Raw genomic sequence first — 103,593 nt, 5'->3', positions numbered from 1 at the left:
ACCCGGCCCTGCGTCGTGCCGACCTGCTGTGCGCGTCGGCGCTCAGGCCGACGGCGTCAGCTCGTGCGGTCCGGTCTTCAGCTTCTCGACGCGGGGGTCGCCCGCGTCGGCGAAGTAGTCGGCCGGGATCGTCTCGTCGTGGCCCTCCGGCGCCTTCGCGGCACGGAGCACCAGCGTCAGCACGGCGGCGACGACGACGTTGATGGCGAATGCCGTGACGGCGATGTAGCCGAGCTGGCCGATGAGCGGCATGTTGGCGACGGACCCGGCGAAGTGCGCGCCGGTCGCCTTGTTCGTCACGTTGTACGCGGCGACCGTGCCGTAGACCATGCCGACGGCCCAGCCGGCGAGCAGCGCCCACCGGTGGAACCAGCGGGTGTAGAGGTAGAACACCAGCGCCGGGAACGTCTGGAGGATCCAGATGCCGCCGAGGAGCTGGAAGTTGATCGCGTTGCTCTTGTCGAGGGCGAGGACGAACACGAGCGCGAACGCCTTGACGACGAGCGAGGTGATCTTGCTGACCTGCGCCTCCTGCTTCTCGGTCGCGTCGGGCTTGAGCCACGCCTTGTAGATGTTGCGGGTGAAGGTGTTGGCCGCGGCGATCGACATGATCGCGGCCGGCACGAGCGCGCCGATGGCGATGGCGGCGAAGGCCACACCGGCGAACCACGCCGGGAACATGTCCTCGAACAGCTGCGGGATGACGAGCTGGCCGTTGACCTTGCCGTCGAGGCCCACGGGCTTGGTGCCCGCCGCGATCGCGACCCAGCCCAGCAGCGCGAGCAGGCCGAGCAGGAACGAGTACGCCGGCAGGATCGAGGCGTTCTTGCGGATCGTGTTGCGGTTCTTTGCCGACAGGCTGGCCGTGACCGAGTGCGGGTACATGAACAGCGCCAGCGCCGATCCGAGGGCCAGCGTCGCGTAGGCCCAGTAGGCCTTGGGGCCCGGGATGAAGACGTTCGGGTTGCCCGTGGCGGGGTTCGTCGTCGTCGTCATCTTCTCCTTGGCCGCGTCGAACACGTGGCCCCAGCCGCCGACCTTCGAGGGCAGGTAGATGACCGCGACGATGATGACGAGGTAGATGAGGATGTCCTTGACGAACGCGATGATCGCCGGCGCACGCAGGCCCGAGGTGTAGGTGTAGAGCGCGAGCACGAGGAAGGCGATGAAGAGCGGCAGGTCGTTGGCCAGCCAGTTGCCGCCGCCGCCGACGCCCGCGACCTCGAGGACGGCCTGGATGCCGACGAGCTGCAGGGCGATGTACGGCATCGTCGCGAGGAAGCCGGTGACCGCGACCGCGAGCGACAGCCCGCGCGAGCCGGACCGGCCCTGGACGAAGTCGGCCGGCGTCACGTAGCCGTGCCGGTGCGAGACCGACCACAGGCGCGACATGAAGACGAAGATGATCGGGTAGAGCACGATCGTGTACGGCACGGCGAAGAAGCCGTTGACCGCGCCGAAGGCCCACATCGCGGCCGGCACGGCCACGAAGGTGTAGGCCGTGTAGAGGTCACCGCCGAGCAGGAACCACGTGATCCACGTGCCGAAGCTCCGGCCGCCGAGGCCCCACTCCTCGAGGCTGTCCATGCTCGCCGGGCGCCGCCACCGCGCCGCCCAGAAGCCGGCACCGGCGACGAGGACGAAGAAGAAGACGAGGACGGCCAGTGCGACGCCGTTGACGCCGGTGTCGGTGGCAGCGGGTGCGAGGGCGCTCATCGGCTTCCGTCCTCTCGGTCTCGCGACGTGTCGTCGTAGGAGTCCTCGTAGGAGTCGCCCTCGGAGCTCATCGGGACGTGCGGACGGGCCTTGAGGACGAGGCGGTAGGCCGTGTACGTCAGGGCGGAACAGAGGATGACCCAGAGGAACTGGTACCAGATGAAGAAGGGGAACCCGCCGAGGCGCGGCTCGTCCTTGGCGTAGGTGCCGACGAGCATCAGGGCTGCGATCGGGATCGCGAGGAGCACCCCGGCGACGGCCAGCAGGCCCTTGTTCGCCGGTGGCGCCGAGTGGCGGTGCGGAGTGGAACTCACGCGAGTGACCTCCGTTGGTCGGGGCCGGGTCGGTCCGGCCGTGCGTGTCGGAACGTACTCCCGCCCATGCCCCGAATGGGGGGGTGTGACACCGGCAGTTGCCGATCGACACCCGATTCGTGACGTCGCCGTCGGCTGGGTGGAACCGCGGTCGGGAGCACGCGCCCGCACGGATAGGCTGCCCCCATGGCTGATTTCGATGTCGTTGTGCTCGGTGCCGGTCCTGGTGGCTACGTCGCGGCGATCCGCGCGTCGCAGCTCGGCAAGAAGGTCGCCGTGGTCGAGAAGCAGTACTGGGGCGGCGTCTGCCTCAACGTCGGCTGCATCCCGAGCAAGGCCCTCCTCAAGAACGCCGAGCTGTCGCACACCCTGACGCACGAGAAGCAGAAGTACGGCATCGAGGGCGACGCCACGATGAGCTTCGGCCCGACGCACGCCCGCAGCCGCAAGGTCTCCGAGGGCATCGTCAAGGGCGTCCACTTCCTCATGAAGAAGAACAAGATCGAGGAGATCGACGGCTGGGGCACGCTGACCTCCGCCACCTCGATGGACGTCGCGCTCAACTCCGGCGAGAAGCGCTCGATCACCTTCGACAACCTCATCCTCGCGACCGGCTCGGTCACCCGGATGATCCCGGGCGTCGAGGTCAGCAAGAACGTCGTCACCTACGAGGAGCAGATCCTCGACCCCGAGCTGCCGGGCTCGATCATCATCGCCGGCTCGGGCGCCATCGGCGTCGAGTTCGCCTACGTCATGAAGAACTTCGGCGTCGACGTCACCATCGTCGAGTTCCTCGACCGCATGGTGCCCACCGAGGACGCCGACGTGTCCAAGGAGCTGCTCAAGCACTACAAGAAGCTTGGCGTCACCGTCCTGCTCGGCACCAAGGTGGAGTCGGTCGAGGACACCGGTTCGGGCGTGCGCGTCACCGTCAGCCCGGCTGCCGGCGGCGAGCAGAAGGTCCTCGAGGCCGACCGCCTCCTGTCGGCCATCGGCTTCGCGCCGCGCACCGAGGGCTACGGCCTCGAGGCCACCGGCGTCGCCCTCACCGACCGCGGCGCGATCGCCGTCGACGAGTTCTGCCGCACCAATGTGCCGAACGTCTACGCCATCGGCGACGTCACGGCCAAGCTCATGCTCGCCCACGTCGCCGAGGCCATGGGCATCGTCGCGGCCGAGACCCTCGCCGGCGTCGAGACGATGGCCATCGACTACCGCTTCATCCCGCGGGCCACGTACTGCCAGCCGCAGATCGGCTCGATGGGCCTGTCCGAGGCGCAGGCCAAGGAGGCCGGCCACGACGTCAAGACGGCGACGTTCCCGTTCTCGGCCAACGGCAAGGCCATGGGCCTGGGCGAGCCGGTCGGCTTCGTCAAGGTCATCGCCGACGCCGAGCACAACGAGATCCTGGGCGCCGCGCTCATCGGCCCCGACGTCACCGAGCTGCTCCCGGTCCTCAACCTCGCGCAGACCTGGGACCTCACGGCCGATGAGGTGTCGCGCACCGTCTTCGCCCACCCGACGCTGGGTGAGGCCGTCAAGGAGGCCGTGCACGGCATCGCCGGCCACATGATCAACTTCTGACGCGTCGCGCCCGAGGCGCACCCGACGCGCGAAGGGCGCCCCACGGCCGAGCCGTGGGGCGCCCTTCGACGTCTGATGCGACCTGTCGATCAGTACCAGTGCTTGCGTCCTCCGATGGCACGACCCGTCGCGCCGAGCACGTACAGGACGGCTCCGACCACCAGCAGGATGATGCCGATCGTCGTGAGGATGCTGATCTTGGCGAGGAGGCCGATGATCAGCAGGATCAGACCGAGAATGATCATGGTGTCGCTTCGCTCCTTAGGAGTGGGTTCCCGAGACAGCTGTTTCGTACCCGGGGACGTCGCGGCATCAACACCCGTCGGGTCACGAAACGGTGACGCGCCCGTCCCGGGCCGGGTGGCCGGCGCCGATTAGTCCGTGCTGGCCTGCGCTGTTACGCTTGGGGACGCCGTATTCCGGCCGCGGAAAGAGAGAGCCCAGGTGGACATGCCCTGGCGCACCGCGCAACGACAAGAGAAGGAGTCGGTCTTCCATGCCCCTGGACGCTGACGTCAAGAAGAAGATCATGGCCGAGTACGCCACCAAGGAGGGCGACACCGGCTCCCCCGAGGTGCAGGTCGCACTGCTCACGCAGCGCATCAAGGACCTCACCGAGCACGCCCGCGCTCACAAGCACGACCACCACAGCCGTCGTGGTCTGCTCCTGCTCGTGGGCCAGCGCAAGCGGATGCTGCGCTACCTCGAGACCACCGACATCGAGCGCTACCGTTCGCTGATCAAGCGACTCGGCCTGCGTCGATGACGATGTGACGAAAGGCGGTCCCCGCGCGTGCGCGGTGACCGCCTTTCGTCGTAGGTGCGGCCGGGTCGGCGTCCCGCCCCCCACCGCACTCGCGGGCCTGCGGGCCCGTGGCACCACCAGAAGGGAAACCGGGCACACAACGACGATGTGCACCGGCTCTTGAGAAAAAGAAAGCGAGGGCCCACATGGAGGGTCCAGACATCACCTTCGCCGAGGCCGTCATCGACAACGGCAGCTTCGGCACCCGCACCGTCCGGTTCGAGACCGGGCGCCTGGCCAGGCAGGCCGGCGGCGCCGTCACGGCCTACCTCGACGACGACACGATGCTCCTGTCGACGACGTCGGCCGGCAAGCAGCCGAAGGACCAGTTCGACTTCTTCCCCCTGACGGTCGACGTCGAGGAGCGGATGTACGCCATCGGCAAGATCCCCGGCAGCTTCTTCCGCCGCGAGGGTCGCCCGTCCACCGAGGCCATCCTCACGTGCCGCCTCATCGACCGGCCGCTGCGCCCGACCTTCAAGAAGGGTCTGCGCAACGAGGTCCAGGTCATCATCTCGGTGTTCTCGCTGAACCCCGACCACCAGTACGACGTGCTCGCCATCAACGCCGCGAGCGCCTCGACGCAGATCTCCGGCCTGCCGTTCTCCGGCCCCATCGGTGGCGTGCGCGTCTCGCTCATCGACGGCCAGTGGGTCGCCTTCCCCAACTTCTCGGACATCGAGCGCTCGACCTTCGACATGGTCGTCGCCGGTCGCGTCGTCGGTGACGACGTCGCGATCATGATGGTCGAGGCCGAGGCCACCGAGTCCACGTGGGACCTCGTCAAGAACGAGGGCAAGCAGGCTCCGACCGAGGAGGTCGTGGCCGAGGGCCTCGAGGCCTCCAAGAAGTTCATCAAGCAGCTGTGCGAGGCCCAGGCCGAGCTCGCCGCCGCGGCCGCCAAGCCGGTCGAGGAGTTCCCGGTCTTCCTCGACTACGAGGACGACGCCTACGCCGCCGTCGAGGCCGCCGTGTCGGCCGACACCGCGCAGGCGCTGACGATCGCCGGCAAGCAGGAGCGCGAGGACCGCCTCGACGAGATCAAGGCCTCCGTCAAGGAGCAGCTCGCCGACCAGTTCGAGGGCCGCGAGAAGGAGATCTCCGCCGCGTTCCGCTCGCTGCAGAAGGCGCTGGTCCGCCAGCGCATCCTGCGCGACGAGGTCCGCATCGACGGCCGAGGCCTCAAGGACATCCGCGCCCTGGGCGCCGAGGTCGAGGTCCTGCCACGCGTGCACGGCTCGGCGATCTTCGAGCGTGGCGAGACCCAGATCATGGGTGTCACGACGCTCAACATGCTCAAGATGGAGCAGCAGCTCGACACGCTGAGCCCCGTCACGCGCAAGCGCTACATGCACAACTACAACTTCCCGCCCTACAGCACCGGTGAGACCGGCCGCGTCGGTTCGCCGAAGCGCCGCGAGATCGGTCACGGCGCCCTGGCCGAGCGTGCGCTCATGCCGGTCCTGCCGACGCGCGAGGAGTTCCCGTACGCGATCCGCCAGGTGTCCGAGGCCCTCGGCTCCAACGGCTCGACGTCGATGGGCTCGGTCTGCGCCTCGACGCTGTCGCTGCTCAACGCCGGTGTGCCGCTGCGCGCCCCGGTCGCCGGCATCGCGATGGGTCTGGTCTCCGACCAGGTCGACGGCGAGACGCGCTACGCCGCCCTCACCGACATCCTCGGTGCGGAGGACGCCTTCGGCGACATGGACTTCAAGGTCGCCGGCACCAAGGAGTTCGTCACGGCCATCCAGCTCGACACGAAGCTCGACGGCATCCCGGCGTCGGTCCTCGCGGGCGCACTGACCCAGGCCCGCGACGCGCGTCTGCACATCCTCGACGTCATGGCCGAGGCCATCGACGTGCCCGACGAGATGAGCCCGTACGCGCCGCGCATCATCACGGTGAAGGTCCCCGTCGACAAGATCGGTGAGGTCATCGGCCCGAAGGGCAAGATGATCAACCAGATCCAGGACGACACGGGCGCCGACATCTCGATCGAGGACGACGGCACGGTGTTCATCGGTGCGGTCGACGGCCCGTCGGCGGAGGCGGCTCGCGCGGCGATCAACGCCATCGCGAACCCGCAGATGCCCGAGGTCGGCGAGCGCTTCCTCGGCACCGTCGTCAAGACGACGACCTTCGGGGCGTTCGTCTCGCTGCTGCCCGGCAAGGACGGCCTGCTGCACATCTCCGAGGTGCGCAAGCTCGTCGGTGGCAAGCGGATCGACAGCGTCGACGACGTCGTCAAGGTGGGCCAGAAGGTCCAGGTCGAGCTCAAGGAGATCGACCCGCGCGGCAAGCTCTCCCTGGCTGCGGTCCTCCCCGAGGACGAGGCCAAGGGCGAGGCTCCGGCCGACGCCGAGGCGACCGAGACGGCCGAGGTCTGACCTCACCCGTCCACGGATCACGAGCGGCCCGTCACCCCTTCCGGGGCGGCGGGCCGCTCGCGTCCCCGGGCGGGCACGGGCGTGAGCCCGACGTCCTCCTAGGCGTCCGCGTCCGCGTCGCTTCCGGCCTCGGGCGCGGCCCGCCGGTAGCGACCGGCGAAGCGGGGGTCCTGCTCCCACCACAGCCCGGACGCGCCGGCGTCCTGCGTCGGGACCGGCCCTCCGGCCCGGCCGGGGCCTGACTGGGTGCCCTCGCCCGCGCGGATCGCCTGCGCCACCCGTGCCGCCTGCGCGGCGTCGGCCTCGGCGTCGGCGACGCGGGCGTCCTGCTCGTCGGTGCGGATCCATTCGAGGAAGACCGCGGCGATGACCGGCAGCCCGACGGCCTCGGCGACGGCGAGGAGTGCCCCGCCGCCGAGCCGCTGGTCCTGGAGCGGGTCCAGGCCGCTGACCCCGCTCGAGAAGCCGGGGTAGCCCGGGGAGAGGATCGTCGTGGCCGTCATGACGACGATGCCCGGCACGGCGTCGAGCAGCCCGTCGACGAAGGCGAGGAAGGTGCGCACCGGGGGCGTCGCCCACGCCGGGAGCAGGTCCTCGCCGAGCAGCGGCACGACGAAGAGCAGCCCGGTGCCGAGCAGCACGACGTCGAGCCCGGCGCCGGCGAGGCGCGAGGTGACCGACCACGTGAAGACCGGCGTCACGAACACGACGAGGAGCGTGCCGGTGGCGAGGCCGGTGCTGACGGCGGGAAAGGTGAGGGCACGCGACACGCGTCCGCGCAGGAACCGCAGCAGCGCGTGCCCGCCGTCGGGGTGGAGGCGGCGCAGCAGCCCGACCGGGTCACCGAGCGCGAGCCCGATCGGGGTCAGCGTCGCGAGCACGCCGACGCGCAGCGCCCCGACCCAGAAGACGTCGGCCCGGTACACCGCGAGCGCGCCGCAGCCCGCGTAGGCGAGCGAGCCGACCCCGACGACGCCGAAGAGGGCCGCGCGCCAGCCCGACGGGCGCAGCCCGGCCCGCGCCGACCGGCGCCCGAGCACGATGTAGGGCAGCGCCGCGAGGAGCACGAGCGCGAGGCCCACGGGGTCCAGGGTCCACGCCGTGAGCAGGTCCGTGGGGGTGAAGGAGCTCACCGGTGCCCCGACGGGCCCGGGTCGGGCGTCATCGCATGTTCCCGGTGTGACCGAGGGAGAACCGCCCCGGCTGCGGCCACACGAGCAGGCCGTGCGGACCGGCCCCGACGGGGATCCGGTGCAGGAGGCGTCCGGTCGTCGTGTCGATGACGTACACCTCGGCGCTGTAGCGCCCGCTCAGCCACAGCCGGCTCCCGTCTGCACTGACGCCGCCCATGTCCGGCGTCGCGTGCCCGGGGAGCTTCCACGTCGCGACCGGGCGGTTCGTCGTGGCGTCGAAGACGGTGATCGAGCCGGCGTCGCGGTTGGAGACGAAGACCCGCGACGCGTCGCGCGAGGGGTAGATGCCGTGCGCACCGAGCCCGGTGTGCACGAACGGGCCGAGGCGGAAGGTGCGCGCGTCGAGGAACCAGACGCCGTTGCGGAGCATGTCGGCGACCATGAACCACCGGCCGTCGGGGGTGAGGCGCACGTCTTGCGGCATCGCGGTGGCGCCCTGCTGCAGGCCGTTCCGCGGTCCGGCCATGCTCCCTGGGCCCATCGGCGGGGTGGCCCCGGGCGTGTGCACGTGGTTGAGGTCGATGACCTTCTCGACGTGCGTGGCCGACGCGTCGACGACGAGCAACCGGCCGCTGAACTCGCAGCTGGCGACGAAGGTGTGCAGGTCGGCGGTGAAGTCGGCGTGGTTGACCCCGGCGCAGGCGGGCACCGGCAGCGACCGGACCAGCCGCATGGTGTGCGCGTCGCGCACGTCGATGGCCCGGAAGCGCGAGGCCATGACGAGGGCGTAGCGCCCGTCGGGGGTGAAGTAGAGGTTGTACGGGTCGCGCACGGCGACCGGCCGGCCGACCGTGCCGGTGCGCGGGTCGATCGGGGTCAGCGCGTTGCCCTTGTCGGAGTTGACCCACAGGCGCGTGAGGTCCCACGACGGCACGACGTGCTCGGGCGAGGCCGGAACGCGCCGGGTCGACACGACGCGGGCGGTGCGCGGGTCGATGACCTGCAGCAGGCCGGCCACCTGGTCGGGCACGTAGACGAGGGAACGGGCGGCGCGGGCCGTCGTCGTGAGGTCGCCGGCGCCGGTGCGCGCGTAGGGCGGGGTCAGCCCGATCCCCGTCGCCGACGCGTCGGCCGGGTGCCCGGTGGGGGAGGTCGTGGTGCCCGCGGTCGGCGTGCTCGTGCCCGCCGGGGTGCCGGACGCCGACGCTCCCGGCGGGGCGGTCGTCACCGGGTCGGTGCCCGGCGTGGTCACCGGAGCCGAGCACGCGGCAACCAGGAGCAGCGCCGTCAGCGCCGTCAGTGCCTTCAGAGCCGTCGGCGCCTTCAGAGCCGTCGGTGCCGGGAGCCGGGCGGGGCCGGCGGGGGAGCGGCGCGTCATGCGAGCAGCTCGCTCAGGGTGACGGCGGCGAGGCCGCGCGAGGCGAGGCCGGACAGCACCGACGGGAGGGCGGCCACCGTGCCCGCGTGCCCCAGGTGCAGCGACACGATGCTGCCGGGGCGGACCGCGGAGAGCGTCCGCGCCGTGACGGCGGCGGCGCCGGGGTCGGCGTAGTCGCGCGGGTCGACGGAGTAGGACACGCAACGGTGGTACCCCGCAGCGCGGGCCGCCGCACGGATCGTGGCGGTCGAGGTGGGGGTGCCCGACGGCCGGAACAGCAGCGGCGAGGAGCCCGCCACCGCGGCCACCGCCTCGGCGCCGCGGGCGACCTCCGTGCGGGCCGTCGCCGCGTCGAGCCGCGGCATGGTGCGGTGCGACCACGTGTGGTTGCCGAGGTCGTGGCCGCCGTCGACGACCGCACGGCCGAGGTCGGGGTTGGCCGACAGCCACGTGCCGACGGCGAAGACCGTGACGCGCGCGTCATGGCGGGCGAGCAGCGCGAGGACGCGACGCGTCAGCTCGGGGTCGCCGGCGCCGTGGAAGGTCAGCGCCACGCGTGGGGCCGCCGGCGACCCGTGGACGACGTCGGGGCCGTCGGTCAGCAGCACGGCCGGTGGGCGTCCGGGCGACGTGGTGGCCGACGTGGTGGCCGACGCGGTGGTGGGCGGGGAGGGTGCGGGCGTCGACCCGGCGGTGGTCGTGGCGGAGTGCCCGGCGCCTGCGGTGGACCGGCCCTCGGTGGTGGCGCCGGCGTCCGTCGTGGCGGGGGAGGAGCAGGCTGCGGCACCCATCGCGAGCGAGCCGGTCAGGCCGGCGAGGAAGACGCGTCGGTCGACGCGGGTGGCGCGGACGGCGTCGGGGGCGGCGTCGGGCGCGTCGGGGCTGGGGTCGCCCTCGGGGTCGGTGCTCACGCGCGGATGCTCGCGCCCGCCGCTGGGTTTTGGCTGACAGGTGCCTGACCGGGCCGTCGGACCGTTCAGAAGATCGCGTCCACGACGTTCCACCCGGTGCTCACCTGGCGCCGCGGGGACCAGCCGCCGGACGCCGTGCGCGGGTAGAGCCAGAGGACGCCGGCGCCGTCGCGGGCGAGGACGTCGCCGACGCGGTCGCCGTCGAAGTCGCCGGGGGAGGCGAGCGCGGTCATGCCGTTCCAGCCGGTTCCCACGAGGACCGGTGCGGCGAAACCGCCTGCCCCGGTGCCGGCGAGCAGCCACAGGCGTCCGGTCGAGGGCTCCCGGGCCATGACGTCGGGGCGCCCGTCGCCGGTGACGTCGCCGACGGGCACGATCCGGTCGTAGCGGTTCCAGCCCGAGGCGACCTGGATGCGCGGCTGCCACGTGGCGTGCCCGGTGCCGGGGTAGACCCAGGCGGTGCCGTCCGAGGCGCGACGGGCGAGCAGGTCGGGCCGGCCGTCGCCGGTGAGGTCGCCGGGGCCGACGATCGCGCTCATGCCGCCCCAGCCGGTGCCGATGCGCAGCCGCGGCAGGGTCCAGCCGCCGCGACCGTCGCCGCGGTAGAGCCAGAGGTCGCCGGTCACCCGCTCGCGGGCGATGACGTCGAGCGTGCCGTTGCCGTCGAGGTCGCCGGCGGTGTCGAGGGCGTCCATGCCGCCCCACCCCGTGCCGATCTGCCGGCCGAGCGACAGGCTGCCGGTGCCCGTCCCGGAGTACAGCTTGAGCACACCGGTCGTCCAGCGGGCCAGCACGTCCGTGCGCCAGTCGCCGTCGACGTCACCCGTCGACGCCGTCAGGGTCGAGGCCGCGACTGGCAGGGCGGTGAAGCCGTACGGCTCGCACGTGCGGTCGAAGTCGGTCGTCGCGTTCCACCACTGGGACAGGTAGACGTGGCCTCCGGAGAAGCTCGGCTGCGTGCACCGGTCCAGCGCCTCGCTCGGGTAGTCGAGCGTCCCCGCGGTCGCCCACACCGGCACACCGGGCAGCAGCCACGAGCCCGTGATCGCCTGCCAGCCGGAGGAGTTCGAGTAGACGCCGTAGGCGTAGCCGCGGTCGCGCAGGCCGCGCATGAGCCCCTCGACGACGTAGCGGTTCTCGACCCGCTGCGCCCACGTGGCCGAGGGCCACGGCTGCGCCGGTCGGGGCTCGACGTCGATCCAGACCACCGGCGGGTGCCAGCCGATGCGCGACAGGGTCGACGCGGCGTAGCCGGCCTCCGCGTAGCCGACGTTGGACAGGCGCCCGGCGCGGGTCGAGGTGGCCCACGGCCCCTGCGACCCGTAGGTCGCCAGCTGGGCCGTGGTCGGGAAGCCGGCCATCGTGTAGGCGTGGGCCGGCTTGGCGTGGTCCCGGACCCACTGCAGCTGGTCGGCGACACAGGGGTTCTCGGTGAACGGCAGCCCGTGGGTCAGGCCGACGACGACGAACTGCGTCGAGGTGGGCGGCATCGGCTGGCCGGCGCCACCGTCGGCGACCGTGCACTGCGGCCAGGAGATGTCGTTGCCGAAGAGCACTGCTGCGCTGGTGGCCGGCGCGGTGACCACCCCGAAGGAGAGAGCGAGGGCCAGGGCGGCGACGACGGCGGCGAGGCGATGGCGTGCACGCCCACGACGAGGGGTGCGGGCCGCGTGGGCGGCGGGTCCGGAGGACCAGGAGGCGGGGTGGGCGCAGTTCGGCATGGCGATCACTTCCTCCTCCCAGTGTCCGCCGGGTTCCGAGGCGTGGGGACGCTTTGTGACCGACGGAGCGCGTCGGCAACCACATCCGGTCGGCGGCGGCCTGTGGATGACGGCCGAGGCGCCGCCGACGACTCGAGTTGGCTGTCTCCCATGACCCGTCTCGTTCACCGCCCTCGCCTCCGCCGCGTCACCGTCGTCGCCGCCTGCTCCGCGGTCGTGGCCCTTGCCGCCTGCTCCGGCGACCCGACCGGTGCCCCGACGCCGTCGGTGGCCCCCACGTCCCGGTCGGCCGCGGACCCCGCACCCGAGGCGGTGCTCGACCTCGCTCGGGCGAAGGCAGCCATGGCCGACTACGACAAGCGCAACAACGCCGCGGCACGTGGTTCGTACGCCTCGCTCGACCCGAAGATCTGGCGCACGGCCGACATCGGGCCGCTCCTGCTCGAGGACGACCATGCCGTCGTCGTCAGGTCCACGACACCTGTCTCCGAGCGGAAGCCGCACGTCGACTTCTCGATGTCGCCCGAGCAGGTCTTCGCCGGGGCCGACACGACGCTGCCCAGGCTCGCGCTCGTCGCCGGATCAGGGCGAGGCGGTCTCACGGCCTCGGAGCAGGCCCTGACCGGCGTCCGGCTCATGGTGCAGACCCGCGAGGGTGGGCGGTGGTTCAACGCGCAGTCCTTCCGCGTCAAGCCCGCAGCCCTGCCCGGACCCGCGCTGCCGGGCACGGCGTCCACGGCCGGCAAGGCTGACCGGCGTCGGCTCCTTGGCCTGCGTCAGGAGGTGTTGCACTACCTCGAGAGGGCGACGCGCCCGACCCACGTCGACCAGGCCTCCGTGGCGCCGGTGCGAGCGGCCGTCATGAAGGTCGGTGACACGTCCCTCGCAGACCTCACCGTCACCTGCATGGCGCTGCCGGACGACTCCCCGGGAGCCTTCGGGGTGTGGCGCACGCAGACCGGTCTCCTCGGTGCCCTGACCCTGCGCTGCCAGAACTACGCGCAGCTCAAGGACCGCGGTGCGTACATGAACTTCGACGCGCGCGCCCGTGCCGTGCTCGGCATCAAGGAGAAGTTTCCCCAGGACTTCACGTTCACCTTCCTCGTCCAGGCCCTGGTGGCGGTACCTGAGTCCGGCCGGGCGACGATCATCGCCCACAGCACGAACCAGGTGCTGACCCGCTGAGACCATCCGGCGCGGTGCCGCGAGCCGCCACTACCCTCGAGGCGTGCAGACGACGAGCGAGCAGGCGGCAGGGGACGAGCGCAGGGGTGCGGGGACGCGTGAGGTCCGCGTCGCCGTCATCGGGGCGAGCGGACGCATGGGGTCGGAGGCGGTCCGGGCGCTCGAGGCGGCCGAGGGGGTCCGGCTCGTCGGCGCCTACGGCAGCAGCGACGACCTCGGCGACCTCGGCGGTGCCGACGTCGCCGTCGAGCTGACCGTGCCGGCCGCCTCGCCCGGCAACGTCGCCCACTGCGTCGAGCGCGGCGTGCACGTCGTCGTCGGCACGACAGGGTGGGACGTCGAGCGGCTCGAGGCCCTGCGTGGACAGCTCGCCGAGGCGCCGCCGTCGAGCAGCGGAGCCGGAGTGGGCGTCCTCATCGCCCCGAACTTCGCCATCGGTGCCCTGCTCATGATGGCGTTCGCGGCCAAGGCCGCCCCGTTCTTCGAGTCGGTCGAGGTCATCGAGCTGCACCACCCGGCGAAGGTCGACGCGCCCTCGGGCACGGCGGCCCGGACCGCGTCGATGATCGCCGCCTCCCGCACCGAGGCGGGCGTCGGGCCGGGGCCCGACGCCACGACGCACGACCCCGACGGCGCGCGCGGCGCCCGCGTCGACGGCGTGCCGGTGCACTCGGTCCGGCTGCGCGGCCTCACCGCCCACCAGGAGGTCCTGCTGGGCAACGCGGGGGAGCAGCTGACGATCCGGCACGACTCCTTCGACCGCGCCTCGTTCATGCCCGGCGTCATCGCCGCCGTGCGAGCGGTGGCTGACCACCCGGGCGTCACCGTGGGTCTCGAGCACTACCTCGGCCTCGACTGACGGACCTCCCGCGGGCCCCGTACTCGGGCGTTCAGTCGTCACGGAGGTCGTTCGGCGCCCGCATCCGCCAGGCGTCGGTGACGAGCTCGTCGAGCCGGTCGGCATCCACTCGCTCGAGCCGGACCATGACGAGCGGAGATCCGTCGTAGGCAGGGGTCGTGAAGAAGAGGTCCGGCTCGCCGAGCACGAGGGCCTGCTTCTCCGCCTCGTCACCGACGTAGAGCACGGCGATGTCGGTGCGGATGACGCGACGCTGTCCCGGGACGCGCTCGGGATAGGACCAGACGAAGCCGTGCCCGCCCACGCGGAAGTCGAAGCCCGCGCTGGCGATCTCCTCGACGCCGGGCAGCGCGAGGGCGAGCCGGCGCACGTCGTCCGCGTCGGTCACGGTCAGCCCCAGCCGACGGCGCGCAGGAGGGCCGCGGTCCCCGCGCCGAGCACGACGACGACGATGAACGGGGCCCGGAACAGCAGTGCCACGACCGCGACCCCCACCGCCGCGAGCCGGGCATCGAGCGTCAGGCCGCCACCGGGAACGGTGAACGTCTGCGTCGCGATGAGCGCGGCGAGCAGGGCCACGGGGAGGGCGGCGGTGACGCGCTTGACCCGCGGCTGCGCCAGCAGGCTCGCCGGCACGAGGTAGCCGGCGAGCTTGAGCCCGAAGGCGATCGCCGCGGCGAGCAGGATCGCCACCCACAGGGTCATCGCCGGCCCCCGTCGTGGGGGAGGTCGGCGTCGGGCCGCTCAACGAGGCCGGCCGTCGGGCTCGGCGCCGGGCCCCGCGACGCCTCGGGCGCGTCGTCCTTGGGGCTGCGCCACGCGATGAGGGCCGCGAACGCCGCGACGAGCACGGGGACGCCGGCCGGCAGCGTCGGGGACAGGACCACCGCGACGACGCCGGCCACGGCCGCGATCGCCACGGCGTCGCGGCTGCGCAGGCGCGGCCAGAGCAGGGCCGTGAAGGCGGCACAGGCCGCGGCGTCGAGGCCGTACCGGCGCGGGTCGCCGAGCGCGTTGCCGAGCAGGGCGCCCGCGAGGGTCGTGAGGTTCCAGAGCGTGAAGACCGAGACGCCGGTGAGCCAGAAGCCGAGGCGCGAGGCCCGGACGTCCTCCTGCGACACGGCGACGGCCGTCGACTCGTCGATGGTCAGGTGGGCGGCGGCGATGCGGCGGACCCCACGGACGCCGAGCAGCTGGGTCAGCTCGAGGGCGTAGAGGCCGTTGCGGACCCCGAGCAGCGACGACGCCGCGATCGCGGCCGGGGCGGCGTGCAGCCCGTTGGCGACGATGCCGACGAAAGCGAACTGCGACCCGCCGGTGAACATGAGCAGAGACAGGGCCATCGCCTGCCAGACGTCGAGCCCCGCGGCCACGGCCAGGGCCCCGAAGCTGATGCCGTACGCGCCGGTCGCGATGCCGACGGACAGCGCCTCTCGCACGACGACCCGACGCTCACCGCCTGGGAGCGCGGCGGGTGCGGCGGCGTCGGTCACGAAGGCTCCGGCGCCACCGACGCGGACAGGCGCAGTTCGCTGACGCTGCGGCCGTCGGCGTCGACGACGCGCTCGCGGTGCGCGCCGTCGGGCCCCATGCCGGCGGCGGTGAGGAAAGCGCGCACTCCGTCGTCGGAGGCGAGCAGCCAGGCGGTCAGGTGGTCGCGCCCGCGCGCCCGGGCGGTGTCTACGACGGCGTGGAGCAGGCGGGAGCCGTGCCCCTGGGCCCGGGCCTCGGGGTGCACCGCGAGCACGAGCAGCTCGGCCGTGGTGTCACCGGCGTCGGGGTCGCCCGAGGCGCCGACCGCAGCGAAGCCGACGACCTGCTCGCCCGCGCACGCCACGAGGAGCACGCCGTCGCCGGCGGCCTCCCCCTCGAGACTGTCGCGCCAGGCGCTCGCGAAGACCCTCGGCTCGAACTGTGCGAGCACGTCCGGCCCGAGCACGCCGGCGTACGCCTCACGGAAGACGACCGCCTGCACGAGCCCGACGGCCGGCGCGTCGGATGTGCGGGCGACCCGGACGCTGGCGTCGGCGACCGGGCCCCGGTCGTGCTCGTGGGCGTGCTCGTGGGCGTGCTCGTGTCCGTGGTCGTGCTGGTGCGGCGTGTCGTCGGGGAGGTTCACCCCGGCATCCTCTCAGCCGCCCGTCAGCCGCCGGAGGGGCCACTTTGTCGAGGGTGGCGCCCTTCTCGCATACTGGACACATGTATGGCAATGACGTCATCGACCCGAACGAGCCGCTCAACGCGGCCGAGACCGCCGACTACGACGCGGCCCTCGCGGACGGCCAGCAGGCCGAGCATCGTCCGGGCGACGGCGGCGGCTTCGACGCGCTCATCGCGGCCGACCAGCGCATCGAGCCGCGCGACGACATGCCGGAGAAGTACCGCCAGACGCTGATCCGCCAGATCGCCCAGCACGCGCACTCCGAGATCATCGGGATGCAGCCCGAGGGCAACTGGATCACGCGGGCGCCGAGCCTACGGCGCAAGGCGATCCTCATCGCCAAGGTCCAGGACGAGGCCGGGCACGGGCTCTACCTCTACAGCGCGGCCGAGACCCTCGGGATCGACCGGCAGGAGCTGCTCGAGCGCCTCCACGACGGCCGGCAGAAGTACTCCTCGATCTTCAACTACCCGACCCTGACCTGGGCCGACTGCGGGGCCATCGGCTGGCTCGTCGACGGCGCGGCGATCATGAACCAGGTGCCGCTCTGCCGCTGCTCCTACGGCCCGTACGCGCGCGCCATGATCCGCGTCTGCAAGGAGGAGTCCTTCCACCAGCGGCAGGGCTTCGAGATCCTCTGGAACCTCATGCGCGGCACCGACGCGCAGCAGGCGATGGCCGAGGACGCCACGAACCGCTGGTGGTGGCCGGCGCTGGCGATGTTCGGCCCGCCCGACACCGGCGAGGCGGCCAAGGGCGGCCACACCGAGCAGTCGATGGCCTGGGGCATCAAGCGGTTCAGCAACGACGACCTGCGCCAGAAGTTCGTCGACATGATGGTGCCGCAGGCCGACAAGCTCGGCATCGTGCTGCCCGACCCCGAGCTGCGCTGGAACGAGGACCGCGGCCACTACGACTTCGGCGAGATCGACTGGGACGAGTTCTGGCAGGTCCTGCGCGGCGACGGGCCGTGCAACGCCGAGCGCATCGAGCACCGCCGGCGCGCGCACGACGACGGCGCGTGGGTCCGTGAGGCCGCCAACGCGTACGCGGCCAAGCAGGCCACGAAGACGAAGGAGAGTGCCGCGTGAGCGGAGGTTCGGACGCAGTCGCCCCCTCGAACGAGAGGAGCTGGCCGCTGTGGGAGGTCTTCGTGCGCGGCAAGCGGGGCCTGTCGCACGTGCACGTCGGATCGCTGCACGCCCCTGACGCCGAGCTCGCGCTGCGCAACGCGCGTGACGTCTACACGCGTCGCCAGGAGGGTGTGTCGATCTGGGTGGTGCGCGCCGACGACATCACGGCGAGCAGCCCCGACGAGAAGGACTCCTTCTTCGACCCGGCCGCCGACAAGATCTACCGGCACCCCACGTTCTACGACGTGCCCGAGGACGTCGAGTACCTGTGACCGACGTGAACCAGCACCAGCCCGCGCCCGCCGCACGGACCGCACGGACCGCACCGACCGGGCCCACCGCGCCGACCGCCGACTACCTCGTCGGCCTGGCCGACGACGCCCTCGTCTACGCCCAGCGCCTCGCCGAGTGGATGACGAACGCGCCGCAGATCGAGGAGGACATGGCGCTCGGCAACATCTCGCTCGACCTCCTCGGACAGGCCCGCGCGCTCTACCCGTACGCGGGCTCGCTCGACGGCACCGCCCGGCTCGAGGACGACTTCGCGATGTTCCGCGACGAGCGGCAGTGGCGCAACGTGCACCTCGTCGAGCAGGAGCGCGGCGACTTCGCCGACGAGATGGCGCGTCTCCTGTGGTTCTCCGCCTACCAGGTCGAGCTGCACACGCGCCTCGCCGAGTCCTCCGACGACGTCGTGGGTGGGGTCGCGGCCAAGGCGATCAAGGAGGTCCGCTACCACCTCGACCACGCGACGCTCTGGGTGTGCCGCCTCGGCGACGGCACCGAGGAGTCGCACCGTCGCATGCAGGCCGCGCTCGAGCGCGTCGCCCCTTACGTCGCAGAGCTGTTCGCCGACGACGACGCGTCGGTGCTTGCTGCCGCAGGCGGCTTCGGCGTGCTCCCGTCGGCGCTCGAGGAGCCGGTGACCCGACGCGTGCACGCCGTGCTCGCCGAGGCGACGCTGACGGTGCCCGAGGCCCCGTCGTGGCGCTCGCGTGGCGGTCGCGACGGCGTCCACTCCCGACCGATGGGCTACCTGCTCGCCGAGCTCCAGCACATCGCCCGGTCGCACCCCGGCGCCACGTGGTGACGGCCGTGGCCACCGGACAGCGCGCAGGTGCATCAGTCGATTTCTCGGACTCGACTGTCGCGCAGGTGATCTCGCGCACCCCCGACCCCGAGGTCCCGGTCATCAGCATCGCCGACCTCGGCATCCTGCGCTCGGTCGAGGTCGACGACGCGGCGCGCACGCTCGTCGCCACCGTGACCCCCACCTACAGCGGGTGCCCGGCGATGGAGGCCATCACCGACCGCATCGTCTTCGCCGCGCGCGAGCACGGCTACGAGGCCACGGTGCGCACCCTGCTGTCGCCGCCCTGGACCACCGACTGGATGACCGAGGAGGGGCGGGCGGCCCTGCACCGCTTCGGCATCGCGCCGCCCGGCCCGGCGTCGGGGGCCGACACGTCGGGCCCGGTGCTCGTGCGCCTGGCCCGCCACGTCGTGGCCTGCCCGCGCTGCGGCTCCGACGACACCACCGAGATCGCCCACTTCGGCTCGACCGCGTGCAAGGCCCTGCGCCGCTGCAACGCGTGCCTCGAGCCCTTCGACGAGTTCAAGGCCCTCTGAATGACCGACCTCACCACCGACGCCGCCGCGCCCGCGTCCGACCCGGCGTCCGACGGCATCGACGCGCCCTCCCGCCACCGCGCCCGCTTCCACGAGCTGCGCATCGCCTCGGTCGAGCGGCTGACCGACGACGCCGTCGCGGTGGCCTTCGAGGTCCCGGACGACCTCGCCGACGAGTTCGCCTTCCAGCCCGGCCAGCACCTGACCGTCCGCGCGACGATCAACGGCGAGGACGTGCGGCAGTCGTACTCGATCTGCCAGTCCCGCGGGGCTGCCGGCATGGAGCACCTCCGACGGGTCGCCGTCGCGCGCGTGCCCGAGGGCCGGATGTCGAACTGGATGAACGACGTCGTCGCCGCGGGTGACGTCGTCGAGGTCATGACGCCGCTCGGGTCGTTCACCTGCCCGACGCGGCCCGAGCTCGCCCGGCACCACGTCGCCATCGCGGCCGGCTCGGGCATCACGCCGGTGCTGTCGCTGCTGACGACGGCCCTCGAGGAGGAGCCGCTCTCACGGGCGACGCTGCTCTTCGGCAACCGTCGCACCAGCTCGGTGATGTTCCTCGAGGAGCTCGAGGACCTCAAGAACCGCTTCCCCGGCCGCTTCCACCTCGTCAACGTCCTGTCCCGCGAGGCCCAGGACGTCGAGCTGTTCCACGGCCGCCTCGACGCCGAGCGCCTGACGGCGATCTTCGACCGGCTCCTGCCCGTCCAGTCGGTCGACGAGTGGTACCTCTGCGGCCCGTTCGGGATGGTCACCGGTGCCGAGGCCCTGCTGCGCGAGCGCGGCGTCGACCTGCACCACGTGCACCACGAGATCTTCCACGTCGACGACGGCACCGAGCCGAAGCGCAAGGTCGTCGTCGACGAGGGTGCGCCGCCCGAGGCCACGGTCACCGTCAACCTCGACGGCCGCACCACGATCATCCCGATGCCGAGCAAGGAGGAGACGATCCTCGACGCGACGCTGCGGGCCCGCCCCGACGCGCCGTACTCGTGCACGGGCGGCGTCTGCGGCACGTGCCGGGCCCGGCTCGTGTCGGGGGAGGTTCGGATGGACCGCAACTACGCGCTCGAGCCGGAGGAGGTCGAGGCCGGCATCGTCCTTGCCTGCCAGAGCCACCCGGTCACCGACGAGGTCTCGCTCGACTACGACGCCTGACGTCTGAGGGCCGGCCGCGCCGGGAAGACCGCGTGGTGGCCACGCGTTCAACCGACGTGGAACGCGTGGAGGTCGTCGTCATCGGCGCCGGTCAGGCCGGCTTGTCAGCGGCGCACCACCTGCGTCGCCTCGGCGTCGCGCCGTTCGTCGTGCTCGACGCCGACGACGCGCCGGGTGGGGCGTGGCAGCACCGGTGGGACAGCCTGACCATGCGCGACGTGCACGGCATCGCCGACCTGCCGGGTCTGGCTTTCGCCGACGTCCTCCCCGACGCCGACCCCGCCTCGCGGGCCAACGTCGCCGTACCGGCGTACTTCGCCGCCTACGAGCGACGCTTCGACCTGCCCGTCGTGCGACCCGTTCGCGTGACGCGCGTCGGGCCGGTAGACGAGGACCGCGACGGCCTGCTCCGCGTCGAGACGACGGCCGGCCCCTGGCTGACACGCTCGGTCGTCAACGCGACCGGCACCTGGCGTTCACCGTTCCTGCCGGCCTACCCCGGGGCGCAGACCTTCCGCGGCCGCCAGCTGCACACCGTCGACTACACCGGGCCCGACGACCTCGCCGGCCAGCGCGTCGTCGTCGTGGGCGGCGGCGCGTCGGCCGTGCAGATCCTCGGCGAGATCGCGCCGGTCGCGCACACGACGTGGGTGACCCGCCGCGAGCCGGTCTGGCGCACCGGGCCGTTCACCGAGGACGCGGGTCGCCGGGCGGTCGCGCTCGTCGAGGAGCGGGTCGCGCGCGGGCAGGCGCCGCAGAGCGTCGTCGGCGTCACCGGGCTCGCGCTGCGACCCCAGGAGGCGCGGGCCGCCGAGCTCGGCGCGTACCGGCGTCGGCCGATGTTCGAGCGCATCGAGCCCGACGGGGTCCGCTGGGCCGACGGCACGTTCGAGCCCGCCGACATCATCCTCTGGGCCACCGGCTTCCGCCCGAGCGTCGGGCACCTCGCGCCGCTGCACCTGCGCAGCGAGCACGGCGGCATCCGGCTGCGGGCGCCGCACGACCGGCACACCTTCACCACCTCGACCGCCGACCCGCGCATCCACTTCGTCGGCTACGGACCGTCCGCGTCGACGATCGGCGCCAACCGGGCAGGACGCACCGCCGCCCGGGCCGTCGTCGACCAGCTCCACGACGCGTCCGCCGACGCCACCGACGCCCGCCCCGCCTGAGCCCCGAGTGTGTGCATCGGGTGGGGGCCTGACCCCAGCTGCCGCACGCGGCGGCGGCTCTCACGCTGCTCGTGGCGCGCGCAGGAAGCAGTCTCGCCTGCGACACGGCCTGGGCGAACCAACCCAGCCCCGCATCTGGAGGAGCGAGCCCACCTCGTCGGCGAAGGCGCACGGCGTCGAGGCGACGTCGGTCCAGTAGCCCCGGACGGTCAGGCGTCCCTCACGCGCCGCGGCCCGGTCCCGGGCACCGTCACGAACCCGGCCGGCCCAGCCCTCGTGGCCCACGCGTCCGTCGACCTCGAGCACCAGGCCGTGCTCCTCGTAGAGGTTGTCGCAGCGACGTGCCTGAGCGAGGACCGCCTGGCGGATGGCCCTCGGCAGGCCGTGTGCGCGTTCGACGTCGCGGATGTAGCGGATCTCCGCGGCAGACTCCGCGCCGGCCCCGACATCGCTCAGGCACTCTCGAAGGAGCGCGCCGAACGGTTGCCCCTGGCGCGCTGCGAGCGCCTCGACGAGCCGCTGCTCCGAGGTGAGTCCCTGCTGGCACGCTCGGGCGACGAGGGACAGCACCCGCTCGAACGGTTGCCCCTTCTCGACGTGCAGCACGCTGTGCTCGACGGTCGTCCGGTGCGGCCAGGCCGTCGGGTGGATCCACTCGTCGAACCGGCGGCTCCGCGTCACCGTGAGGTCGCCGCGCACGGGCGCACGTCGGCCGGCCGGGACGATGACATGGGTCTTCTGCGGCAGTCGACGCTCCAGGCCCCAGGCAAAGCGGGCGCTCGCGCCGGTCAGGGCCACGAGGCCGCCCACCGGCAGCATGGTGGCAACGGCGCGGACCTCCCAGTCGTCCCGTCCGGGGGTCGTGAGGTAGACCCCGGGGTGCGGGGCCGTCCAGCGGCCCGACGCGAGGGCCCAGCGGACGGCCTCGATGCCGATACCCGCGTCGAGGGCCTGCGTCCGGGTGATGAGTCCCGACTGGCCACGCACCCTGGCGCGCAGCCGCGGTGACTGCTCGATGACCCTGTCCGCACGCATCCGGTCATGGTCCTCGCCCAGCACAGCACCTCGCCGGGACCCTCCACAGGTGAGGTCGGTGGCAGGTGGTGTGTGCGACCGGTGGGGTCCTGACCCCATCGGATGCACACGGACCTACCGACGCGTCGAGCACCGGTCGTGCGGGGGTGGCCCTCCGGCGCGCGGTCGGCCTGCGGGATGGCGTCGGCGAGCGGGGTTAGGCTGCGCTCGTGCGGCAGTACCTCGACCTCCTCGACCACGTCCTGACCCACGGGCAGGAGAAGTCCGACCGGACCGGCACCGGCACGCTCAGCACCTTCGGGTACCAGATGCGCTTCGACCTCGCCGACGGCTTCCCGGCCATGACGACCAAGAAGCTGCACCTGCGCTCGATCATCGGCGAGCTGCTCTGGTTCCTGCGCGGCGACACCAACGTGCGCTGGCTGCAGGAGCGCGGCATCAGCATCTGGGACGAGTGGGCCGACCCCGCCACCGGCGACCTCGGACCCATCTACGGCTACCAGTGGCGCTCCTGGCCGACGCCCGACGGCCGCCGCGTCGACCAGATCGCCAAGGTCATCGAGCAGATCCGCACCAACCCCGACAGCCGGCGCCTCATCGTGTCGGCGTGGAACGTCGCCGACGTCGACGACATGGCGCTGCCGCCGTGCCACACGATGTTCCAGTTCTACGTCTCGCCGCCCGGCCCCGACGGCCGGCGTCGGCTGTCGTGCCAGCTCTACCAGCGCAGCGCCGACATCTTCCTCGGCGTGCCGTTCAACATCGCCAGCTACGCGCTGCTCACGCAGATGGTCGCCCAGCTCACCGACCTCGAGCCCGGCGAGTTCGTGCACACGCTCGGCGACGCCCACCTCTACCTCAACCACCTCGAGCAGGCCCGGCTGCAGCTGACCCGCACGCCGCACCCGCTGCCGACGATGCGCATCACGCCGGGCAAGACCTCCATCGACGAGTTCGACCTCGACGACTTCGAGCTGGTCGACTACGTCGCCGAGCCGGGCATCAAGGCCCCCATCGCCGTCTGAGCAGGTCCGGGGCCCGGGTGCGGGTCTGGCAGGCTGAGGCCATGACGAACGTGACGATGATCGTCGCCGTCGGGCGCAACGGCGTCATCGGTGACGGCGCCGCGATGCCCTGGCACCTGAGCGAGGACCTCAAGTACTTCAAGCGCACGACGATGGGCCACCCGATGGTCATGGGGCGGCGCACCTTCGACTCGATGGGCGTGCTGCCGGGGCGGCGCAGCATCGTCGTGACCCGCCAGGAGGAGTGGAGCCATCCCGGCGTCGAGACGGCCCACTCGCTCGACGAGGCGCTGGCGCTCGCCGGTCCCGCGGACGAGGTCTTCGTCGTGGGCGGGGGAGAGGTCTACCGCCTCGCGATGCCGTTCGCCTCGCGGCTGCTCGTCACCGAGGTCGACCAGACGCCCGACGGCTCGGTCACCTTCCCCGACATCGACGCCGCCGACTGGGTCGAGACGGCCCGCGACCCGCACGACGGGTTCACGTGGGTCACCTACGAGCGCACCCACGTCGCACGCCGATGACCGCAGACGTCACGACGCCCTGACGCGGCCCGCCGTGTAACGCCGGGCCGAGCGCCGCGATGTACCCCGTGCGAGGCACTACTCGGACCCCCGAGCGAGTAGTGCCTCGCGTCGTACCCGGGCCGAGCCACCTCCGGACTCTGCAGAGCGGCCGGTGACGAGCGCCGCGAGACCCGGCATGGGCGTCCTCGTTGGCCCGCAGGCGTGGGCGCTAACCTTGGGCCCATGGCTGCCGCACCCCCGCTCGGACGTGTTCTCTCGGCGATGGTCACCCCCATGCGGGCCGACGGCTCCGTCGACCTCGACGCGGCGCAGCGCCTCGCCACGCACCTCGTCGACGCCGGCCACGACGGCCTCGTCGTGTCGGGCACGACCGGCGAGTCGCCGACCACGTCGGCCACCGAGAAGGACGAGCTGCTCCGGGCCGTCATCGACGCCGTGGGCGAGCGCGCCGTCGTCATCGCCGGGGCCGGCAGCAACGACACCGCCAAGAGCATCGAGTCGGTGCAGGCCGCGGCCAAGGCCGGTGCCGACGCCGTGCTCGCCGTCACGCCGTACTACAACAAGCCGCCGCAGGCGGGGCTCGTGGCCCACTTCACCGCGCTGGCCGACGCGAGCGACCTTCCGGTCATGGTCTACGACATCCCGGGGCGCTCCGTCGTCCCGATCGCCCGCGACACCTATCTGCGCATCGCCGAGCACGAGCGCATCGTCGCGGTCAAGGACGCGCGGGCCGACCTCTGGCTCGCCGGCGACCTCATCGAGCGCACCGGCCTGGCCTGGTACTCCGGCGACGACGCGATGAACCTCTTCCACTTCGTCAACGGCGCGGTCGGCTTCGTCGGGGTCACCTCGCAGGTCGCCCCCGCCGCCTACCGCGAGATGGCCGACGCCGTCGTCGCCGGACGCTGGGACGACGCCCGTGGCGTCCACCGGCGCCTCGCGCCGATCGTCGACGCCGTCATGAACGTCACGCAGGGCGCGATCATGGCCAAGGCCGCCCTCGCCCTCCAGGGCGTCATCGAGACGCCCACCGTCCGGCTCCCGCTCGTCCCCGCGGACGAGCACCAGACCGCGCTGCTGCGCGACGCGCTCGCGACGGTCGCCGGATGACCACCACCTGAGACCCCTGCCGGCGCCCGCGCCGCGCAGCACCCCCGACACGACAGGACACCTGTGAGCCACCCTCACCCCGAGCTGACCGCACCGCCCGCCCTCCCCGACAACGGCCTGAGGGTCGTCGCGCTCGGTGGGCTCGGCGAGGTCGGCCGCAACATGGCCGTCGTCGAGACGAAGGGCCGCCTGCTCGTCATCGACTGCGGCGTCCTCTTCCCCGAGGACCACCACCCCGGCGTCGACCTCATCCTCCCGGACTTCACCTACATCGAGGACCGCCTCGACGACATCGAGGCCATCGTCCTGACGCACGGGCACGAGGACCACATCGGTGCCGTCCCGTACCTGCTGCGCATGAAGGGCGACATCCCGCTCATCGGCTCCACGCTGACCCTCGCCCTCGTCGAGGCCAAGCTCAAGGAGCACCGCATCAAGCCGTTCACGATGGCGGTCAAGGAGGGCCAGCGCGAGAAGCTCGGCGTCTTCGACCTCGAGTTCGTCGCGGTCAACCACTCGATCCCCGACGCGCTGGCCGTGTTCGTGCGCACCGAGGCCGGCACGCTGCTGCACACCGGCGACTTCAAGATGGACCAGCTGCCGCTCGACGGTCGCCTCACCGACCTGCGCGCCTTCGCCCGGCTGGGGGAGGAGGGCGTCGACCTCTTCCTCACCGACTCGACGAACGCCGACGTCCCGGGCTTCACCACGCCCGAGCTCGAGATCGCCCCGGCCATCGACAAGGTCTTCCGGCACGCCGAGCGTCGGATCATCGTGGCCTGCTTCAGCAGCCACGTGCACCGCGTGCAGCAGGTGCTGAACGCCGCCGAGAAGGCCGGCCGCAAGGTCGCCATGGTCGGACGCTCGATGGTGCGCAACATGGGCATCGCCGCCGACCTCGGCTACCTCCACGTGCCCGAGGACATCCTCGTCGACATCAAGCGCGTCAACGACATGCCCGACGAGGAGGTCGTGCTCATCTGCACCGGCTCCCAGGGCGAGCCGATGGCGGCGCTGTCGCGGATGGCCAACCGCGAGCACCGCATCGACGTCGGCCCCGGCGACACCGTGCTCCTCGCGAGCAGCCTCATCCCCGGCAACGAGAACGCCGTCTACCGCGTCATCAACGGCCTGATGCGCCACGGCGCCAACGTCGTGCACAAGGGCAACGCCAAGGTGCACGTCTCGGGCCACGCGAGCGCCGGCGAGCTGCTCTACTGCTACAACATCGTCAAGCCGCGCAACGTCATGCCGGTGCACGGCGAGTGGCGCCACATGTGGGCCAACTCCCGCCTCGCGATCCAGACCGGCGTCCCCGAGGACCACGTCGTGCTCGCCGAGGACGGCGTCGTCGTCGACCTCGTCGACGGCAAGGCGTCGGTCGTCGGCGTCGTCGACTGCGGCTACGTCTACGTCGACGGCAGCAGCGTCGGCGGTGCCGACGAGGCGCTGCTCAAGGACCGCCGCATCCTGCGCGACGAGGGTTTCATCTCGTGCATCGTCGTCATCGACTCGGCCACCGGCAAGATCGCGAGCGGCCCGCAGATCACGGCGCGCGGTTTCGTCGAGGACGACGAGATCTTCCAGCAGGTCATCCCCAAGGTCGAGCGGGCCATCGAGGAGGCCGTGGCCAACGGCGTCCGCGACGACCAGCAGCTGCAGCAGATCGTGCGGCGTGCGGTCGGGTCGTGGGTCGGTGGCAAGATCCGCCGCCGGCCGATGATCATCCCCGTCGTGCTGCAGGCCTGAGCCGCCCGTGACCGACATCGCCGAGGACGCGTCGCCGGCGCCGCGTCGACGCTGGCGCCGCGTCGCGGACGTCGCGCTGCTCGCGGCGCTGCTCCTGCTGCTCGCCGTCGCGGCGCTGCGTGGGTGGGACACGACGGCCTACCTCGTCGTCGTGCTCCAGACCGCCGGACCGATCGTCGTGGTCGGGCTCGTGCTGCTCGCGGCCGCCGCCCTGCTGCTGCGCCGCTGGGCGGTCTCGGTCCCGGTCGTCGCGGCCGCGGTGGTGGCGCTCGTCGTCGCGGCGCCGGCGTGGTCGTCGAGCACCCGGCCGAAGGTCGACCCCGACCTCACGGTCATGTCGGCGAACCTCCATGAGGGACATGCGAACCCGCTGCAGATCATGGACGCCGTCCGGTACCACGCGGTCGACGTGCTCGTGCTCGTCGAGGTGACCCCGGAGGCGGTATCGGACCTCGAGGACGCCGGCGCCCGCACCTACTTCCCCCAGCGCGTCGGTCGGGCCAGCGAGGGCGTCGTCGGCACGCTGCTGCTCTCGCGCTACCCCCTGACCGAGCGCGACGCCGGGGTGAGCCCCGCCGGCGACAGCCTCCAGCCCGACGTCGACGTCACGACACCGGTCGGCCGGGTGCGGCTGCGGGCCGTGCACCCGCCACCGCCGCTGCAGGGGCGGACCGACGCCTGGCACGCCGCCCTGACGTCGCTGACGTCGTGGGTGCACGAGCAGCCCACGACCGAGCCGCTGCTGCTGGCCGGCGACTTCAACGCCTCGAGCGGTCACCCGGTGTACCGACGCCTGGCCGACGGGCTGGTCGACGCGCAGGTGGCCGCCGGCCGGGGGTGGGTGCGCACGTGGCCGTTCGAGGGGCGGCGCATCCCGCCGTACGTCGCGCTCGACCACCAGCTGAGCCGCGGGCTCGTCGTCGTCGACGCGGGCCAGGTGGCCCTCAACCGCACCGACCACGCGGCCGTCTGGGCGTCGTACTCGCTGTCGACCGAGCGCTGACCCGGCGCGCTGCGGAGGTCGGCGACCCGAGCGCGCCAACCCCCTCAGAACCGCAACACACCGAACAGCTGCCAACCAGGCCCGGCACAACCCGAACGGGTTGGCGACCACTCGGTGTGTTGCGGGGTCATCACCAGGGCCGCTCGACCTCGACGTCGCGGGGGTCGGTGCCCTCCACGGTCCAACCGGCGGCGGTGCGGGTCCACGTGCGGGACGGGCCCTCGGCGACCAAGCCGGCCACCGCGGCCACGAGACGCTCGACGCCCTCGGCCGTGCTGCCGAGCCCGACGCTGGCGCGCACCGCGGTCTCGGGCCGCTCGCCCCACGGGTCCTCGAGCAGCTCGTCGACGAGCAGGTGGGCGCAGAACTTGCCGTCGCGCACGCCGATGCCGTGCTCGACCGAGAGCACCTGCGACACGAGCGAGGGGTCGAACCCGGTGACCGTGAAGGCGACGACGCCGACCCGGTCGTGGTCGTCGCCGAAGAGCGAGAGGACGTCGACGCCCGGCACGGCCTCGAGCCCGCCGCGCAGGCGCTCGAGCAGGTCCTCCTCGTGGGCCTCGATGGCCTCGCGGTGGCGCTCGATCGTCGCGCAGGCGGCGGCGAGGGCGATGGCGCCGACGACGTTGGGGCTGCCGCCCTCGTGGCGCGCCGCGCCGGTGGCCCAGACCGTGCCGGTCTCGGTGACCGACGCCGTCGCGCCGCCACCGGGCAGGTAGGGGGCGCCGGCGTCGAGCCAGTCACGGCGCCCGGCGAGCACGCCGGTGCCGAAGGGGGCGTAGGTCTTGTGGCCGGAGAAGGCGACCCAGTCGGCGTCCCAGGCCGCGAGGTCGATGCGGCGGTGGGCCGACAGCTGCGCGGCGTCGACGGCGATCCGGGCGCCGTGCTCGTGGGCCAGGCGCGCGAAGCGCTCGACCGGCCACACCTCGCCCGTGACGTTCGAGGCCGCGGTGAGCACGACGAGCCGGTGCTTGCCGGGGTGCTCGGCGAGCGCCTCGTCGAGCAGGTCGAGGGCGTCGTCGGTGCCTTGCGGGATCGGCAGGCGCACGGTGCGCGACCGGCCCCAGGGCAGCAGCGTCGAGTGGTGCTCGCTGCCGAAGACGAAGACGACCGCGCGGCTCGGCAGGGCGTTGGCGAGGACCGACCAGGAGTCGGTCGTCGTGCGGGTGAAGACGACCTCGTCGCCCTCGCGGGCCCCGACGAACCGGGCCACCTCGTCGCGGGCCTGCTCGTACCACGCGCTCGTCAGGCGCGAGGCGTACCCGGCGCCGCGGTGCACCGAGGAGTACGTCTCGAGGGCACGGTCGACGGCGTCCTTGACGGTCTGGAGCGCGGGCGTCGACGCGGCGTGGTCGAGGTTGGCGTAGGCCACCTCGCCCGCGGTCGTCGGCACACGCAGGCCGGCGCCGACGACGCGGGGGAGGGCCTCGGCCTCCGCGACGACGCGCAGGGCGCGGGTGCGAACGACGGGGGCGGGCCCGCCGCCACAGAGAGTCGTGGTGCTGGGAAGGGCCGACATGGCAGTGCTCCTCGAGGGTCCAGGGACCCACCCGGTGCAGGTCCGCGCTTGCCGACCTCGCCGAGAACCAGCCGAGGGCGGCCTGGTCGTCACCCGGAGCACCCCACCGCGGAGGAGGGTTGCTGGCCAGCGAGCCGGGGCTTGTCGCTGACACTCTTGACCTGCCGACGACCATAGGCGGCCGGTCGCCCGGGTGTCCACCCACCGGCCGCCGGGTGTCGGCATCTGAGACGTCGGGGCGGCGACGCGGAGGGCGGCGTCGCCGAGCCAATCCGCCGTGGTGCGCGTGTGACGCGTGAGTTCACAGAGACGCTGGCGTACGGTGCCAGCATGGCGACACGTCCGTCCACCTCCCAGCGCACGAGCTCCTCGGCCGCCACGCGCGCCAAGGGCACGTCGTCGCGCCCGCCGGCGGCCCGCACACCCCGCCCGGCGCAGCGCAAGCCGGCCGCCGCGCGCAAGGGCCAGACCAAGGGGCAGAGCAAGGCCAGGGGCGGCGGCCTGCCGTTCCCGTTCAACGCCGTGCGCAACACGTGGATGGGCGTCTCGCACCTCGCCGGGGGCGCGGTGCGCCGCGTCGGCCACAGCGCCGCCGAGCTCGAGCCCGAGCACAAGCGCGACGGCATCGGGTTCGCCCTCATCGCCCTCGCCGTCGTCGTCGCGGCCCGCGAGTGGTGGGGCGTCGCGGGCTCCTTCGGCCAGGTCGTGCACGCCGTCTTCGCCGGCACCTTCGGACGCGTCGCCTACGCCGTGCCGCTCGTGCTCCTCGCGCTCGGGCTGCGGATGCTGCGCGCGCCGCAGGACGAGGCCACGACCAACCGCATCATCGTCGGCACCATCGCCCTGACCTTCGCCGCGTGCGGCCTGTCGCACCTGGCCGACGGCATCCCGAACCCGCCCGACGGCGCCGACGGCATGCGCGCCGCCGGCGGCATCATCGGCTTCCTCGCCTCGAGCCCGATCGCCGCCGCGGTGTCGCCCTACGGCGCCACGGCGCTGCTCGTGCTCCTCGGCGTCTTCGGCCTGCTCGTCATCACCGCGACGCCGGTCAACATGATCCCGACGCGCCTGCGCCAGCTCAAGGCGCTCGTCATCGACCGCGGCACCCACCCCGCCGACGCCGACAGCGACACCGACGCGCCGGCTGCCGCCCTCAAGCGGGCGCGCCGCAAGCCCGTCGACCTGTCCGAGCGCGACGGCGACGAGGCGTTCCGCCAGGCCGCGCAGAAGGAGGCCGACGACGCCCCCACCAAGCGCCTGCGCCCGGGCGAGAAGCGTCCGACCGCCCCCGGCGTCCTGGCCCCGCGCCCCGGCGGCGAGAAGGCGGTCGACGCCACCGACCCCAAGACCCACGGCGCGCCCGACACGAGCAAGATCGGCCCCAAGGCCGAGCTCGTGCCGCCACCGATGTCCGAGATGCCTTCTCGTGTCGAGCAGCTCAGCCTCGGCGGCGACATCACCTACCGCCTGCCCGACGCCGCGATGCTCAAGCCGGGCTCGCCGCACAAGACCCGCAGCGAGACCAACGACGCCGTCGTCGACTCGCTCACCGGGGTCTTCGAGCAGTTCGACATCGACGCCGCCGTCACCGGCTTCACCCGCGGCCCGACGGTCACCCGCTACGAGGTCGAGCTCGGCTCGGGCACCAAGGTCGAGCGCGTCACGGCGCTGTCCAAGAACATCGCCTACGCCGTCGCCTCGGCCGACGTGCGCATCCTCAGCCCGATCCCCGGCAAGTCGGCCATCGGCATCGAGATCCCGAACACCGACCGCGAGAACGTCGCGCTCGGCGACGTGCTGCGCAGCCAGACGGCCCGGAGCAACGAGCACCCGATGGTCATGGGCGTCGGCAAGGACGTCGAGGGCGCGTACGTCATCGCCAACCTCGCCAAGATGCCGCACCTGCTCGTCGCCGGCGCCACGGGCTCCGGAAAGTCGAGCTTCGTCAACTCGATGATCACCTCGATCCTCATGCGCTCGACGCCGGAGGAGGTGCGCCTCATCCTCGTCGACCCCAAGCGCGTCGAGCTGACGGCCTACGAGGGCATCCCGCACCTCATCACGCCGATCATCACGAACCCGAAGAAGGCCGCCGAGGCCCTCCAGTGGGTCGTCAAGGAGATGGACCAGCGCTACGACGACCTCGCGGCGTTCGGCTTCAAGCACGTCGACGACTTCAACAAGGCGGTGCGCGCCGGCAAGGTCAAGCCGCTGCCGGGCTCCGAGCGGCAGATCACGACCTACCCGTACCTGCTCGTCGTCGTCGACGAGCTCGCCGACCTCATGATGGTCGCCCCGCGCGACGTCGAGGAGTCGGTCGTGCGCATCACCCAGCTCGCGCGCGCCGCCGGCATCCACCTCGTGCTCGCCACGCAGCGTCCGTCGGTCGACGTCGTCACCGGCCTCATCAAGGCCAACGTGCCCTCGCGCATGGCCTTCGCGACCTCGTCGCTCGCCGACAGCCGCGTCGTGCTCGACCAGCCCGGCGCGGAGAAGCTCATCGGCCAGGGTGACGCGCTCTTCCTGCCGATGGGCGCGAGCAAGCCGATGCGCGTGCAGGGCGCGTGGGTCAACGAGTCCGAGATCCACGAGGTCGTCAAGTTCGTCACGACCCAGCTCAAGCCGAACTACGTCGAGGACGTCACCGTCGTGGCGCCGAAGAAGCAGATCGACGACGACATCGGCGACGACCTCGACGTGCTGCTCCAGGCGGCCGAGCTCGTCGTCACGACGCAGTTCGGGTCCACCTCGATGCTCCAGCGCAAGCTGCGCGTCGGGTTCGCCAAGGCCGGCCGGCTCATGGACCTGCTCGAGTCGCGCGGCATCGTCGGCCCGAGCGAGGGGTCCAAGGCCCGTGACGTGCTCGTGCGCCCCGACGACCTGCCGACGACCCTCGCGCTGCTCCGCGGCGAGGACGTGCCGACGCCGGCCGTGGCCGACGGCCTCGACGACGAGGGCCTCGTCCCCGAGGACGACGAGCCCTACGCGCCGCCGCCGGTCGAACTCGACGCGTCGGGCGTGGGCGGCGACGACGAGCCGCTGGCGCCCCAGCGGACGGCGTCGATCGTCGCCGAGCGCGAGGAGCGGCGCCACGCCGAGGAGGACACGACGGCCGTGCCGACCGCGGCGTGGTCGCCCGGCGACATGACGCCGACGGTCAACGAGGAGGACGACGAGGAGTCCGAGGACGCCTGGCAGCTGACCGACCGCGGCGGCCGCGAGCGCTACTGAGCGGCCGAGGGATCCGGTCCCGCCTCAGGTGAGGAAGCGGTAGCCGAGGCCCGGCTCGGTCACGAGGTGCACCGGCCGCGCGGGGTCCGGCTCGAGCTTGCGGCGCAGCTGGTTGGCGTACACCCGCAGGTAGTTCGACTCGCGGCCGTAGGACGGGCCCCACACCTGGCGCAGCAGGTCCTGCTGCGACACGAGGTGCCCGGGCGTGCGGCACAGCGCCTCGAGCAGCCGCCACTCGGTCGGGGTGAGGCGGACGTCGTGGCCCTCGACGGTGGCCCGCCGTTCGGCGAAGTCGAGGGTGAACCGCTCGCCGGCCACGGTGCCGATGGCACGGCCGCCCTCACCGGAGCGGCGCACCGCGGCCCGGACGCGAGCGAGCAGCTCCTCGACGCCGAACGGCTTGGTCACGTAGTCGTCGGCGCCGAGGTCGAGCGCCTCGATCTTGTCGTCGGACTCGTGCCGGGCCGACAGCACGATGACCGGCACCCCGGAGCCCCGCCGCACCTGCTGGAGCACGTCGACGCCGTCGAGGTCGGGCAGCCCGAGGTCGAGGATGACGACGTCGGGGGAGTCCTCGAGAGCCGTCTGCACGGCGCTGCGCCCGTCGGCGGCCGTGAGCACCTCGTGCCCGTGCGCGCGCAGGGCGATGGACAGGGTGCGGCGCAGGCGTGGGTCGTCGTCGACGACGAGGACGCGGCTCACGGGGCCTCCTCGGGGTGGGCGGTCGGGGCCTGGCTGGTGGGGACCTCGAGGGCCGGGAGGCCGAGGGTCGCGACCTCGACGGCCGGCTCGGCCGGCAGCTCGACGACCATGGTCAGGCCGCCGCCCGGGGTGTCCTCGGGCACGAGGGAACCGTGCATGACGGTCATGAGACCACGGGCCACCGCGAGGCCGAGCCCGAGGCCCTCGCCGCGCGGTGCGTCGCCGACGCGCTGGAACGCCTCGAAGATCCGGTCCTTGTCCTCGTCGGCCACACCCGGCCCGCGGTCGACGACCCGCAGCTGCACGGTGTCGTGGATCCGGCCGGCCGTCACCCGGACCGGGGCGGAGCCGCTGTGGCGCAAGGCGTTCTCCAGGACGTTGGCGAGCACCCGGTCGAGCAGCCCCGGGTCGGCAACGGCGGCGGGCACGTCGGGGTCGAGGGCCAGCTCGACGCGTCCGGGCTCGGAGGTCGTGCGCAGCGCGTTGACGACGGCGTCGACGAGGTCGACGGCGTCGGTGTGCGGGCGGACGGCGCCGGTCTGCAGGCGGGAGAGGTCGAGGAGGTTGCCGATGACGGCGTCGAGCTGGTCGGCCCCGCCCTCGATCGACTCGAGCAGCTCGGCCTCGTCGTCCGGCGGCAGCTCGAGGCCGGTCTGGCGCAGCGTCGACACGGCGGCCTTGATCCCGGCCAGCGGCGTGCGCAGGTCGTGCGAGACGGCGGCCAGGAGCGTCGTGCGGGCGGCGTTGTCGCGCGCGAGTCCCGCTGCGCGCCGGGCCTCCTCGACGAGCTGCTCGCGCCCGTAGAGGATGGCGGCGTGCGCGGCGTAGGCGTTGAGGACGCGCTGGTCCTCTGCCGCGACGGGCTCGCCGTCGAGGATGAGGTGCACGCCGTCGTCGACGGGCACGTCGAGCGCCCAGACGCGTCCGGACGGCAGCGTGGCGCCGGCCGGCAGGGCCGGGTCGGTCGAGGCGAGGACGCGCCCGGTGGCGCCCCTGACGTCGGCGGCACCGGCGTCGAGGCGCACGAGCAGCGCCGAGCGCATGTCGAGGGCGTCGCGGGCGCGCTCGAGGACGGCGGGCAGCGGGCGTGGCTCGGCGAGCAGGTCGCGGCTCAGGGCGGCCAGCGCGGCCGACTCCCGCTCGGCCGACAGCGCCTGCTCGGTGCGGCGCGCGACGAGGTTGACGACCGACGACACGGCCATCGCGACGAGGACGAACACGGCGAGCGCGAGCGCGTTGGGCGGGTCGCTGATCGTCAGGGTGCCGCGCGGCTCGGTGAAGAACCAGTTGACGACGAGCGAGCCGACGACCGCGCAGAACAGCGCCGGCCAGATGCCGCCGACGAGGGCGCACGCCACGGTGAGCGCGAGGTAGAGGAGCAGGTCGAGCGAGAGGGTGTGGCCCTCGCGGGTCGCGACGAGCACGGCGGTCAGCGCGACGAGGCACACGGTCCCGAGCACGAATCCCGCCACGACGCGTCGCCACGGCAGCCGCCACGCACGCCCCACGCGTCCGGCCCGCCCGGCGACCTTGGACCGCTCGTGCGGCACGAGGTGCACGTCGATGTCGCCCGAGCCGTCGGCGACCTCGGAGGCGATGCTCGGGCGCAGCACCTGCTGCCACCGGCTGCGCCGGCTCACGCCGACGACGATCTGGGTGGCGTTGACGCCGCGGGCGTGGTCGAGGATCGCGGCCGGCACGTCGGCGCCGGACACCTCGTGGAACTCGGCGCCGACGTCGCGGGCGATCCGGCGCAGCCGGGCCAGCTCGGCGGGGTCGGTCGTCGCGAGCCCCTCCGACGAGCGCACGTGGCAGGCGATGAGCTCGCCACCGGCGACGCGGGTGGCGATCCGGGCGCCGCGGCGCAGGAGGGTCTCGCTCTCCGGCCCGCCCGTCAGGGCGACGACGACCCGCTCGCGCGCCGGCCACGCCGACTCGATGCCCTCGTCGGCCCGGTAGCGCTCGAGGGCCTCGTCGACGCGGTCGGCGAGCCACAGCAGGGCGATCTCGCGCAGCGCTGACAGGTTGCCGACGCGGAAGTAGTTGGCGAGGGCGGCGTCGACCTTCTCGGGTGCGTACACGTTGCCGTGGGCGAGCCTGCGGCGCAAGGCTTCCGGCGTCATGTCGACGAGCTCGACCTGGTCGGCGCGGCGGACGACCTCGTCGGGCACGGTCTCGCGCTGCCGCACCCCGGTGATCGACTCGACGGTGTCGTTGAGCGACTCGAGGTGCTGGATGTTGAGGGTCGAGAGCACGTCGATGCCCGCGTCGAGGATCGTCTCGACGTCCTGCCAGCGCTTCTCGTGGGCGGCGCTGCCGGGCGAGGCCGCCGACCCCGGGCCGGCATCGCGGAGGCCCTCGCCCCCTCCGCCGAGCTCCGGTCCGACGTTGGTGTGCGCCAGCTCGTCGACGAGCACGACATGCGGCCGTCGGGCCAGGACCGCCTCGACGTCGAGCTCGGGCAGCACGCTGCCGCGGTAGGCCACGTTGCGGCGGGGGAGCACCTCCAGGCCCTCGAGCAGCGCTGCGGTGTGGGCGCGCCCGTGGGTCTCGACGATGCCGACGACGACGTCTGTGCCGCGCTCGAGGCGCCGGTGCGCCTCGTCGAGCATCGCGACGGTCTTGCCGACGCCGGGGGCCGCGCCGAGGTAGATCCGCAGCGAGCCGCGCCCCCGGCCTCGCCCGGCGGTCGGCGTGCCGCCGGGCTCGCCGCCGAGGACCGCCGGTTGCTCGGGTCCTCCTGCCATGTCCCGATCCTCGCAGGTCAGGGTGTGCCCGGTCAGGACTGACGCGCGAGGGCGAGGTTGAGGTCGAGGACGTCGACGCGCGGCTCGCCGAGGAAGCCGAGCTGGCGTCCGGCCGAGTGCCCGACGACGAGCTCCCGCACCCGGGCCGGGTCGAGCCCGCGCGCCGACGCGACGCGCTCGACCTGGCTCAGTGCGTAGGCGGGGGACACGTCGGGGTCGAGCCCGCTCGCCGACGCGGTCAATGCGTCGGGCGGCAGGGTGCGGGCAGCCGACGCGTCGAGGCCCGCGGCCCGGGCGCGCTTGGCGACCTCGTCGGTGAGCGCACTGCCGGACAGGTTGGTGCCGCCGCTCGTGTCGCCGGCGTAGTCGCTGGCCGACGGGCGGCCGTGGAACCACTCGTCGCCGACCCACTGCTGGCCGAGCAGGCTCGAGCCGACGACGGAGCCGCCGACCCGCACGAGCGAGCCGCCCGCCTGGTCGCGGGCGACGACCTGCCCGATGCCCCACACGAGGGCGGGGTAGAGCAGGCCGAGCAGGACGGTGAGCACGAGCATGGCGCGCAGGCCGGCCCAGGACTGGCGGACGAGGGTGGTGGTGCTGCTGGACATCGGGTTCCTCTCGGGGGAGGGCGTGGGCGATCGGGGCGGAGGTCAGAGCGGGAGGTGGCTCACGACGAGGTCGATGAGCTTGATCCCGATGAACGGGGCCACGACGCCGCCGATGCCGTAGACGAGGATGTTGCGTCGCAGCAGGGCGGTGCTGCCGATGGCTCGGTAGCGAACTCCTCTGAGCGACAGGGGGATCAGCGCCACGATGATCAGCGCGTTGAAGATGACGGCCGAGAGCATCGCCGACTCGGGGGTGGACAGCCGCATGACGTTGAGCGTCTGCAGCCCCGGGAAGATCGTCACGAACATCGCCGGGATGATGGCGAAGTACTTCGCGATGTCGTTGGCGATCGAGAACGTCGTCAGCGCGCCCCGGGTGATGAGCAGCTGCTTGCCGATCGAGACGATGTCGATGAGCTTGGTGGGGTCGGAGTCGAGGTCGACCATGTTGGCCGCCTCCTTGGCCGCCGACGTGCCGGTGTTCATCGCGACGCCGACGTCCGACTGGGCGAGGGCCGGCGCGTCGTTGGTGCCGTCGCCGGTCATGGCGACGAGCCGCCCGCCCTCCTGCTCACGCTTGATGAGCGCCATCTTGTCCTCGGGGGTGGCCTCGGCGAGGAAGTCGTCGACGCCGGCCTCCTCGGCGATGGCGCGGGCCGTCAGCGGGTTGTCGCCGGTGATCATGACGGTGCGGATGCCCATGGCGCGCAGCTGCGCGAAGCGCTCCTTCATGCCGGGCTTGACGACGTCCTTGAGGTGGACGACGCCGAGCACCCGGGCCGGGGCACCGGGCTCGCGCACGGCGACGACGAGCGGCGTGCCACCCTCGCTCGCGATCCCGTTCACCTCGGTGAGGACGCCCTGCGGCATCGTGCCGCCGGTCGAGCGGACCCATGACCGGACGGCGTCGGAGGCGCCCTTGCGGTGGGCGGTGCCGTCGGCGAGGTCGACCCCCGACATGCGGGTCTGCGCGGTGAACTCGACGGCCGTGCCCGCGCGGGCCAGGGCGTCGAGCGACTCGCGCCCCGACGCGTCGAGGTCGGCCGCCGCGAGCTCGACGATCGAGCGCCCCTCCGGGGTCTCGTCGGCGAGCGAGGACAGGTACGCGGCCCGGGTCAGGTCGGCGGAGGGCAGGCCGGGCGTCGCGAGCAGGGCCGTGGCCCGGCGGTTGCCGAAGGTGATGGTGCCGGTCTTGTCGAGCAGCAGCGTCGACACGTCGCCGGCCGCCTCGACGGCCCGCCCCGACATGGCGAGGACGTTGTGCTGGACGAGCCGGTCCATGCCGGCGATGCCGATGGCCGAGAGCAGGGCGCCGATCGTCGTCGGGATGAGGCAGACGAGCAGGGCCACGAGGACGATCGTCGACTGCTCCTGGCCGGAGTAGATCGCGAGCGGCTGGATGCCGATGACCGCGAGCAGGAAGATGATCGCCAGGGTCGTCAGCAGGATCGTCAGCGCGATCTCGTTCGGGGTCTTCTGCCGCGCCGCGCCCTCGACGAGCGCGATCATCCGGTCGATGAAGGTCTCGCCGGGCTTGGTCGTGATGCGCACCGTGATGCCGTCGGAGAGCACCGTGGTGCCTCCGGTGACGGCGCAGCGGTCGCCGCCGGACTCCCGGATGACGGGGGCCGACTCGCCGGTGATGGCCGACTCGTCGACGGTGGCCATCCCCTCCACGACGTCGCCGTCGCCGGGGATGACCTCGCCGGGCCGCACGAGGACGACGTCGCCGATGCCGAGCTCGCTCGCCGGGACCGTCTCGGTGGTGCCGTCGGCGCGGCGGCGCTTCGCCGTGGTCGTCGTGCGGGTGGCGCGCAGCGTCGCCGCCTGGGCCTTGCCGCGTCCCTCGGCGACGGCCTCGGCCATGTTGGCGAAGAGCACGGTCGCCCAGAGCCAGAGCGTCACGCCCCAGGCGAACCACGAGGGGTCGAGCACGGCCACGACGGTCGTGACGAGCGAGCCGACCCAGACGACGAACACGACGGGGGTGCGCCACACGTGCCGCGGGTCGAGCTTGGCGACGGCCTGCGGGAAGGTGGCCACCAGCTGCCGGCCGAGGGCGGGCAGCGACGTGGTGCTGTGCCCGGGTCGGATCAGCGCGGCGTCGCGGTGGTGGTCGTGGGGCTCGTGGCCCGGGGTCGACGCGGTCGGGGTGAGCGTCGTGGTCATGAGAGTGCCTCTGCGAGGGGACCGAGGGCGAGCGCCGGGAAGAACGTCAGTCCGGTGACGACGAGCGCCACCCCGGTGAACAGGCCCGCGAACGTGGGTGTGTGGGTCGGGAGCGTCCCGGCGGTGGCCGGGCGGCGGCGCTGTGCGGCAAGGGATCCCGCAAGTGCGAGGACGAGCAGGATCGGCACGAACCGGCCGAGCAGCATGCAGAGCGCCAGGGTCAGGTTGAGGTAGGGCGTGTCGGCCGAGAGCCCCGCGAAGGCCGAGCCGTTGTTGTTGGCCGCCGACGCGTAGGCGTACATGACCTCGGTGAGCCCGTGCGGCCCGGACGCCAGCATCTGGGTCGACACGACGGGCAGCACCATGCCCGCGCCGGTGAAGGCCAGCACGAGCGCCGGCATGACGAGCAGGGCCAGGGCGGTCAGCGTGATCTCGCGGCGTCCCACCTGCTTGCCGAGCAGCTCGGGGGTGCGCCCGACCATGAGGCCGCTGAGGAACACCGTGAGCACGGCGAGCAGCAGCGCGCTGTAGAGGCCGGTGCCGACGCCACCGGGCGAGACCTCGCCGAGGAGCATCGCGAAGAGGGCGCCACCGCCGCCGAGGGCCGAGTAGCTCTCGTGCATCGAGTTGACGGCACCCGTGGAGGTGCCCGTGGTGCTCGCCGCGAAGAGGGCCGAGGGCCAGACGCCGAAGCGCAGCTCCTTGCCCTCCATCGCCCCGAGCGGGCCGGCCGCCGCGTGGACCTCGGCCCACGTGACCGCGGCGACGAGCAGGCCCCAGAGCGTCGTCATGAAGGCGAGGACCGTCCAGCCCTGGCGCCGGTCGCCGACGAGGACGCCGTACGTGCGCGGGAGCGAGAACGGGATGACGAGGAGCAGGAAGATCTCGAGGAGGTTGGTCAGCGGCGTGGGGTTCTCGAACGGGTGCGCCGAGTTGGCGTTGAAGTAGCCACCGCCGTTGGTGCCGAGCTCCTTGATGGCCTCCTGCGAGGCGACGAGCCCGTCCTGCACCACCTGGTGGCCGCCGGAGATCGTCGTCACGGACGTCGGGCCACCCAGGTTCTGCACGACGCCGCCGAGTAGCAGGACGACCGCCCCGAGCACGGCGATCGGCAGCAGCACCCGCACGACGCCGCGCACCAGGTCGACCCAGAAGTTGCCGACCGTGGCCGCGCCCGATCGGGCCAGGCCGCGCACGAGGGCCACGGCCACCGCGAGCCCCACGGCGGGGGAGACGAAGTTCTGCACCGTGAGCCCCAGCGTCTGCACGAGCGGCGACGCGCCCGACTCGCCGGCGTAGGACTGCCAGTTCGTGTTCGTCACGAACGACACCGCGGTGTTGAACGCGGTGTCGAGGTGCATCGACGCCCCACGCCCCAGCGGCAGCACGTCCTGGGCCGCGATCATCGCAAAGAGCAGGACGATGCCGACGACGGAGAAGCCGACGACGGCGAGCGCGTAGGTGGTCCACCGCTGCTCGCTGGAGGGGTCGACGCGGACGAGGCGGTAGACGAGGCGCTCGACGCGCCAGTGCTTCTCGTCGGTGAAGACGCGTGCCATCCAGGTGCCGAGGGGCACGTGGACGATCGCGAGGGCGGCGACGAGGACCGCGATGGTGAGCAGCCCGCTGGCGGTGTCGCCCATCAGAAGCGGTCCGCGTGGAGGAGGACGTGGACGAGGTAGGCGACGAGGGCCAGCCCGACCACGCCGAGGATGATGTTCTCGGTCATGCCTCCTTCGTAGGCCCGCCACGCGACGGCGCCCCCTGCGTTGACGGGCGGCTGACGGCTCTTGACGCGTTCTTGACGCCGCCGCGGCTAGGCTCCGGGAGGTGAGTGCCTCGCTCGAGCTCTGGCCGTCGACGCCCCGTCGCCCGGGCCCCCCGAACAGGTGGGACCGCCTGCGGCGCAAGGTCGCCGAGCTGCCGTGCGCCCTGCTGCTCTTCGCGCAGCTGGCGGCCCTGCTCGCCTACCCGTTCATCGAGACCCGGACCGGCGACGTGCAGGAGGCGGCGCGCGCCCTCTTCGGGCTCATCGGACTGCTCGTGCTGTTCCTGGCCGTCCGGGCCGTGCGCGCCACGCCGGCCCTGACGTGGGTGGCCGTGCTCCTCGGCGGCCCCGTCGTCGTGCTCACCGTCGCCGAGGCGATCTGGACCGACAACGCGACGTTGACGTTCTGGAGCGCGGTGCTCCACGCCCTCTTCTACCTCTACACCGGCTACGGGCTGCTGCGGTACATGTTCGCCGACAACTGGGTGACGCGGGACGAGCTCTACGCCACCGGCGCGACGTTCACCGTCGTGGCGTGGGGGTTCGCCTACGTCTACCTCGCCATCCAGGTCGTCTGGCCGCACTCCTTCACGATCTACGGCGAGACGGGGCAGCCCGGCACCCGCACGTGGTTCGAGCTGCTCTACCTGTCGATCACGACGATGACCTCCACGGGGCTGTCCGACATCTACGCCGTCGAGCCGCACGCCCGCGCGTTCGTGCTCCTGCAGCAGATCACCGGCATGCTCTACGTCGCGCTCGTCGTCGCCCGGCTCGTCGGGCTCACCATCGCCCGCTTCCGGCGCTGACGCGTCGCCCCAGCGGGACGCGTCGCCTCAGCGGGACGCGTCGCCGTCGAGCTGCTCGATGGTGGCGATGGCGGGGGAGCGGGTGGCCTGCAGGTCGCGGGCCACGGCCTCGGCGTCGCGCAGCACCCGCAGGACGTTGCCGCGCACCAGCCGGGAAACCTCGTCGTCGGACCAGCGCCGCTCGAGCAGTTCGGCCACGAGTCGCGGGTAGCCGCTGACGTCCTCGAGGCCGACCGGGAAGGTGTCGGTGCCGTCGTAGTCGCCGCCGATGCCGACGTGGTCGAGGCCGGCGACCTCGCGCACGTGCTCGACGTGGTCGGCCACCTGGGCGATCGTCGCGTCGGGCTTGGGGTGCTCGTGCGACCACGTGGCGGTGAAGCGTCCGAACGCCTCCCAGTCCTTGGCGTCGACGCCGACCTCGGCCGCGGCCGCGGCAGCCTCGACGCGCCACGCGGCGGTGTCGGGGGAGACGAACTCCGGCACGAACGTCACCATGCAGACCCCGCCGTTGGCCGGCAGGGCGGCGAGGACGTCGTCGGGGACGTTGCGGGGCGTGTCGCAGAGGGCCAGCGCCGAGGAGTGGCTGAAGACGACCGGCGCGGCGGTCGTCGCGAGCGCCGCGCGCATCGTCGTGGCGGCGACGTGGCTGAGGTCGACGAGCATGCCGACGCGGTTCATCTCGCGGACCACCTCGTGGCCGAAGGCGGTGAGCCCCCCGGCGGCGGGCACGTCGGTCGCGGAGTCGGCCCAGGGCGTGTTGTCGTTGTGGGTCAGCGTCAGGTACCGGACGCCGAGGGCGTGCAGCGCCCGGAGCGCCGCGAGGGAGGAGCCGATCGAGTGCCCGCCCTCGGCGCCGAGGAGCGAGGCGATCCGGCCGCCGGCTCGGGCGGCCTCGACGTCGTCGGCGCTGAGCGCCAGGGCCAGCTCGCCGGGCCACGTCGCGACCATGCGGTGCACGGCGTCGACCTGCTCGAGCGTCGCGATGACGGCCTCGCCCTCGGGCAGCGTGCTCGGCACGAACACCGACCAGAACTGCGCCCCCACGCCGCCGTCGCGCAGCCGCGGGAGGTCGGTCTGGGTCGAGGTGAGCCGGCCCGACACGTCGAGCGCCTCGAAGTCGTACCGCGTCAGCTCGCGAGCCGCCCACGGCAGGTCGTTGTGGCCGTCGACGAGCGGGTGCTCGGCGAGCAGCCGCCGCGCGCGGGACAGGGACGCGTCGGCGACGTCCCGGGCCGCGGCGGCACCGGCGCCGACCGTCTCGTCCGAGGTGTCCGGGTCGTCCGTGGTGGGGCGCTGGCCGTCCGCTCCGAGCATGTCCGACATTGAACACCCCGCCATCTAGAGTGGACGCATGGCCCCTCCCCTCCCGACCACTGAGCGCAGCGTCGCCCTCGTCACCCTCGGCTGCACCCGCAACGAGGTCGACAGCGAGGAGCTCGCCGGACGCCTGCTGGCCGGGGGGTGGCGCCTCGTCGACGACGCGTCGGAGGCCGATGTCGCCGTCGTCAACACGTGCGGGTTCGTCGAGCAGGCCAAGAAGGACTCCATCGACGCCCTCCTCGAGGCGAACGACCTCAAGGAGCACGGGCGCACCCAGAAGGTCGTCGCCGTCGGCTGCCTCGCCGAGCGCTACGGCAAGCAGCTGGCCGACCAGCTGCCCGAGGCCGACGCCGTGCTCGGCTTCGACTCCTACCGCGACATGAGCGCGCACCTGCGCACGATCCTCGACGGCGGGCAGGTCGAGAGTCACACGCCCGGCGACCGCCGCACGCTGCTGCCGCTGTCGCCGGTCGCGCGCCAGGCCGGCGCCGCCGCGGTGGCGCTGCCCGGCCACGGCGACGCGTCGACGCCCGAGGCCACCGCCCCCGCCCCGGTCGTCGACGACGGCGTCCCCGTCCCCGCCAGCGGACCGCGCGTCGTGCGGGCCCGCCTCGACGGCCGCCCGTGGGCCCCGCTCAAGATCGCCTCCGGCTGCGACCGGCGCTGCTCCTTCTGCGCCATCCCGATGTTCCGCGGCGCCTTCGTCTCGCGGCGCCCGACCGACGTCGTGGCCGAGGCCCGCTGGCTCGCGGCCCGCGGCGTCAAGGAGCTCTTCCTCGTCTCCGAGAACTCGACCTCCTACGGCAAGGACCTCGGCGACCTCGGCCTGCTCGAGAAGCTGCTGCCCGAGCTCACGGCGATCGAGGGCATCGAGCGGGTGCGCGTCTCCTACCTCCAGCCCGCCGAGATCCGTCCCGGCCTGCTCGAGGCCATGGCGGCCACGCCCGGCGTCGTGCCGTACTACGACATCTCCTTCCAGCACGCCTCGGAGCCGCTGCTGCGCCGGATGCGGCGCTTCGGCTCGCGCCAGGCGTTCCTCGACCTGCTGGCCCGCGTCCGTGCCGACGCCCCCGAGGCCGGCGTCCGGTGCAACGTCATCGTCGGCTTCCCCGGCGAGACCGAGGAGGACCTCGACGAGCTCGAGGCGTTCCTCGCCGAGGCGCGCCTCGACGTCGTCGGCGTCTTCGGCTACTCCGACGAGGACGGCACCGAGGCCGAGTCCTACGACGGCAAGCTCGACCCCGCCGTCGTCGCCGAGCGGCTCGACCGCTTCACCCGCCTCGTCGAGGAGCTCAACGCCCAGCGGGCCGAGGAGCGCATCGGCGAGACCGTCGTGGTCCTCGTCGAGGAGATCGACGACGGCGGTGCGCCCGTCGGGCGGGCCGCCTTCCAGGGCCCGGACGTCGACGGCGTCACGGTCCTCCGTCTCGCCGACGGGGCGCCGGTGCCCGCCGTCGGCGACCTCGTGCCGGCCGTCGTCGTCGACACCGAGGGGATCGACCTCGTCGCGGAGCCGCGATGACGCCGAGCACCTTCCACCGGGGTGAGGGCCCGAACCCCCGGCCGACCGACTGGAACCTGCCGAACGCCCTGACGGTGCTCCGGTTCCTCCTCGTGCCGGTCTACGCCCTCGCCCTGTTCCAGGACGGCGGCCACGAGCCGTGGTGGCGGTTCTGGGCGTGGGTCGTCTTCGCGGTCGCGGCCGTCACCGACGGCGTCGACGGCAAGCTGGCCCGGCGCCGCGGCGAGATCACGAACTTCGGCAAGGTGGCCGACCCGATCGCCGACAAGGCGCTGACCGGCACGGCCTTCATCGGGCTCTCGCTGCTCGGGGTCGTCTGGTGGTGGGTCACCGTCGTCATCCTCGTGCGCGAGATCGGCATCACCGTCCTGCGGTTCGTCGTCATCCGGCACGGCGTCATGCCCGCGGGGCGTGGCGGCAAGCTCAAGACGATGCTGCAGACGCTGTCGCTCGGCGCCCTGACGTTCCCGCTCTGGGTGCTCCCTCTCGGCGACGTGTGGACCACGGTCGCCTACGTCGTGCTCGGCGCCGCCACGGTCATGACGGTCCTGTCCGGAATCGACTACGTCTTCAAGGCCGCCCGGCTGCGCGAGACGAGCGAGCGCACCCGGCTGCGCCGCGAGGCGCGCGCGCTGCGCCGCACGTCGCCGACCCCGCCGACGTCGACGCGCCCCGAGGAGCGGACCCCGCACCGTGACTGACGCGTCGGGCGCTGACGCGTCGGGCGCTGACGCGTCGGGCGCGGCGCTCGTCGCCGAGCTCACCGAGGCGGGGGAGACGCTCGCCTGCGCCGAGTCGCTCACCGCGGGCCTGGTGGCCGCCACCGTCGCCGACACCCCGGGCGCCTCGAACGTCCTGCGCGGGGGCGTCGTCGCGTACGCGACCGACCTCAAGACCTCGCTGCTCGGCGTGCCCGCCGACCTGCTGGAACGCGTCGGCACCGTCGACGCCGGGGTCGCCGCCGCGATGGCCGAGGGCGTGCGCGAGCGCCTCGAGGCCACGTGGGGCGTGGCCACCACCGGCGTCGCCGGGCCGGGGCCCGCCGAGGGCAAGCCCGCCGGCACCGTGCACGTCGCCGTCGCGGGCCCGTCGGGAACAGCGACGCGCCTGCTGCGGTTGAACGGGACCAGGGCGCAGGTCCGTGCCGGCACGGTCGCCGCCGTCCTCGCCCTGGCCCTCGAGGAGACACGCGCCACGCACCGAACCGCTGCGCCCGTGGCGGAGCCTCGGGGTACGGTAGGCCTGTCGACACCCGGAGCACCGGGCACCGACCACTGAGCACGACCCGACGACGGGCCACACCCGTCACGCGACACCGACGACCTGGAGGAGGGCGGCATGACGACACTGTTGCGACGCGAGCTCGGTGACGTCCTGCGTGAGCGCCGCCGCGCCCAGGGCCGTACGCTCCGTGAGGTCTCGGCCACCGCGTCGGTCTCGCTCGGTTACCTCTCCGAGGTCGAGCGCGGCGAGAAGGAGGCCTCCTCCGAGCTGCTCGCCTCGATCTGCGGCGCCCTCGACACCCCGCTGTCCCAGGTGCTCATCGACGTCTCCGCCCGGATGGCCGAGAGCGAAGGACTGGCGCCCGCCGTCCGGCTCCCCGTGGCCACGGGCGAGGTCGTGTCGGCCTCCGCGGCCTGATCGTCTACCGTGCGAGGGTGCCCTCGCCCTTCACGGACCTCGACTCACGCCTGACCAGCCTCGGGCACCCGGACGGGGCGACCCTGTCCGTCTGGCTCGGTGACCTCGACGGCCGCGCCGTGTGGTCCCACGACGCCGACGCGCCCCACTACGCGGCCTCCACGATGAAGCTGCCGCTCGTCGTCGCGGCCATGCGACGCGTCGTGCGCGGCGAGCTCGACCTCGACGCCTCCTACCCGGTGCACAACGCCTTCGTCTCGGTCCTCGACGGCTCGCCGTTCGCCATGGACGAGGGCGACGACCAGGACCCCGACACCTGGGCGGCCGTCGGGGCCACCCGCACCCTGCGCGAGCTCGCCGAGCACGCCATCACCCACTCGGGCAACCTCGCGACCAACCTGCTCATCGACGTCGTCGGCCTCTCCGAGGTGGCCGAGGTGCTGCGCCTCGCCCGCTGCTCCGGCACGACCGTCGTGGGGCGGGGCATCGAGGACGCCGCGGCGCGCGCGGCCGGCATCACCAACACGGTCACGGCGGCGGACCTCGGCCTCCTCATGGCGGCGGTCGGCCGACGAGAGCCGGCCCTCGGGGGCGAGCCGGTGCTCGGCCCGGTGGAGGCGATCCTGGCCCGCCAGCAGCACCTCGACCAGGTGCCCGCCGGCCTGCCCGCCGGCACGCCCACGGCGAGCAAGTCCGGCTGGATCCCCGGGGTGTCGCACGACGTCGCCCTCGTGCGGCCGGTCGGGGAGGAGCCGTTCGTGCTGGCCGTCTGCACGACGGTCGACCTCGACGAGGCGGAGGCCGCCGCCCTGGTCGCCGACGTCGCCCGCGACGTCTGGGCCGCCACCCACGCCGGGGCGGTGACCGCGTGACCACCGTCGTCCGCGTCGAGACCACACCGTCGTCCGTCCCGCTCCACACCCCGTTCGTCACCGCGCTGCGCCGCACCGAGACCGTCGACACGGTGCTCGTCCGCGTGACCGACAGCGACGGCCGCGTCGGGTGGGGCGAGGCGCCGCAGGTGTGGCAGGTCACCGGCGAGTCGCTCGCGAGCGCCACCGCCTGCCTCGAGCAGATGCTCGCCCCGGCGGTGACGGGCCACGCGCTCGACGACCTCGACGACCTCACCGCCCTCGGACGGGTCGTCGCCCGCACGGTGGCGCGCAACTTCGGCGCCAAGGCCGCCCTCGACGCCGCCCTTCACGACCTGCTGGCGCAGGCCGAGGGCGTCTCCGTCGCCACGCTGCTCGCCGAGGGCCGACGCGTCCCGGAACGGGTGCTCGTCACCGACGTCACGCTGTCGGCCGGCGATGCCGCCGACCTCGCCGACACGGCCCGTTCCCGCGTCGCGGACGGCTTCACCACCCTGAAGATGAAGGTCGGCACCGACGCCGACACCGACGTCCAGCGGGTCGCCTCCGTGCGCGACGCCGTCGGGCCGGGCGTCGCGATCCGCCTCGACGCCAACCAGGGGTGGACGCGCGAGGAGGCCGTCCGCGTCATCCGGGCGCTGGAGGTGGCCGACCTCGGCGTCGAGTTCGTCGAGCAGCCCGTCGTCGCCGACGACATCGAGGGGCTGGCGTGGGTGCGCGAGCGCGTCGGGCTCCCGGTCATGGCCGACGAGTCGTGCTTCGGGCCCTACGACCTCGAGCGGATCATCCGCCTCGGCGCCGCCGACCTCGTCAACGTCAAGCTGGCCAAGTGCGGGTCGCTCGCCGTCGGCCGCGACCTGCTGCGCCGCGCGCACGACGCCGGCCTGCGCACCATCGTCGGCTCGATGATGGAGTCGCACGTCGGCGTCGGAGCCGCGGCCGCGCTCGTCGCCGCCGAGCCGACCACCGAGGTGAGCGACCTCGACGCCGCCTGGTGGTCGGTCACCTCGCCGGTCGACGGTGGGATCGCCTACTCGGGCAACGAGATCCGCCTGCCCGACGCGTCGGGCTTCGGGGTCGCCGGCTTGTCCGTCCGCGCCTGACCGTCCGCGCCTGACGAAGCCGCCACGACGAAGGGCCCCGCCGAGGCGGGGCCCTTCGCGCACCCGGGACCGGGTGGCCGTGTGCAGGTGGTGCGGCCGGCGTCAGTTGCCCAGGACGCGCAGCGAGAACGTGGCCTCGCCCGGGGCGGTCTGCGTGGCGTTGAGGCCGACGGCCTTGAGCGACTCGAGGAAGGTCTTCTCCTGGCCGTGGACGCCGCTGAGGTAGAGCTTCTCGAGCTTGTCGAGGTCGAAGAACATCGCGGCGTTGGAACCGCTGACGTCGCCGACGGCCTGCTTGAAGGCGTCGGTGTCGCCGAGGCGGCCACCGGCCTTGAGGTCGTCCGCGTAGTCGGAGGTCGTCGCGACGTAGACCTTGTCACCGTCGACGTGGTGCGTGAGGTCGACCCCGCCACCGGCCGCCCGGAGCAGCTTGGTGATGACGCCGTCGGCGCGCTTGGCGTCGCTCGAGACGATCTTGACGCCGACGGCCGGGGCCGCGGACTGGAAGTCCTGGTCGGGCAGCGAGACGGTGAAGGACCGGCCGAGCAGGGCCTTGAGGTCGTCGGGCAGCTTGATCCCGAGCTGCTGCTCGGCCATGGCGACGATGTCGTCCTGGCCGCCGCCCGCGAGGGCGTCGAGCTGCTTCTTGACGGCGGGCCAGCCCGCGTCGATGGACTGGTCGGCACCCGACACCTGCAGGGCCGCCATCGTGTTGGCCGGGAGGTTGGCCATCTCCGCGCCGCTGCCCTTGACGGTCGTGGTCGCGTCGGCGCCGCGGACGAGGCCGGCGAGCTCGACGTAGTCGCTGTCGAACCGGAGCGCCGTGGCCACGCGGCCCTTGGCGTTGGCCGTGGGCACGGTCCCCATGCCGAGGGAGGAGGCCATCTCGGAGCCGCCGAGCTTCTGCAGCTCGGGCATGCCCCGGCCCATGTCCATCCACGCCGACACGACGCCCTGCTCGCCGAGGGCGGACATGTCGCCGGTGAACGTCGTGTTCTGGGCGAGGCTGCCCTTGGCGGTGGCCGCCAGCGTCGCGTCGCCCTGACCCTTGGGCGTGATGACGGCGTAGCCGTCCGTCATGCGCAGGTCGCTGTCGGAGCCGCTGTCGCCGCACTTCTGCAGCTTGGTCAGCGTCGTGCGGGCGGCGTCCTCGTCCTTGACCTGCACCGCGACGGCGAGGTTCGGGGTGTCCTTCGTGCCGCCGGGCCGCAGGGCGAGGCCGATGCGGTCGCCGAGCCACGGCGCGATGTCGGCGTCGTAGTTGAAGGCCTTCATGCAGGCCTCGCCGGAGTCCTTCGCGGCGAGGTCCCACAGCTTCTTGCGGGGGTCGCCGCTGCCGAGCGTGCTCTGGATCTGCGGCACCTTGCCGAGGAACCGCACGGCCGCGATCTTCTGCCCGGCCGAGGGGTCGATGTCGAGGCGCACGTACGCGTAGGCGTCGCCCGGCAGGACGTCGGCCGGCTGCGAACCGCCCCCGCTCAGCTGCTGGGCGGCGAAGACGCCGGCACCGCCGAGCAGCACGACGGCCGCGATGCCGCCGGCGAGCAGTCCGGTGCGCCGGCTCCTGCCCGCACCGGGCGTCGACGGCTCGTCGGCGAGGGCGACGCCCTGCGTCGGGTCGGTGGCCCCGGACGCGTCCGGGGCGCCGGGGTAGGAGTAGGACTGCGGCGCGGGCTGCGGGCCGCCCGCGGGGCCGGCAGGCCCGTGCGACTGGTCGGACATGTGACTGGTGCTCCCCTGGAGGTCGGTGTGCCGGCAGTGGCGCGGCGGAGAGACGATATCGCCTGCAGGCGACGGCCAAGGCCGGGTTCGGCGAACCTGCGACGACCTCGTGACACCGGCGGTTCCCGCGGCGGTCGGTGGCAGACTGACGCGGTGCGCATGAGTCACTTCTGGACCCTGATGGACGACGAGTTCGGCGAGGGGTACGCGCGCTCGCTCGCCCGTGACCACGTCCTGGGCTCGCTCGGCGGCCGGACCGTCGACCAGGCCCTCGCCGACGGCGAGCCGCCCCGCCGCGTCTGGGAGGCGATCTGCGACGACATGGACGTGCCGGCGGCCCGGCGCCTGGGCCGCGACGACCGGGTCGCGCGCGGCGCCCAGGGCGGGCAGGTGGCCGGGCCGTGACGCCCGCGCGCGGTCGGATCACCCTGCGGCTCGGGGACATCACGACCGACGCCGGTGCCGACGCCATCGTCAACGCCGCCAACTCCTCGCTCCTCGGGGGCGGTGGGGTCGACGGTGCGATCCACCGCGCCGCGGGTCCCGACCTGCTCGCCGAGTGCCGGCTGCTCGGCGGCTGCCACACCGGCGACGCGAAGATCACCGGGGCCGGGCGGCTCCCGGTCCGTCACGTCATCCACACCGTCGGACCGGTCTGGCGCGGCGGCGACGCGGGGGAGCCCGCGCTGCTCGCGTCGTGCTACCGCCGCTCGGTCGAGCTGGCCGCAGACGCCTCGTGCGCCGTCGTCGCCTTCCCGGCGGTCTCGTGCGGGATCTACGGCTACCCCCACGACGCCGCGGCGCGCGTCGCCGTCGCCGCGCTCGCCGACGCGCTGGGCACCCACTCTGCGGTGCGCGAGGCGCGCTTCTGGCTCTTCTCCGACGGCGTCCACGCGGCCTTCCGGGAGGCGCTGGCCGAGGCGGGGGAGGGCTGAGCACGGTCCCGCGCGGACGCGTCGACGCGCCCGACGCGTCGACGGCGTGTCGGTGCACGACTTCGAACACGTGTTCGGTACTGTTCTCCACAGGTCCGGTGCCACCCCAGGCATCGTCCACAGGCCGTCTCGTGGTGAACCCCGATGTCGGCGCCGGGCCCTAACGTCTGACCCGACAACGGATCTCACGAGCGCCGTCGTTCAGGGTCGAAGGCAGACGACCGCAGCGCAGACGGCAGATAGGTGGCCAGGCAATGGCATCGGTGATGGACAAGGACAAGGCCCTCGCCTCGGTGATGGGCCAGATCGAGAAGAGCTACGGCAAGGGCGCGGTGATGCGCCTCGGCGACGACGTCCGCCCGCCGATCGAGGTCATCCCGACGGGGTCGATCTCCCTCGACGTCGCGCTCGGCATCGGCGGCCTCCCGCGGGGTCGTATCGTCGAGGTGTACGGCCCGGAGTCCTCCGGTAAGACCACGGTGGCGCTGCACGCGGTCGCCAACGCCCAGAAGGCCGGCGGCATCGCGGCGTTCATCGACGCCGAGCACGCGCTCGACCCCGAGTACGCCAAGAAGCTCGGTGTCGACACCGACGCGCTGCTCGTCTCCCAGCCCGACACCGGTGAGCAGGCGCTCGAGATCGCCGACATGCTCATCCGCTCCGGCGCCCTCGACATCATCGTCATCGACTCCGTCGCTGCCCTCGTGCCGCGCGCCGAGATCGAGGGCGAGATGGGCGACAGCCACGTCGGCCTGCAGGCCCGCCTCATGAGCCAGGCGCTGCGCAAGCTGACCGGTGCGCTCAACAACACCGGCACCACGGCGATCTTCATCAACCAGCTCCGCGAGAAGATCGGCGTCATGTTCGGCTCGCCGGAGACGACGACCGGTGGAAAGGCGCTGAAGTTCTACGCCTCGGTCCGCCTCGACGTGCGCCGCATCGAGACCCTCAAGGACGGCACCGAGCCCGTCGGCAACCGCACCCGCGTCAAGGTCGTCAAGAACAAGGTGTCGCCGCCGTTCAAGCAGGCGGAGTTCGACATCCTCTACGGACAGGGCATCTCGCGCGAGGGTGGCCTCATCGACATGGGCGTCGAGCACGGCTTCGTCCGCAAGGCCGGCGCCTGGTACACCTACGAGGGCGACCAGCTCGGCCAGGGCAAGGAGAACGCCCGCAACTTCCTCAAGGACAACCCCGACCTCGCCGACGAGATCGAGAAGAAGGTCAAGGAGAAGCTCGGCGTCGGCCCGCGCGTCGACCAGCCCGCCGAGGGTGCGGACGTCCCCGTCGACTTCTGATCGTGGGTCCTGCAGCAGGACGCCCGGCCCGGCCGGCCGCCGTCGACCCCGTGGTCGAGGAGCGGCTGGCCCGGGCCGCGGCGATCCTCGCCGAGGCCGAGGGCCTCGCGGGGGTGCACGGCCCGGGTGGGAGCGTGTCCAGGGGAGACCAGGGCGGCTGGAGCGGTAGCGCCCCGTGGGGCACCAGGCCCGCACCGGGCGCTGCGGCAACCGAGGGCTCCCGGTCGTCCCGCCGTGGCCGGTCCTCCCGACCATCCCGCCCGGGTGCCTCCGACGGACCCCCCGACGGACACTCCGACGAGGACGCCGCACCGAGGGCCGGGCGTGGCAGTCGGCGAGGCGCACGACGTGGCCGCCGGGCTGAGGCACAGCCTCCGCCAGACGCGGCGCAGGAGGCACCCGACGCCGACCCGGAGTCGGTGGCCCGAGCCATCGTCCTTCGCCAGCTGAGCATGGCGCCGCGCAGCCGCGCCCAGCTCGCCCGCAAGCTGCGCGACCGAGGGTGCGAGGACGACGTCGCGGCGCGGGTGCTCGACCGGATGACCGAGGTGGGTCTCGTCGACGACGAGGCCTACGCGGAGATGCTCGTCCGCTCGAAGCAGTCGGGCAAGGGCCTGGCCCGCAAGGCTCTCGCGCACGAGCTGCGCAAGCAGGGCATCGACCAGGAGGTCGCCGAGGAGGCGCTGGAGCAGGTCGACGGCGACGACGAGCGAGCCAAGGCCGAGGAGCTCGTCGCCAAGAAGCTGCGCACCATGCACGGCCTGGCGCCCGACGTGCAGGCCCGCCGGCTGGCCGGGATGCTCGCCCGCAAGGGCTACTCGGGCGAGCTCGCCTGGCCGGTGGTCCGCGACGCCGTCAACCTCGCGCAGGAGCACCAGCGCGACTGACCTCGGGTGAGCGGCCGGGCCGTGCCCGCAAGGGTTTCCCTCCGGGCACGACGAAGGGCGAGGACCGTGCGGTCCTCGCCCTTCGTCGTCTGGTCGCGTCCGTCAGGCCGCGGCCACGTTCACGTTCAGGTGCAGGTTCAGGCCTGGGCGGGGACGACGGCGATGGCCGAGATGTCGAACTCGAGCTTGACCTTCTCGCTGACGAGGACGCCACCGGTCTCGAGGGCCGCGTTGAACGACAGGTTCCAGTCGGTGCGGTCGATGGTGACGCCACCCTCGAAGCCGACGCGGGTGTTGCCGAACGGGTCCTTGGCCGAGCCGGTCTCCTCGAAGGGGATCGTCACCGACTTGGTGACGCCGTTGATCGTCAGGTCGCCGGTGATGGCCCACTCGTCGCCGTCACGCTCGACCTCGGTCGAGACGAAGGTGACCTGCGGGTGGTTGGCGATGTCGAAGAAGTCGGGGGTCTTGAGGTGCCCGTCGCGCTGCTCGTTGCCGGTCGTGACGCTGGCGGCCTGGATCGTGACCGTCACCGAGGAGTTGGCCGGGTTGGCGGTGTCGACGTGGGCCGAGCCCTCGAACTCGTCGAACTGGCCGCGGACCTTGGTCACCATCGCGTGGCGGGCCGAGAAGCCGATGCGGGTGTGGCTCGGGTCGATCGTGTAGTCGCCGGCGATGTCGTCGACGGCGACGGAGGTGGCCTCGACCGGGGCGGCCTCGGTGGTGGCGGAAGAGCGGTTGAACAGTCCCATGATCAGTCCTTCGGAGTAGGTGGTTGAAGTTTCAACGAAGTGTGTCATCTATTTCGTTGAACTGTCAAGCAGTCGCTACAACCCGGACCGTGGTCCGGTTATTCCACCGTAGGGTCGATCGCTCGCGACGTCCTGTCGAGGTCTTGTCGACGGCGTGCCGGCGGAGGGGCGGAGGGTCGACTCGCGGACGCCGTACCCTAGACGCGGCCCGCGCGCCGTCCGCGCGCACGGCCGACGCGACGGAGAAGGACCATGCCGAAGACCTATGACGTGCGCACCCACGGGTGCCAGATGAACGTCCACGACAGCGAGCGCCTCGCAGGGCTGCTCGAGACCGCCGGGTACGTCGACCTCGCGAGCCTGCCCGTGGGGCAGCGCCCCGAGGTGGCCGACGTCGTCGTGTTCAACACGTGCGCGGTCCGCGAGAACGCCGACAACAAGCTCTACGGCAACCTCGGCCAGCTCCGTCCGGCCAAGCAGAAGAACCCCGACCTGCAGATCGCCGTCGGTGGTTGCATGGCCCAGAAGGACCGCGGCGCCATCGTCGCGCGCGCGCCCTGGGTGGACGTCGTGTTCGGCACCCACAACATCGGCTCCCTGCCGGCCCTGCTCGACCGCGCCGCGCACAACCGCAAGGCCCAGGTCGAGATCCTCGAGAGCCTCGAGGTGTTCCCCTCGACCCTGCCGACCCGCCGCGACTCTGCGTACAGCGGCTGGGTCTCGATCTCGGTCGGCTGCAACAACACGTGCACCTTCTGCATCGTGCCGAGCCTGCGCGGCAAGGAGCAGGACCGCCGGCCCGGCGAGATCCTCGCCGAGATCGAGGCGCTCGTGGCCCAGGGTGTCGTCGAGGTGACGCTCCTCGGCCAGAACGTCAACACCTACGGCGTCGAGTTCGGCGACCGCCTCGCCTTCGGCAAGCTGCTGCGCGCCTGCGGCGACATCGACGGACTCGAGCGGGTCCGGTTCACCAGCCCGCACCCGGCGGCCTTCACCGACGACGTCATCCTGGCCATGGCCGAGACGCCGAACGTCATGCCGAGCCTGCACATGCCGCTGCAGTCCGGCTCCGACGACGTGCTGCGGCGGATGCGCCGGTCCTACCGGAGCGGCAAGTTCCTCGGCATCCTCGACACGGTGCGCGAGCACATCCCCGACGCCGCGATCACCACCGACATCATCGTCGGCTTCCCCGGCGAGACCGAGGCCGACTTCCAGGGCACGCTCGACGTCGTACGGGCTGCCCGGTTCTCCAGCGCCTTCACCTTCCAGTACTCCATCCGTCCGGGCACCCCGGCCGCGACGATGGAGGACCAGGTGCCCAAGGAGGTCGTGCAGGAGCGCTTCGACCGGCTCATCGCCCTCCAGGAGGAGGTGTCGTGGTCGGAGAACCGGCGCCTCGAGGGCCGCGAGGTCGAGGTGCTCGTGGCACCGGCCGAGGGCCGCAAGGACGCCGAGACCAAGCGGCTGTCGGGCCGGGCCCGCGACAACCGCCTCGTGCACTTCGCCGTCCCCGACGGCGGCGAGACCCCGCGCCCCGGCGACATGGTGACCGTCGGCGTCACCTACGGCGCCCCGCACCACCTCGTCGCCGACTCTGGGGTCGAGGGCGGCACCTACCGCGTCCGGCGCACGGCCGGAGGCGACGCGTGGGCCGCGCTGCAGGAGGCACCAACCGGTTCGCGCAAGCCGTCCGTCAGCCTCGGCATGCCGAGCATCGGGCGCCCCGCCGACACGGCGCCGAGCGCACCGGCCTGCGCCGCCCCCTGACCCGCGGCCGGTTCGGGCGCAGGGCCCTCGTCGTGCTTGACTTGGGCCCATGACCGTGCGCCCGATCGTCATCAGCGGTGAGCCCGTGCTCCACCGCTCCGCCGCCCTCGTCACCGAGTTCGACGACGACCTGAGGACGCTCGTCGACGACATGCACGAGACGAACATCGCGGCCAACGGCGTGGGCCTCGCCGCCCCGCAGATCGGGGTCGGCCTGCGGGTCTTCGTCTGGAAGATGCAGAACGACGACGGCGTGCCCGAGTCGGGCCACGTCGTCAACCCGACCGTCACCACCTCGAAGGTGCCGCAAGGCCGCCCCGACCCGGACGAGGAGACCGAGGGCTGCCTGTCGGTGCCGGGCGAGTCGTTCCCGCTGCGCCGGGCCGAGCGGGCCCACGTCGTCGGGCTCGACGTCGACGGCAACCGGGTCGAGTTCGACGCCACCGGGTGGTTCGCCCGCTGCATGCAGCACGAGTACGACCACCTCAACGGCACGCTCTACGTCGACCGCCTCGACGAGCGCCAGTCGAAGAAGGCGAAGAAGGCCGTGCGCCGCAACGGCTGGGGTACGCCCGGCCACTCGTGGATGCCCGGGGTCGACGCCGACCCGTTCGGCCACGACGAGGTCGACGAGGACGAGACCGACGCCACGCACGCCGGCCACCACGGCGAGCACGACGAGCTCGCCGGGTGACCCACCCGGCCGCCTCCGCCGGTCCGGGAGGTGACGGTACGGCGACAGCAGCGATGCCCGTCGTCGCGGTCGTCGGACCCACGGCCACGGGCAAGTCCGACCTCGCCCTCGACCTCGCCGAGCGGCTCGGGGGAGAGGTCGTCAACGCCGACGCCATGCAGCTCTACCGCGGCATGGACATCGGCACCGCCAAGCTCGCGCCCGCCGAACGGCGCGGCATCCCGCACCACCAGCTCGATGTCCTCGACGTGACGGAGGAGGCGAGCGTCGCTGCCTACCAACAGGACTCGCGCGCCGACTTTGCGGCGATCCGCGACCGTGGCCATCGCCCGGTGCTCGTCGGCGGTTCCGGCCTCTACGTGCGGGCAGCCCTCGACCGCCTCGACATCCCGCCGACCGACCCCGAGGTCAGGGCCCGGCTCGAGGCCGAGGCCGAGCGCGACGGCGCCGACGCCCTGCACGCGCGGCTGCGCGCCGTCGACGCCGACGCCGCGGCCCGCATCCTCCCGGGCAACGTCCGCCGCGTCGTGCGGGCCCTCGAGGTGGTGGAGCTGACCGGACGGCCGTTCAGCGCGTCGATGCCGCAGCGTGAGCACCTCACGCCCGCAGTGGTTCTCGGGTTGCGCCTGGACCGCGCCGTCCTCGACGAGCGGATCGAGCGACGCGTCGACCGGATGTGGGAGCAGGGGCTGCGCGCGGAGACCGAACGGCTGCTCGCCGCGGGTCTGCGCGACGGAGTCACGGCGAGCCGGGCCATCGGCTACAGCCAGGCCATCGCCGTTCTCGACGGCGACCTGTCGGAGGAGCAGGCCCGTCTCGACACGGCGCAGGCGACGCGTCGGTACGCGCGTCGGCAGGAGTCCTGGTTCCGTCCCGACCCCCGGATCGTCTGGCTCGAGGCCGACGACCCCGACCTGCTCGACCTCGCCCTCGCCGCAGTGCGGGCGGTCGACGCCTGTGCCCCCGACGTATCGGAGAATGGCTGACATGACGCGCTTCACCAAGGGCCACGGCACCGAGAACGACTTCGTCCTCGTCCCCGACCTCGACGGCACCCTCGAGCTGACGCCGGCCCAGGTGCAGCGCATCACCGACCGCCACGCCGGCCTCGGCGCCGACGGTGTCATCCGTGTCGTGCGCACCCGCTTCGCCACCGACGACGCCGTGCGGGCCCAGGCCGAGGACGCCGAGTGGTTCATGGACTACCGCAACTCCGACGGGTCGCTCGCCGAGATGTGCGGCAACGGCACCCGGGTGTTCGCCGAGTACCTGCGGCGTGAGGGCCTCGCGTTCGGCCGGCAGCTGAGCATCGCGACCCGGGCCGGGACCAAGACGATCCGCGTCACCGACACCGGCTACGCCGTCGACCTCGGGCCGTGGCGCCTCGCCGACGAGGAGGGCGCCCGCCGCGACGGCTTCGACGTCATGGTGCGGCCCCGACACGGCAAGCCGGTGCCGGCCCTGTCGCTCGACCTCGGCAACCCGCACGCGGTCGTCATGCTCCCCGAGGGCATCGAGCTCGACCAGCTCGACCTCACCGCGACGCCCGAGGTGCACCCCGAGCAGCCGGACGGCGTCAACGTGGAGTTCGTCAAGGCCGTCGGCCCCGGCCACATCGCGATGCGCGTCCACGAGCGCGGCGTCGGCGAGACGCGCTCGTGCGGCACCGGCGCCGCCGCCGCGGCCCTCGCGACGCGCTTCTGGTCCGGCGTCGAGGACGACTCGCCGTGGACCGTCGACGTGCCGGGCGGTCGCCTCACGGTGACGCCGTTGCCGGGGCACCGCGTCGAGCTCGCCGGACCGGCAGCGCTCGTCGCCGACGGCGACTTCCCGCTCTGACCGAGGAGGCGGTACCCGGGCAGCCGGGAGTCAGGCGTCGGTAGGCGTCCGGCGCACCTCGAGCACCCGGAACGCCTTGGCCGACGACCGCCTCGTGCAGGTCAGCCCCCAGTCCCGGGCGTTGAGCCACTTCTGCAGCGAGTCCGAGCCGAGGTGCTTCTGCACGACGAGGTACGCGACGCCGTCGTCGGTGAGGCGGGGGAGCCAGCGCTCGAGCAGGGCGTGCAGCGCGGCCTTGCCGACGTGGATCGGCGGGTTGGACCAGATCGTGTCGAACCGGAGGCCGGCCGGGACCTCGTCGGGCTCGCAGAAGGTCACGTTGGTGACGCCGGCGGTCGAGGCGTTGCGGCGCGAGAGGTCGAGCGAGCGACGGTTGACGTCGACGCCCCACACCCGGGCGCCGGGGGAGCGAAGCGCCAAGGTGATCGAGATCGGGCCCCAGCCGCAGCCGATGTCGAGCAGTGCCCCCGTCGGGCTCGGGTCGGGGGCGCCCGAGAGCAGCACGGCCGTGCCGGGGTCGAGCCGCTCGGGGGAGTAGACGCCACGGGCGGTCGTCAGCCGGTACGGCGTGCCGTCCAGGGTGACCTCGACGGTCCGCAGCTCCTCCGGGGAGGCGGGCTCGGCGGTGAAGTAGTGGTCGGTCCGGTCGCTCATCCCGCTCACCGTATCGGCCACCGTCACGGGCGCGCCTGCGCCTCCACGAGGTCGGCCCACGGCGACACGAGCCGGGCCGGGAGGCTGACGCAGACGACGATCGCCCCGAGCCACACGAGTCCCTGCGCCGTCCAGCTGCCGGGGGCGCTGCTGGCGACCACGAGGTCGACGAGCGCGCCGAGGCCCGAGCCGATGAGCCCGAGGGTGAGCCGGCCGGGCCGGCGCCCGAGCAGACCGGGCAGGCCCGCGAGCCCGAAGGACAGGCCCATGATGCCGAACCACGCGCCCACGGCGACCGACGCCGTGCCGAACTCGGGGGTGAGGACCCGCGTGCCGTCGACGACGAACGCGACGGGGACCGGGCCCCAGTACTGCGCCGTCGCCGGCTCCCCGGCGAGCAGGCGCGCCAGCGCGGGCGGCCACGACGACGCGCCGCGGTGGTCGTCGACGAAGCGCACGTCCGCACCCGGGAGGCCGGGGTCGCTCGGGACGAAGCGCCACTGGCTACGGGTCGAACGGCCCTCGATGTGCCCGGGGACGGTGACGAGGCACCCGCTCGGCTCGGCGGACGGAGTGCGACCGTCCGCGCAGACGCCGGCCGCGGCGATGGTGGTGCCTCGGGTCCAGGCGACGGGTGCCCAGGCCAGGCTCGCGACCCCGAGGACGAGCAGGAGCGTGCAGCCGGCCACGACGAGCGGGCGCCGGCGCACGCCTCTCGAGCCGGGCCACCCCGCCGAGCCGGCGCGTCCGGTGCGTCCGGCACGTCCGGTACCTCCGACGAGGTGGTCGACGACGGGGCTCGGCAACGGGTCCGCACCCTCACGGCGTCGACGCTTCACGCGGGCCACCGTAGTGCCGGGAACGCCGCTGGAGCCCGCGAACCGCCCCGGCTGATGAGGGCGGCCGGGGCCGGGTACATGGCCGGTGCGCGCACGAAACGGCCCGGCGGGGGCACAAACGAGTGGCCCGTGGCGTTGCAGGGATGGGAACCTAGGGAGAACATGACGACGAACCACACGAACCAGCACGGTCGCGACACCGAACTCTTCGCGACCCGCGCCGAGGCCCTGGCCGCCGACCTCGACGAGCGCACCGAGGCGGACCTCCCGCTCTACGACGGCGACCAGCTCGACCGTGAGGAGCGCGCTGCCCTCCGCCGCGTCCAGGGCCTGTCCACCGAGCTCGAGGACGTCACCGAGGTCGAGTACCGGCAGCTGCGCCTCGAGCGCGTCGTGCTCGCCGGTGTCTGGACCGAGGGCACGAGCGAGGACGCCGAGAACTCCATCCGCGAGCTCGCCGCCCTCGCCGAGACCGCCGGCTCCACCGTGCTCGAGGGCGTGCTCCAGCGCCGCCAGCGGCCCGACCCGGCGACCTACCTCGGCAAGGGCAAGGCCCTCGAGCTGCGCGACATCGTCGTGGCCGAGGGCGCCGACACCGTCATCTGCGACGGCGAGCTGGCCCCCGGTCAGCGTCGCGCGCTCGAGGACGTCGTCAAGGTCAAGGTCATCGACCGCACCGCCCTGATCCTCGACATCTTCGCCCAGCACGCGAAGAGCCGTGAGGGCCGCGCTCAGGTCGAGCTGGCCCAGCTGCAGTACCTGCTGCCCCGCCTGCGTGGTTGGGGTGAGTCGATGTCCCGGCAGGCCGGTGGCCGGGTGGCCGGCGGTGAGGGCATCGGCTCCCGTGGCCCCGGTGAGACGAAGATCGAGCTCGACCGACGCCGCATCAACACCAAGATCGCCAAGCTGCGCCGCGACATCAAGGGCATGAAGACGAGCCGCGACACGCGCCGTCACTCCCGACGCGTCGGCGGCGTCCCGTCGGTGGCCATCGCCGGCTACACCAACGCCGGCAAGAGCTCGCTGCTCAACCGGCTCACGGGCGCCGGCGTGCTCGTCGAGAACCAGCTGTTCGCCACCCTCGACCCGACCGTGCGTCGCGCCGAGACCGAGGACGGCCGTCTCTACACGCTGGCCGACACCGTCGGCTTCGTGCGCAGCCTGCCGCACCAGCTCGTCGAGGCGTTCCGGTCCACGCTCGAGGAGGTGGCCGACGCCGACCTGCTGCTGCACGTCGTCGACGGCTCGCACCCCGACCCCGAGGGCCAGATCAGCGCCGTGCGCGGCGTGCTCGCCGACGTCGGCGGTGACCAGGTCAAGGAGGTCATCGTCGTCAACAAGGCCGACATCGCCGACCCGGAGGTGCTCGACCGGCTGATGCGCCACGAGAAGCACTGCATCACCGTGTCGGCCCGTACCGGCGCCGGTCTGGCCGAGCTGCGCGAGCTCATCGCCCACGAGCTGCCCCAGCCCGACATCGAGCTGGAGGTCCTCGTGCCCTACGACCGCGGCGACCTCGTCTCGCGGATCCACGAGCGGGCCGAGATCCTCGAGAGCGAGCACGTCGCCGAGGGCACCCGGGTCCGCGCCAAGGTGACGCCGGACCTCGAGGCCGAGCTGTCCGAGTACGTCGTCGTCGCCCGCTGAGCGAGACCGTCCGAGCCGCGAAGGGCGCCCCACCGGATGGTGAGGCGCCCTTCGCGTCGGAGTCATGCCCGAGGTACGGCCTCAGAACACCGACGCCGTGAAGTCCCCACCGGAGAACCTGAGCTCAGACCGGGTCGTGAAGGCACCCGTTCCGGTGCCGCGGTAGACCCAGAACCGGTTGGAGGCGTCGAGGGCGTAGAGGTCGGCGCGCCCGTCCCCGTTGACGTCGCCGCCGTCGATGATGCGGCGCATGTTCTGCCACCCGGTCCCGACCTTGACGCCGGCGGCGAAGGTGCCGTTGCCGCGTCCGGCGTAGAAGTACAGGTCGCCGTTGGGCCAGACCGCGTGCAGGTCGGAGCGCCCGTCACCGTCGGCGTCGCCGACGGACACCAGAGTGCGGGCGTTGCGGAAGCCCGTGGTCACCACGGTGCCCGCCCGGACGGTCCCTGCGCCCGTGCCGCGGTACAGCAGGAGGGCCCCGTCGCCGCCGCGTCGCGCCAGCAGGTCGCCGAACCCGTCGCCGTCGTAGTCGCCGCCGAGCACGAGCAGGTTCATGCCGTTCCAGCCCGTGCCGACCTTGAAGCGACGTCGGTACTCGACGTCGCCGGCGCTGTAGGTCCACAGCGTGCCGTATGAGTCGCGCGCCAGGACGTCCATCGACCCGTCGTTCGTCAGGTCGCCGCCGGTGGCGAGGGCGGTCATACCGCCCCAGCCGGTGCCGAACGTCTGTCCCCAGAAGTACGGCCCGGTGGCCGAGCGCTCGAGCCTCATCAGCTCGAGCGATCCGTTCGGCAGTCGGCGGAACAGGTCCCGCAGCCGGTCGCCGCCGGGGGTGCTGGTGTAGGGGCGGCCTGGTACCTGTGGTAGCGCCGCGTCGATGGTCGCTCCGGTGTACCCGGGGCCGGAGAGGCGCCACCGGTAACCGACGACGCTGCCGGCCTCGTTGCTCGTGATCCACTTGCCCTGGTTGGACGGCCAAGGCACGGCAGCGCCGTTCCGCGTCCACGACTCGGAGAACGTCAGACCGGTCGACTCGTCGGCCGGCGGATAGCTCGTGACGGACTCCAGGATCGGTTCGGGAGCCGCGCCGACGGCGACCCCGTCGCGGACCTTCAACCTGCCCGTGCCTGTGAGGCTGCCGACGACGGGCGTCGGGCCGGTGTCGCGGTGGACGTCCAGGCCGGTGCCCTCCTGCACGACGCGCACGCGATGCGTCAGCCGGTGTCCGCGGTCGGCGGCCACGAACGTGTGCGTCGAGGAGGCCGACGCCTCGATCGCCGTACCGTCGCGCAGCCAGGACTGGGCGACGGTGACCTTTCCGGCGTGGGCCGTGTACGTGCCGGAACGTGTGGGCCAGGTCGAGTCGAGGCTGACGGCCGTCGTCGAGGACCGCAGCAGGGAGTCGGTCGCGAACCGCGTCAGCGGTCCCGTCGGCTCGCTCTGCAGGGTCTGGGTGGAGCCGTCCGGAGCTGTTGCGACGACCGTGGCGGTCACCGACGAGCCGAAGTAGCGGATGCCCAGCGGTAGGCCGGGGCCGTCGAGGACGGTCGCGCCGTCGGCCGACCAGGTCGTCGCGTAGCTCACGTCGGCGGGCGCGCCCGGGGCCGGTGTCACCAACGCTCCGAGCGTCGAGTCCAGCGGCGGGTCGGACGGGAGCGTGACGGCGGCCATGAGAGCCGGTGCGTCCGCGGAGCGTGCGACGGGTGCCACGACGAGGGCGGTGACGGCTAGGCCGGACACGGCCAGGGAAACGGTGAGGAGGCGGGTGCGGCGCTGCATCAGAAGACCTTCGCGGGGACGGGGTAGCCGGGATTGGTGAGGCTGCGGGAGCTGAGTCCACCGCGGCCGTTGCCCGGGTAGAGCCAGAGGTTGCCCTTGGCGTCGCGGGCCAGCAGGTCGGCCTTGCCGTCGCGGTTCAGGTCGCGAGCCGCGAGCAGGCGGTTCATGCCGCCCCAGCCGGTGCCGACGCGGACGCCTGCTGCGAGCGTGCCGCCGGCTCTGCCGGCGTAGAACCATAGGCTGCCGTCAGGGAAGGTGGCGTGCACGTCTGCGACGCCGTCGCCGTTCGCGTCTCCGAGCGTGACGATCTGCACCGCGTTGCGCAGGGCGGTCGTGACGACCTTGGCGCTCGCGAGCCCCGCACCGAGTCGTCCGGCATAGAAGAGGAGCGCACCGTCGCTGCTGCGGCGGGCCATGACGTCGGCGACGCGATCCTTGGTGAAGTCCCCACCGGTGACGATCCGGTTCATGCCGTTCCAGCCGGTCCCCAGACGCCTGGCGGTGTTCCAGCTGCGGGAGAAGAGCAGCAGGTTGCCCGAGCGGTCGCGGCCGACCAGATCCTCACGACCGTCGTCGTCGAGGTCACCACCCAGCCCGAGCGCGGTCAGGCCCGACATGTCGAGGTCGTTGTATCCGGTGGCGGTCCCGGTGGTGTAGCGACCGGTGGAGAACGCGCGACCGATCCACAGCTGCTGCGGCTCGAACGGCGGCATGAAGTAGGTCAGGTCACGCACGGTGTCGCTGAGGTCGAAGGAGACCAGGACGGGGCTGCCGCTGATGGTCACCTTCCTGGACCACGAGGTCGCCGGCAGGTACCCGGGGATCCGGCAGACCGACCTGGCCTGCAGGACGGTGCCTCGTTCCATGGTGTGGATGGGGTGGTCCCACGTGGTGTCGCCGGGCAGGGCGGTGCCGTTGCGGTACCACTGGTAGTCGCAGTCGGAGGGGCCGTACTGCTGGTACGGCGGTTCCGGGTAGCCGCCGGTCACGCGAGGCTGCACGATGACGTCCTGCCCCGCGGTGGCGGTTCCCGACAGGTCGAGGGCGACCTGGAACCGGGCCAGGGGCGGGGTGGGCGAGGACGTGACGCTGCGGGTGACGCCGGTGGCCGGTTGGGTCAGGGCAACTCGCACGCTGAGGGTGTGTCCGTCGTCGGCGGCGACCCTGGTGTGGGCCCACGGCAGGCCCGGGTCCGCCGGCACCGGAACGCCGTCTCGCAGCCACGTGTAGCCCGCGGTGAAGCCGCCCGCGAACGCTGCCTCGATCGGTTGGAGGTGTGGTGCGTCGAGGGTGAAGCGACGGGCCTGCTCGTCGTAGGAGACGTCACCGACGGCGAACGCGGTCGGGGTCACGGTGGGCGAGGTGACGGTTTCGGTTGAGCCGTCGGGCGCCGTCGCGGTGACCTCTAGGGCGAGGTGGCCGCCGAAGTGGTCCCAGGGCACGACGTGGCTCGTCCTCGTGCCGTAGAGCGTGAACGAGTCGACCACGTGTCCGTCGACGGTCCACGTGTACGTGTACCGGAGGTTCGAGGGTGCACCGGCCGCCGGGACCACCGTGCCCGTGGCGGTCGCGTTGATGGCCGGCGTGCTCACTGACACCGAGGCGATGAGGTCGGCGTCGGCAGCGTTCGCGATGGTGGCGGCACCGGGCAGGGCCAGTCCGAGGACCAGGCCCCCCGCGCTGAGCCGACCCCAGCGGGCAGCCCTGGATGGGCGAGTGTTCACGTGTTCCCCTGTGTGAGATGCGAGCCGGGTTCGGTACCGGCAGGGGGACTGTAGTGGCCCGCACCGACGCGTGGCGTCGAAGGCGGGCAGACGTGCATGTTCCTGCAGTCGTGGCAACGCCCGTCGCGTGCTCCGGCGGCGTGCCACGCCGCGAACGCCGATGCCGTCGGTGAGGATGGTGGGCATGGCCCTCGAGATCCCGTGCCCGTACTGCGGTGCCCAGATGTACGCCGAGCAGGCGCACAACCGCTGCCCGAAGTGCCTCTACATCGAGCCGTGCTGCGACGGGGCGCCCCAGGCGGTCTGCGAGACCCGGGCGCCCGAGCGTCCGGCCGCGTCACGGTGACAGCGGAGGCCTCGCCCGCCTCGCCCGTCCCGGTGCCGACGCTGGTGCAGCCGCCGGTTCCGGAGCGCCCCGGCGACCCGTGGTTGGTGACGCGCCGGCTCGTCCTGCGCCGACCGGTGGAGGGCGACCTCGAGGACTACCTGCGCCTGCACGGCGACCCGCGCACCTACGCGCACGCGCCCCACACGATGCCGAGCCCGGAGCGGTGTCGTGTGCGGCTCGAGGGTGACCTCGACTCCTGGCAGGCCGACGGCGTCGGGTACGGCGCAGTCGTCGAGCGCTCCTCGGGGGAGGTCGTCGGCTGGGCAGGCCTGCGCATCAAGGACTCCGACGAGACCGAGCTCAACCTCTACTACCGGCTCGCCCACTCCAGGCTCGGCCGGGGCCTGGGCCGCGAGATGTCGCGTGGGGTCGTCGCGTGGGGACTCGAGCACCGCCCCGAGCGGGTGACCGCCATGGTCGACCGCGTCAACGGCGCGTCGGTCGCGACGGCCACCGCGGCCGGCCTCGTGCAGACCGCCACGCGCGTGAACCGCGACGACCCGCCGGGCTCCGAGCCGATGCTGTACTTCGAGGCCCCCGTCGTGGCGGCCGTCGACCCGGCCGACGTCGATGCCGGGCTCACGGATGCGGCCGTCGACCTCTGGGCCCGGGTCAACGACGCCGGTGGCTCGGTCGGCTTCCTGCCCGGGGCCCCGCGTGCCGCCGTCGCCGCCGCCCTCGACCGTCACCTCGCCGACGTCTTCGCCGGCGTCTCCGTGCTCTGCACGCTGCGCGACCCCGACGGCACCCTGCGCGGCCTCGGGTTCTGGGAGCACTCCCGCGGGTTCCCGTACGAGCACGTCGCGGGTCTCAAGCGGCTCATGGTCGACCCCGCGGCCCAGGGTCGCAACCTCGGGCGCCTCCTCCTCTGCGGCATGGTCGGCATCGCCCGGCGCTCGCTGCTCGCCGCCGAGCTGCTGAGGCTCGAGTACCGTGACGGGCTCGGCTTGGGCGACTTCTACGCCGCGGCGGGCTGGACCGAGGTGGGGCGGGTGCCGCGAGGGCTCAAGCTGTCCGACACCGACTACCGCGACGACGTGACGATGGTCCGACGACTGGACCCCGCTCCGCAGAGCTGACGACTGCGGGCTCGGCTCGTCGTCACATCAGACCGACGATGTCGCCGTCCTCGGTGAGGTCGATGCGTTCGGCGTTGGGCGAGCTCGGCAGCCCCGGCATGGTGCGCATGTCGCCGCAGATCGCGTAGACGTAGCCGGCGCCGACCGCGGCCCGCACCTCCCGCACCGGCATCCGCCAGCCGGTCGGCGCGCCGAGCAGGCTCGGGTCCGAGGACAGCGACAGGTGCGTCTTGGCGATGACGACGGGCAGCTCGCCGAAGCCGAGTCGCTCGTAGTCTCGCAGGGCCCGCGCGGCGGCGGGGGACAGGTCGATGCCGTCGGCGCCGTACACGTCGCGCGCCACCCGTTCGATCTTCTCGGCGAGCGGGAGCTCGAGCGGGTAGAGGACGCGGAAGTCGCTCGGCTCGGCCGCGGCCTCGAGGACGAGGCGGGCGAGGTCCTCCGCACCCGCACCGCCCTCGGCCACGTGACGCGTCACGGCGCAGCGCACCCCGAGCCCGTCGCAGAACCGGCGCACGACGTCGTGCTCGGAGTCGTGGTCGGTGGGGAAGGCGTTGACGGCGACGACCGGTGTCACCCCGAAGCGCCGGACGATCTCGACGTGGGCCCGGAGGTTGGCCAGGCCGGCCTCGACCGCCGACGGGTCCTCGTCGAGCAGGTCGTCGGGCAGCGGTCGTCCGGCCCGGATGCGCCACCGACCCGAGTGCGCCTTGAGGGCCCGCACCGTCGCGACGACGACGGCGGCGTCGGGCACCAGGCCGGCCACCCGGCACTTGACGTCGAAGAAGCGCTCGGCGCCCATGTCGGCACCGAACCCGGCTTCGGTCACGACGACGTCGGCGCCGCGCAGCGCGACCAGGTCGGCGACCACCGACGAGGTGCCCGTGGCGATGTTGCCGAACGGGCCGCAGTGCACGAGGGCGGGCCCACCCTCGAGGGTCTGGAGCAGGTTGGGCTGCACGGCGTCGCGCAGGATGACGGCCATGGCGCCGGCCGCGCCGAGGTCCTCGGCGGTGACGCCCTTGCCCTCGACGGTGTAGCCGACGACGATCCGCCCGAGGCGCTCGCGCAGGTCCGGGAGCGACGTCGCCAGGGTGAGCAGCACCATGACCTCGCTCGCGGCCGTGATGTCGAAGCCCGTCTCCCGCGGGACGCCGTCCTCGCGGGCGCCGAGGCCCACGACGACGTTGCGCAGGGCGCGGTCGTTGACGTCGAGCACCCGCCGCCACGTGATGCTGTGCGGGTCGATCCCCAGCGCATTGCCGTGGTGCAGGTGGTTGTCGACCATCGCGGCGAGGAGGTTGTGCGCGGCCGTGACGGCGTGGAAGTCGCCGGTCAGGTGCAGGTTGAGCCGGTCCATCGGGACGACCTGGCTGTACCCGCCGCCGGCGGCCCCGCCCTTGATCCCGAACGTCGGCCCCATCGAGGGCTGCCGGAGCGTGACGACGGCGCGGGTGCCGAGTCGCTGGAGGGCTTGGGCGAGGCCGACCGACGTCGTCGTCTTCCCCTCGCCGAGGGGCGTCGGGGTCATCGCCGTGACGACGACGTACGTCGCCCGACGCTCTGGCCCGGGGGTGTCGAGGACGGCGAGGTCGACCTTGGCGACGTCGCGGCCGTACGGCACGAGGTGGTCCTCGGCGATGCCGAGGTCGGCGGCCACCTCGGCCATCGGGCGCAGGGTCGCCGCGCGCGCGATGTCGAGGTCGGTGGGCTGGCTCGTGGTCATACCTCGATCAAACTCCGCCGTGACGCGTCCGGCGAGGATTTGGCGCCAACGTCACCACGTGCGCGGGGACCAGCCGGGGTCGCGCCCGAGGTAGCGCAGCAGGTCGGCGAGCGGGGATCGGCCGTCGGCGGGGTCGGGCAGCGCCGGCGCGTAGGCGAAACCGCGCAGCGGCTCGACGATCGCGAGGGTCACGGGGTGCAGCCGCTCCGCCAGGTGGTCGTCGACGGGGGAGGGCTGACCGGTGGCCACCGCGATGTCCCACGCGTGGATGGCGGCGTCGAGGGCGCACGCGCCGACGGCGACCGGCGCGGCCAGGGGCCCCTGCGGCAGGGGCACGGCGACCGCGTCGTCGTCCGGCGCCACGGCGGCGAAGGCGGCGGCGGACGCGTCGAGGGTGGGGGCCAGGAAGGCGCGGGGGTCGCCGTCGAGCACCCCGGAGGGCGCGAACGGGTCGAAGGACGGGAAGCCGCTGCCGGTGAGGACGCCGGCGTAGCCGAGCTGGTCGCCCGCCGCGTGCTGGAGGACCTGCGCCACCGTCCAGGCCTCGCACGGGGTGGGGGCGTCCCACGCGTCGGCCGGCACGGCGTCGACGACCCGGCGGAGGGCGTCGTGGGCGGCCGAGAGCAGCGGCCACTCGTGGGTCGCGGGGACGGGCGCGGGGCCGGGGGTGGGTTCGGACGGGTTCGTCATCGTCGCTCCTTGGTCGGAATGAGCCGTTCCGATAGGAACTTTAACGGAACCGATTGTTCCGATCAAGTGGTAGCGTCGGACCATGCCCACCCCCTCCGACCGGCCGCCCGCCGCTGCGCCTCCGCGCGGCCGCCAGGCCGAGGCCGCCCGCAACGACGCCGCGATCCTCGAGGCCGCGCGCACCGTCTTCCTCCGCGACCCCGCGGCGCCGATGGCCGCGGTGGCCCACGAGGCGGGCGTCGGCGTCGGTGGCCTCTACCGTCGCTACGCCGGCAAGGACGAGCTGCTCCAGACGATCTGCGGCGACGGCCTGCGGCACTTCGTCGCGCTCGCCGAGGAGGCCGTGGCGGATCTCGACGGCGGGGGAGATGCGTGGACGTCCTTCGAGGGCTTCGTCCGCGGCGTGGTCGAGTCCGACGTCCACGCCCTCACGGTGCGGCTCGCCGGCACGTTCCGCTCGACGCCCGAGCTGCGCACCCTCGCCACGCGCGTCGGTGAGCTCGTGGCCGCGCTCGTGGCGCGCGCGCAGCAGGCCGGCGCCCTACGCTCCGACGTCACCGACACCGACCTGCCCATGGTCTTCGAGCAGCTGACCGCGGTCCGCGTCGACGACCCCGCACGCACGGCGCAGCTGCGGCGTCGCTATCTCGCCCTCCACCTCGACGCGCTCCGGGCCCACGGCGGCTCGGCGACACTGCCGGACGGCCCGCCCACGGCCTCGGAGCTGCGCGAGCGCTGGGACCGCAGCCACTGACGGCCGGTTGGGGACGGGGGGGACCGCGCCGTCGGCGGTGCCCCATAGGGTGGGTCGGTGGCCCCTCGACCTGCGATCGACGACCTCCTCCACGCCGCGGTGTCCAAGGTCGGTGGTACCGAGCGTCCCGGCCAGCTGGCCATGGCGCGGGCCGTCACCGACGCCGTCGACAAGGGCGAGCACCTGCTCGTCCAGGCGGGCACCGGCACCGGCAAGTCGCTCGCCTACCTCGTGCCCGCCGTGGCCCACGCGTTCGACAGCGGCAAGCCCGCCGTCGTCGCCACCGCCACTCTCGCGCTGCAGGCCCAGATCGTCGACCGCGACATGCCCCGCGTGGCCGAGGCCCTCGCCCCGGTCCTCGGCCGGCGGCCGACGTACGCGCTCGTCAAGGGCCGCCGCAACTACGTCTGCCTCAACAAGCTCGAGGGCGGCTTCCCCGACGACGAGGACGGCCTGCTGTCGGTCTCGCAGGTCGACGCCAACGTCGGCCGGCTCGGCGCCGAGGTCGTGCGCCTGCGCGAGTGGGCCGGCCACACCGAGTCCGGCGACCGCGACGAGCTCGTCCCCGGCGTCTCCGAGCGGGCCTGGCGGCAGGTCTCGGTGTCGGCGCACGAGTGCCTCGGCGGCAAGTGCCCCTTCGTCGCCGAGTGCTTCGTCGAGCGCGCCCGCGAGGCCGCCAAGGACGTCGACGTCATCGTCACCAACCACTCGTTCATGGCCATCGACTCCTTCGAGGGTCGTCAGATGCTGCCCGAGCACGACGTCCTCGTCGTCGACGAGGCCCACGAGCTCGTCGACCGCGTCACCGCCACCGTCACCGACGAGCTCACCGGCGCGATGGTCGGCACGGCCGCGAAGCGGGCCGGCCGGATGTCCGACAACACCGACGCCCTCACCGAGGCCGGCGAGCTGCTCGCGGCCTCGCTCGAGCGCGTCGAGGAGGGTCGGATGCTCGGGGTGCCCGACGCCGTGGGCCTCGCGCTCGCCCGGGTCCGCGACGCCGCCCGCCAGGTGCAGAGCGACCTCAAGCCGCCACCCGGCACCGAGGTCGACGGTGCGCGCCAGGTGGCGCGGGCTGCCGTCGACGAGGTGCACGAGAACGCCGAGCGCATCCTCGAGGAGCGCGAGCTCGACGTCGTGTGGCTCTCCCACGACCCGCGTCGGGGCCCGGTGCTGCGGGTCGCGCCGATGAGCGTGGCGATGCTCGTGCGCGACAAGGTCTTCGAGGCGCGCACGGTCGTGCTCACCTCGGCCACGCTCGAGCTCGGCGGCACCTTCGACGCCGTCGCCGGCACCATCGGCCTGCGCGGCGACGGCGCCCCGGCCTGGCAGGGCCTCGACGTCGGCAGCCCGTTCGACTACCCGAAGCAGGCCATCGCCTACGTCGCCACGCACCTGCCGGCGCCCGGGCGCGACGGCACGAGCGACGCCGCCCTCGACGAGATCGAGGAGCTGATCCGCGCCGCGGGCGGGCGCACGCTCGGCCTGTTCTCCTCCACGCGCGCCGCCCAGAACGCCGCCGAGGTGATGCGGGCCCGTCTCGGCGACGACTTCCCGGTGCTGTGCCAGGGCGAGGACCAGATCACGACCCTGGTGCGGCAGTTCGCCCGCAGCCCGCGCACGTGCCTCTTCGGCACCCTGACGCTGTGGCAGGGCGTCGACGTGCCGGGTTCGTCGTGCCAGCTCGTCATCATCGACCGCATCCCCTTCCCGCGGCCCGACGACCCGCTCGCCTCGGCACGCTCGCAGGCGATCGCGCGGATGGGTGGCAACGGCTTCATGGCGGTCTCGGCCACCCACGCCGCGCTGCGGCTCTCGCAGGGGGCCGGGCGCCTGGTGCGCCGCTCCGACGACCGCGGCGTCGTCGCGTTCCTCGACTCGCGGATGATGACGGCCCGCTACGCCGGGTTCCTCCAGCGCTCGCTGCCGCCCTTCTACCCGACGACCGACAAGCAGATGGTCCTCGCCGCCCTCGGTCGCCTCGACCAGACCGCGCCCGAGCCGCTGCCGGTCGAGGAGCCGGCGCTGCGCTCGCTCAACGGCGCCCGCTCCGAGGACGACGGCACCGAGCACCCGCGTCCGGTCGCGCCCCCGCCGCCCACGGCCCCGGCGCCCGCCACGCGCAGCGCCGTCACGTCCGGGCACGCCTGGACCGACGAGCAGGACGCGGAGCTCCGCGACGCCGCCGAGTCCGGGATGCTCCTGGACGAGCTCGTCGAGCACTTCGAGCTGCCGGGGGAGACCATCGAGGCCCGCGCCCGGCAGCTCGGCCTCACCCTCGCGACCGGCCAGCTCTTCGACTGACCGACCGCCCGACCCGCCGCGAGGCGGGGCTCACTGCTTGGCCGCGCCCGGCACGGTCGGCAGCTGCAGCAGGTTCTGGGTGCCCTGCGGCACGACGATGAGCGAGTCGCCGTGCTCCCTGAGCATGTCGATGTACTTGCTCATGAGGACCTGCTCGTTGAGGCGGTTCTGGCACTTGTCGGACGACACCGGCACGACCTTGACGGCCGTCACCTCCTTGCCGTTGATGACCTCCTTGACCTGGGTCGAGGTGGCCCCGCAGCGGATGATCTGGTCGGCGTCGGACGTGGCCTGCGCCTCGGTCTTGGTGATCTCGGCCTTGGCGAGGGCGGTCTGCAGGTCGGCCTTGGCGGCCTCGGCGTTGGCGAGCGAGCTCTGCACCTTGTCGTAGTTGGCCTGGACGTTCTGGTCGAGGGTGATGGCACGCGGGTCGACCTGCTCGACGGTGACGCCGACCTCGCCGAGGCGCTTCTCGAGACCCTCGGTGATGCGCAGCGCGAGCTCGGCGCGGGACTGGCGGACCGTCGCGGCCGTGAAGGTCGTCGGGGCGTCGCGCGTCACCGACGAGACGCCGGGGAGCACGGCGCGGCTGATGAACGACTCCTGGTCGGGGTACTGGCGGATGATCTCCGGCAGCTTGCCCGGGTTGAGCGAGTAGCGGATCGTCACGTCGTAGGCGACGGTCGCGTTGTCGCTCGTCACCGTCGAGACCCGCCCGCCGTCCTCGTCGAAGGAGATCGTCTGGTTGCGGATGTCGAAGCGGATGAGGTCCTGCCACGGCGCCTTGAGGTGGATGCCGGTGGCGTTGATCGCCTGGTCGCCGACCGTGCCGAAGGTCTTGGTCACGGCCGCCTCGCCGGCGTCGAGGCGGTAGACCGAGGAGCCGCCGAGCACGACCGCGGCGACGACGAAGGGCAGGGCGGCCCAGCGCGACAGCTTCTTCGGGTGGTCCTAGAGGCGGAGCAGGACGAGCCCGACGGCGATGAGGAGGACCGCGAGGACGAGAGCGAACATGACCTTCACTTCCGGTGGGTGCGAGGGGCCGCTGTCGGGCCCGCATGGCACCCTTGACGCCATGAGCGACACCGGCGTTCCGCCCCTCGTGCTCGTCAGCGGTCCCGAGGAGGTGCTCGTCGAGCGGGCGGTGGCCTCCTTCGTCGCCGCGGCGCGCTCGGTCGACGCCGAGGTCGTGCGTCTCGACGCCGCCTCCTACGAGGGTGGGCAGCTGCGCGTGCACGCCAGCCCGTCGCTGTTCGGCGGGGCCACGTGCATCATCGTCCGCGACGTCCACGAGGCACCCGACGAGCTGCAGCTCGACCTGCTCGACCTGCTCGCCGCACCCGAGCCCGAGGTCAGCCTCGTCGTGGCGCACGGGGGAGGCCCGCGCGGCAAGAAGGTCCTCGACACGATGAAGAAGGCCGGGGCCCGGGTCGTCGAGTGCCCGGCGATCAAGTCCGACCGCGACAAGTCCGACTTCGTCACCAAGGAGTTCGCGGCCGCCCGGCGCCGCATCACCGGTGAGGGGGTGCGGGCCCTCGTCGAGGCCGTCGGCAAGGACGTCCGCGAGCTCGCCGCGGCCTGCGCCCAGCTCGTCTCCGACACCGAGGGCACCGTCGACGACGCCGTCGTCGACACCTACTACGGCGGCAAGGTCGAGGCCACCGGCTTCCGCGTCGCCGACGCCACGGTGTCCGGGCACGCGGGGGAGGCCCTGCGGCTGCTGCGGCACGCCATCGCCAGCGGCGTCGACCCCGTGCCGATCGTCGCCGTCATCGCCTCCCAGCTGCGCCAGCTCGTCAAGGTCGGCGCGGCCGGCCGTGGCAGCTCGGCCCAGCTGGCCAAGAGCCTCGGCATGGCGCCGTGGCAGGTCGACAAGGCCCGCCGGGCCGTCAACCACTGGAGCGCCGACGGGCTCGCCGTGGCCATCCAGGCCGTCGCCGCCGCCGACTTCGAGGTCAAGGGCGGCGGTCGCGACCCCGTCTACGCCGTCGAGCGCGCCATCCTGACGATCGCCGGCGCGCGCGGCGGGCGCTGAGCGCCTCACGGGACGCGCGGCGTCCACCTGCGCTGACCTGCGGTTTCGGGGCGTCGTCGCCGGTTTGGAGGGGTCGTCCGCCGCTGGTACCGTTGACCCTTGCGTGCGCGCTCAGGTCGTGCGCGCATGCAGGCTCCACCCAGAGCCGTTCACGCAGGGTGCCCCACGCCCGGTCCCGAACGGCTTTGCCGCCCTCTAACGGCAGAATCCGACCGAACGAAAGAACATCACGTGGCAAACATCAAGTCGCAGCTCAAGCGGATCAAGACGAACGAGAAGCGCACCGAGCGCAACAAGGCCGTCAAGTCCGAGCTTCGCACGTGGGTCCGCAAGTTCCGCGAGGCTGCTGCCTCCGGTGACAAGGACGCCGCCGACGCCGCCCTCAAGGCTGCCAGCCGCAAGCTGGACAAGGCCGTGAGCAAGGGCGTCATCCACCAGAACCAGGCCGCCAACCGCAAGTCGGCCATGGCGAAGAAGGCCGCGTCGCTCTGACGCTCCGCAGCCTTGCCTGAACGGGCCCGTCACCTCGGTGACGGGCCCGTTCCGCGTCCGGCATCGTCCCCGTCGCGGCCCAGCGGCCCAGCGGCCCAGCGGCCCGACGCGGCGGCGACGGTCGAGCGGGTCAGCGCAGGTGGGTCCGGGCGGCGGCGACGACCTCGTCGTAGCGGTCGCGCGCGAGCACGGCGCCCTCGCGCCGCACGGCGTCGGGGTCGACGCGGATGAGCCGGTTGACGCGCACCTCGCTCGGGCGGCCCTGGCGGTCCCAGGCCCCGGTGCCGATGTCGACCCACTCGCGCCCGGCACGGCGCTCCTGCCGCTCGTCCCGGTCGTGGTCCTTGCTCGTCAGCTGCAGCCCGACGAGCCAGCGGCCGTCCCGACCGATGAGCAGCACCGGGCGGTCCTTGCCCTGGCCGTGGTCCTCCTCGAACGGCACCCACGTCCACACGATCTCGCCCGGGTCCGGACGGCCGTCCGGCCGCGGCGCGTACGTCGTGTCGGGCAGCCGGGTGGCATCACCGGGATAGGGCGCCGGTGCGCCGGACGTCGAGGGCACCGTCGCGCTTCGCCCGGACCGGGGCCCCGGCGCCGTCGCTCCGGGCGCGGAGTCGCGCGACGGGCCCCGCAGCAGGTCGAGGAGACGGCGCAGGACGCCGCCGGAGGAGGTGGACATGGGAATCACCGTAGCCACGCCGCCGTTACCGTGTGGGCCAGAGCCCGGGTCGACGGCGATCCGCACCCGCCCCACGCACCAGCCGACCGCATCCACACCCCGGAGTCGTCCTTGAGCCCCGCCCGCCGCCGCACCGCCCTCGCGATCCTCGCCCTGTCCGTGGGCGGGTTCGCCATCGGCACCACCGAGTTCGTGACGATGGGCCTGCTCCCGCAGATCGCCGAGGGCACCGGCGTCGACATCGCCACCGCGGGGCACTACGTGTCGGCGTACGCGCTCGGCGTCGTCGTCGGGGCGCCGCTCATCGCGGTCGTCGCCGCGAAGGTCCCGCGCAAGGGCCTGCTCATGGGCCTCATGGGGTTCTTCGCCGTGGCCCACCTGGCGGTGCTGTTCGCCGACACCTACCCGACGGTCATGGCCGCCCGGTTCCTCGCCGGCATGCCGCACGGCGCGTTCTTCGGCATCGGCTCGGTTGTCGCCGCCTCGCTCGTGTCGCACCAGCGGCGCACCGCCGCGGTCGCGACGATCCTCGGCGGCCTCGGCGTCGCCAACATCGTCGGGGTCCCGCTCGCGACGGTGCTCGGCCAGCGGCTCTCGTGGCACGCCCCGTACGTCGCGGTCGGCGTCATCGCGGCGCTCACGGTGCTGGCCGTCGCGCTCTTCCTGCCGCACCAGCCCCCGAGTGGTGAGGAGTCGATGCGCCGCGAGATGAGGGCCCTGACCCGCCTGCAGGTGTGGCTCGCCCTCCTCGTCGGCGTCGTCGGCTTCGGCGGCATGTTCGCGATGTACTCCTTCATCACCCCGACGATGACCTCGCTGGCGGGCCTCGACGAGCGGTACATCCCGTGGGTCCTGGCCGCCTACGGCACCGGCATGGTCATCGGCATGGCGCTGGCGGGCCGGGTCGGGCGCCGGTTCGGCGTCCTGCGCGGGATCGTCGTGGCGCTCTCACTCATCGCCGTGCTGCTCGCGGTGTTCGGCCAGGCCGTGCACGTGCTGTGGCTCGGCGTGACGATGGTGTTCGTCCTCGGGCTGCTGCCCTCGATCCTCGTGCCGCTGCTGCAGACGCGGCTCATGGACGTCGCGCACGAGGGCCAGTCGCTGGCCGCCGCGCTCAACCACTCGACCCTCAACACCGCCAACGCCCTCGGGGCGTGGCTCGGTTCGGTCGTGCTGGCGGCCGGCTTCGGCTACGGCGCGCCCAGCCTCGTCGGCGCCGGTCTGGCCGTCCTCGGTGTCGGCGTCGCCGTCACGTCGGTGGTGCTCGAGCGACGCGCGGCCGGCAGCACCGCCGTCCGGTCGGCCGACGCCCCCGAGCCGGCCGCCGCGCCGACGCACTGACCGCGGTGACGCCCCGACCGCAGTGACGCGCTGACGGCCTGACGCGCTGACGTCACTCGAGCCAGTCGGTGACGAAGTGGTCGTTCGCGTGGATGTGGACCGCCTCGTAGCCACCCGGCCCCGTGCGGAACCGGTGCGGCGTGTCCGCCGGCACGACGAGCACCTGGCCCGCGCGCCCGACCACCTCGCGGGCGTCGGCACCGGCGCCGACGCTGAAGGTCGCCGAGCCCCGGCGGATGACGAACGTCTCCGCGTACGGGTGCTGGTGCAGGCGCGGGCCCACGCCCTCCTGCGTCGTCGACTCGAGGATGAGGCTGACGCCGGCGCCGCCCGGGAGCCGCTCGTAGTTCTCGGTCCACTCCTCGCCGTCGTCGCGGCCGTCGGAGCGGGTGACCAGGGTGTCGAGGGTGTCCACGGGTGTGCCTCCGTCCCGGGCGGCCCGGTGCCGCCCCTCACGTGCACGTCGACCGGGTCCGACGCGTCTCGACATCCTCCCGCGAACCGGGCGCCACAGGGCGGACGGCGAGGTGCCGAGACGCACCCGAGGTGCCAGAGCCGGGGTGTGCACGGGAGAGGCCCCGGACGTGGGAGACTGGGACGATGCCGGCCGCGGCCGCGGACACCCTCCGGGGCACCTCGTCCGCCGCGCCGGCCGTGCACGACCGTCCACCCGCCGCCCACACCGCGAGGTTCGCCCCACCGTGTCGCCCATGGCCCGCTCCGCGTTGGCCCCCAACGCAACGCCGCCGGACCTGATCCGCAACTTCTGCATCATCGCGCACATCGACCACGGCAAGTCGACCCTCGCCGACCGGATGCTGCAGCTGACCGGGGTCGTCGACGCCCGCGCCATGCGCGCGCAGTACCTCGACCGCATGGACATCGAGCGCGAGCGCGGCATCACGATCAAGAGCCAGGCCGTGCGCATGCCGTGGGAGGTCGACGGCACGACGTACGCCCTCAACATGATCGACACCCCGGGCCACGTCGACTTCACCTACGAGGTGTCGCGCTCGCTCGCCGCCTGCGAGGGCGCCGTGCTGCTCGTCGACGCCGCCCAGGGCATCGAGGCCCAGACCCTCGCGAACCTCTACCTCGCGATGGAGAACGACCTCACGATCATCCCGGTGCTCAACAAGATCGACCTGCCGGCCGCCCAGCCGGAGAAGTACGCCGAGGAGCTGGCCAAGCTCATCGGCGGCGAGCCCGAGGACTGCCTCAAGGTGTCGGGCAAGACCGGCGAGGGCGTCGAGCCGCTGCTCGACCAGATCGTCGCGCAGCTGCCGGCCCCGCAGGGCGACGCGAACGCCCCGGCCCGCGCCATGATCTTCGACTCCGTCTACGACACCTACCGCGGCGTCGTCACCTACGTCCGCGTCGTCGACGGCAACCTCAACCCGCGCGAGCGCATCGTCATGATGTCGACGAAGGCCACGCACGAGCTGCTCGAGATCGGCGTCATCAGCCCCGAGCCGGTGCCCTCCAAGGGGCTCGGCGTCGGTGAGGTCGGCTACCTCATCACGGGCGTCAAGGACGTGCGCCAGTCGCGCGTCGGCGACACCGTCACCAACGCGAGCAAGCCGGCCAGCAAGGACCTCGGTGGCTACCGCGACCCCAAGCCGATGGTCTTCTCGGGCCTCTATCCCATCGACGGGTCCGACTACCCGGACCTGCGCGAGGCCCTCGACAAGCTCAAGCTCAACGACGCGGCGCTCGTCTACGAGCCGGAGACCTCGGCCGCGCTCGGCTTCGGTTTCCGCGTCGGCTTCCTCGGCCTGCTCCACCTCGAGATCGTGCGTGAGCGCCTCGAGCGCGAGTTCGGCCTCGACCTCATCTCGACGCAGCCCAACGTCGTCTACGACGTGACGATGGACGACGGCAAGCAGATCCACGTCACCAACCCGAGCGAGTTCCCCGAGGGCAAGATCTCCGAGGTGAGCGAGCCGGTCGTGCGCGCCACGGTGCTGGCCCCGAGCGAGTTCGTCGGCGCCATCATGGAGCTGTGCCAGCAGAAGCGCGGCAACCTGCGCGGCATGGACTACCTGTCCGAGGACCGCGTCGAGATGCGCTACACCCTGCCCCTCGCCGAGATCGTCTTCGACTTCTTCGACCAGCTGAAGTCCCGCACGCGTGGCTACGCCTCGCTCGACTACGAGCCCGACGGCGACCAGGTGGCCGATCTCGTCAAGGTGCAGATCCTGCTCCAGGGCGAGTCGGTCGACGCGTTCAGCGCGATCGTGCACAAGGACAAGGCGTACGCGTACGGCGTCATGATGGCGAGCAAGCTCAAGGACCTCATCCCGCGCCAGCAGTTCGAGGTGCCGATCCAGGCCGCCATCGGCTCGCGCATCATCGCCCGCGAGAACATCCGCGCGATCCGCAAGGACGTGCTCGCCAAGTGCTACGGCGGCGACATCAGCCGCAAGCGCAAGCTGCTCGAGAAGCAGAAGGAGGGCAAGAAGCGCATGAAGATGGTCGGCCGGGTCGAGGTGCCGCAGGAGGCCTTCGTGGCCGCCCTCTCCAGCGACGGCGACAAGGGCGAGAAGAAGAAGTGACGGGGTGCCCCGCCGTGAGGTGGGGCGTCATCCCGCTCATCTCGCCCGGCTGGTTACCGGCGGGTAGCATCGCGGCATGACCGACGTGTACGCCCTGTACCGACGCCTCGAGCGTCGCCCCCTCGGCCGCTGGGTCTTCGCCCGCGCCTTCACGACGGCCGCCCCGTACTTCCGCACCGTGCGCCCGCGCGTCGTGGCCGTGGAGCCGAACCGTGCCGTCGTCGTGGTGCCCAAGCGGCGACGCGTGCACAACCACATCCGCACCGTCCACGCCATCGCGGCGTGCAACGGTCTCGAGGCCGCGATGGGCCTGCTCGCCGAGGCCAGCATCCCGGCGACGCACCGGTGGATCCCGAAGGGGATGGAGGTGCGCTACGTCGCGAAGTCGACGACCGACCTGACGTGCACGGCGCAGACCGACCCCGAGGCGTGGCAGGACGGCCGCACCGACGTGCCGGTGCGCGTCACCGCGACGCGGACCGACGGCACGGTGACGGTCGAGGGTGTCATCCACCTGCACGTGACGCTCCGCTGAGCCCTGCGTCCTCCGGTTCGACGCCTCACCCGGTCATCCCCGACCGTCGAACGCGTCGAACACGTCGAACCGGGAGGGCCGGGGAGTCAGCCGGCGTCGGCGAGGAGCTTGGCGCGCAGCCGCTCGGTGTCGGCGTCGGTCCAGCCCTGGGTGTCGAGCCAGCCGAGCGCACCGCCGTAGCGCGCCTCGAGCGCGCCGAGCAGCAGGCGCATCGTGTCGGTGGTCGGTGACTGCTGGGCGACGGTCTTGTCGCGCAGGTTGTCGGCGTAGGCCGGCTTGGCGCGCAGCCGGTCCATGATGGCCGCGACCCGCTCGGCGGACGCGGCGAAGTCGGCGACGACGAGGTCGGCCGGCACGCCCACCACGGTGAGCGCGAGCCCGACGACCGTGCCGGTGCGGTCCTTGCCCGCCGCGCAGTGCACGATCGAGGCGCCCTCGCTGGCTGCGACGGCCCGGAGCGCCGCGACGACGGAGTCGGGGCGCTGCGCGAGGTAGGACAGGTAGTGCTCGGACCAGAACGCGTCGTGGCTGCGGCGGCGCTCCTCCTCGGCCCGCTCGTCGGCCACCGCGTCGGTGCCGGCCGAGGCGGTCGCGGACGCCGCGCGGGCGCGCTCGGCCGCGCCGCGGGCCCGGCGCTCGTCGGTCTCCCAGGGGAGGGCGCGCTCGGCGGCGGGGATGCCGGACTCCGAGGTGTCCTCGCGGTACATCGTCAGGTGGTGGTACCGGACGGCGGGCTCGGCGAGGAGGGGCCCCTCGCCCTCCTTGGCCACCTCGACGTGGGTGCGCAGGTCGACGACGTCGCGGACGCCGACGACGTCGACGAGGTGGCGGACCGACGCGGGTGGGAGGTCCTGGAGGTTGTCCGAGCGGATCAGGCGGTGCGGGCGGACCGTGCCTCCGTCGGACGTCGGCAGGCCGCCGAGGTCGCGCATGTTGACGACGCCGTCGATCTCGATCCAGTTCGGCCGGTACACGTTCTCGACCCTACGCGACGTGTCGGACGCCGCGACAAACCGGTTGCACCCACCCGTGCAACGTCGTATATCTTGATGTCGAGATAAATCGAGGAAGGGCCCGCCACCGTGACGACACCCGAGCTGGTTGCAGAACCGTTGACGCGCAACGGGATCCCGGTCGACCGTGACCTGCGCATCCTCGCACTCGGTTCGTTCGCCAACCGGTTCGGCGCCGGTGCCGTCCTGACGACGAGCGCCCTGTACTTCACCCGTCAGGTCGGCTTCTCCGCCACCGAGGTGGCGCTCGCGATGTCCGTGGCCGCCGTGGTCGGCATCGTCGTGCAGGTGCCTGCTGGGCACCTCGGCGACGTCCGCGGCCCGCGCCGGGTGCTCACCGTCTTCATGGCCGGCGCCGCCCTCTTCAGCGCACCACCGGCGTTCGCCCGCACCCCGTGGGCGCTCGCCGTCCTCCTCGGCCTGCTCACCGTGTTCGAGCGCGGCGCCGGAGCCGTCAACCAGGGCGTCATCGCCCAGCTGGCGACCGGCGGGCGCGGCGTCCTCTTCAAGGCCTACCTGCGCGCCGTGACGAACACCGCGCTCGGCCTCGGCTCGGTCCTCGGTGGCGCCGCCCTCGTCATCGACCGGCCGTGGGCCTACGTCTCGGTCTTCTTCCTCAACGCCGTCTTCACGGGGCTAGCCGCGTGGAACACGACGCGCCTGCCGGACCTGCCGCCGTACGCGCGGGGCGCCGGTGAGCCGCGCCTCGCGGTGCTGCGTGACTGGCCCTACGTCGTCGTCACGGTGCTCACCGGGCTGTTCTCGATGCACTTCTTCGTCATGGAGCTCGGTCTGGCCCTCTACGTGTCGCAGCGCACGGCGGCCCCGCCGGTCATGGTCGCGATCATCCTCGTCGTCAACACCGCCGCCGTGGCGCTGTTCCAGGTGCGCCTGTCGCGGCGCGCCGACTCGGTCGAGGCCGGCGCGCGGGCCCTGGTGCGCGGGTCGTGCTGGATCGCGGCCGGGTTCGCCGTCGTGGCCCTGGCCGACCGTGGCCCCGCGTGGCTGGCGATCGCGGCCCTCGTCGCCGGCGCCCTCGTGCACGTCGTCGGCGAGATGGTCGGCTCCGGCGGCCAGTGGGGCCTGCAGATGGGCCTCGCACCGCACGAGCGGCAGGGGCAGTACCAGGGCTTCGCCGGGCTCGGGTTCAGCGTCATGTCGGTCGTGGCCCCGCCCGTCGTCACCTTCTTCTGCGTCGGGCTCGGGGAGACCGGGTGGTTGGTGCTCGCCGTATTCATGCTCGTCATCGGAGCGGTCTCGGTACCCGTGTCGCGGTGGGCGCTCGCGAGCCGTGGGCGCTACGGCGTCAGGACGCACTCGGGCTGAGGACCTCCCGGCTCGCGCGCATGCACGCGTGCTTTGATGTGCCCGTGCAGTGGAAGCGCGTGCTCGGCCGACGGCGGCCAGAAGCGTCCGGGAGCCAGGACTCCGCCGCGGTGGACACCTCGTCGGAGGCGGTCGCGGGCACGCCCGACGACGCGTCGTCGGACGGCACGGGGGAGGCCCCACGGCAGGGCGGCTCCGCCGACGACGGGGCGCACGCCGCGACCGCGGTGACCACCGCGACCCCCGACTCGGCGGGCTCGGGCGAGGCCGCGCCGGAGATGGTCGACGAGCCGGCGCCCTGGGCGCCCCCGACGGCGCAGGACCTGCTGGCCCTCGCCGAGGCCGCGACGTGGTCGGTGTCGCGGCCGCACTACGAGGCCCTGCAGATCGTGCTCCAGGCCGTCTCGCGCCGGCCCGAGGGGCGCCTGGTCGTCACCGGTGCGCACGACGTCGACGCCTGGGCCTCGCTCCTCGAGCAGGCCTGGCCCGAGCTGACGGTGCAGCGGGTCCGCTTCGACGAGGACCCCTCCGAGGTGCACGTGCGCCTCACCGTCGCCGGCCCCTTCGACGTCGTCGTCGACGCGTCGGACCTCTCCGGCACCGAGCAGGCACGCCTGTTCCAGCGCACCTTCATGCACCTCGACAAGGGTGGCTGGTACGTCGCGCGCCGGCTCGTGCCGACCGCGGGGGAGACCGACGCCACCGAGGCGCCCGACGCGTCCGAGGGCGCCGGCGCCCCAAGCGCCCCCGGCTCCCCGACGCGTCCCGAGGCGCGCGACGCGCTGCCGAACGAGAACATCCCCGAGGAGCCGCCGTACGACGGTGACCTCTGGTCGCTCGTGGCCGACGCCCAGGCGGCCCGCACCCGTGACCTCGTCGACGACCTGTCGAAGGGGTGGGAGCGGCGCGACGTCTTCGGCCTCGCCGGGTGCCTGGCCGAGGTGCACGTGCACAGCAAGGTGTTGCGCCTCGTCAACAGCACCCGCGTCGCCCCGAAGCTGCGCGAGGAGGAGGTCGACGCCGTGCTCGCCGCGCGGCCGGCGCTCGGGGAGCGGCTCGCGTCGCTGCCGCCGGTGACGTGGTGCGCCGAGAACGAGTACGTCGTGAACCGCGCCGCGGACCCGTACGTGCAGACCGAGTTCAGGGTGCCGGAGATGGTGCTGCGGCGCTACGACGACGCCGTCTGCTCGCGCGGGCAGGTCGTGACCCGCGACCACCTGCTCTACCCAGAGACCTTCCGGCAGAACTGGATGGCGCGGATGGCCAACATCTACGTCGTCGAGAAGTTCCCCCGGTTCGGGGTGGTGCGCCGCGACGTGCGCGACCCCGACCCGCTGCCCGGGGCGTGGTTCCACCTCGACTCGGAGTGGCCGGGGCACTTCGGCCACCTGCTCACCGAGCAGGTGAGCCGCCTCTGGGCCTTCGAGCAGGTGCGCGAGCGCGAGCCCGACGTCAAGGTGCTGCTGACCCTCCAGCACGACCGGGACCCGATGGCGCTGAAGCCGTTCGAGTCCGAGGTGCTCGGGGCCTTCGGCATCACGGCCGACGACGTCCACGTGTTCGCGGCCCCGTGCCGGCCCGAGCGTCTCTACATCGCGACCGGGATGTTCTCGCTGCCGCGCTTCGTGCACCCGGACCTCGCCGCCGTCTGGGACCGCGTCGGCGACCACCTCGTCCGCGAGGCCGAGGACCGGCCACGGGCCGAGCGCCTCTTCGTCTCGCGCAGGCCCTCTCTGAAGCGCTCGTGCCACAACGTCGCGGAGGTCGAGGAGCTCTTCGCCGCAAGGGGATTCGAGATCATGCACCCCGAGGAGCACTCGCTGGCCGTGCAGGTGTCCCGCTTCCGCGCCGCGCACACCGTCGCGGGGTTCGCGGGCAGCGGCCTGTTCTCGCTCATGTTCTGCCGTGATCCCAAGGACGTCGTCGTCCTCGGGCCCGACGCGTACACGGCGCGCAACGAGAACCTCATCGCGGCCGTCCGGGGCCACCGGGTCACCGCGGTCCGCAGCCGGTCCGACGTCGAGCACCCCGACGGGTGGTGGACCCAGCAGGCGTTCGCGTCGGGGTTCACGTTCGACGTCGACGACGAGGGCCGTTTCCTCGCCGAGCAGCTCGACCGCATCGAGGCCCGCCGGGCCTAGGCCGTTGCCCCGGTAGGACGCTCCCCGCCCGGATGGGACAATGGCGCCGTGCCGCCCTCCGCCCTGCCCGACGGTGACCCTGCGCCGCCGACCGGCGAGCTGCCGGCGTCCGCCCTCGCCGCCCTGGCCTCGACCGACCTCGGCATGTACGTCCACGTGCCGTTCTGCTCGGTGCGCTGCGGCTACTGCGACTTCAACACCTACACGCTGACCGAGCTCGGCGGCCCCGGTGCCACGATCGGCCTCGACAGCTACGCCGACGCAGCCCTGCGCGAGCTCGACCTCGCGGCAGGGGTGCTCGGGTCGGAAGTTCCCGCCGTCTCGACGGTGTTCGTCGGCGGCGGCACCCCGACGATGCTGCGCAGCAACGACCTCGTCCGCGTCCTCGGGGGCATCCGCGAGCGGTTCGGCCTCGCCGCAGGTGCCGAGGTGACCACCGAGGCCAACCCCGACTCCGTGAGCGCCGAGTCGCTCGCCGAGCTCGCCGCCGGCGGGTTCACCCGGGTGTCGGTCGGCATGCAGTCGGCGGTGCCGCACGTGCTGCACACCCTCGACCGCACCCACGACCCCGAGAACGTCGCCCGCGCCGTCGCCGGCGCCCGCGCCGCGGGGCTGCAGGTCAGCGTCGACCTCATCTACGGCACGCCGGGGGAGTCGCTCGCCGACTGGCGCACCAGCCTCGAGACCGCGATCTCCCTCGAGCCGGACCACGTGTCGGCCTACGCCCTCGTCGTCGAGGAGGGCACCCGCCTGGCCGCGCAGGTGCGCCGCGGCGTCGTGCCCGCACCCGAGGACGACGACGAGGCCGACAAGTACGAGCTGGCCGACGAGCTGCTCTCCGCGGCCGGCTTCGGCTGGTACGAGGTGAGCAACTGGGCGCGCGACGAGCAGCACCGGTGCCGCCACAACATCGCCTACTGGGCCGGCACGAACTGGTGGGGCATCGGTCCCGGCGCGCACAGCCACGTCGGCGGGGTCCGGTGGTGGAACGTCAAGCACCCGAGCGCCTACGCCCAGCGCCTGGTCGCCGGGCAGTCACCCGCCGCCGCCCGCGAGCTGCTCGACGACGAGCAGCGCTACGACGAGCGTGTGCTCCTCGGCACACGGCTCGTCGAGGGTCTTCCGGTCGGGGACCTGCGAGGATCGGGGCGTGCCGCCGTGGCCGGGCTCGTCGCCGACGGGCTCGTCGACGGGGTCGAGGCCGTCTCCCGCGGCCGGGTCGTGCTGACCCGCCGCGGTCGGCTGCTCGCCGACACCGTCGTGCACCGGCTGCTCGCCGCCTGATCCCCGCCCACGCCCGCACCCGGAGGCGGGCCGCACCCCGGCGGCGCGACAAGGTCACCGCCGACCGACGAGGATGGACCCATGACGCAGACCGCGCCCTCCGACCGCGCCACCTCCGGCCCGGGCCGCGAACCGGACAACACCCCTGACGCGTCCGGCGCCCGCCGCGCGTCGACCCCGGTGGACGCGTCGGCGCCCGTCGACGTGCCGGCCACCGTCGCCGCGGCGCGGGCGACGTTCCGCAGCGGCCGGACGAAGCCGTACGCGTGGCGCGTGGAGCAGCTCGAGGCACTCCGGTCGCTCATCGTCGACCACGAGGACGAGCTGGCCGCAGCCCTGCACGAGGACCTCGGCAAGAACGCCACCGAGGCCTGGGTGACCGAGCTCGGCTTCGTCGTCGAGGAGATCGACCACACGCTGCGTCACCTGCGCTCGTGGCTGCGCCCGCGCCGCGTGCCGGTTCCGCTCTCGCTCATGCCGGGCCGGGCCCGCGTCGTGCGCGAGCCGCTCGGCGTCGTGCTCGTCATCGCGCCCTGGAACTACCCCGTGCAGCTGCTGCTCGCGCCGCTCGTCGGCGTGCTGGCCGCGGGCAACGCGGCCGTGCTCAAGCCGAGCGAGGTGGCCCCGGCCACGTCGCGCGCCGTGGCCCGGCTCGTGCCGCTGCACCTCGACGCGTCGGCCGTGCAGGTCGTCGAGGGCGGGGTGCCGGAGACGACGGCGCTGCTCGCCGAACGCTTCGACCACGTCTTCTACACCGGCAACGGCACGGTCGGGCGCGTCGTCCTCGAGGCGGCGGCCCGGCACCTGACGCCGGTCACGCTCGAGCTCGGCGGCAAGTCGCCGACGTACGTCCACGACGACGCCGACCTCGCCGTAGCCGCCCGGCGCATCGTGTGGGGCAAGTTCACCAACGCCGGGCAGACCTGCGTGGCACCCGACTACGTCCTGGGCACCCGGGCCACGCTCGACGCCCTCGTGCCACACCTGGCCGACGCCGTCCGCGAGTCCTACGGCACTGACCCCGCGGCGTCGGGGGAGTACGGCCGGATCGTCAACGACCGCCACTTCGAGCGGCTCGCCGCGCTCGTCGACACCGACAAGGTCGTCGTCGGCGGGCAGGCCGACGCGGCCACGCGCTACCTGGCCCCGACCGTCCTCGACCGTGTGTCGCTGGATGACCCCGTCATGCAGGACGAGATCTTCGGGCCGGTGCTGCCGCTCGTCGAGGTGTCCGGCATCGACGAGGCGATCGAGGTCATCACCGGCCGCGACAAGCCGCTGGCCCTCTACGTCTTCACCGGCGACGCCGACGTACGCCGACGCTTCGTGCGCGACACGTCGTCCGGTGCCCTCGGCGTCAACCTGCCGCTCGCGCACATGGCCGTGCACGGGCTCCCGTTCGGCGGGGTCGGGCCGAGCGGGTCCGGCGCCTACCACGGCGAGCGGTCGGTCGAGCTCTTCTCGCACGCCAAGGCCGTCCTCGAGACGCCCACGACGCCCGACACGACCGCCGTGGTGCGACCGCCGTTCACGCCGTTCAAGCGGCGCGTCATCGACCGGGTCGTGGCCCGCGGGCGCCGGCACCGCAGCTCCTGACCGGCCGCGCCGACTAGCACGCCACGACGCCGAACCGCCGCAGCGCCACGCGCGTGTCGCGTGGGAATTCTGGGATTTCTGGGACGGGATGAGCGCTACGTCCTAGATTGCGTCCAGCAGCACGGCGAGGACGGGAGACCCAGTGGCGGCGACGACGCGACCCCTGCACCCCTGGCGTCGACGCCTCGCCGTCTTCGTCGCGGCCCTCGCGACCGCGCTGACGAGCCTCGGCGTCGCCGCGCCGGCCCGCGCGGCCGAGTGGATCGTGCTCTGCACCGGCTACGACGCCTGCAACGCCGCCGGCTACCCCGACTCGGCATACAAGGCCAACGCCGCGATGAGCTGGTGGCGGCAGTCGACGGGCCACAACTGCACCAACTACGTGGCCTACCGGCTCGTGAAGAACGGGCTGCCGAACACCAAGCCGACGAGCCTGAGCGGCAACGCCTCGAACTGGGGCCCGTCGTTCCCGGCCCAGACGAACACGAGCCCTGCCGTCGGGTCGATCGCCTGGTGGGACACCTCGTTCTCCTCGACCGGGCACGTCGCCTACGTCGAGCAGGTGCTATCGGCCTCCGACATCATCATCTCCGAGGACAACTGGGGCGGCGACTTCCGTTGGCGCCGTGTGACGCTCACGGGTGGCCGCTGGCCGAAGGGCTTCATCCACCTCAAGGACCAGGGCCCGACCGTCGCCACCGACACGCGGGCCTGGCAGGTGACCGCGCCCGCCCGGCTGCTCGACACGAAGACGGGGGTCGGGGCGCCGCTCGCCAAGGTGCAGGCCGGCAAGGCCGTCGCGGTGCAGGTCACCGGCCGTGCGGGCGTGCCCGCCACCGGCGTCGACACCGTGCTGCTCAACGTCAACGCCACCGCGCCGGCCGCCGCCGGCTACCTCACCGCGCACGCCGACGGCACCACCCAGCCCGGCTCGCGCGCCATGTCATACGGGGCGGGCGGCGTCACGACGACGCTCGTGCTCAGCCGCGTCGGCACCGACGGCAAGGTGCGTCTCTACACGTCGGCCACGACCGACCTGTCCGCCGACGTCGTCGGCTGGTCGCCGACCGGCGGCTACGTCTCCGGCGGCGCCCCGACACGGGCCCTCGACACCCGCACCGGGGTCGGCACGCCCAGGGCGCGCCTCGCCGCAGGGGGCACCCTGACGCTGCCGCTCGCCGGCAAGGCCGGCATCCCGGCCACGGGGGTCGGTGCCGTGCTCCTCGACGTCTCGGCGTCCACGCCGTCGGCTGGCGGGTTCCTGACCACCTGGCCGACCGGTGCCGCGCGCCCGGCCGCGCCGCAGGTGCGTTACGAGGCGGCGGGAGCGGCCACGGGGCTCGTCGAGGCCCGCCTCGGCACCGGCGGGGCCGTGACGATCCACTCGACGGCACAGACCGACGTGCTCGTCGACGTCGTCGGGTGGCTGCCCACCGGCGCCGACCAGGTGGCCCTGGGCCCCACGCGCGTCCTCGACAGCGAGACGGGCCTCGGCTCCCCGGCCGGACGCGTCGCCGCCGGTCAGGCGCCGCTCGTACCGGTCGTCGGCAAGGCCGGGGTGCCCACGAGCGGCGTCCGCGCGGCGGTCCTGACGGTGACCGTCGGGTCGCCGACCGGGGCCGGCTACGTCACCGCCTACCCGAGCGGGTCGGGCGAGACCCCTTACGCCACGGTCAAGTTCGCGTCGGGGCGCACGGTGACGAACACCGTCGTCGTGCCGGTCGGGCTCGACGGCTCGGTGCGGGTCAAGACGTCCGCAGCCGCCTACCTCAAGGTCGACGTCCAGGGCTACGTCCGCTGGTGACCGCCCTCAGGCGTCCGGCTCGGTGACGAAGTCGATGAGCTCCTCCACGCTGGCCAGCAGGGTCGGCTCGAGGTCGGCGTAGCTGCGGACCGTGCCGAGGATGCGCTTCCACGCGTTCGCGATGTCGGCCTGGGTGGCGTGCGCCCAGCCGAGCTCGGCACAGATGCCGTGCTTCCACGAGGTGCCGCGCGGGATGACTGGCCACTGCTGCCAGCCGAGGCGCTCGGGACGCACTGACTGCCACACGTCGACGTACGGGTGGCCGAGCACCTTGACGTGCCGGGCGATCCCGGGCAGCGACCGGGCCTGCTCGACGATGCGGGCCTCCTTGGTGCCGGGCACGAGGTGGTCGACGAGCACACCGAGCCGGCGGCCGGGGCCGGGCTGGAACTCAGCGATGATCGCGGCGAGGTCGTCGACACCGTCCATCATCTCGACGACGACCCCCTCGACGCGGAGGTCGTCGCCCCAGACCTTCTCGACGAGCTCGGCGTCGTGCCGCCCCTCGACGTAGATCCGCGACCCGCTCGCGACCCGGGCCCGGGCACCCTGGACGGCGACCGAACCGCTGGCCGTGCGGCCCTCTGCTCGGCGCGCGTCGGCGAGGGCGGCCGAGGCCCGCGCCGTGGGCGGGGTCAGCGTGACCGGCGCGCCGTCGACGAGGAAACCGGGGCCGAGCGGGAAGGCCTTGGTGCGGCCATGCCGGTCCTCGAGGTGCACGACGTGCATGCCGCCGGCCTTCTCGACGCGCACGACGGCTCCGACCCAGCCCGTCTCCACCTCCTCGACGACGAGGTCGGGCTCGGCGGCCAGCGGGGTGGAGCGTCCGTTGCGCGGGGCGCGCCAGTCGCCGCCGAGGACGTCGGAGCCGTATCGGTCGATCGGGGGGAGGGGGCACACGGCGTCCGAGGCTAGGCGCTCGCGGGCCCGGACGCTGTTCGGCACGCCGCGCCGGGCGGCATACGGTTGGTCACGGGGTTCGGCGGTTTCGCCGACTCGACGTAGAATTGGCACTCGGACGCCGAGAGTGCCAAGGTCCTGGGGTCGGAACACCGCCGACGTCGGACAGCGGTGCACGGCGGCACGGGACGCACGGACGAGACGCGAGGAGGTTCGCATGAGCGAGGAGCGCAGGCTCATGGTGCTGCAGGCGATCGTCCAGGACTACGTCCAGACGTCCGAGCCCGTCGGCAGCAAGGCGCTCGTCGAGCGCCACCACCTCGGCGTCAGCGCCGCCACCGTGCGCAACGACATGGCCCAGCTCGAGGAGGAGGGCCTGATCCACGCGCCCCACACCTCGGCCGGCCGCGTGCCCACCGACGCGGGCTACCGCCTCTTCGTCGACCGCCTGAGCGGCGTCAAGCCGCTCGGCGCAGGGGAGCGGCGCGCCATCACCCAGTTCCTCGAGGGCGCCGTCGACCTCGACGACGTCGTCGACCGCACGGTGCGGCTCCTCGCGGGCCTGACGCGTCAGGTCGCGGTCGTGCAGTACCCCTCGCTGACCCGCTCGACGATCCGCCACGTCGAGCTCGTGCCGGTCGGCGCCACGCACGCCATGGCCGTGCTCATCGTCAACACCGGACGCGTCGAGCAGCGCGTCGTCGACACCGGCCGCGTCCTCACCGACACCGACGGCGAGGCCTTCGTCTCGGGCCTGCGCGCACGGATCAACGAGGTGTCGGCCGGCGTGCCGTTCACCGTCGCCGCGACCCGGCTGCGCCGCCTCGCCGAGGACGCCCCCGACGCCGACCGCGCGGCCACGGAGGCTGTCGTGTCGGCCCTGACCGACCTGCTCGTCGAGGAGCGCGAGGAGCGCGTCGTGCTCGCCGGCCAGGCCAACCTCGCCCGGGCCGGCACCGACTTCGGCCGCACCATCGGCCCGATCCTCGAGGCCCTCGAGGAGCACGTCACGCTGCTGCGCCTGCTCGGCCAGCTCGGCGATGACCCCGAGCTCGTCTCGGTGCGCATCGGCTCGGAGAACCCCGTGTCGGGCCTGCAGACGACCTCGCTGGTCTCGATGGGGTACGGGTCGGGCACCGAGCGCATCGCGAGCCTCGGCGTGCTCGGCCCGACCCGCATGGACTACCCGACGACCATGGCGTCGGTGCGGGCCGTCGCGCGCTACGTGTCCGAGATCCTCGACGACAACCGCGCCACCTGACGCCCGCCCGGTGCGCGAGGCCCCACCGGGCCGGCGCGGCGCACCGCCCGACGACCCACGACGACACACGACGACACACGACGACACACGACGACCGGACGACCGCACCACGGAACCGAAGGAACACCCGCTTGAACGACTACTACGCCGTCCTCGGAGTCTCCCGCGACGCGAGCCAGGAGGAGATCAAGAAGGCGTACCGCAAGCTCGCGCGGCGCCTGCACCCCGACGTCAACCCCGGGCCGGAGGCCGAGGAGGAGTTCAAGCGGGTCTCGCAGGCCTACGACGTCCTCTCCGACCCGCAGAAGCGCCGCCAGTTCGACACGGGCTCCGACCCGTTCGCGAGCGGTGGCGGTGCCGGCTTCGGTGCGGGGGCCGGGTTCTCCTTCAGCGACGTCATGGACGCCTTCTTCGGCGCCGGGGCCACCGGCGCCCGCGGGCCGCGGCCCCGCGTCCAGCGTGGCCAGGACGCCCTCGTGCGCCTCGACATCGACCTGTCCAAGGCCGTCTTCGGCTCCGAGGAGGAGCTGACCCTCGACACCGCCGTCGGCTGCGGCCGCTGCGGCGGCGACGGGGCCGAGCCGGGCACCGGTCGGCAGACCTGCCCGATCTGCAAGGGCGCCGGCGAGATCCAGCAGGTCCAGCGCAGCTTCCTCGGCCAGGTCATGACCTCCCGCCCGTGCGTCAACTGCCAGGGCTTCGGCGCGACGCTCACCGACCCGTGCCACGACTGCTCGGGCGACGGCCGCGTGCGCACCCGCCGCAGCCTGACGCTCAAGGTGCCGGCCGGCGTCGACACCGGCACGCGCATCCAGCTGACCGGCGAGGGCGAGGTCGGCCCCGGCAACGGCCCGCGCGCCGACCTCTACGTCGAGATCCGCGTCGTCAACCACGACGTGTACACCCGGCGCGGCGACGACCTCCACGCGAGTGTCGAGCTGCCGATGGCGGCGGCCGCGCTCGGCACGACGATCAAGCTGTCCACCTTCGACGGCATGCAGGACCTTGACATCAAGGCCGGCACGCAGAGCGGCGACGTGCTGACGCTGCGCGGCCTCGGCGTCACGCACCTGCGCCACGGCGGCCGCGGCGACCTGCTCGTGCACGCCACGGTGCAGACCCCGACGAAGCTGACCGAGGAGCAGCAGGAGCTGCTGCGCCAGTTCGCCGCGCTGCGCGGCGAGGAGCGCCCCGAGGGGCGGCTCGCCCCGGCGAACAAGGGCCTCTTCGGCAAGCTGCGCGACGCGTTCAAGGAGAAGTGACCGGCGGCGCGGCGCCGTCCCGCTGCGGCAGGATGGCGCCGTGACCCACCAGCTTTTCCTCGGCGACGCCGATGCCGTCGCCCGTGCCGCCGTCGGCTCGACGCTCGTCCTGGGCGGCGACGAGGGCCGGCACGCCGCCACCGTCGTGCGCCTGCGCGTCGGCGAGCGCTGCTATGTCGCGGACGGCCGGGGCCGGCGCGTCCTGCTCGAGGCCGCGCACGTCGACCGGGCCGAGGTGGCCGGGACCGTGGTCGAGGTGAGCGACGAGCCGGAACCGGCGCCGCGGTTCGTCCTCGTCCAGGCCCTCGCCAAGGGCGACCGCGACGAGCAGGCCATCGAGGCCGCCACCGAGCTGGGCGTCGACGAGGTCGTGCCGTGGCAGGCCGAGCGGTCGGTCGTCGTGTGGCGCGGGGACCGGGCGGCCAAGTCGCTCGCCAAGTGGGTCGCCGTCGTGACGCGGGCGACGAAGCAGTCCCGTCGGGCCCGCCTGCCGGTGACGGCCGAGCACGTCGGCCTCGGGGCGCTCGCCACCCGCGTCCGCGACAGCGCCCTGGCGCTCGTGCTCCACGAGGACGCCACCGAACCGCTCGCCACCGTCGACCTGCCCACCGAGGGCGACGTGCTCGTCGTCGTCGGGCCCGAGGGCGGCATCAGCGCTCGCGAGCTCGACGCGCTCGTCGATGCCGGGGCGCGGCCGGTGCGCCTCGGATCGACGATCCTGCGGTCGTCCTCGGCCGGGCCGGCGGCGCTCGCCGTCCTGCTGGCTCGTTCCCGCTGGCGCTGAGCCACCAGGCCGCGTTCGTGGCCTCCCGACGGTCAGCGGACGGTGAAGGGGATGCGCTGCTCGGCGTCGGGCGTGCCGTCCTTGGGGCTCGACTCGAGGACGCGGACGACGTAGTCGCCGGCCGGCAGGGCCTTGACGCGGAACGAGTACGAACCCCGCTCCGGCGCCCCGGCGGACGCCGTCGTGTGCCCGGTGGCGACGACGGTCGACCCGCGCAGCACCTGCCACTCGACGTTGGCCTCGAAGGTGCTCGCGACGCCCTTGACGGTGAGCGGCTGCCCGGCCTTGACCGTGGCCCCGCGCGCCGGCTCGTCGACCCAGAGCGGGGCGAGGACGTCGTAGACGCCCATGGCGTCGCCCGGACGCTGGTGCGCCTGTCCCGAGGGCATGCCGGGGGCGACGTCGCCGCCGCCCTTGACGACGAGCACGACCGGCTTCGTGCCCTGGCCGACGGCCGCCTGGGCGGTCCAGACGAGCTGCTGCACGGCGAGGTCGGCCGGCACCGGTGACCCGCTGGGCAGCCCGGCGGAGAGGGTGACGACGATGCGACCGGACCCGTCGAGCGTCACCGACACCGGGTCCACGCCCGCCCACGCCGAGACGTACGACGAGGAGGACGGCGGGGCACCCATCGCGAGCCGCAGCGCGGCAAGGGCTTTGCCCTGCGCAGTGGGCGGAGCCGTCACGGACGCCGGCACGAACTCGCGGAAGAGGCGCGGGGAGGCGCCGGAGATGACGGGGCCGAGGTAGTAGACCGGCGTGGGCACCAGGACGCTCCTCGGAGGCACGCTCGCGGTCGAGGTCGCCGGGCCCTGCGCGGTCTGGGTCGGTACGGTCGAGGGCTGGGAGGCCGACGGCGTGCTGCTCGCCGACGGGGCGCTCGTCGACACGACGGCGCTCGTCTGCTGCCCGGCCACCGGCGGCGTCGGGCTGCCGCCCCGGGTCGCGGCCCAGACACCGCCTGCGACGAGGACGGCCGCGGAGGCGGCGGCGACGGGCAGGAGCCAGCGGTGCGGACGACTGCCGGGGCCCCCGGGACCGCCGGTCCCGGCGGTGCGCGCCGGTGCGGTTCGGGCCTCGGTGAGGATGACGCCGAGCCGGTCGCCCGGGGTGACGGTGGCGGCCTCGTCGGCCAGGCCGCGACGCAGGCGGTCCTCGACGGGGCGCAGCGCGGCGCCGATGGCGACGGGGTCGTCGGTGCCCTCGGGGCGTCGGGTCGGGTCGGTGTTCATGAGGGCTCCGTGGGGTCGATGGTGCGGCGCAGCGCGCTCAGCCCGCGGTGGGCGTGCGTCTTGACGGCGCCGGCGGAGATGTCGAGGGCCCGGGCGATCTGCGCCTCGGACAGGTCGGCGTAGTAGCGCAGCACGAGCACCTCGCGCTGTCGTTCGGGCAGCTCGCGCAGCGCGTCGACCATGGCGTCGCGGCCGACCGCGTGCATCGCGTGCGTCTCGGCGCTGCCGACGGCACCGCGTCCGGGAACGTCGGCGGCGCCGGCCTCGCGCGCGGCGTGCCGGTCGACGACGACGGCGTGCCGCTGCACCGAGCGGCAGCCGTTGACGACCGCGGTCTGCAGGTAGGCCACGACGCGCCCCGAGTCGCGGATCGAGGCCCACTGCCGGTGCGTGGCCACGAACGCGTCCTGCACGACGTCCTCGGCCGCGGACTGGTCGCGCAGGAGCAGCCAGCCGAGGCGCACGAGGCGGTCCCAGTGGGCGTGGTAGAGCTCGGTGACGGCGACGTCCGGGTCGACGGGCAGCTCGCGCGGCGCGGCATGGCCCGCGGGAGGGCGCAGGGGAGCGGTCCCGGCGGGGTCGGCCGGACTCCCGGTGTCACCGGGGCCGGTCCGCCCGGCCGGGCGGTCCACCCGGTCCGACGGCATGGGCAACGTTCTCACGGACAGGAGACGCACACGTGCACGTCCGGGTTGACACACCTAGGGTGCATCCATGACCTCGCACAGCCCGGGTGACTGCCTCTTCTGCAAGATCGTCGCCGGCGACATCCCGTCCGACCGGGTGGCCGAGACCGAGCGGTCCATCGCCTTCCGCGACATCAGCCCGGCCGCGCCGGTGCACGTCCTCGTCGTGCCTCGGCGGCACGAGCCGACCGTCGGGGCGCTCGCGGCCGTCGACGGCGAGGACCTCACCGACGTCTTCCGCCTCGCCCAGCAGGTCGCCGAGGCCGAGGGCGTGGGCGATGCCCACCGCCTCATCGTCAACACCGGCAGCAGCGCGGGCCAGACGATCTTCCACGCGCACGTCCACGTCCTCGGCGGCGCCGCCTTCACCGAGAAGGGCATGGTGTGAGCGACCGCCGACAGGCTCCGGCCACCGACGAGGGCGAGGCCGACGCCGGCCTCCCGTCGACCACGTCCGACACGTCCGACACGACCGGCGGGCCCGGCGCGCCGCGTCCGTCCCGCAGCGCGAGCGGCTCCGACGGTGACGCGTCGGGCGAGGGCAGCCGGTCGGCGCCGCCGACCGACGACCTCGTCACGACCCACCACACGCTGCGCGTCGGGCGTCGACGCTTGCGCTACACGGCCACCACCGGACGCGTCGTGCTGCGCGAGGAGGACCACAAGGACGGCACGTTCGGCGGGCACACGCCGCGCGCCGAGCTGTCGATGACGACGTACACGCTCGATGACGCCGACCCCCGGACGCGTCCGGTGACCTTCGCCTTCAACGGCGGACCCGGCAGCTCGAGCGTCTGGCTGCACCTGGGCCTGCTCGGCCCGCGCCGGCTCGTCATGGGCGACGTCGGCGAGCTGACCCCGCCGCCTTACGACCTCGTCGAGAACCCCGAGTCGCTCCTGACCGTCAGCGACCTCGTCTTCATCGACCCGATGTCGACCGGTTACTCCCGGGCCGTCGAGGGCGGCAAGCCGGGCGAGTACCACGGCTACCGCAAGGACATCGAGTCGGTCGGCGAGCTGATCCGGCTGTGGACCTCGCGGAACAAGCGGTGGATGTCGCCGAAGTTCCTCGCGGGCGAGTCGTACGGCACCCTGCGCGGCGCGGCCCTGGCCGAGCACCTCCAGGGCCGGTACGGCATGTACCTCAACGGCCTCATCCTCATCTCCAGCGTGCTCGACCTCGGCTCCATCGAGTTCGAGAACCAGCGCAACGACCGTGCCCACGTGCTCTACCTGCCGACCTACGCCGCCGTCGCGCACTACCACGGCAAGCACGGACGCCGGTCGCTGCGGGCCGTCGTCGAGGAGGCCGAGGCGTACGCGTCGCGCGACTACCCGTGGGTGCTGGCCCGCGGCTCGCGCCTGACCCGTCGCGAGCGGGCCGAGGCGGTCGCGACGCTCGCTCGGCTGTCCGGACTGAGCGAGGACTACGTCGACCGCGCCGACCTGCGCATCGAGCACTGGCGCTACTTCACCGAGCTGCTGCGCGACCAGCGCCTGTCGGTCGGTCGCCTCGACGCCCGGTTCACCGGGCCCGCGGCCGCGGCCATCGCCGAGAACATGGACGCCGACCCGTCCCACGACGCCATCGCGGGCCCGTACGCGGCGGTGTGGAACCACTACGTCCGCGACGAGCTCGGCTACGAGAGCGACCTGCACTACGAGCAGATCAGCCGGCTGGTGAACCCTTGGAGCTACAAGGAGTTCGAGGGCCGGCCGGTCGACGTCTCGCCCCTGCTCGAGCGCGCCATGCGCCAGAACCCGCACCTGCGGGTCCACGTCGCCTACGGCTACTACGACGGCGCGACGCCGCACTTCGCGGCCGAGGACGTCATCGCGCACCTGCACCTGCCGCCGGAGCGCGTCGCCGCCGACGTCGAGCACGCGTACTACGAGGCCGGGCACATGATGTACGTGCACGAGCCCTCGCGCCTGCAGCAGAGCAAGGACCTCGCGGAATTCGTGGTGAGGTCCTCCGGCTCGCCCACGTAGACTCGTGGGCGAGATGAACGACCCATCGCCACGCGGCCACGAGCCCGACAGTCCCGACACTCCCGACAGCCCCGACACCCGTGACGGTGTCGAGCCCACCGGCCCGGCCGGCACGGGTGCCACGACCGCCCCGGGCGGACCCGTCCTGACGCGGGAGATCCCGCCGCCGGTCGAGATGGTCACCCTCCTCGGCCCGCGCGATGAGTTGCTGCGCACCATGGAGCGCCAGTTCCCGCTCGTCGACACCCACGTGCGCGGCAACGCGATGACCTTCTCCGGCCCGGCCGGCGAGCTCGACATCATCGACGGGCTACTCGACGAGCTGCTCACGATCGTGGCCACCGGCCAGCCGCTCAACCGCGACGCCGTCGAGCGCTCGATCGCCATGCTGCGCAGCCAGACCAAGGAGCGTCCGGCGGACGTGCTGACGATGAACATCATCAGCAACCGCGGTCGCACGATCCGCCCGAAGACCCTCAACCAGAAGCGCTACGTCGACGCCATCGACGAGCACACCATCGTCTTCGGCATCGGCCCGGCCGGCACCGGCAAGACCTACCTGGCGATGGCCAAGGCGGTCGCGGCGCTGCAGGCCAAGCAGGTCAACCGCATCATCCTGACGCGTCCGGCCGTCGAGGCGGGCGAGCGGCTCGGCTTCCTGCCGGGCACGCTCAACGACAAGATCGACCCGTACCTGCGCCCGCTCTACGACGCCCTGCACGACATGGTCTCGCCCGAGACGATCCCCAAGCTCATGGCGTCCGGCACCATCGAGGTCGCGCCGCTGGCCTACATGCGCGGCCGGTCGCTCAACGACGCGTTCATCATCCTCGACGAGGCGCAGAACACCTCGAGCGAGCAGATGAAGATGTTCCTGACGCGTCTCGGGTTCGGCAGCAAGATGGTCGTCACCGGCGACATCACCCAGGTCGACCTGCCCGGCGGCACCCGCTCGGGGCTCATGGTCGTGCGCGACATCCTCGACGGCGTCGAGGACATCCACTTCGCCGAGCTGACCTCCCACGACGTCGTGCGCCACCGTCTCGTGAGCGCCATCGTCGACGCCTACGACCGCAGCTCCTCGCGCCAGGAGCGTCGCGCGGCCCAGCGGCGCGACACGCGTCGGGACGACCGCCGCGAACCGCGTCGTGACCGCGGACGCGAGCGGGCCCGCGAGGGGCGCGGCGCCGTGCCGGACGAGGCCGGCGACGCCCGGGAGGCCGGCGCGTGAGCATCGACGTCCTCAACGAGACCGACGCCGACGTCGACGAGCTCGAGCTGCTGGCGTGCGCGAAGTACGTCATGGAGCAGATGCGGGTGCACCCGCAGGCCGACCTCTGCATCAAGCTCGTCGACGAGCCGGCCATGGAGGTCCTCCACGTGCAGTGGATGGACCTGCCCGGGCCGACCGACGTCATGAGCTTCCCGATGGACGAGCTGCGTCCGGGGCGCGAGGGGCAGGAGCCCGAGGAGGGCACCCTCGGCGACATCGTCCTGTGCCCGTCCGTGGCGACCAAGCAGGCGCTCGAGGCGGGCCACGCACCCATCGAGGAGATGCTGCTGCTGACGACGCACGGCATCCTGCACCTGCTCGGCTACGACCACGCCGAGCCGGACGAGGAGCGCGAGATGTTCGAGCTGCAGCGCCAGCTGCTGCTCACCTTCCTCGCGACGCGCAACCGCCCCGGCGCCTGAGGCCAGCGTGCTACCCCAGCTCGTCCTCCCGGCACTCATCAGCATCGTCGTCGCCTTCGTCCTGTCCGCCGCCGAGGCCGCCATCTTCCGCATGTCGCGGGTGCGCGCCCAGGAGCTCTGGGACGAGGGCCGGTCCGGCGCCAAGTCGCTGCTGACCGTCGTCGGCGACTCGCCGGCCTACCTCGCCGTCATCGCCTTCCTGCGCGTCGTCGCCGAGGCGACCACGGCCGTCCTCGTCACGCTCGCCGTCGCGGGGCAGGTCACCTCGACGTGGGGCCGCGCCCTCATCAGCATCGCGATCATGGCGGTCGTCTCGTTCGTCGTCGTCGGCGTCTCGCCGCGCACCCTGGGTCGGCAGAACTACGACACCGTCGCCCTGTGGAGCGCACCGTTCGCCGTCGGGCTGCGCCGCGTGCTCGGCCCGGTGGCCAAGCTGCTCGTCGTGCTCGGCAACGCCGTGACGCCGGGCAAGGGCTACTCCGACGGCCCGTTCCAGACCGAGTCCGAGCTGCGCGACCTCGTCGACATCGCCGGTGAGTCCGAGGTCATCGAGGAGGACGAGCGGGAGATGATCCACTCGGTCTTCGAGCTCGGCGACACCGTGGCCCGCGAGGTCATGGTGCCGCGCACCGACATGGTGACGCTCGACGCCGACAAGACGCTCCGCAGCGCCATGTCGCTGTTCCTGCGCTCGGGCTTCTCCCGCATCCCGGTCGTCGGCGAGGACAGCGACGACGTGCGCGGGCTGCTCTACTTCAAGGACGTCGCCCGGCGTCTCACGGCCGCGCCGGAGGACGCCAAGCACCTGGCCACCGAGGTGATGCGCCCGATGCACTTCGTGCCGGAGAGCAAGCCGGTCGACGACCTGCTGCGCGAGATGCAGCAGGAGCAGAACCACTTCGCGATCGTCGTCGACGAGTACGGCGGTACCGCCGGCCTCGTGACGATCGAGGACATCATCGAGGAGATCGTCGGCGAGATCGCCGACGAGCACGACCGCGAGGCGCCCGGCGTCGAGCAGCTCGAGGACGGCACGCTGCGCGTCCCGGCGTCGATGGACATCGACGACCTCGCCGAGCTGTTCGACGTGACGATCGACGAGGACGACGTCGACACCGTCGGCGGCCTGCTGACCAAGGTCATCGGACGCGTCCCGATCGTCGGCTCCGCGGGCCACGTCGCGGGGCTGGAGCTGACGGCCGAGCGGATGGCCGGACGCCGCCACCGCGTCGCGTCGGTCATCGTGCACCGGGTGCACGTGGAGGACACTGACGCGCAGACGAGCGAGACGGAGGAGGCCCATGGCCACGCGAGCGGGCACTGAGAGCACGAACGACGAGAAGCCCTACCGGGCCGGGTTCGCCTGTCTCGTGGGCCGGCCCAACGCGGGCAAGTCGACGCTGACCAACGCCCTCGTCGGGCAGAAGGTCGCCATCACGAGCTCGAAGCCGCAGACCACCCGGCACACGATCCGCGGCGTCGCCACGACGCCCGAGGCGCAGCTGATCCTCGTCGACACCCCGGGCCTGCACAAGCCGCGCACGCTGCTCGGCGAGCGGCTCAACGACCTCGTCCGCGAGACGCTCCTCGAGGTCGACGTCATCGGCTTCTGCCTGCCGGCCGACCAGCGTCCGGGCCCGGGTGACGCGTTCATCGCGAACGAGCTCACGGAGCTGCGCTCGGTGCGCCGGCGCCCCGTGGTGGCCATCGCCACCAAGGCCGACGCCGTCGACCGCGACCGCCTCGCCGAGCACCTCATCGCCATCGACCAGCTGGGCGAGTGGGACGCGATCATCCCGTGCTCGGCCGTGTCGGGCGAGCAGGTGGAGCAGGTGCGCGACCTGCTCGCCTCCTACCTGCCGACCTCGCCGCAGCTCTACCCCGACGGCGTGCTCACCGACGAGCCGGAGGCCGTCATGATCGCCGAGCTCGTCCGCGAGGCCGCGCTCGAGGGGGTGCGCGACGAGCTGCCGCACTCGCTGGCCGTCGTCGTCGAGGAGATGGTGCCGCGCGAGGACCGCCCGGCCGACAAGCCGCTGCTCGACGTCCGGGTCAACGTCTTCGTCGAGCGCCCGAGCCAGAAGGCCATCGTCATCGGCCGGGGTGGCTCGCGCCTGCGCGAGGTGGGCACCAACGCCCGCAAGGGCATCGAGGCGCTGCTCGGGCAGAAGGTCTTCCTCGACCTGCACGTCAAGGTCGCCAAGGACTGGCAGCGCGACCCGAAGCAGCTCCAGCGCCTCGGGTTCTGACGCGTCCCGACGCCTTGCCGCGTCCTGTGCGTCGCGCGCGTCCGGGTGACCGGTGCGGTCGTCGGCGAACCGACCGCACCGGCAGGTGGCTCAGAGGTGGACGGTCCAGACCTCGCCAGTGAGCGTCACGACGTACGCCGTGTGCCCGACGACCTGGAACGACACCGGCCGGTCCAGGCCGGTGGCGACGGCGGTCGTCGACCCGTCGTGGGTGACGCGCATCAGCGCGCCGGTGCCGGGCTCGGCGGGCGATCCGGCCGGGTGCCCGGGGACGAAGTAGCCCTGGCTCAGCACGTAGAGCTTCGAGTGGGGCCCGAACTTCACGTCGACGGCCAGCCGCGCACCGGACGCCACCTGCGTGGGTGTCCCGAAGTGCCTGCCGAAGGTCACGACACGTCCGTCCGCGGGCAGGTGCGGCGTCGGCCCGGCGAGGGCCAGGTAGACGCGTCCGCCCCGTGACGTCAGGCCGGTCGGCACGACGTCGGGCAGGGTCTCGACCTCGCTGACTGAGCCGCACAGGGTCACCCGGAGGACCCGGTTGTGGTGGCCGTCGGTGACGAGGAACGCGCCCCGGTAGGGCAGCATCGCGAACTGGACGCCCGACGGGATGAAGAAGTCCGTCTTCGGCGGGTGGCTGCGAGACCACGCGCCGATGTCGGCGACGAGTGTGGCGTGGTGCCGGCCGTCGATGCGGTAGATGCCGTCCACGGCCGTCCCCCCGACCTCGGGGCCGACGAGCGCCACGAGCGCGTACGCCTTCCCGCCGAGGAACGCGACGTCCATGACGCCGCCGATTCCCGGCGGGTTGTGCTGTGCCGGAAGGCCGCTCGCGAACGTCGTCCGCACCCCGGTGGCGCGGTCGATGCGGCTGATCCGGCCCGCGACGCCTTCGGCGACGTAGAGGGCACCGTCGGGACCGATGGTGCTCCCGAAGGCCCCCTGCAGGCCGGAGGTCAGCAGGTGCGGGGTGGTGGTGTGCGCCGTGTGCTGCGACGCCCACGTCGTCGGTGGCGCGACCGCCACCGTCAGCGCCGCCACCAGGGCGGCGATCCATGAGATGAGTCTCTTCATGGCCCTTGCTCCTCAGTGCCCCGGCGTCTCCAGGGCATCTGTCCAGCGTCCCGCCGGTCCCGGCGCGCGGTGGTCGAACGGGCCGACGGCCGGGACGACCGCGACAAACCTCGCCCCGGGTGGGTCACGGACCGGGTCGAAGGGGACGGCCGTCTCACGATCCAGCACCGCTGACCACCATGTGGAACGCCCCGCGCGGGCCTACGCTGGACGTGACGAGGAGGCCCCATGAGCGTGCAGCCCGACCACGAGCTCGAGGTGCTCGAGGACGACCAGAACGTCCCGCCGCGCCCGGAGGAGCAGATCGCCGACGTCCGCGACACGCCTGCTGCATCGGACGATTCGACCGACGACGCCCCGGCTCCCCCTGCATGAGCGAGGAGGAGCTCGACGCGTCGGGGGACCCCTGGGGTCGCGACGACCCACCCGCCGTCGCCGAGGCCGACCTGGAGCCGCTACCACCCGTCTTCGCCGAGATCGTCGAGGCCTTCGAGGTGGGCGACAGCATCTCCGTGCCGGGTGGGCCGGACGGACCACGGCCGGGCGTGGACGACCTCCCGGAGGTGGCGGCTCTCGTCGCCGCAGGGTGGCATCCTCTTCCGGCCGGGATGGCGGGCGAGGAGCTGGCCTTGCTGCCCGCGGTCTGGCCATCGGAGCACCGCACGTGGGTGCCGGACCGGTTGCCCCGCTTCGGGCTCGTGTCCTATGGCGGCGACGACTTCTTCGTCGAGCCCGCGCGCGAGAGCGCCGAGCACGAGCACTGGCAGTTGGCACGGACGGCGCGGTCGCTCGGCCTGCCGGTACCCCCGCGGGGGCGGCTGTGGTTGCTGCGGTCACCCTGGCCCGACCTGCGCGTGGGCAGCCTGGTGCTGCTCCTGCGGCAGGTGCGCGACGAGGACGAGCTCGGCTGGGAGCCCAGCGGGATGATGGAGGCGGCTCGCAGGGTCCTGTCGGGCACCGAGGAGCAGGCGTGGTCGCGCTGGACTCGGCGGGAGGGGGACGCCGCCCGCGCCTGGCGCGGGCGTAACGCGCCCGGCGCGGAGGTGGACCGGTGGATCGCGCTCGGACTGGGCCCGGAGGTCGTCGACCGCCTCACGGCACCGCTGAACGAAGGCGGAGCGGGCCTGTCGGCCGATGAGGCCCACACGTGGTGTGGGGTGACCTGCACGGGTTTCGCGACGGGCACCGACGTCGTACGGCGGACGATCGCATGGCGCCGGATCGGGCTGCCGGCCGACGCTCCGGTCGGACGGCTCATGTCCGTGCTGCTCGAACGGCAGCCAGAGGAGGTGCAGCCCTGGATCGAGTCCGGTTTCACCGCTGAGGAGATCGCCGTGTGGGAGGCCGCCGACCTGCCGCGCGCCGCCCGCTGGCGCGAGGCCGGCTTCGGCGTCCGGGAGGCGCGCGAGCTCGTCGACGCCGACCCGACGGTGACTCCCGGGGAGGCGCGGGCGTTCGACGCCGCCGGCATCGAGCCGTCGCGCCGGGCCCGGTGGGTGGCCGCAGGGTTCGCGGCCGCCGAGGCGCGGGAGTGGACCGACCTCGATGTCGTCTCGTCCGAGGCGCGCGTCTGGCGGTCGCTCGGTAAGGGGCCGGGCGACGCCCGCGCGCAGCAGGCGGCGGGAGCACGCGGACACCTACCGCTCGGGTTCGCGAGCGGGTGGGCGGCGTTCGGGCCCGACCGTGACGACATGGGCTTCGGGGTGACCGACCCGCCCGGGACGCGCGGGAGCCTCGCCAACGAGCAGCCGTTGGTCGAGTGGGGCGTGCCGGGCGTCGTGCCCCCGGATTTCGGCGATCTGGGGACTGAGGAGGGCATCGCCCCCTAGCCTCGTGCCGCCGGCCACGTGGGGGTTCGGGCGCGACAGGGGGAGGTGCGCGTGGACTACTCGTACACGGACGTCACGGACCGCGTCGACCTGCCGACGCCCTATCCCGAGGTCGTGGCGGCCTTCGAGACGATCGGGTGGCGGCAGCTCGGGCGGTACGCGCTCGAGCTGTCGGAGCAGGAGGCCGAGCAGATCGTCGGCGGGTATGCCGAGCCGGCGCGGTCCGAGTTCGCGGCCCACCTGCCCGACGTCGCCACGGTGCTGACCTCGCCGGACGGTCAGGCCGACGCCTTCGTCTCGTGGTTCTGGAGCCAGCCTGCGGTGCGGCTTTCGAGCGTGCTCGCTGACGGAACCCTCGTGGAGACCTCGCGTCTGTGGACGCGCAAGCCCCCGTGGCCGCGCGTTCTTCGCTCTGGGTGGGCAGGCATGGACGTGCGCCGCGAGCTCGAGCGGTCCAGCGTCCCCACCAGGGGCCGCTCGGTGCGCGCCGTCGAGTGCGGCGACCTGGCCGACCCGGCTGCGGCAGCGGCGCTCGCCGACGCGCACCGCGCCCATGTCGTGGAGCGCGGCTCGCCGAGCACGCAGTTCGCCTCCATCGCGGACGCAATCGCTTTGCGGCGCAGGGCATTCGAGCACGACGTCCG

95 protein-coding genes and 1 riboswitch (1 of these 96 only partly in view) are annotated in these 103,593 nt (G+C 73.1%); of the genes, 59 read left to right on the top strand and 36 right to left on the bottom strand.

Annotated elements, in window-relative coordinates:
- Nucleotides 1–42 precede the first annotated feature (42 nt).
- Together mctP and BIV28_RS09080 are read right to left on the bottom strand one after the other, a co-directional pair.
- A complete protein-coding gene (gene mctP, locus BIV28_RS09085; RefSeq protein WP_076261113.1) occupies nt 43–1,716 on the bottom strand; it encodes a monocarboxylate uptake permease MctP in 1,674 nt (557 codons plus the stop codon).
- Nucleotides 1,713–2,030, bottom strand: coding sequence for a DUF3311 domain-containing protein (locus BIV28_RS09080; RefSeq protein ID WP_076261111.1), 318 nt, complete (start codon nt 2,028–2,030; stop codon nt 1,713–1,715). The genes mctP and BIV28_RS09080 overlap by 4 nt, the downstream gene beginning before the upstream one ends.
- Nucleotides 2,031–2,216: 186 nt before the next feature.
- Between BIV28_RS09080 and lpdA the strand changes: the two genes are divergently transcribed.
- Nucleotides 2,217–3,614, top strand: a complete 1,398-nt coding sequence (gene lpdA, locus BIV28_RS09075) for a dihydrolipoyl dehydrogenase (RefSeq protein ID WP_076261110.1) — start codon at nt 2,217–2,219, stop codon at nt 3,612–3,614.
- Between the two features lie 89 nt (nt 3,615–3,703).
- On the opposite strand, the gene BIV28_RS19990 is transcribed toward lpdA, so the two are convergent.
- On the bottom strand, nt 3,704–3,859 hold the full coding sequence (locus BIV28_RS19990) for a DUF6131 family protein (protein WP_207555864.1): 156 nt from the start codon (nt 3,857–3,859) through the stop codon (nt 3,704–3,706).
- Between the two features lie 251 nt (nt 3,860–4,110).
- Between BIV28_RS19990 and rpsO the strand changes: the two genes are divergently transcribed.
- Nucleotides 4,111–4,380: a 30S ribosomal protein S15 gene (rpsO, locus tag BIV28_RS09070; protein ID WP_076261108.1), complete on the top strand. Its 270-nt coding sequence runs from the start codon at nt 4,111–4,113 to the stop codon at nt 4,378–4,380.
- 185 nt (nt 4,381–4,565) lie between these two features.
- Entirely contained in the window at nt 4,566–6,806 is a 2,241-nt protein-coding gene (locus BIV28_RS09065) for a polyribonucleotide nucleotidyltransferase (protein ID WP_076261106.1), read from the top strand.
- Nucleotides 6,807–6,904: 98 nt separating this feature from the next.
- On the opposite strand, the gene BIV28_RS09060 is transcribed toward BIV28_RS09065, so the two are convergent.
- From BIV28_RS09060 to BIV28_RS09045, 4 genes are all read right to left on the bottom strand, one after another.
- Nucleotides 6,905–7,939 carry a cytochrome c oxidase assembly protein gene (locus tag BIV28_RS09060; protein ID WP_076261105.1) on the bottom strand — a complete coding sequence of 345 codons (1,035 nt, stop codon included), beginning with the start codon at nt 7,937–7,939 and terminating at the stop codon, nt 6,905–6,907.
- A 28-nt stretch (nt 7,940–7,967) separates the two neighbouring features.
- Nucleotides 7,968–9,317 carry a YncE family protein gene (locus BIV28_RS09055; RefSeq protein ID WP_076261103.1) on the bottom strand — a complete coding sequence of 450 codons (1,350 nt, stop codon included), beginning with the start codon at nt 9,315–9,317 and terminating at the stop codon, nt 7,968–7,970.
- Nucleotides 9,314–10,228 (bottom strand): polysaccharide deacetylase family protein, encoded by a 915-nt coding sequence (locus BIV28_RS20245; RefSeq protein WP_242652859.1) that lies wholly within the window; start codon nt 10,226–10,228, stop codon nt 9,314–9,316. Before BIV28_RS20245 ends, BIV28_RS09055 begins: the two co-directional genes overlap by 4 nt.
- Before the next feature lie 65 nt (nt 10,229–10,293).
- Nucleotides 10,294–11,949: an FG-GAP-like repeat-containing protein gene (locus BIV28_RS09045; protein WP_083707185.1), complete on the bottom strand. Its 1,656-nt coding sequence runs from the start codon at nt 11,947–11,949 to the stop codon at nt 10,294–10,296.
- Between the two features lie 150 nt (nt 11,950–12,099).
- Between BIV28_RS09045 and BIV28_RS09040 the strand changes: the two genes are divergently transcribed.
- Together BIV28_RS09040 and dapB are read left to right on the top strand one after the other, a co-directional pair.
- Nucleotides 12,100–13,134: a hypothetical protein gene (locus BIV28_RS09040; RefSeq protein ID WP_076261101.1), complete on the top strand. Its 1,035-nt coding sequence runs from the start codon at nt 12,100–12,102 to the stop codon at nt 13,132–13,134.
- A gap of 43 nt (nt 13,135–13,177) precedes the next feature.
- The gene (gene dapB / locus BIV28_RS09035) at nt 13,178–13,993 is read left to right on the top strand and encodes a 4-hydroxy-tetrahydrodipicolinate reductase (protein ID WP_076261100.1); all 816 of its coding nucleotides are present in this window, start codon (nt 13,178–13,180) and stop codon (nt 13,991–13,993) included.
- 31 nt (nt 13,994–14,024) lie between these two features.
- Here the strand turns inward: dapB and BIV28_RS09030 are convergent, their stop codons facing one another.
- The 4 genes from BIV28_RS09030 to BIV28_RS09015 are packed head-to-tail and all read right to left on the bottom strand — an operon-like array spanning nt 14,025 to nt 16,112.
- Nucleotides 14,025–14,381, bottom strand: a complete 357-nt coding sequence (locus BIV28_RS09030) for an MmcQ/YjbR family DNA-binding protein (protein ID WP_207555863.1) — start codon at nt 14,379–14,381, stop codon at nt 14,025–14,027.
- 2 nt (nt 14,382–14,383) lie between these two features.
- On the bottom strand, nt 14,384–14,698 hold the full coding sequence (locus BIV28_RS09025; RefSeq protein ID WP_076261098.1) for an AzlD domain-containing protein: 315 nt from the start codon (nt 14,696–14,698) through the stop codon (nt 14,384–14,386).
- A complete protein-coding gene (locus BIV28_RS09020) occupies nt 14,695–15,486 on the bottom strand; it encodes an AzlC family ABC transporter permease (RefSeq protein WP_076261097.1) in 792 nt (263 codons plus the stop codon). Before BIV28_RS09020 ends, BIV28_RS09025 begins: the two co-directional genes overlap by 4 nt.
- Nucleotides 15,483–16,112: a GNAT family N-acetyltransferase gene (locus tag BIV28_RS09015; RefSeq protein ID WP_076261095.1), complete on the bottom strand. Its 630-nt coding sequence runs from the start codon at nt 16,110–16,112 to the stop codon at nt 15,483–15,485. The genes BIV28_RS09020 and BIV28_RS09015 overlap by 4 nt, the downstream gene beginning before the upstream one ends.
- 80 nt (nt 16,113–16,192) lie before the next feature.
- Between BIV28_RS09015 and paaA the strand changes: the two genes are divergently transcribed.
- From paaA to BIV28_RS08985, 6 genes are all read left to right on the top strand, one after another.
- Nucleotides 16,193–17,245 carry a 1,2-phenylacetyl-CoA epoxidase subunit PaaA gene (gene paaA / locus BIV28_RS09010; RefSeq protein WP_076261094.1) on the top strand — a complete coding sequence of 351 codons (1,053 nt, stop codon included), beginning with the start codon at nt 16,193–16,195 and terminating at the stop codon, nt 17,243–17,245.
- Nucleotides 17,242–17,559, top strand: coding sequence for a 1,2-phenylacetyl-CoA epoxidase subunit PaaB (gene paaB / locus BIV28_RS09005; RefSeq protein ID WP_076261092.1), 318 nt, complete (start codon nt 17,242–17,244; stop codon nt 17,557–17,559). The genes paaA and paaB overlap by 4 nt, the downstream gene beginning before the upstream one ends.
- Nucleotides 17,556–18,377 (top strand): 1,2-phenylacetyl-CoA epoxidase subunit PaaC, encoded by an 822-nt coding sequence (gene paaC, locus BIV28_RS09000; RefSeq protein WP_242652857.1) that lies wholly within the window; start codon nt 17,556–17,558, stop codon nt 18,375–18,377. Before paaB ends, paaC begins: the two co-directional genes overlap by 4 nt.
- A gap of 65 nt (nt 18,378–18,442) precedes the next feature.
- Nucleotides 18,443–18,916: a 1,2-phenylacetyl-CoA epoxidase subunit PaaD gene (gene paaD, locus BIV28_RS08995; protein ID WP_242652855.1), complete on the top strand. Its 474-nt coding sequence runs from the start codon at nt 18,443–18,445 to the stop codon at nt 18,914–18,916.
- A complete protein-coding gene (gene paaE / locus BIV28_RS08990; RefSeq protein WP_083707176.1) occupies nt 18,917–20,077 on the top strand; it encodes a 1,2-phenylacetyl-CoA epoxidase subunit PaaE in 1,161 nt (386 codons plus the stop codon).
- A 35-nt stretch (nt 20,078–20,112) separates the two neighbouring features.
- Nucleotides 20,113–21,249: an NAD(P)-binding domain-containing protein gene (locus tag BIV28_RS08985; protein ID WP_423221535.1), complete on the top strand. Its 1,137-nt coding sequence runs from the start codon at nt 20,113–20,115 to the stop codon at nt 21,247–21,249.
- Between the two features lie 60 nt (nt 21,250–21,309).
- On the opposite strand, the gene BIV28_RS08980 is transcribed toward BIV28_RS08985, so the two are convergent.
- The gene (locus BIV28_RS08980) at nt 21,310–22,284 is read right to left on the bottom strand and encodes a type IV toxin-antitoxin system AbiEi family antitoxin domain-containing protein (RefSeq protein ID WP_076261089.1); all 975 of its coding nucleotides are present in this window, start codon (nt 22,282–22,284) and stop codon (nt 21,310–21,312) included.
- Nucleotides 22,285–22,493: 209 nt separating this feature from the next.
- Here BIV28_RS08980 and BIV28_RS08975 point away from each other — a divergent pair, with 209 nt between their 5' ends.
- The 5 genes from BIV28_RS08975 (at nt 22,494) to BIV28_RS08955 (ending at nt 27,695) form a co-directional block, all read left to right on the top strand.
- Entirely contained in the window at nt 22,494–23,309 is an 816-nt protein-coding gene (locus tag BIV28_RS08975) for a thymidylate synthase (RefSeq protein ID WP_076261087.1), read from the top strand.
- A 41-nt stretch (nt 23,310–23,350) separates the two neighbouring features.
- Nucleotides 23,351–23,830 (top strand): dihydrofolate reductase, encoded by a 480-nt coding sequence (locus BIV28_RS08970; RefSeq protein WP_076261168.1) that lies wholly within the window; start codon nt 23,351–23,353, stop codon nt 23,828–23,830.
- 225 nt (nt 23,831–24,055) lie between these two features.
- Nucleotides 24,056–24,943, top strand: coding sequence for a 4-hydroxy-tetrahydrodipicolinate synthase (dapA, locus tag BIV28_RS08965; protein ID WP_076261085.1), 888 nt, complete (start codon nt 24,056–24,058; stop codon nt 24,941–24,943).
- Between the two features lie 63 nt (nt 24,944–25,006).
- Entirely contained in the window at nt 25,007–26,692 is a 1,686-nt protein-coding gene (locus BIV28_RS08960; RefSeq protein WP_076261083.1) for a ribonuclease J, read from the top strand.
- A gap of 7 nt (nt 26,693–26,699) precedes the next feature.
- A complete protein-coding gene (locus BIV28_RS08955) occupies nt 26,700–27,695 on the top strand; it encodes an endonuclease/exonuclease/phosphatase family protein (protein WP_076261082.1) in 996 nt (331 codons plus the stop codon).
- Between the two features lie 130 nt (nt 27,696–27,825).
- On the opposite strand, the gene BIV28_RS08950 is transcribed toward BIV28_RS08955, so the two are convergent.
- Entirely contained in the window at nt 27,826–29,214 is a 1,389-nt protein-coding gene (locus BIV28_RS08950; RefSeq protein WP_076261081.1) for an aminotransferase class V-fold PLP-dependent enzyme, read from the bottom strand.
- Nucleotides 29,215–29,253: 39 nt separating this feature from the next.
- Nucleotides 29,254–29,376, bottom strand: a riboswitch (SAM riboswitch).
- A 168-nt stretch (nt 29,377–29,544) separates the two neighbouring features.
- Here BIV28_RS08950 and BIV28_RS08945 point away from each other — a divergent pair.
- The gene (locus BIV28_RS08945) at nt 29,545–32,445 is read left to right on the top strand and encodes an FtsK/SpoIIIE family DNA translocase (RefSeq protein WP_076261079.1); all 2,901 of its coding nucleotides are present in this window, start codon (nt 29,545–29,547) and stop codon (nt 32,443–32,445) included.
- A 24-nt stretch (nt 32,446–32,469) separates the two neighbouring features.
- Here BIV28_RS08945 and BIV28_RS08940 read toward each other — a convergent pair whose 3' ends face one another.
- Genes BIV28_RS08940 through kdpF form a run of 6 tightly spaced genes read right to left on the bottom strand, consistent with a single transcriptional unit; the run spans nt 32,470 to nt 40,400 of the window.
- Nucleotides 32,470–33,147, bottom strand: coding sequence for a response regulator (locus BIV28_RS08940; protein ID WP_076261077.1), 678 nt, complete (start codon nt 33,145–33,147; stop codon nt 32,470–32,472).
- A complete protein-coding gene (locus BIV28_RS08935; protein WP_083707175.1) occupies nt 33,144–35,894 on the bottom strand; it encodes a sensor histidine kinase in 2,751 nt (916 codons plus the stop codon). The genes BIV28_RS08940 and BIV28_RS08935 overlap by 4 nt, the downstream gene beginning before the upstream one ends.
- A 32-nt stretch (nt 35,895–35,926) precedes the next feature.
- Nucleotides 35,927–36,502 carry a K(+)-transporting ATPase subunit C gene (kdpC, locus tag BIV28_RS08930; protein ID WP_076261076.1) on the bottom strand — a complete coding sequence of 192 codons (576 nt, stop codon included), beginning with the start codon at nt 36,500–36,502 and terminating at the stop codon, nt 35,927–35,929.
- Nucleotides 36,503–36,544: 42 nt separating this feature from the next.
- The gene (gene kdpB / locus BIV28_RS08925) at nt 36,545–38,671 is read right to left on the bottom strand and encodes a potassium-transporting ATPase subunit KdpB (protein WP_076261074.1); all 2,127 of its coding nucleotides are present in this window, start codon (nt 38,669–38,671) and stop codon (nt 36,545–36,547) included.
- The gene (gene kdpA, locus BIV28_RS08920) at nt 38,668–40,314 is read right to left on the bottom strand and encodes a potassium-transporting ATPase subunit KdpA (protein ID WP_076261073.1); all 1,647 of its coding nucleotides are present in this window, start codon (nt 40,312–40,314) and stop codon (nt 38,668–38,670) included. Before kdpA ends, kdpB begins: the two co-directional genes overlap by 4 nt.
- A complete protein-coding gene (gene kdpF / locus BIV28_RS20520; protein ID WP_076261071.1) occupies nt 40,314–40,400 on the bottom strand; it encodes a K(+)-transporting ATPase subunit F in 87 nt (28 codons plus the stop codon). The genes kdpA and kdpF overlap by 1 nt, the downstream gene beginning before the upstream one ends.
- Before the next feature lie 101 nt (nt 40,401–40,501).
- On the opposite strand from kdpF, the gene BIV28_RS08910 reads away from it, so the two are divergent.
- Nucleotides 40,502–41,248: an ion channel gene (locus BIV28_RS08910; protein WP_076261069.1), complete on the top strand. Its 747-nt coding sequence runs from the start codon at nt 40,502–40,504 to the stop codon at nt 41,246–41,248.
- A gap of 27 nt (nt 41,249–41,275) precedes the next feature.
- On the opposite strand, the gene BIV28_RS08905 is transcribed toward BIV28_RS08910, so the two are convergent.
- Nucleotides 41,276–42,562 carry a dipeptidase gene (locus BIV28_RS08905; protein ID WP_083707174.1) on the bottom strand — a complete coding sequence of 429 codons (1,287 nt, stop codon included), beginning with the start codon at nt 42,560–42,562 and terminating at the stop codon, nt 41,276–41,278.
- Nucleotides 42,563–42,599: 37 nt separating this feature from the next.
- Here BIV28_RS08905 and rimO point away from each other — a divergent pair, with 37 nt between their 5' ends.
- Genes rimO through BIV28_RS08875 form a run of 6 tightly spaced genes read left to right on the top strand, consistent with a single transcriptional unit; the run spans nt 42,600 to nt 47,706 of the window.
- Complete coding sequence (gene rimO, locus BIV28_RS08900) at nt 42,600–44,090, top strand: 30S ribosomal protein S12 methylthiotransferase RimO (protein WP_076261067.1); 1,491 nt, start codon at nt 42,600–42,602, stop codon at nt 44,088–44,090.
- Nucleotides 44,087–44,791, top strand: coding sequence for a CDP-diacylglycerol--glycerol-3-phosphate 3-phosphatidyltransferase (gene pgsA, locus BIV28_RS08895; RefSeq protein WP_076261065.1), 705 nt, complete (start codon nt 44,087–44,089; stop codon nt 44,789–44,791). The genes rimO and pgsA overlap by 4 nt, the downstream gene beginning before the upstream one ends.
- A complete protein-coding gene (locus BIV28_RS08890; RefSeq protein ID WP_076261064.1) occupies nt 44,784–45,368 on the top strand; it encodes a CinA family protein in 585 nt (194 codons plus the stop codon). Before pgsA ends, BIV28_RS08890 begins: the two co-directional genes overlap by 8 nt.
- A gap of 60 nt (nt 45,369–45,428) precedes the next feature.
- Nucleotides 45,429–45,731, top strand: coding sequence for a helix-turn-helix domain-containing protein (locus BIV28_RS08885; protein WP_076261062.1), 303 nt, complete (start codon nt 45,429–45,431; stop codon nt 45,729–45,731).
- A gap of 17 nt (nt 45,732–45,748) precedes the next feature.
- The gene (locus tag BIV28_RS08880) at nt 45,749–46,603 is read left to right on the top strand and encodes a serine hydrolase (protein ID WP_207555862.1); all 855 of its coding nucleotides are present in this window, start codon (nt 45,749–45,751) and stop codon (nt 46,601–46,603) included.
- Nucleotides 46,600–47,706: a mandelate racemase/muconate lactonizing enzyme family protein gene (locus BIV28_RS08875; RefSeq protein ID WP_076261061.1), complete on the top strand. Its 1,107-nt coding sequence runs from the start codon at nt 46,600–46,602 to the stop codon at nt 47,704–47,706. The genes BIV28_RS08880 and BIV28_RS08875 overlap by 4 nt, the downstream gene beginning before the upstream one ends.
- 102 nt (nt 47,707–47,808) lie before the next feature.
- Here BIV28_RS08875 and BIV28_RS08870 read toward each other — a convergent pair whose 3' ends face one another.
- Complete coding sequence (locus BIV28_RS08870) at nt 47,809–49,428, bottom strand: DUF3352 domain-containing protein (RefSeq protein WP_076261059.1); 1,620 nt, start codon at nt 49,426–49,428, stop codon at nt 47,809–47,811.
- A 153-nt stretch (nt 49,429–49,581) separates the two neighbouring features.
- Here BIV28_RS08870 and BIV28_RS08865 point away from each other — a divergent pair, with 153 nt between their 5' ends.
- From BIV28_RS08865 to BIV28_RS19985, 4 genes are all read left to right on the top strand, one after another.
- Nucleotides 49,582–49,833, top strand: a complete 252-nt coding sequence (locus BIV28_RS08865) for a DUF3046 domain-containing protein (RefSeq protein ID WP_076261057.1) — start codon at nt 49,582–49,584, stop codon at nt 49,831–49,833.
- On the top strand, nt 49,830–50,363 hold the full coding sequence (locus tag BIV28_RS08860; RefSeq protein ID WP_076261056.1) for an O-acetyl-ADP-ribose deacetylase: 534 nt from the start codon (nt 49,830–49,832) through the stop codon (nt 50,361–50,363). Before BIV28_RS08865 ends, BIV28_RS08860 begins: the two co-directional genes overlap by 4 nt.
- 254 nt (nt 50,364–50,617) lie before the next feature.
- Nucleotides 50,618–51,661, top strand: a complete 1,044-nt coding sequence (recA, locus tag BIV28_RS08855) for a recombinase RecA (RefSeq protein WP_076261054.1) — start codon at nt 50,618–50,620, stop codon at nt 51,659–51,661.
- Between the two features lie 419 nt (nt 51,662–52,080).
- Complete coding sequence (locus BIV28_RS19985) at nt 52,081–52,548, top strand: regulatory protein RecX (RefSeq protein WP_076261053.1); 468 nt, start codon at nt 52,081–52,083, stop codon at nt 52,546–52,548.
- A gap of 137 nt (nt 52,549–52,685) precedes the next feature.
- Here the strand turns inward: BIV28_RS19985 and BIV28_RS08845 are convergent, their stop codons facing one another.
- A complete protein-coding gene (locus tag BIV28_RS08845; RefSeq protein WP_076261051.1) occupies nt 52,686–53,300 on the bottom strand; it encodes a YceI family protein in 615 nt (204 codons plus the stop codon).
- Between the two features lie 252 nt (nt 53,301–53,552).
- Here BIV28_RS08845 and miaB point away from each other — a divergent pair, with 252 nt between their 5' ends.
- From miaB to dapF, 4 genes are read left to right on the top strand one after another with little or no spacing between them, the layout of a single operon-like run.
- Nucleotides 53,553–55,070 carry a tRNA (N6-isopentenyl adenosine(37)-C2)-methylthiotransferase MiaB gene (gene miaB / locus BIV28_RS08840; RefSeq protein WP_076261050.1) on the top strand — a complete coding sequence of 506 codons (1,518 nt, stop codon included), beginning with the start codon at nt 53,553–53,555 and terminating at the stop codon, nt 55,068–55,070.
- A gap of 49 nt (nt 55,071–55,119) precedes the next feature.
- Nucleotides 55,120–55,764 carry a peptide deformylase gene (gene def, locus BIV28_RS08835; protein WP_076261048.1) on the top strand — a complete coding sequence of 215 codons (645 nt, stop codon included), beginning with the start codon at nt 55,120–55,122 and terminating at the stop codon, nt 55,762–55,764.
- A gap of 53 nt (nt 55,765–55,817) precedes the next feature.
- Nucleotides 55,818–56,750, top strand: a complete 933-nt coding sequence (gene miaA, locus BIV28_RS08830) for a tRNA (adenosine(37)-N6)-dimethylallyltransferase MiaA (RefSeq protein WP_076261047.1) — start codon at nt 55,818–55,820, stop codon at nt 56,748–56,750.
- 1 nt (nt 56,751) lies between these two features.
- Nucleotides 56,752–57,603, top strand: a complete 852-nt coding sequence (gene dapF / locus BIV28_RS08825) for a diaminopimelate epimerase (protein ID WP_076261045.1) — start codon at nt 56,752–56,754, stop codon at nt 57,601–57,603.
- Nucleotides 57,604–57,633: 30 nt separating this feature from the next.
- Here dapF and BIV28_RS08820 read toward each other — a convergent pair whose 3' ends face one another.
- Both BIV28_RS08820 and BIV28_RS08815 read right to left on the bottom strand, forming a co-directional pair.
- A complete protein-coding gene (locus BIV28_RS08820) occupies nt 57,634–58,257 on the bottom strand; it encodes a class I SAM-dependent methyltransferase (RefSeq protein ID WP_076261044.1) in 624 nt (207 codons plus the stop codon).
- Nucleotides 58,258–58,280: 23 nt separating this feature from the next.
- On the bottom strand, nt 58,281–59,096 hold the full coding sequence (locus BIV28_RS08815) for a hypothetical protein (RefSeq protein ID WP_076261042.1): 816 nt from the start codon (nt 59,094–59,096) through the stop codon (nt 58,281–58,283).
- 162 nt (nt 59,097–59,258) lie between these two features.
- Between BIV28_RS08815 and hflX the strand changes: the two genes are divergently transcribed.
- Nucleotides 59,259–60,743, top strand: coding sequence for a GTPase HflX (gene hflX, locus BIV28_RS08810; protein WP_076261040.1), 1,485 nt, complete (start codon nt 59,259–59,261; stop codon nt 60,741–60,743).
- A gap of 81 nt (nt 60,744–60,824) precedes the next feature.
- Here hflX and BIV28_RS08805 read toward each other — a convergent pair whose 3' ends face one another.
- Together BIV28_RS08805 and BIV28_RS19980 are read right to left on the bottom strand one after the other, a co-directional pair.
- Nucleotides 60,825–62,522 (bottom strand): FG-GAP repeat domain-containing protein, encoded by a 1,698-nt coding sequence (locus BIV28_RS08805; RefSeq protein WP_076261039.1) that lies wholly within the window; start codon nt 62,520–62,522, stop codon nt 60,825–60,827.
- The gene (locus tag BIV28_RS19980) at nt 62,522–64,246 is read right to left on the bottom strand and encodes an FG-GAP repeat domain-containing protein (RefSeq protein WP_076261037.1); all 1,725 of its coding nucleotides are present in this window, start codon (nt 64,244–64,246) and stop codon (nt 62,522–62,524) included. Before BIV28_RS19980 ends, BIV28_RS08805 begins: the two co-directional genes overlap by 1 nt.
- A 184-nt stretch (nt 64,247–64,430) precedes the next feature.
- Between BIV28_RS19980 and BIV28_RS20240 the strand changes: the two genes are divergently transcribed.
- The gene (locus BIV28_RS20240) at nt 64,431–64,592 is read left to right on the top strand and encodes a hypothetical protein (RefSeq protein ID WP_242652853.1); all 162 of its coding nucleotides are present in this window, start codon (nt 64,431–64,433) and stop codon (nt 64,590–64,592) included.
- An 86-nt stretch (nt 64,593–64,678) separates the two neighbouring features.
- Nucleotides 64,679–65,713, top strand: coding sequence for a GNAT family N-acetyltransferase (locus BIV28_RS08795; protein WP_242652852.1), 1,035 nt, complete (start codon nt 64,679–64,681; stop codon nt 65,711–65,713).
- Nucleotides 65,714–65,735: 22 nt separating this feature from the next.
- Here BIV28_RS08795 and BIV28_RS08790 read toward each other — a convergent pair whose 3' ends face one another.
- Complete coding sequence (locus tag BIV28_RS08790) at nt 65,736–67,439, bottom strand: formate--tetrahydrofolate ligase (RefSeq protein WP_076261035.1); 1,704 nt, start codon at nt 67,437–67,439, stop codon at nt 65,736–65,738.
- Between the two features lie 51 nt (nt 67,440–67,490).
- Nucleotides 67,491–68,129 (bottom strand): TIGR03086 family metal-binding protein, encoded by a 639-nt coding sequence (locus tag BIV28_RS08785; protein WP_076261033.1) that lies wholly within the window; start codon nt 68,127–68,129, stop codon nt 67,491–67,493.
- Nucleotides 68,130–68,211: 82 nt separating this feature from the next.
- Between BIV28_RS08785 and BIV28_RS08780 the strand changes: the two genes are divergently transcribed.
- A complete protein-coding gene (locus BIV28_RS08780) occupies nt 68,212–68,883 on the top strand; it encodes a TetR/AcrR family transcriptional regulator (RefSeq protein WP_076261032.1) in 672 nt (223 codons plus the stop codon).
- A 57-nt stretch (nt 68,884–68,940) separates the two neighbouring features.
- Complete coding sequence (locus BIV28_RS08775; RefSeq protein ID WP_076261030.1) at nt 68,941–71,187, top strand: ATP-dependent DNA helicase; 2,247 nt, start codon at nt 68,941–68,943, stop codon at nt 71,185–71,187.
- Between the two features lie 30 nt (nt 71,188–71,217).
- Here BIV28_RS08775 and BIV28_RS08770 read toward each other — a convergent pair whose 3' ends face one another.
- Nucleotides 71,218–72,081 (bottom strand): prohibitin family protein, encoded by an 864-nt coding sequence (locus BIV28_RS08770; protein ID WP_076261028.1) that lies wholly within the window; start codon nt 72,079–72,081, stop codon nt 71,218–71,220.
- Nucleotides 72,082–72,262: 181 nt separating this feature from the next.
- Between BIV28_RS08770 and holA the strand changes: the two genes are divergently transcribed.
- Together holA and rpsT are read left to right on the top strand one after the other, a co-directional pair.
- A complete protein-coding gene (gene holA / locus BIV28_RS08765; RefSeq protein WP_076261027.1) occupies nt 72,263–73,222 on the top strand; it encodes a DNA polymerase III subunit delta in 960 nt (319 codons plus the stop codon).
- A 231-nt stretch (nt 73,223–73,453) separates the two neighbouring features.
- Nucleotides 73,454–73,714, top strand: a complete 261-nt coding sequence (gene rpsT, locus BIV28_RS08760; protein ID WP_076261025.1) for a 30S ribosomal protein S20 — start codon at nt 73,454–73,456, stop codon at nt 73,712–73,714.
- Between the two features lie 130 nt (nt 73,715–73,844).
- Here rpsT and BIV28_RS08755 read toward each other — a convergent pair whose 3' ends face one another.
- The gene (locus BIV28_RS08755; protein ID WP_076261023.1) at nt 73,845–74,393 is read right to left on the bottom strand and encodes a type II toxin-antitoxin system PemK/MazF family toxin; all 549 of its coding nucleotides are present in this window, start codon (nt 74,391–74,393) and stop codon (nt 73,845–73,847) included.
- Nucleotides 74,394–74,504: 111 nt separating this feature from the next.
- Here BIV28_RS08755 and BIV28_RS08750 point away from each other — a divergent pair, with 111 nt between their 5' ends.
- Nucleotides 74,505–75,734 carry an MFS transporter gene (locus BIV28_RS08750; protein WP_076261022.1) on the top strand — a complete coding sequence of 410 codons (1,230 nt, stop codon included), beginning with the start codon at nt 74,505–74,507 and terminating at the stop codon, nt 75,732–75,734.
- 52 nt (nt 75,735–75,786) lie between these two features.
- Here the strand turns inward: BIV28_RS08750 and BIV28_RS19705 are convergent, their stop codons facing one another.
- Nucleotides 75,787–76,149, bottom strand: a complete 363-nt coding sequence (locus BIV28_RS19705) for a cupin domain-containing protein (RefSeq protein ID WP_242652850.1) — start codon at nt 76,147–76,149, stop codon at nt 75,787–75,789.
- Nucleotides 76,150–76,444: 295 nt separating this feature from the next.
- Between BIV28_RS19705 and lepA the strand changes: the two genes are divergently transcribed.
- Together lepA and BIV28_RS08735 are read left to right on the top strand one after the other, a co-directional pair.
- Entirely contained in the window at nt 76,445–78,289 is a 1,845-nt protein-coding gene (lepA, locus tag BIV28_RS08740) for a translation elongation factor 4 (protein WP_076261020.1), read from the top strand.
- Between the two features lie 76 nt (nt 78,290–78,365).
- Complete coding sequence (locus BIV28_RS08735; RefSeq protein ID WP_076261019.1) at nt 78,366–78,824, top strand: hotdog fold domain-containing protein; 459 nt, start codon at nt 78,366–78,368, stop codon at nt 78,822–78,824.
- 86 nt (nt 78,825–78,910) lie between these two features.
- On the opposite strand, the gene BIV28_RS08730 is transcribed toward BIV28_RS08735, so the two are convergent.
- Nucleotides 78,911–79,798, bottom strand: a complete 888-nt coding sequence (locus tag BIV28_RS08730; RefSeq protein WP_076261017.1) for a tyrosine-protein phosphatase — start codon at nt 79,796–79,798, stop codon at nt 78,911–78,913.
- A 108-nt stretch (nt 79,799–79,906) separates the two neighbouring features.
- Here BIV28_RS08730 and BIV28_RS08725 point away from each other — a divergent pair, with 108 nt between their 5' ends.
- From BIV28_RS08725 to BIV28_RS08705, 5 genes are all read left to right on the top strand, one after another.
- A complete protein-coding gene (locus BIV28_RS08725) occupies nt 79,907–81,163 on the top strand; it encodes an MFS transporter (protein WP_207555861.1) in 1,257 nt (418 codons plus the stop codon).
- A 110-nt stretch (nt 81,164–81,273) separates the two neighbouring features.
- Nucleotides 81,274–83,304, top strand: coding sequence for a glycosyltransferase family 61 protein (locus BIV28_RS08720; protein ID WP_076261016.1), 2,031 nt, complete (start codon nt 81,274–81,276; stop codon nt 83,302–83,304).
- A 48-nt stretch (nt 83,305–83,352) separates the two neighbouring features.
- The gene (hemW, locus tag BIV28_RS08715; protein ID WP_076261014.1) at nt 83,353–84,588 is read left to right on the top strand and encodes a radical SAM family heme chaperone HemW; all 1,236 of its coding nucleotides are present in this window, start codon (nt 83,353–83,355) and stop codon (nt 84,586–84,588) included.
- Between the two features lie 81 nt (nt 84,589–84,669).
- Complete coding sequence (locus BIV28_RS08710; RefSeq protein WP_083707163.1) at nt 84,670–86,184, top strand: aldehyde dehydrogenase family protein; 1,515 nt, start codon at nt 84,670–84,672, stop codon at nt 86,182–86,184.
- A gap of 142 nt (nt 86,185–86,326) precedes the next feature.
- Nucleotides 86,327–87,988 carry a CHAP domain-containing protein gene (locus BIV28_RS08705; protein WP_076261013.1) on the top strand — a complete coding sequence of 554 codons (1,662 nt, stop codon included), beginning with the start codon at nt 86,327–86,329 and terminating at the stop codon, nt 87,986–87,988.
- A 6-nt stretch (nt 87,989–87,994) separates the two neighbouring features.
- Here BIV28_RS08705 and BIV28_RS08700 read toward each other — a convergent pair whose 3' ends face one another.
- Nucleotides 87,995–88,888, bottom strand: coding sequence for a DUF3097 domain-containing protein (locus BIV28_RS08700; protein ID WP_083707181.1), 894 nt, complete (start codon nt 88,886–88,888; stop codon nt 87,995–87,997).
- Nucleotides 88,889–89,105: 217 nt separating this feature from the next.
- Between BIV28_RS08700 and hrcA the strand changes: the two genes are divergently transcribed.
- From hrcA to BIV28_RS08685, 3 genes are all read left to right on the top strand, one after another.
- Complete coding sequence (gene hrcA / locus BIV28_RS08695) at nt 89,106–90,149, top strand: heat-inducible transcriptional repressor HrcA (RefSeq protein ID WP_076261011.1); 1,044 nt, start codon at nt 89,106–89,108, stop codon at nt 90,147–90,149.
- Nucleotides 90,150–90,280: 131 nt separating this feature from the next.
- Complete coding sequence (gene dnaJ / locus BIV28_RS08690; RefSeq protein WP_076261010.1) at nt 90,281–91,411, top strand: molecular chaperone DnaJ; 1,131 nt, start codon at nt 90,281–90,283, stop codon at nt 91,409–91,411.
- A 40-nt stretch (nt 91,412–91,451) separates the two neighbouring features.
- Complete coding sequence (locus BIV28_RS08685; RefSeq protein WP_076261008.1) at nt 91,452–92,195, top strand: 16S rRNA (uracil(1498)-N(3))-methyltransferase; 744 nt, start codon at nt 91,452–91,454, stop codon at nt 92,193–92,195.
- Nucleotides 92,196–92,227: 32 nt separating this feature from the next.
- On the opposite strand, the gene BIV28_RS08680 is transcribed toward BIV28_RS08685, so the two are convergent.
- Nucleotides 92,228–93,427 (bottom strand): Gmad2 immunoglobulin-like domain-containing protein, encoded by a 1,200-nt coding sequence (locus BIV28_RS08680; protein ID WP_076261006.1) that lies wholly within the window; start codon nt 93,425–93,427, stop codon nt 92,228–92,230.
- On the bottom strand, nt 93,424–94,074 hold the full coding sequence (locus BIV28_RS08675) for a SigE family RNA polymerase sigma factor (RefSeq protein ID WP_083707162.1): 651 nt from the start codon (nt 94,072–94,074) through the stop codon (nt 93,424–93,426). Before BIV28_RS08675 ends, BIV28_RS08680 begins: the two co-directional genes overlap by 4 nt.
- 67 nt (nt 94,075–94,141) lie before the next feature.
- On the opposite strand from BIV28_RS08675, the gene BIV28_RS08670 reads away from it, so the two are divergent.
- The 6 genes from BIV28_RS08670 to era are packed head-to-tail and all read left to right on the top strand — an operon-like array spanning nt 94,142 to nt 100,049.
- The gene (locus BIV28_RS08670; RefSeq protein WP_076261005.1) at nt 94,142–94,501 is read left to right on the top strand and encodes an HIT domain-containing protein; all 360 of its coding nucleotides are present in this window, start codon (nt 94,142–94,144) and stop codon (nt 94,499–94,501) included.
- Nucleotides 94,498–96,105: a S10 family peptidase gene (locus BIV28_RS08665; protein ID WP_076261003.1), complete on the top strand. Its 1,608-nt coding sequence runs from the start codon at nt 94,498–94,500 to the stop codon at nt 96,103–96,105. The genes BIV28_RS08670 and BIV28_RS08665 overlap by 4 nt, the downstream gene beginning before the upstream one ends.
- 13 nt (nt 96,106–96,118) lie before the next feature.
- A complete protein-coding gene (locus tag BIV28_RS08660; protein WP_076261152.1) occupies nt 96,119–97,336 on the top strand; it encodes a PhoH family protein in 1,218 nt (405 codons plus the stop codon).
- Nucleotides 97,333–97,800 carry an rRNA maturation RNase YbeY gene (gene ybeY / locus BIV28_RS08655; RefSeq protein ID WP_076261001.1) on the top strand — a complete coding sequence of 156 codons (468 nt, stop codon included), beginning with the start codon at nt 97,333–97,335 and terminating at the stop codon, nt 97,798–97,800. The genes BIV28_RS08660 and ybeY overlap by 4 nt, the downstream gene beginning before the upstream one ends.
- A 7-nt stretch (nt 97,801–97,807) precedes the next feature.
- Nucleotides 97,808–99,124: a hemolysin family protein gene (locus tag BIV28_RS08650; protein ID WP_076261000.1), complete on the top strand. Its 1,317-nt coding sequence runs from the start codon at nt 97,808–97,810 to the stop codon at nt 99,122–99,124.
- Nucleotides 99,102–100,049 (top strand): GTPase Era, encoded by a 948-nt coding sequence (gene era, locus BIV28_RS08645; protein ID WP_076260998.1) that lies wholly within the window; start codon nt 99,102–99,104, stop codon nt 100,047–100,049. Before BIV28_RS08650 ends, era begins: the two co-directional genes overlap by 23 nt.
- Nucleotides 100,050–100,139: 90 nt before the next feature.
- Here the strand turns inward: era and BIV28_RS08640 are convergent, their stop codons facing one another.
- Complete coding sequence (locus BIV28_RS08640; protein WP_076260997.1) at nt 100,140–101,120, bottom strand: ScyD/ScyE family protein; 981 nt, start codon at nt 101,118–101,120, stop codon at nt 100,140–100,142.
- Nucleotides 101,121–101,348: 228 nt separating this feature from the next.
- Between BIV28_RS08640 and BIV28_RS19975 the strand changes: the two genes are divergently transcribed.
- The 3 genes in view from BIV28_RS19975 to BIV28_RS08630 are tightly spaced (at most 51 nt apart) and all read left to right on the top strand, a layout consistent with a single transcriptional unit that may run on beyond the window.
- Nucleotides 101,349–101,495 (top strand): hypothetical protein, encoded by a 147-nt coding sequence (locus BIV28_RS19975; protein WP_207555860.1) that lies wholly within the window; start codon nt 101,349–101,351, stop codon nt 101,493–101,495.
- Nucleotides 101,492–102,949, top strand: coding sequence for a DUF5956 family protein (locus tag BIV28_RS08635; protein ID WP_076260995.1), 1,458 nt, complete (start codon nt 101,492–101,494; stop codon nt 102,947–102,949). Before BIV28_RS19975 ends, BIV28_RS08635 begins: the two co-directional genes overlap by 4 nt.
- Before the next feature lie 51 nt (nt 102,950–103,000).
- Nucleotides 103,001–103,593, top strand: the 5' portion of a protein-coding gene (locus tag BIV28_RS08630; RefSeq protein WP_207555859.1) for a hypothetical protein. It continues 217 nt past the right edge of the window; 593 of the gene's 810 nt are visible here — the first part of the coding sequence; it begins with the start codon at nt 103,001–103,003; its stop codon lies beyond the right edge, outside the window.

This window comes from Intrasporangium flavum (genome assembly GCF_001956915.1).
GTDB lineage: Bacteria > Actinomycetota > Actinomycetes > Actinomycetales > Dermatophilaceae > Monashia > Monashia flava.
Note: the sequence above shows the minus strand (reverse complement) of the source record. Positions and strands in the feature narration are given on the sequence as shown.

Coding starts and splice junctions, on each gene's coding strand:
- BIV28_RS08640 (WP_076260997.1), bottom strand. CDS start 101,120: ATGAAGAGACTCATCTCATGGATCGCCGCCCTGGTGGCGGCGCTGACG.
- BIV28_RS19975 (WP_207555860.1), top strand. CDS start 101,349: ATGAGCGTGCAGCCCGACCACGAGCTCGAGGTGCTCGAGGACGACCAG.
- BIV28_RS08755 (WP_076261023.1), bottom strand. CDS start 74,393: ATGTCCACCTCCTCCGGCGGCGTCCTGCGCCGTCTCCTCGACCTGCTG.
- BIV28_RS08710 (WP_083707163.1), top strand. CDS start 84,670: ATGACGCAGACCGCGCCCTCCGACCGCGCCACCTCCGGCCCGGGCCGC.
- def (WP_076261048.1), top strand. CDS start 55,120: ATGACCGTGCGCCCGATCGTCATCAGCGGTGAGCCCGTGCTCCACCGC.
- BIV28_RS09055 (WP_076261103.1), bottom strand. CDS start 9,317: ATGACGCGCCGCTCCCCCGCCGGCCCCGCCCGGCTCCCGGCACCGACG.
- BIV28_RS08670 (WP_076261005.1), top strand. CDS start 94,142: ATGACCTCGCACAGCCCGGGTGACTGCCTCTTCTGCAAGATCGTCGCC.
- BIV28_RS08675 (WP_083707162.1), bottom strand. CDS start 94,074: ATGCCGTCGGACCGGGTGGACCGCCCGGCCGGGCGGACCGGCCCCGGT.
- miaA (WP_076261047.1), top strand. CDS start 55,818: ATGCCCGTCGTCGCGGTCGTCGGACCCACGGCCACGGGCAAGTCCGAC.
- BIV28_RS08905 (WP_083707174.1), bottom strand. CDS start 42,562: ATGCTCGGAGCGGACGGCCAGCGCCCCACCACGGACGACCCGGACACC.
- dapF (WP_076261045.1), top strand. CDS start 56,752: ATGACGCGCTTCACCAAGGGCCACGGCACCGAGAACGACTTCGTCCTC.
- kdpA (WP_076261073.1), bottom strand. CDS start 40,314: ATGGGCGACACCGCCAGCGGGCTGCTCACCATCGCGGTCCTCGTCGCC.
- BIV28_RS08935 (WP_083707175.1), bottom strand. CDS start 35,894: ATGGCAGGAGGACCCGAGCAACCGGCGGTCCTCGGCGGCGAGCCCGGC.
- hflX (WP_076261040.1), top strand. CDS start 59,259: ATGACGACGAACCACACGAACCAGCACGGTCGCGACACCGAACTCTTC.
- BIV28_RS08970 (WP_076261168.1), top strand. CDS start 23,351: ATGACGAACGTGACGATGATCGTCGCCGTCGGGCGCAACGGCGTCATC.
- lepA (WP_076261020.1), top strand. CDS start 76,445: ATGGCCCGCTCCGCGTTGGCCCCCAACGCAACGCCGCCGGACCTGATC.
- BIV28_RS08845 (WP_076261051.1), bottom strand. CDS start 53,300: ATGGGACTGTTCAACCGCTCTTCCGCCACCACCGAGGCCGCCCCGGTC.
- paaA (WP_076261094.1), top strand. CDS start 16,193: ATGTATGGCAATGACGTCATCGACCCGAACGAGCCGCTCAACGCGGCC.
- miaB (WP_076261050.1), top strand. CDS start 53,553: ATGCCGAAGACCTATGACGTGCGCACCCACGGGTGCCAGATGAACGTC.
- kdpB (WP_076261074.1), bottom strand. CDS start 38,671: ATGACCACGACGCTCACCCCGACCGCGTCGACCCCGGGCCACGAGCCC.
- BIV28_RS08870 (WP_076261059.1), bottom strand. CDS start 49,428: ATGTCCGACCAGTCGCACGGGCCTGCCGGCCCCGCGGGCGGCCCGCAG.
- BIV28_RS08820 (WP_076261044.1), bottom strand. CDS start 58,257: ATGAGCGACCGGACCGACCACTACTTCACCGCCGAGCCCGCCTCCCCG.
- BIV28_RS08785 (WP_076261033.1), bottom strand. CDS start 68,129: ATGACGAACCCGTCCGAACCCACCCCCGGCCCCGCGCCCGTCCCCGCG.
- hrcA (WP_076261011.1), top strand. CDS start 89,106: ATGAGCGAGGAGCGCAGGCTCATGGTGCTGCAGGCGATCGTCCAGGAC.
- BIV28_RS09045 (WP_083707185.1), bottom strand. CDS start 11,949: ATGCCGAACTGCGCCCACCCCGCCTCCTGGTCCTCCGGACCCGCCGCC.
- lpdA (WP_076261110.1), top strand. CDS start 2,217: ATGGCTGATTTCGATGTCGTTGTGCTCGGTGCCGGTCCTGGTGGCTAC.
- recA (WP_076261054.1), top strand. CDS start 50,618: ATGGCATCGGTGATGGACAAGGACAAGGCCCTCGCCTCGGTGATGGGC.
- BIV28_RS08945 (WP_076261079.1), top strand. CDS start 29,545: ATGGCGACACGTCCGTCCACCTCCCAGCGCACGAGCTCCTCGGCCGCC.
- BIV28_RS08950 (WP_076261081.1), bottom strand. CDS start 29,214: ATGTCGGCCCTTCCCAGCACCACGACTCTCTGTGGCGGCGGGCCCGCC.
- BIV28_RS08735 (WP_076261019.1), top strand. CDS start 78,366: ATGACCGACGTGTACGCCCTGTACCGACGCCTCGAGCGTCGCCCCCTC.
- BIV28_RS08635 (WP_076260995.1), top strand. CDS start 101,492: ATGAGCGAGGAGGAGCTCGACGCGTCGGGGGACCCCTGGGGTCGCGAC.
- BIV28_RS08780 (WP_076261032.1), top strand. CDS start 68,212: ATGCCCACCCCCTCCGACCGGCCGCCCGCCGCTGCGCCTCCGCGCGGC.
- BIV28_RS08790 (WP_076261035.1), bottom strand. CDS start 67,439: ATGACCACGAGCCAGCCCACCGACCTCGACATCGCGCGCGCGGCGACC.
- BIV28_RS09065 (WP_076261106.1), top strand. CDS start 4,566: ATGGAGGGTCCAGACATCACCTTCGCCGAGGCCGTCATCGACAACGGC.
- BIV28_RS08980 (WP_076261089.1), bottom strand. CDS start 22,284: ATGCGTGCGGACAGGGTCATCGAGCAGTCACCGCGGCTGCGCGCCAGG.
- kdpC (WP_076261076.1), bottom strand. CDS start 36,502: ATGTCCAGCAGCACCACCACCCTCGTCCGCCAGTCCTGGGCCGGCCTG.
- kdpF (WP_076261071.1), bottom strand. CDS start 40,400: ATGACCGAGAACATCATCCTCGGCGTGGTCGGGCTGGCCCTCGTCGCC.
- holA (WP_076261027.1), top strand. CDS start 72,263: ATGAGCGACACCGGCGTTCCGCCCCTCGTGCTCGTCAGCGGTCCCGAG.
- pgsA (WP_076261065.1), top strand. CDS start 44,087: ATGACGCCGAGCACCTTCCACCGGGGTGAGGGCCCGAACCCCCGGCCG.
- BIV28_RS19990 (WP_207555864.1), bottom strand. CDS start 3,859: ATGATCATTCTCGGTCTGATCCTGCTGATCATCGGCCTCCTCGCCAAG.
- dapA (WP_076261085.1), top strand. CDS start 24,056: ATGGCTGCCGCACCCCCGCTCGGACGTGTTCTCTCGGCGATGGTCACC.
- BIV28_RS08805 (WP_076261039.1), bottom strand. CDS start 62,522: ATGCAGCGCCGCACCCGCCTCCTCACCGTTTCCCTGGCCGTGTCCGGC.
- BIV28_RS20240 (WP_242652853.1), top strand. CDS start 64,431: ATGGCCCTCGAGATCCCGTGCCCGTACTGCGGTGCCCAGATGTACGCC.
- BIV28_RS08680 (WP_076261006.1), bottom strand. CDS start 93,427: ATGAACACCGACCCGACCCGACGCCCCGAGGGCACCGACGACCCCGTC.
- BIV28_RS08660 (WP_076261152.1), top strand. CDS start 96,119: ATGAACGACCCATCGCCACGCGGCCACGAGCCCGACAGTCCCGACACT.
- rpsO (WP_076261108.1), top strand. CDS start 4,111: ATGCCCCTGGACGCTGACGTCAAGAAGAAGATCATGGCCGAGTACGCC.
- mctP (WP_076261113.1), bottom strand. CDS start 1,716: ATGAGCGCCCTCGCACCCGCTGCCACCGACACCGGCGTCAACGGCGTC.
- rimO (WP_076261067.1), top strand. CDS start 42,600: ATGGCCCCTCCCCTCCCGACCACTGAGCGCAGCGTCGCCCTCGTCACC.
- era (WP_076260998.1), top strand. CDS start 99,102: ATGGCCACGCGAGCGGGCACTGAGAGCACGAACGACGAGAAGCCCTAC.
- BIV28_RS09025 (WP_076261098.1), bottom strand. CDS start 14,698: ATGACCCTGTGGGTGGCGATCCTGCTCGCCGCGGCGATCGCCTTCGGG.
- paaE (WP_083707176.1), top strand. CDS start 18,917: ATGACCGACCTCACCACCGACGCCGCCGCGCCCGCGTCCGACCCGGCG.
- BIV28_RS09040 (WP_076261101.1), top strand. CDS start 12,100: ATGACCCGTCTCGTTCACCGCCCTCGCCTCCGCCGCGTCACCGTCGTC.
- BIV28_RS08885 (WP_076261062.1), top strand. CDS start 45,429: ATGACGACACTGTTGCGACGCGAGCTCGGTGACGTCCTGCGTGAGCGC.